At 55.4% G+C, this 115343-nt stretch carries 123 protein-coding genes, 1 pseudogene and 1 riboswitch (1 of these 125 running past the window's edge); of the genes and pseudogenes, 106 read left to right on the forward strand and 18 right to left on the reverse strand.

Annotation, left to right across the window (positions count from 1 at the left end; translation table 11 throughout):
• Window positions 1–239 precede the first annotated feature (239 nt).
• Window positions 240–406: riboswitch (FMN riboswitch) on the forward strand.
• 260 nt (window positions 407–666) lie between these two features.
• The 18 genes from ribD to DQX05_RS09025 all read left to right on the forward strand — a co-directional run bounded on the left by ribD (window position 667) and on the right by DQX05_RS09025 (window position 17920).
• Window positions 667–1836, forward strand: coding sequence for a bifunctional diaminohydroxyphosphoribosylaminopyrimidine deaminase/5-amino-6-(5-phosphoribosylamino)uracil reductase RibD (gene ribD, locus DQX05_RS08940; RefSeq protein ID WP_119792806.1), 1170 nt, complete (start codon window positions 667–669; stop codon window positions 1834–1836).
• Window positions 1817–2476 carry a riboflavin synthase gene (ribE, locus tag DQX05_RS08945; protein WP_119792808.1) on the forward strand — a complete coding sequence of 220 codons (660 nt, stop codon included), beginning with the start codon at window positions 1817–1819 and terminating at the stop codon, window positions 2474–2476. Before ribD ends, ribE begins: the two co-directional genes overlap by 20 nt.
• Window positions 2477–2499: 23 nt before the next feature.
• The gene (locus DQX05_RS08950) at window positions 2500–3741 is read left to right on the forward strand and encodes a bifunctional 3,4-dihydroxy-2-butanone-4-phosphate synthase/GTP cyclohydrolase II (protein WP_119792810.1); all 1242 of its coding nucleotides are present in this window, start codon (window positions 2500–2502) and stop codon (window positions 3739–3741) included.
• Window positions 3742–3789: 48 nt separating this feature from the next.
• Window positions 3790–4257: a 6,7-dimethyl-8-ribityllumazine synthase gene (gene ribH, locus DQX05_RS08955; protein ID WP_006676815.1), complete on the forward strand. Its 468-nt coding sequence runs from the start codon at window positions 3790–3792 to the stop codon at window positions 4255–4257.
• Between the two features lie 83 nt (window positions 4258–4340).
• Window positions 4341–5135 carry a segregation and condensation protein A gene (locus DQX05_RS08960; RefSeq protein WP_119792812.1) on the forward strand — a complete coding sequence of 265 codons (795 nt, stop codon included), beginning with the start codon at window positions 4341–4343 and terminating at the stop codon, window positions 5133–5135.
• A complete protein-coding gene (gene scpB, locus DQX05_RS08965) occupies window positions 5104–5721 on the forward strand; it encodes an SMC-Scp complex subunit ScpB (RefSeq protein ID WP_119792814.1) in 618 nt (205 codons plus the stop codon). The genes DQX05_RS08960 and scpB overlap by 32 nt, the downstream gene beginning before the upstream one ends.
• A gap of 1 nt (window position 5722) precedes the next feature.
• Window positions 5723–6424, forward strand: a complete 702-nt coding sequence (locus DQX05_RS08970) for a metal-dependent hydrolase (RefSeq protein ID WP_119792816.1) — start codon at window positions 5723–5725, stop codon at window positions 6422–6424.
• Window positions 6425–6660: 236 nt separating this feature from the next.
• The gene (locus DQX05_RS08975) at window positions 6661–7365 is read left to right on the forward strand and encodes a DUF2953 domain-containing protein (protein WP_119792818.1); all 705 of its coding nucleotides are present in this window, start codon (window positions 6661–6663) and stop codon (window positions 7363–7365) included.
• A gap of 129 nt (window positions 7366–7494) precedes the next feature.
• On the forward strand, window positions 7495–7941 hold the full coding sequence (gene ytfJ / locus DQX05_RS08980) for a GerW family sporulation protein (protein ID WP_119792820.1): 447 nt from the start codon (window positions 7495–7497) through the stop codon (window positions 7939–7941).
• Window positions 7942–8169: 228 nt separating this feature from the next.
• Window positions 8170–9405 (forward strand): D-alanyl-D-alanine carboxypeptidase family protein, encoded by a 1236-nt coding sequence (locus tag DQX05_RS08985; protein WP_119792822.1) that lies wholly within the window; start codon window positions 8170–8172, stop codon window positions 9403–9405.
• Window positions 9406–9459: 54 nt separating this feature from the next.
• Window positions 9460–10104, forward strand: a complete 645-nt coding sequence (locus DQX05_RS08990) for a nucleoside recognition domain-containing protein (RefSeq protein WP_119792824.1) — start codon at window positions 9460–9462, stop codon at window positions 10102–10104.
• A gap of 81 nt (window positions 10105–10185) precedes the next feature.
• Window positions 10186–10719 carry a spore maturation protein gene (locus tag DQX05_RS08995; RefSeq protein WP_119792826.1) on the forward strand — a complete coding sequence of 178 codons (534 nt, stop codon included), beginning with the start codon at window positions 10186–10188 and terminating at the stop codon, window positions 10717–10719.
• 514 nt (window positions 10720–11233) lie between these two features.
• Window positions 11234–11977, forward strand: a complete 744-nt coding sequence (locus tag DQX05_RS09000; protein WP_119792827.1) for a pseudouridine synthase — start codon at window positions 11234–11236, stop codon at window positions 11975–11977.
• A gap of 239 nt (window positions 11978–12216) precedes the next feature.
• On the forward strand, window positions 12217–12741 hold the full coding sequence (locus DQX05_RS09005) for a redoxin domain-containing protein (protein WP_119792829.1): 525 nt from the start codon (window positions 12217–12219) through the stop codon (window positions 12739–12741).
• A gap of 26 nt (window positions 12742–12767) precedes the next feature.
• Complete coding sequence (gene resB / locus DQX05_RS09010) at window positions 12768–14432, forward strand: cytochrome c biogenesis protein ResB (protein ID WP_119792831.1); 1665 nt, start codon at window positions 12768–12770, stop codon at window positions 14430–14432.
• Window positions 14429–15682, forward strand: a complete 1254-nt coding sequence (gene ccsA / locus DQX05_RS09015) for a cytochrome c biogenesis protein CcsA (protein WP_119792833.1) — start codon at window positions 14429–14431, stop codon at window positions 15680–15682. Before resB ends, ccsA begins: the two co-directional genes overlap by 4 nt.
• Before the next feature lie 80 nt (window positions 15683–15762).
• The gene (locus tag DQX05_RS09020) at window positions 15763–16479 is read left to right on the forward strand and encodes a response regulator transcription factor (RefSeq protein ID WP_119792835.1); all 717 of its coding nucleotides are present in this window, start codon (window positions 15763–15765) and stop codon (window positions 16477–16479) included.
• 1 nt (window position 16480) lies between these two features.
• On the forward strand, window positions 16481–17920 hold the full coding sequence (locus tag DQX05_RS09025) for a sensor histidine kinase (protein ID WP_119792837.1): 1440 nt from the start codon (window positions 16481–16483) through the stop codon (window positions 17918–17920).
• Between the two features lie 156 nt (window positions 17921–18076).
• On the opposite strand, the gene serA is transcribed toward DQX05_RS09025, so the two are convergent.
• Both serA and DQX05_RS09035 read right to left on the reverse strand, forming a co-directional pair.
• Window positions 18077–19663 carry a phosphoglycerate dehydrogenase gene (serA, locus tag DQX05_RS09030; RefSeq protein WP_119792839.1) on the reverse strand — a complete coding sequence of 529 codons (1587 nt, stop codon included), beginning with the start codon at window positions 19661–19663 and terminating at the stop codon, window positions 18077–18079.
• Window positions 19664–20077: 414 nt separating this feature from the next.
• Complete coding sequence (locus DQX05_RS09035; protein ID WP_119792841.1) at window positions 20078–20569, reverse strand: inorganic diphosphatase; 492 nt, start codon at window positions 20567–20569, stop codon at window positions 20078–20080.
• 208 nt (window positions 20570–20777) lie between these two features.
• On the opposite strand from DQX05_RS09035, the gene DQX05_RS09040 reads away from it, so the two are divergent.
• The 49 genes from DQX05_RS09040 to DQX05_RS09280 all read left to right on the forward strand — a co-directional run bounded on the left by DQX05_RS09040 (window position 20778) and on the right by DQX05_RS09280 (window position 62211).
• Entirely contained in the window at window positions 20778–21368 is a 591-nt protein-coding gene (locus DQX05_RS09040; protein WP_119792843.1) for a CPBP family intramembrane glutamic endopeptidase, read from the forward strand.
• Window positions 21365–21760 (forward strand): hypothetical protein, encoded by a 396-nt coding sequence (locus tag DQX05_RS09045; protein WP_119792844.1) that lies wholly within the window; start codon window positions 21365–21367, stop codon window positions 21758–21760. Before DQX05_RS09040 ends, DQX05_RS09045 begins: the two co-directional genes overlap by 4 nt.
• Window positions 21761–21766: 6 nt before the next feature.
• Window positions 21767–22576, forward strand: coding sequence for a metallophosphoesterase (locus DQX05_RS09050; protein WP_119792846.1), 810 nt, complete (start codon window positions 21767–21769; stop codon window positions 22574–22576).
• A 129-nt stretch (window positions 22577–22705) separates the two neighbouring features.
• On the forward strand, window positions 22706–23143 hold the full coding sequence (locus DQX05_RS09055) for a DNA-directed RNA polymerase (protein WP_259391875.1): 438 nt from the start codon (window positions 22706–22708) through the stop codon (window positions 23141–23143).
• Window positions 23144–23404: 261 nt separating this feature from the next.
• A complete protein-coding gene (locus DQX05_RS09060) occupies window positions 23405–24025 on the forward strand; it encodes a genetic competence negative regulator (protein ID WP_119792848.1) in 621 nt (206 codons plus the stop codon).
• 174 nt (window positions 24026–24199) lie between these two features.
• Window positions 24200–25450 (forward strand): Glu/Leu/Phe/Val family dehydrogenase, encoded by a 1251-nt coding sequence (locus DQX05_RS09065; protein ID WP_119793170.1) that lies wholly within the window; start codon window positions 24200–24202, stop codon window positions 25448–25450.
• A gap of 65 nt (window positions 25451–25515) precedes the next feature.
• Window positions 25516–26229 (forward strand): glutamic-type intramembrane protease PrsW, encoded by a 714-nt coding sequence (prsW, locus tag DQX05_RS09070; protein ID WP_119793172.1) that lies wholly within the window; start codon window positions 25516–25518, stop codon window positions 26227–26229.
• Window positions 26230–26347: 118 nt separating this feature from the next.
• Complete coding sequence (locus tag DQX05_RS30635) at window positions 26348–26497, forward strand: hypothetical protein (RefSeq protein ID WP_006285250.1); 150 nt, start codon at window positions 26348–26350, stop codon at window positions 26495–26497.
• Window positions 26498–26615: 118 nt separating this feature from the next.
• Window positions 26616–27959: a germination protein YpeB gene (gene ypeB / locus DQX05_RS09075; protein WP_119792850.1), complete on the forward strand. Its 1344-nt coding sequence runs from the start codon at window positions 26616–26618 to the stop codon at window positions 27957–27959.
• A 119-nt stretch (window positions 27960–28078) separates the two neighbouring features.
• Entirely contained in the window at window positions 28079–28720 is a 642-nt protein-coding gene (locus DQX05_RS09080; RefSeq protein ID WP_119792852.1) for a flagellar brake protein, read from the forward strand.
• 469 nt (window positions 28721–29189) lie between these two features.
• On the forward strand, window positions 29190–29390 hold the full coding sequence (locus tag DQX05_RS09085; protein WP_119792854.1) for a diadenosine tetraphosphatase: 201 nt from the start codon (window positions 29190–29192) through the stop codon (window positions 29388–29390).
• Between the two features lie 146 nt (window positions 29391–29536).
• The gene (gene cmk / locus DQX05_RS09090; protein ID WP_119792855.1) at window positions 29537–30241 is read left to right on the forward strand and encodes a (d)CMP kinase; all 705 of its coding nucleotides are present in this window, start codon (window positions 29537–29539) and stop codon (window positions 30239–30241) included.
• Between the two features lie 6 nt (window positions 30242–30247).
• On the forward strand, window positions 30248–30826 hold the full coding sequence (locus DQX05_RS09095) for a lysophospholipid acyltransferase family protein (RefSeq protein ID WP_087441955.1): 579 nt from the start codon (window positions 30248–30250) through the stop codon (window positions 30824–30826).
• A gap of 255 nt (window positions 30827–31081) precedes the next feature.
• Complete coding sequence (rpsA, locus tag DQX05_RS09105; protein WP_119792859.1) at window positions 31082–32302, forward strand: 30S ribosomal protein S1; 1221 nt, start codon at window positions 31082–31084, stop codon at window positions 32300–32302.
• 111 nt (window positions 32303–32413) lie between these two features.
• Window positions 32414–33007 carry a permease gene (locus DQX05_RS09110; protein WP_259391876.1) on the forward strand — a complete coding sequence of 198 codons (594 nt, stop codon included), beginning with the start codon at window positions 32414–32416 and terminating at the stop codon, window positions 33005–33007.
• Between the two features lie 139 nt (window positions 33008–33146).
• A complete protein-coding gene (gene der / locus DQX05_RS09115; RefSeq protein ID WP_119792863.1) occupies window positions 33147–34469 on the forward strand; it encodes a ribosome biogenesis GTPase Der in 1323 nt (440 codons plus the stop codon).
• Between the two features lie 12 nt (window positions 34470–34481).
• On the forward strand, window positions 34482–35096 hold the full coding sequence (gene plsY / locus DQX05_RS09120; RefSeq protein WP_119792865.1) for a glycerol-3-phosphate 1-O-acyltransferase PlsY: 615 nt from the start codon (window positions 34482–34484) through the stop codon (window positions 35094–35096).
• Window positions 35086–36111, forward strand: a complete 1026-nt coding sequence (locus DQX05_RS09125; protein ID WP_119792867.1) for an NAD(P)H-dependent glycerol-3-phosphate dehydrogenase — start codon at window positions 35086–35088, stop codon at window positions 36109–36111. The genes plsY and DQX05_RS09125 overlap by 11 nt, the downstream gene beginning before the upstream one ends.
• Window positions 36112–36206: 95 nt before the next feature.
• A complete protein-coding gene (locus DQX05_RS09130) occupies window positions 36207–36485 on the forward strand; it encodes a stage VI sporulation protein F (RefSeq protein WP_119792869.1) in 279 nt (92 codons plus the stop codon).
• Window positions 36486–36647: 162 nt separating this feature from the next.
• Window positions 36648–36827: a DUF2768 family protein gene (locus tag DQX05_RS09135; RefSeq protein ID WP_119792870.1), complete on the forward strand. Its 180-nt coding sequence runs from the start codon at window positions 36648–36650 to the stop codon at window positions 36825–36827.
• Between the two features lie 32 nt (window positions 36828–36859).
• A complete protein-coding gene (locus DQX05_RS09140; protein ID WP_119792872.1) occupies window positions 36860–37162 on the forward strand; it encodes a 2Fe-2S iron-sulfur cluster-binding protein in 303 nt (100 codons plus the stop codon).
• Window positions 37163–37282: 120 nt separating this feature from the next.
• Window positions 37283–37921: a nucleotidyltransferase family protein gene (locus DQX05_RS09145; RefSeq protein ID WP_147385168.1), complete on the forward strand. Its 639-nt coding sequence runs from the start codon at window positions 37283–37285 to the stop codon at window positions 37919–37921.
• A gap of 64 nt (window positions 37922–37985) precedes the next feature.
• Window positions 37986–38342: a 2Fe-2S iron-sulfur cluster-binding protein gene (locus DQX05_RS09150; RefSeq protein WP_119792876.1), complete on the forward strand. Its 357-nt coding sequence runs from the start codon at window positions 37986–37988 to the stop codon at window positions 38340–38342.
• 78 nt (window positions 38343–38420) lie between these two features.
• Window positions 38421–39161, forward strand: coding sequence for a hypothetical protein (locus DQX05_RS09155; RefSeq protein WP_119792878.1), 741 nt, complete (start codon window positions 38421–38423; stop codon window positions 39159–39161).
• Between the two features lie 363 nt (window positions 39162–39524).
• Window positions 39525–41003: a stage IV sporulation protein A gene (gene spoIVA / locus DQX05_RS09160; protein ID WP_119792880.1), complete on the forward strand. Its 1479-nt coding sequence runs from the start codon at window positions 39525–39527 to the stop codon at window positions 41001–41003.
• A 278-nt stretch (window positions 41004–41281) separates the two neighbouring features.
• Window positions 41282–41554, forward strand: a complete 273-nt coding sequence (locus DQX05_RS09165; protein WP_006678894.1) for an HU family DNA-binding protein — start codon at window positions 41282–41284, stop codon at window positions 41552–41554.
• A 166-nt stretch (window positions 41555–41720) separates the two neighbouring features.
• Window positions 41721–41942: a trp RNA-binding attenuation protein MtrB gene (gene mtrB / locus DQX05_RS09170; RefSeq protein WP_119792882.1), complete on the forward strand. Its 222-nt coding sequence runs from the start codon at window positions 41721–41723 to the stop codon at window positions 41940–41942.
• 200 nt (window positions 41943–42142) lie between these two features.
• On the forward strand, window positions 42143–42691 hold the full coding sequence (locus tag DQX05_RS09175) for an ATPase (protein ID WP_119792884.1): 549 nt from the start codon (window positions 42143–42145) through the stop codon (window positions 42689–42691).
• 124 nt (window positions 42692–42815) lie between these two features.
• On the forward strand, window positions 42816–43685 hold the full coding sequence (locus tag DQX05_RS09180) for a heptaprenyl diphosphate synthase component 1 (RefSeq protein WP_119792886.1): 870 nt from the start codon (window positions 42816–42818) through the stop codon (window positions 43683–43685).
• Window positions 43686–43699: 14 nt separating this feature from the next.
• Window positions 43700–44461, forward strand: a complete 762-nt coding sequence (locus DQX05_RS09185; protein ID WP_259391880.1) for a demethylmenaquinone methyltransferase — start codon at window positions 43700–43702, stop codon at window positions 44459–44461.
• Complete coding sequence (locus tag DQX05_RS09190; RefSeq protein WP_119792890.1) at window positions 44454–45326, forward strand: UbiA-like polyprenyltransferase; 873 nt, start codon at window positions 44454–44456, stop codon at window positions 45324–45326. Before DQX05_RS09185 ends, DQX05_RS09190 begins: the two co-directional genes overlap by 8 nt.
• Window positions 45323–45952, forward strand: a complete 630-nt coding sequence (locus tag DQX05_RS09195; RefSeq protein ID WP_119792891.1) for a UbiX family flavin prenyltransferase — start codon at window positions 45323–45325, stop codon at window positions 45950–45952. Before DQX05_RS09190 ends, DQX05_RS09195 begins: the two co-directional genes overlap by 4 nt.
• A complete protein-coding gene (locus DQX05_RS09200) occupies window positions 45924–46793 on the forward strand; it encodes a menaquinone biosynthesis protein (RefSeq protein ID WP_119792893.1) in 870 nt (289 codons plus the stop codon). The genes DQX05_RS09195 and DQX05_RS09200 overlap by 29 nt, the downstream gene beginning before the upstream one ends.
• Before the next feature lie 8 nt (window positions 46794–46801).
• On the forward strand, window positions 46802–47776 hold the full coding sequence (gene hepT / locus DQX05_RS09205; protein WP_119792895.1) for a heptaprenyl diphosphate synthase component II: 975 nt from the start codon (window positions 46802–46804) through the stop codon (window positions 47774–47776).
• Window positions 47777–47866: 90 nt separating this feature from the next.
• Window positions 47867–48310, forward strand: coding sequence for a nucleoside-diphosphate kinase (gene ndk, locus DQX05_RS09210; protein ID WP_119792897.1), 444 nt, complete (start codon window positions 47867–47869; stop codon window positions 48308–48310).
• 165 nt (window positions 48311–48475) lie between these two features.
• Entirely contained in the window at window positions 48476–49357 is an 882-nt protein-coding gene (locus tag DQX05_RS09215) for a CheR family methyltransferase (RefSeq protein WP_119792898.1), read from the forward strand.
• A gap of 89 nt (window positions 49358–49446) precedes the next feature.
• On the forward strand, window positions 49447–49632 hold the full coding sequence (locus DQX05_RS09220; protein WP_119792900.1) for a molecular chaperone: 186 nt from the start codon (window positions 49447–49449) through the stop codon (window positions 49630–49632).
• Window positions 49633–49844: 212 nt separating this feature from the next.
• A complete protein-coding gene (aroC, locus tag DQX05_RS09225; RefSeq protein ID WP_119792902.1) occupies window positions 49845–51014 on the forward strand; it encodes a chorismate synthase in 1170 nt (389 codons plus the stop codon).
• 11 nt (window positions 51015–51025) lie between these two features.
• Window positions 51026–52147: a 3-dehydroquinate synthase gene (gene aroB / locus DQX05_RS09230; protein WP_119792904.1), complete on the forward strand. Its 1122-nt coding sequence runs from the start codon at window positions 51026–51028 to the stop codon at window positions 52145–52147.
• Window positions 52148–52149: 2 nt separating this feature from the next.
• Window positions 52150–52518: a chorismate mutase gene (aroH, locus tag DQX05_RS09235; protein WP_119792906.1), complete on the forward strand. Its 369-nt coding sequence runs from the start codon at window positions 52150–52152 to the stop codon at window positions 52516–52518.
• Window positions 52519–52925: 407 nt separating this feature from the next.
• Window positions 52926–54578, forward strand: a complete 1653-nt coding sequence (trpE, locus tag DQX05_RS09240) for an anthranilate synthase component I (protein WP_119792907.1) — start codon at window positions 52926–52928, stop codon at window positions 54576–54578.
• On the forward strand, window positions 54575–55630 hold the full coding sequence (trpD, locus tag DQX05_RS09245; RefSeq protein ID WP_119792909.1) for an anthranilate phosphoribosyltransferase: 1056 nt from the start codon (window positions 54575–54577) through the stop codon (window positions 55628–55630). The genes trpE and trpD overlap by 4 nt, the downstream gene beginning before the upstream one ends.
• On the forward strand, window positions 55620–56423 hold the full coding sequence (gene trpC, locus DQX05_RS09250) for an indole-3-glycerol phosphate synthase TrpC (protein ID WP_119792911.1): 804 nt from the start codon (window positions 55620–55622) through the stop codon (window positions 56421–56423). Before trpD ends, trpC begins: the two co-directional genes overlap by 11 nt.
• Before the next feature lie 14 nt (window positions 56424–56437).
• Complete coding sequence (locus DQX05_RS09255; protein WP_259391881.1) at window positions 56438–57232, forward strand: phosphoribosylanthranilate isomerase; 795 nt, start codon at window positions 56438–56440, stop codon at window positions 57230–57232.
• Complete coding sequence (gene trpB, locus DQX05_RS09260) at window positions 57189–58412, forward strand: tryptophan synthase subunit beta (protein ID WP_119792912.1); 1224 nt, start codon at window positions 57189–57191, stop codon at window positions 58410–58412. The genes DQX05_RS09255 and trpB overlap by 44 nt, the downstream gene beginning before the upstream one ends.
• Window positions 58409–59239 (forward strand): tryptophan synthase subunit alpha, encoded by an 831-nt coding sequence (gene trpA / locus DQX05_RS09265; RefSeq protein ID WP_119792914.1) that lies wholly within the window; start codon window positions 58409–58411, stop codon window positions 59237–59239. Before trpB ends, trpA begins: the two co-directional genes overlap by 4 nt.
• Window positions 59240–59280: 41 nt before the next feature.
• Window positions 59281–60378 carry a histidinol-phosphate transaminase gene (gene hisC, locus DQX05_RS09270; protein WP_119792916.1) on the forward strand — a complete coding sequence of 366 codons (1098 nt, stop codon included), beginning with the start codon at window positions 59281–59283 and terminating at the stop codon, window positions 60376–60378.
• Window positions 60375–61469: a prephenate dehydrogenase gene (locus DQX05_RS09275; protein ID WP_119792917.1), complete on the forward strand. Its 1095-nt coding sequence runs from the start codon at window positions 60375–60377 to the stop codon at window positions 61467–61469. Before hisC ends, DQX05_RS09275 begins: the two co-directional genes overlap by 4 nt.
• Before the next feature lie 226 nt (window positions 61470–61695).
• Window positions 61696–62211, forward strand: coding sequence for a hypothetical protein (locus tag DQX05_RS09280; protein WP_182914686.1), 516 nt, complete (start codon window positions 61696–61698; stop codon window positions 62209–62211).
• A 254-nt stretch (window positions 62212–62465) separates the two neighbouring features.
• On the opposite strand, the gene DQX05_RS09285 is transcribed toward DQX05_RS09280, so the two are convergent.
• Window positions 62466–62909 (reverse strand): hypothetical protein, encoded by a 444-nt coding sequence (locus DQX05_RS09285; protein ID WP_182914687.1) that lies wholly within the window; start codon window positions 62907–62909, stop codon window positions 62466–62468.
• Between the two features lie 998 nt (window positions 62910–63907).
• Between DQX05_RS09285 and DQX05_RS09290 the strand changes: the two genes are divergently transcribed.
• The 12 genes from DQX05_RS09290 to DQX05_RS09345 all read left to right on the forward strand — a co-directional run bounded on the left by DQX05_RS09290 (window position 63908) and on the right by DQX05_RS09345 (window position 72314).
• On the forward strand, window positions 63908–64489 hold the full coding sequence (locus DQX05_RS09290; protein WP_087441920.1) for an RNA polymerase sigma factor: 582 nt from the start codon (window positions 63908–63910) through the stop codon (window positions 64487–64489).
• Window positions 64489–65085 carry an anti-sigma factor gene (locus DQX05_RS09295; RefSeq protein WP_119792919.1) on the forward strand — a complete coding sequence of 199 codons (597 nt, stop codon included), beginning with the start codon at window positions 64489–64491 and terminating at the stop codon, window positions 65083–65085. The genes DQX05_RS09290 and DQX05_RS09295 overlap by 1 nt, the downstream gene beginning before the upstream one ends.
• Window positions 65086–65133: 48 nt before the next feature.
• Window positions 65134–65748, forward strand: a complete 615-nt coding sequence (locus DQX05_RS09300) for a histidine phosphatase family protein (protein ID WP_119792921.1) — start codon at window positions 65134–65136, stop codon at window positions 65746–65748.
• Between the two features lie 139 nt (window positions 65749–65887).
• Window positions 65888–67042, forward strand: coding sequence for a hypothetical protein (locus DQX05_RS09305; protein ID WP_119792923.1), 1155 nt, complete (start codon window positions 65888–65890; stop codon window positions 67040–67042).
• Window positions 67043–67110: 68 nt separating this feature from the next.
• Window positions 67111–67617, forward strand: a complete 507-nt coding sequence (locus DQX05_RS09310) for a gamma carbonic anhydrase family protein (protein WP_119792924.1) — start codon at window positions 67111–67113, stop codon at window positions 67615–67617.
• Between the two features lie 23 nt (window positions 67618–67640).
• A complete protein-coding gene (locus tag DQX05_RS09315) occupies window positions 67641–67820 on the forward strand; it encodes an IDEAL domain-containing protein (protein WP_087441915.1) in 180 nt (59 codons plus the stop codon).
• A gap of 93 nt (window positions 67821–67913) precedes the next feature.
• Window positions 67914–68363: a DUF2487 family protein gene (locus DQX05_RS09320; RefSeq protein WP_119792926.1), complete on the forward strand. Its 450-nt coding sequence runs from the start codon at window positions 67914–67916 to the stop codon at window positions 68361–68363.
• A 172-nt stretch (window positions 68364–68535) separates the two neighbouring features.
• Window positions 68536–69072, forward strand: coding sequence for a QcrA and Rieske domain-containing protein (locus tag DQX05_RS09325; RefSeq protein WP_119792928.1), 537 nt, complete (start codon window positions 68536–68538; stop codon window positions 69070–69072).
• A gap of 18 nt (window positions 69073–69090) precedes the next feature.
• Window positions 69091–69762, forward strand: a complete 672-nt coding sequence (qcrB, locus tag DQX05_RS09330) for a menaquinol-cytochrome c reductase cytochrome b subunit (RefSeq protein ID WP_006678863.1) — start codon at window positions 69091–69093, stop codon at window positions 69760–69762.
• Between the two features lie 18 nt (window positions 69763–69780).
• Window positions 69781–70644: a menaquinol-cytochrome c reductase cytochrome b/c subunit gene (locus DQX05_RS09335; RefSeq protein WP_119792929.1), complete on the forward strand. Its 864-nt coding sequence runs from the start codon at window positions 69781–69783 to the stop codon at window positions 70642–70644.
• Window positions 70645–70783: 139 nt separating this feature from the next.
• Window positions 70784–71419, forward strand: coding sequence for a DUF1405 domain-containing protein (locus DQX05_RS09340; RefSeq protein ID WP_119792931.1), 636 nt, complete (start codon window positions 70784–70786; stop codon window positions 71417–71419).
• Between the two features lie 52 nt (window positions 71420–71471).
• Entirely contained in the window at window positions 71472–72314 is an 843-nt protein-coding gene (locus DQX05_RS09345) for a sporulation protein YpjB (protein ID WP_119792933.1), read from the forward strand.
• Between the two features lie 810 nt (window positions 72315–73124).
• Here the strand turns inward: DQX05_RS09345 and DQX05_RS09350 are convergent.
• From DQX05_RS09350 to DQX05_RS09370, 4 genes are all read right to left on the reverse strand, one after another.
• Entirely contained in the window at window positions 73125–74039 is a 915-nt protein-coding gene (locus DQX05_RS09350) for a transposase (RefSeq protein ID WP_119792935.1), read from the reverse strand.
• A 1345-nt stretch (window positions 74040–75384) separates the two neighbouring features.
• The gene (locus DQX05_RS33065) at window positions 75385–75660 is read right to left on the reverse strand and encodes a serine hydrolase (protein ID WP_397335202.1); all 276 of its coding nucleotides are present in this window, start codon (window positions 75658–75660) and stop codon (window positions 75385–75387) included.
• Window positions 75630–75827 (reverse strand): serine hydrolase, encoded by a 198-nt coding sequence (locus tag DQX05_RS33070; protein ID WP_119792940.1) that lies wholly within the window; start codon window positions 75825–75827, stop codon window positions 75630–75632. The genes DQX05_RS33065 and DQX05_RS33070 overlap by 31 nt, the downstream gene beginning before the upstream one ends.
• A gap of 223 nt (window positions 75828–76050) precedes the next feature.
• Window positions 76051–76920, reverse strand: a complete 870-nt coding sequence (locus tag DQX05_RS09370; protein WP_119792941.1) for a YitT family protein — start codon at window positions 76918–76920, stop codon at window positions 76051–76053.
• 155 nt (window positions 76921–77075) lie between these two features.
• Here DQX05_RS09370 and DQX05_RS09375 point away from each other — a divergent pair, with 155 nt between their 5' ends.
• The 22 genes from DQX05_RS09375 (at window position 77076) to DQX05_RS09480 (ending at window position 98952) form a co-directional block, all read left to right on the forward strand.
• Entirely contained in the window at window positions 77076–77456 is a 381-nt protein-coding gene (locus DQX05_RS09375) for a nucleotide pyrophosphohydrolase (RefSeq protein ID WP_119792943.1), read from the forward strand.
• Window positions 77457–77486: 30 nt separating this feature from the next.
• Window positions 77487–78290 carry a 4-hydroxy-tetrahydrodipicolinate reductase gene (gene dapB, locus DQX05_RS09380; RefSeq protein WP_119792945.1) on the forward strand — a complete coding sequence of 268 codons (804 nt, stop codon included), beginning with the start codon at window positions 77487–77489 and terminating at the stop codon, window positions 78288–78290.
• Between the two features lie 41 nt (window positions 78291–78331).
• Window positions 78332–78754, forward strand: coding sequence for a methylglyoxal synthase (mgsA, locus tag DQX05_RS09385; protein ID WP_119792947.1), 423 nt, complete (start codon window positions 78332–78334; stop codon window positions 78752–78754).
• A complete protein-coding gene (bshB1, locus tag DQX05_RS09390) occupies window positions 78754–79452 on the forward strand; it encodes a bacillithiol biosynthesis deacetylase BshB1 (RefSeq protein WP_119792949.1) in 699 nt (232 codons plus the stop codon). Before mgsA ends, bshB1 begins: the two co-directional genes overlap by 1 nt.
• A 68-nt stretch (window positions 79453–79520) precedes the next feature.
• Window positions 79521–80681 (forward strand): N-acetyl-alpha-D-glucosaminyl L-malate synthase BshA, encoded by a 1161-nt coding sequence (bshA, locus tag DQX05_RS09395; RefSeq protein ID WP_119792950.1) that lies wholly within the window; start codon window positions 79521–79523, stop codon window positions 80679–80681.
• Between the two features lie 71 nt (window positions 80682–80752).
• A complete protein-coding gene (locus DQX05_RS09400) occupies window positions 80753–82042 on the forward strand; it encodes a CCA tRNA nucleotidyltransferase (RefSeq protein WP_119792952.1) in 1290 nt (429 codons plus the stop codon).
• Entirely contained in the window at window positions 82039–83010 is a 972-nt protein-coding gene (locus tag DQX05_RS09405) for a biotin--[acetyl-CoA-carboxylase] ligase (RefSeq protein ID WP_119792954.1), read from the forward strand. Before DQX05_RS09400 ends, DQX05_RS09405 begins: the two co-directional genes overlap by 4 nt.
• Before the next feature lie 357 nt (window positions 83011–83367).
• Window positions 83368–84249 carry a 3-methyl-2-oxobutanoate hydroxymethyltransferase gene (gene panB / locus DQX05_RS09410; protein WP_119792956.1) on the forward strand — a complete coding sequence of 294 codons (882 nt, stop codon included), beginning with the start codon at window positions 83368–83370 and terminating at the stop codon, window positions 84247–84249.
• Window positions 84246–85157: a pantoate--beta-alanine ligase gene (gene panC / locus DQX05_RS09415; protein WP_119792958.1), complete on the forward strand. Its 912-nt coding sequence runs from the start codon at window positions 84246–84248 to the stop codon at window positions 85155–85157. The genes panB and panC overlap by 4 nt, the downstream gene beginning before the upstream one ends.
• Window positions 85142–85528, forward strand: a complete 387-nt coding sequence (panD, locus tag DQX05_RS09420; protein WP_119792959.1) for an aspartate 1-decarboxylase — start codon at window positions 85142–85144, stop codon at window positions 85526–85528. The genes panC and panD overlap by 16 nt, the downstream gene beginning before the upstream one ends.
• 194 nt (window positions 85529–85722) lie before the next feature.
• On the forward strand, window positions 85723–86355 hold the full coding sequence (locus DQX05_RS09425) for a tetratricopeptide repeat protein (protein ID WP_119792961.1): 633 nt from the start codon (window positions 85723–85725) through the stop codon (window positions 86353–86355).
• Window positions 86356–86470: 115 nt separating this feature from the next.
• Window positions 86471–89326: an ATP-dependent DNA helicase DinG gene (dinG, locus tag DQX05_RS09430; RefSeq protein ID WP_119792963.1), complete on the forward strand. Its 2856-nt coding sequence runs from the start codon at window positions 86471–86473 to the stop codon at window positions 89324–89326.
• 35 nt (window positions 89327–89361) lie between these two features.
• Window positions 89362–90009 (forward strand): redox-sensing transcriptional repressor Rex, encoded by a 648-nt coding sequence (locus DQX05_RS09435; protein ID WP_119792965.1) that lies wholly within the window; start codon window positions 89362–89364, stop codon window positions 90007–90009.
• Entirely contained in the window at window positions 90006–91316 is a 1311-nt protein-coding gene (locus tag DQX05_RS09440) for an amidohydrolase (protein WP_119792967.1), read from the forward strand. Before DQX05_RS09435 ends, DQX05_RS09440 begins: the two co-directional genes overlap by 4 nt.
• A gap of 12 nt (window positions 91317–91328) precedes the next feature.
• Window positions 91329–91850, forward strand: a complete 522-nt coding sequence (locus DQX05_RS09445) for a DUF5590 domain-containing protein (RefSeq protein WP_119792969.1) — start codon at window positions 91329–91331, stop codon at window positions 91848–91850.
• Window positions 91851–92146: 296 nt separating this feature from the next.
• Window positions 92147–92713, forward strand: a complete 567-nt coding sequence (locus DQX05_RS09450) for a quinolinate synthase (RefSeq protein WP_119792971.1) — start codon at window positions 92147–92149, stop codon at window positions 92711–92713.
• Window positions 92682–94187, forward strand: a complete 1506-nt coding sequence (locus tag DQX05_RS09455) for an AAA family ATPase (RefSeq protein WP_119792973.1) — start codon at window positions 92682–92684, stop codon at window positions 94185–94187. The genes DQX05_RS09450 and DQX05_RS09455 overlap by 32 nt, the downstream gene beginning before the upstream one ends.
• Before the next feature lie 144 nt (window positions 94188–94331).
• A complete protein-coding gene (locus DQX05_RS09460; RefSeq protein WP_119792974.1) occupies window positions 94332–95204 on the forward strand; it encodes a 3-hydroxyacyl-CoA dehydrogenase family protein in 873 nt (290 codons plus the stop codon).
• Window positions 95201–96412, forward strand: coding sequence for an acetate kinase (locus DQX05_RS09465; protein WP_119792976.1), 1212 nt, complete (start codon window positions 95201–95203; stop codon window positions 96410–96412). Before DQX05_RS09460 ends, DQX05_RS09465 begins: the two co-directional genes overlap by 4 nt.
• Before the next feature lie 14 nt (window positions 96413–96426).
• Entirely contained in the window at window positions 96427–97722 is a 1296-nt protein-coding gene (gene asnS / locus DQX05_RS09470) for an asparagine--tRNA ligase (RefSeq protein ID WP_119792978.1), read from the forward strand.
• Window positions 97723–97924: 202 nt separating this feature from the next.
• Window positions 97925–98626, forward strand: a complete 702-nt coding sequence (locus DQX05_RS09475; protein WP_119792980.1) for a DnaD domain-containing protein — start codon at window positions 97925–97927, stop codon at window positions 98624–98626.
• A gap of 62 nt (window positions 98627–98688) precedes the next feature.
• Entirely contained in the window at window positions 98689–98952 is a 264-nt protein-coding gene (locus DQX05_RS09480) for a hypothetical protein (RefSeq protein ID WP_119792982.1), read from the forward strand.
• A gap of 800 nt (window positions 98953–99752) precedes the next feature.
• Here DQX05_RS09480 and mtnB read toward each other — a convergent pair.
• The 8 genes and pseudogenes from mtnB to DQX05_RS09525 all read right to left on the reverse strand — a co-directional run bounded on the left by mtnB (window position 99753) and on the right by DQX05_RS09525 (window position 107451).
• Window positions 99753–100328: a methylthioribulose 1-phosphate dehydratase gene (gene mtnB, locus DQX05_RS09485; RefSeq protein WP_119792983.1), complete on the reverse strand. Its 576-nt coding sequence runs from the start codon at window positions 100326–100328 to the stop codon at window positions 99753–99755.
• Complete coding sequence (locus tag DQX05_RS09490; protein ID WP_259391882.1) at window positions 100325–100990, reverse strand: 2-hydroxy-3-keto-5-methylthiopentenyl-1-phosphate phosphatase; 666 nt, start codon at window positions 100988–100990, stop codon at window positions 100325–100327. The genes mtnB and DQX05_RS09490 overlap by 4 nt, the downstream gene beginning before the upstream one ends.
• A pseudogene (locus tag DQX05_RS09495) lies at window positions 100987–101779 on the reverse strand (RuBisCO large subunit C-terminal-like domain-containing protein). The gene DQX05_RS09490 and the pseudogene DQX05_RS09495 overlap by 4 nt, the downstream one beginning before the upstream one ends.
• Entirely contained in the window at window positions 101776–102657 is an 882-nt protein-coding gene (gene proC, locus DQX05_RS09500) for a pyrroline-5-carboxylate reductase (RefSeq protein ID WP_119792987.1), read from the reverse strand. Before proC ends, DQX05_RS09495 begins: the two are co-directional and overlap by 4 nt.
• Before the next feature lie 84 nt (window positions 102658–102741).
• On the reverse strand, window positions 102742–103989 hold the full coding sequence (locus DQX05_RS09505; protein WP_119792989.1) for a glutamate-5-semialdehyde dehydrogenase: 1248 nt from the start codon (window positions 103987–103989) through the stop codon (window positions 102742–102744).
• 42 nt (window positions 103990–104031) lie between these two features.
• Window positions 104032–105117 carry a glutamate 5-kinase gene (gene proB / locus DQX05_RS09510; RefSeq protein WP_397335205.1) on the reverse strand — a complete coding sequence of 362 codons (1086 nt, stop codon included), beginning with the start codon at window positions 105115–105117 and terminating at the stop codon, window positions 104032–104034.
• A gap of 521 nt (window positions 105118–105638) precedes the next feature.
• On the reverse strand, window positions 105639–106829 hold the full coding sequence (locus DQX05_RS09520; protein ID WP_119792994.1) for a pyridoxal phosphate-dependent aminotransferase: 1191 nt from the start codon (window positions 106827–106829) through the stop codon (window positions 105639–105641).
• A 121-nt stretch (window positions 106830–106950) separates the two neighbouring features.
• Window positions 106951–107451 carry a type IV secretion system protein VirB6 gene (locus DQX05_RS09525; RefSeq protein ID WP_119792996.1) on the reverse strand — a complete coding sequence of 167 codons (501 nt, stop codon included), beginning with the start codon at window positions 107449–107451 and terminating at the stop codon, window positions 106951–106953.
• 171 nt (window positions 107452–107622) lie between these two features.
• Between DQX05_RS09525 and DQX05_RS09530 the strand changes: the two genes are divergently transcribed.
• Together DQX05_RS09530 and DQX05_RS09535 are read left to right on the forward strand one after the other, a co-directional pair.
• A complete protein-coding gene (locus DQX05_RS09530; RefSeq protein ID WP_119792998.1) occupies window positions 107623–108477 on the forward strand; it encodes a carbon-nitrogen family hydrolase in 855 nt (284 codons plus the stop codon).
• The gene (locus tag DQX05_RS09535) at window positions 108474–110345 is read left to right on the forward strand and encodes a glycoside hydrolase family 3 protein (protein WP_119792999.1); all 1872 of its coding nucleotides are present in this window, start codon (window positions 108474–108476) and stop codon (window positions 110343–110345) included. The genes DQX05_RS09530 and DQX05_RS09535 overlap by 4 nt, the downstream gene beginning before the upstream one ends.
• Before the next feature lie 47 nt (window positions 110346–110392).
• Here DQX05_RS09535 and DQX05_RS09540 read toward each other — a convergent pair whose 3' ends face one another.
• Window positions 110393–111322, reverse strand: coding sequence for a LysR family transcriptional regulator (locus DQX05_RS09540; protein WP_119793001.1), 930 nt, complete (start codon window positions 111320–111322; stop codon window positions 110393–110395).
• A gap of 172 nt (window positions 111323–111494) precedes the next feature.
• On the opposite strand from DQX05_RS09540, the gene leuC reads away from it, so the two are divergent.
• From leuC to DQX05_RS09555, 3 genes are all read left to right on the forward strand, one after another.
• Complete coding sequence (gene leuC / locus DQX05_RS09545) at window positions 111495–112919, forward strand: 3-isopropylmalate dehydratase large subunit (protein WP_119793003.1); 1425 nt, start codon at window positions 111495–111497, stop codon at window positions 112917–112919.
• 13 nt (window positions 112920–112932) lie between these two features.
• Window positions 112933–113544: a 3-isopropylmalate dehydratase small subunit gene (gene leuD / locus DQX05_RS09550; RefSeq protein ID WP_119793005.1), complete on the forward strand. Its 612-nt coding sequence runs from the start codon at window positions 112933–112935 to the stop codon at window positions 113542–113544.
• Window positions 113545–113710: 166 nt separating this feature from the next.
• Complete coding sequence (locus DQX05_RS09555; protein WP_119793007.1) at window positions 113711–114295, forward strand: TetR/AcrR family transcriptional regulator; 585 nt, start codon at window positions 113711–113713, stop codon at window positions 114293–114295.
• Window positions 114296–114320: 25 nt separating this feature from the next.
• On the opposite strand, the gene DQX05_RS09560 is transcribed toward DQX05_RS09555, so the two are convergent.
• Complete coding sequence (locus DQX05_RS09560) at window positions 114321–114617, reverse strand: DUF5316 domain-containing protein (RefSeq protein WP_119793008.1); 297 nt, start codon at window positions 114615–114617, stop codon at window positions 114321–114323.
• A gap of 133 nt (window positions 114618–114750) precedes the next feature.
• On the reverse strand, window positions 114751–115343 hold the 3' end of the coding sequence (locus tag DQX05_RS09565) for an MDR family MFS transporter (protein WP_119793010.1). Its footprint extends 1057 nt past the window's final position; only the last 593 of its 1650 coding nucleotides appear in the window; its start codon lies off the right edge, out of view; its stop codon occupies window positions 114751–114753.

Raw genomic sequence — 115343 nt, forward strand, 5'->3', positions numbered from 1 at the left:
CTCCCTCCCTATTGGTCATCCGCCCATCTATGATTTTCTCCACCACGAGTACCTTTTTCATTTCTGCTTTCGTCAATGTCATTATCTCCTGTTCCATAGTGACATTATCTCAGAACAGTTATAGGGTGACATTATCAAAGAAGAACAACAGTAAGGTGAGGGATAGCCTTGCCTTTTTCCGCTTGAAGTGATAAGATCCGTTACGTAATCGATTGTAGATTCACTCAATATCATATCTGCTGAACCTTCAGGGCAGGGTGCAATTCCCGACCGGCGGTGATGGAACGGTAGCGCAGTTAACGGCTATCGTCTTCCTTAGTCCGTGACCCGGACGAACTTTCGTTCGAACGGTGGATCTGGTGCAACTCCAGAGCCGACAGTATAGTCTGGATGGGAGAAGGGCGTCAGGAGAAGAGTTTTCTTTTTAACTCTTTTTAGTTCTTTTTTTCACATAGTTTTTTCAGTGGCCGATATTCAGCCGGTTTATTTGTCATACGTGGGAAGGCGGTTTCCTCTTTTTCGCGAACGATTCCGGACTGTTTATTTGACTGTACCTATGATGAAAAGAAGTACATACCTGTAAGCTCACAACCTAGCCCTTCGGAGGATTCCGAAGGGTTTTTTGCTGCGATGGGGCAAGCTGTAAAAAGAAGGAGGGACGTTCTGGTGCATCCGGTAATCAATGATGAGTTCTACATGCAGCTGGCGCTGGATATGGCGGAACGGGCCATGGGACAGACCGGTATCAATCCGGCCGTCGGCTGCGTCATCGTCCGCGAAGGCCGGGTCGTAGGCCTAGGCGCCCACCTGCAGCGCGGCGAGGGCCATGCGGAGGTGCATGCGCTGCAGATGGCCGGCGAAGCTGCACGCGATGCTACCGCCTATGTCACGCTCGAGCCATGCAGCCACTACGGCAAGACGCCTCCCTGCAGCCTTCGCCTGCTGGAAGCCGGAATCAAGCGCGTCGTCATCGGGTGCCTCGATCCGAACCCGGCGGTCAGCGGCCGGGGAGCCACGCTGCTGCGCGAGCATGGCGTTGAGGTGGTTGCGGGCGTGCTCCAGCCCGCGGCCGAGGCGCTCATCGAGATGTTCGCCAAGTACATCACGACCGGCCTGCCGTACGTCACGCTCAAGACGGCGAGCACGCTGGATGGCCGCATTGCGACGCATACGGGCGACAGCCGCTGGATCTCCAACGAGCAGGCGCGGGAACAGGTGCACGCGATGCGCCACCGCCATCAAGCGATTATGGCCGGAATCGGCACGGTGCTCGCCGATAATCCGTCGCTGACGACGCGGCTTGCCGTGCCGGGTCTTCATCCGACGCGGCTTATCGTCGATTCACAGCTGCGGCTTCCACTGGAAGCGAAGGTTGTCGTCGACCGCTCCGCGCCGTCGATCGTGTTCACGACTTCCCGGGCGGACGCCGGGAAGCGGGAAGCGCTGGAGGCCCGCGGTGTGCGGGTTATCACCGCTGGCGACGGGCCGCAGGTCGATCTGCGGCACATGATGGAATGGTGCGGAAGCCAGGAGATCGGCTCCATCCTGCTGGAAGGCGGCGGCCGCCTGAACGGCGCGATGCTGGATGGCCGCTGGGTAGATCGGGTCGTGCTGTTCTATGCGCCGACGATTGTCGGCGGCAAGGCGTCGCCGGCCAACTTCGCCTTCGATGGCGTAAGCCGGATGAATGACGCTTACCGGCTCCGGCATACGCGGGTGGATACGCTAGGAGACAATGTTTGCATAAGCGGATATCCGTTCGGCACCGTATTTGAACGGATTGCTGCAACGCGGGATGAGAAGGGAGGAAGCGACAATGTTCACGGGACTCGTTGAAGAAGTTGGCCGTCTCCAGGCCGTTACGAAGCGCGGAGAAGCAATGGTGCTCCATATCCGGGCCGCAAAAGTGCTGGAAGGGATGAAGATCGGCGACAGCATCGCCGTGAACGGAGTATGCCTGACTGCGGTCTCCTATGACTCCGGCTCATTCATGGCGGATGTTATGCCGGAGACGTTCCGGCATACGAACCTGAAGGATTTGCAGCCGGGCGCCCCGGTCAATCTGGAGCGGGCCATGGCGGCTGACGGCCGCTTCGGCGGACATATCGTACAGGGTCATGTCGACGGGCTGGCGCGCATTATGCGCCGGACGGAGCAGGCGAATGCGGTGGTGTTCGAATTCCTCGCCGAGGATCCGGGTATGGCGAAGTATATGATCCCGCGGGGATCGGTTACTGTGGACGGGATTAGCCTCACCCTGACCCGGGCGGAGGAGGGCATGTTCGCCGTCTCGATCATTCCGCATACGCTTGCCGAGACGGCGCTGCACGGCAAGCAGCCGGGAGACACGGTCAATATCGAATGCGACGTGCTGGCCAAATATGTCGATCATTTGCTGGCCTTCGGCAGCCGCTCCGCCACCGGCGGAAGCTCCCGCATCAGCAGCGCCTTTTTGGCGGAACACGGCTTTATGTGACATCATGCAAAGGGGGAAGGGCGATGAGTGAACAATTTCAGTTCGATACGATAGAGGATGCCATACGAGATTTAATGGAAGGCAAAGTGATTATCGTCGTCGATGACGAGGATCGCGAGAACGAAGGCGACTTCGTGGCGCTTGCAGACAAGGCGACGCCGGAAGCGATCAACTTTATGATTACCGAGGGCCGCGGGCTCGTCTGCGTGCCGATTACTCCCGAGCGGGCAGAAGAGTTGGATCTGCCGCCCATGGTGTCGCACAATACGGACAACCATGGAACGGCCTTCACGGTGTCGATCGACCATGTCGAGACGTCGACAGGCATCTCGGCTTATGAGCGCTCGCTGACGATTCAGAAGATGCTCGATCCGAAGGCGCAAGCTGCGGACTTCCGCCGTCCGGGCCACATCTTCCCGCTTATCGCGAAGCGGGGCGGCGTACTGCGCCGCGCAGGCCATACCGAAGCGGCCGTCGACCTGGCCCGCCTGTGCGGAGCGCCGCCGGCGGGGGTCATCTGCGAAGTGATCAAGGAAGACGGAACGATGGCGCGGCTGCCAGACCTGATTGAGATCAAGCAGAAGCACGGCTTGAAGCTCATTTGCATCAAAGATCTGATTCATTATCGCAATGAGAAAGAGAATCTGGTCCGGCGCGAAGTCGAAGTCAACATGCCTACCGACTTCGGCGTGTTCCGGGCGATCGCTTACACGAACGAGGTCGACAACAAGGAGCATGTCGCCTTGGTCAAGGGCGAGATCGACGGCTCGAAGCCGGTGCTGGTCCGCGTCCATTCCGAATGTCTGACCGGCGATGTGTTCCATTCGCACCGCTGCGACTGCGGGCCTCAATTCGCGGCCGCCTTGCGCGCGATCGAACGGGAAGGGAACGGCGTGCTCCTCTATATGCGGCAGGAAGGCCGGGGGATCGGACTCATTAACAAGCTGAAAGCGTACAAGCTTCAGGAACAAGGCCTGGATACGGTCGACGCGAACTTGAAGCTCGGGTTCCCGGCGGATCTGCGGGATTATGGCATCGGCGCACAGATCTTGAAGGATCTCGGCGTCCGCCACATCCGGCTCATGACGAACAATCCCCGCAAAATCAAAGGGCTGGAAGGCTACGGCCTGGAAATTATCGAGCGGGTTCCGATTCAGATGCAGGAAAACGAAGACAATACGCGTTATCTGCATACGAAGGCGGCGAAGCTCGGACATATGCTCGTGTTCGATGACATCGAGCAGAACGAACAAATCGAATCCTGAATCGCAAGCTAGTGACAGCAAATTATATTCCATCGGGAGGTTTTATCTATGCCACATGTATTTGAAGGTCATTTAGTATCGGAAGGGTTAAAATATGGCATCGTCGCCGGACGCTTCAATGAATTCATCGTCTCCAAGCTGCTGTCGGGGGCGCTGGACGCGCTGAAGCGCCACGGCGTGAAGGATGAGGAGATCTCAGTCGCCTGGGTTCCCGGCGCGTTCGAGATTCCGCTCATCGCCCAGAAAATGGCGGAAAGCGGCAAATATGACGCGGTGATCACGTTGGGCGCCGTCATTCGCGGATCTACGCCGCATTTTGACTATGTGTGCAGCGAGACGGCCAAAGGGGTCGCCCAAGTCAATATGAAAACAGGCGTGCCAACCGTGTTCGGCGTGCTGACGACGGATTCGATCGAGCAGGCGATCGAGCGCGCAGGCACGAAGGCCGGCAACAAGGGCTGGGAAGCGGCCGCAACGGCGATTGAAATGGCAAACTTGACGAATCAGTTGAAATAGTGCTTATTTAATGTAGTGCCCTTTATAGAGGTACATGCCTTTATAATAGGGCGCTACATTTGTTTTTTACGGGAGGAACGTTCGTGTCCGTCACTTACAAGCTTGAGCTGTTCGAAGGGCCGCTTGATCTGCTGCTTCACCTTATCGATCAGGCGGAGATTTCTATTCAGGATATCTCGATCAGCGAGATTACCGATCAATATATGGATTATTTACATAGCATGAAGGAATTGGAATTGGATATTACGAGTGAGTTTCTCGTTATGGCAGCGACCCTGTTAGCGATGAAGTCCCAACAGCTCTTACCGAAGCCGCCCGTCATGGAATGGGATGACGACATGATGGATTACGAAGAAGAGGACCTGGATCCGCGGGCGGAGCTGATCCGCAAGCTGGTTGAATACCGGAAGTACAAAGGAATCGCCGAGCATTTGCGGGAAAAGGAATCGGAGCGAAGCCTTCTGTTCACGAAGGAGCCGGAGGATCTGACTCCGTTCATGCCGTCGAAGCCGTCGAATCCGGTGGAAGGGCTCCATGTGTCGGATTTGATTGCGGCCTTCCAGAAGGCGCTGCGCAAAGCATCCCGGCGTACGATGGTCGCCACGATTCACCGCGACGAGATTTCCGTGAAGGATCGGATTCGCGATATCGTCACCGTTCTGCGGCCGGTGGGAAGGGGAGGCAAGCTGCTGTTCTCCAAGCTGCTGAGCGAGCAGTTGACCCGCCACGAGGTGGTCGTGACTTTCCTGGCCGTGCTGGAATTAATGAAGTTGAAGCAGATTCGTTGTTTTCAAGATCGGGTATTTGATGAAATTGTGATTCAGTGGCAAGGGGATGTGGAAGACGATGGACTTTCAGATGTTGAAGTCGATTATTGAAGGACTCCTGTTTATGGCGGGAGATGAAGGTTTAAATAGTAAGCAAATCGCAGAAATTACGGAACAGCGGCAGGAAATCGTCATGGAGGCGCTGCATGATTTGCAGGCGGACATGGAGCGTTCGAAGCGCGGGATCCAGATCGTGGCCATTGCCGGCTTGTATCAATTGACGACGTTGCCGGATCATGCGCCTTATTTCGAACGAATGGCCTATTCGCCTTCCCGCTCGTCTCTGTCCCAGGCAGCCCTCGAGACGCTGGCCATCGTGGCTTACCGCCAGCCGATCACCCGCGTGGAGATTGAGGAGATTCGCGGCGTCAAGTCCGATCGGGCCATTCAGACGCTCGTGAATAAAGACCTGATCGAAGAAACGGGCCGGGCCGAAGCGATCGGAAGGCCGATACTGTACGGCACGACGCGCGCGTTTCTCGATTATTTCGGGCTAGCCAGCTTGTCCGAACTGCCGGAAGCTTCGGCCTTCGAACAAAGTGAAGGCTTGGAGGAGGAGACGCAGCTATTGTTCGAGAAGTTAGAAGGACGGCAGCTGACAATTGAAGATGTGAACGAAGAAGGAGGAGAACGTTAAAATGCGAATTCAGTTTCATGGACATGCCTGCGTCGAAATCGATACTGGGAGCCATCGGCTTATCATCGATCCGTTCTTGACGGGCAATCCGGCCGCGAAGGCCACACCGGATCAGATTCAGGCGGATTATGTGCTGCTTACCCACGGCCATGGCGATCATATCGCCGACGCGGCGGACATTGCGAAGCGGAATGACGCCACCATCTTAGCCATCGTGGAGCTGGCCGAGTACATGGAGCAGCAGGGCGTGCGCGCTATCGGCATGAATCTGGGCGGGGGAGGCACCTTCGACTTCGGTTCGATCAAATGGGTCAATGCCCTCCACAGCTCCTCGGTCACAGTGAACGGGCAGGCTCAATATTTGGGCAACCCGGCAGGAATCGTGCTTCAGATGGATGGATTGACCGTGTACCACGCCGGAGATACCGCCTTGTACAGCGACATGAAGCTGATTGGTGAGCGGTATAAGCCGGATATCGCCTTTTTGCCTATCGGCAGCTTCTTCACGATGGATCCGGAGGACGCGCTCCTGGCCGCGCAATGGACCAAGGCGAAGGTCGTCATCCCGATTCATTACAATACGTTCCCGCCGATTGAACAGGACGGCGCGGCCTTCGTCACTCAACTGAAGCTTATCGGCATTCAGGGCGTTGAGCTGGCCCCAGGGGAATCGCTTGACACCGATGAATTGGAGCTGGGCTGACCCAAGCTGACAGGAGCCGGAGGAAGCCCGGAGAGCAGCAGAACGAATGAATTGGATAAGCGCTGAAATAAGCGGTATGAACAGCCCGCCAGCGGACGACGTCAGTCGATCTGCGGCGGGCTTTGCCGTGCCCGGCGTCCGCCTCTCAATGACACAATGGAACTTCCTGCATGTCTGATTGGATAAAAGGCCATAATACGGTTAGTTCAGGAAATCATTCGGAACGGAGGCAGACTATGGGGATTTGGATTACGGCAGGCATCGCAGCGGTCATCGCCATGCTGCTCTTCCTGATTCTTTTCTCGACCGTCGAATGCAAGCTGGTCATTCACAAAGCGGAAAAGCATGAACGGGTATTCCTTATTATCCGGGCCTTCTACGGATGGATTCGCTGGCGGTACGAATGGCGATCCATCCGCTTCATCAATATGGAGGAAGGATTGAATCTGAAGCAGAAGAAGAAGGAGAACTTCGGCGGGAGCAGCCAGGATAAAGCCAGGCGGAAGGTGAACCGGGAGAGCGTCGCCCGGTACGTCAGACGGATCAAGCGGCTGGCCCGGTATACAAGAGGCATCGTCGAGTGGATCGAGGATACGATGGACAACATAAAGTGCAGCCTGTTCATCTGGGAGACGGAAATCGGGGTCGGGGATCCGGCCGGAACCGCCATCGCCACTGGCACGACCTGGTCAGTCAAGTCATGGCTTGTCGGCAAGCTAAGCTATATCCTTCGTTTTCAGGATTATCCGATTCTAGGAATTACCCCTCAGTTTCATCATCCTTACTTCTCCACCCGCATTATCTGTATTGCCGAGATACGATTCGGCCATGTCGTTCGCTCGCTGGCCCGGCTTGCCTTCCGCATTGTGCGTGCCGAAGGCGGGATCGGCATGTGGCGGCGGACGCTGGCGGAGGCCGCTGCACGGAAAGTGCAGGGCTAGGCTATACATACTACGCTTTATTTGTGCGCAAGCTATGGACGTGCAGGCAGTACCTGATGTGGGGATAGGTGTGGAAAAAGCCGATATACGGCTGTTGGAACTTATATATGTGGAGGAGGACTCAAGGCAATGGCAGAACATCCTGTCGAAGGATTGATGCAAGCTGCGTTCGAAAATATCAAGGCCATGGTCGATGTGAACGCGATCGTTGGCGATCCCGTTCAGACCCCGGACGGGAGCGTTATTCTTCCGATAAGCAGAGTCGCTTTCGGCTTCGCTGCAGGGGGGAGCGACTTCCGGGTTGATTCGCGGCGCTCCGGATCCGGGAACGGGCATGACGATCGGAAATCATCGTCTCATGCCCTGCCGTTCGGCGGCGGAAGCGGCGGCGGGGTGTGTTTGACCCCGATTGCGTTCCTTGTCGTCGGCCAGCAAGGCATCAACGTCGTATCGCTCGATAATCAGACCCATTTGCTCGAACGGATTATCGATGTCACACCAAGCGTGCTTGACCGGATTGAAGCGATGTTCAAGCGCGACGGGCACGGCGGGCCGAGTGAAGAAGAAGAGGCGTGAAATCGTCATGCGTGTCACATGCAGAAGCGTCAAGTTCGTCTGCCTTCCCCATCCGCTAGGCGATGTGCGAAGGAGGAACGGGCTTGGCGCTATTTGCCGTGCTGCCTTCCTCTTCTTTCGCATCTTATCTCGTCAACTTCGTTATTTCTCGTCTCCTTCCGCATACCTAGGAGAAGACAGGCATACACATGGTAACAATTGGACTGGCATCACATAAAGGAGGACCCTATGATCCGATTCACCAATGCGGGATTCACCAAAAAGCTGCTGCTCATTAGTTCCGTGCTACTTGTCCTTAGCCCGTTCAGCGAGGCGAGGAACGGAAGCGCGGGATTTTCCGATACTTCCGGCATGGTGGTGCAGGCTGAACCCGAACGCGTGCCTGAACGCTTTACCCAACGGATGAAGCCCCCGGGCATCCATGCCAAGGCTGCGGCGCTGATCGACGTCGCCAGCGGACGTATTCTGTATAGCCGAAATGGCGAAGCGCCGCTCCCGATGGCAAGCACCACGAAAATTATGACCGCCATCGTGGCGATTGAAACCGGGCAGCTGAGCGATGTCGTGAAGACGAGCAAGCGGGCCTTCGCCAAGGAAGGATCCTCCTTGTACCTGCGCAGAGGCGAGGAAATGAGCCTCCACCATCTGCTGTACGGGCTGATGCTGCGCTCCGGCAACGATGCCGCCGTCGCGATCGCGGAGCATGTCGGCGGGTCTGAAGAAGGGTTCGTGTACATGATGAACGAGAAAGCGGAAATGCTTGGCTTGGAAAAGACGCAATTCCGCAACCCGCATGGGCTGGATGCCGACGGGCACTATACGACGGCCAACGATCTTGCCCGGCTCTCCGCGTACGCGCTTCACAATCCGACCTTTCAGGAGATCGTGCGCACGAAGGTGAAGACAGTGCCGAATCCGAATGAGAATTGGGCTTATAAATGGACCAATAAAAACAAAATGCTGCATCTGTACGAGGGAGCGGACGGAGTGAAGACCGGCTATACGTCCAAAGCGCTTCGTTGTCTCGTCAGCTCGGCGACAAGGCACGGCCAGCAGCTGGCGGTCGTGACGCTGAATGACGGCAATGACTGGCTCGATCATTCCCGCTTGCTTGATTACGGGTTCTCGGCCTTTCCGGAAGTGCCACTGGTCGCCAAGGGGGATAAGATCCAAGGCAATGAGCATCTTCAAGCTTCGGCCTCTGCCGCCTATCCGCTCGGAGCGGACGAGCGCGACCGGGTGAAGGTGTCCGTGCGGCTTATACCGGCGGGAAGTCTCGATTACCGGTTGGGCTATCGCGGATCGCTTCGGTATGAGCTGGATGGCAAGCCGCTGATTTCCGTCCAGCTGAAGGAAGCTGCGGCAGGCGGCGACGAGGCCGGGACAGGCAAGTCGGATACCTCCGCCGCCAGATGGCTCCACGGGCTGCGGAGTGCGGTAGGCTCGTTATTCCTTGCGCGCTAATCGTCAGCGCTAATCATCAGGGAAGGATGCCGGATGTCATAAGGGGGGAGAACGATGGTCAATGCAATATGGATGTTCATGCTGCTAGTCGGATTTATCGCGGCAGCCGCTCAAGGACGGATTGACGCGGTGACGGAAGCCGTTTTTGACGGAGCGAAGACCGGAGTTACGGTCAGCTTCGGTCTGATTAGCGTCATGGTGTTCTGGCTGGGGATGATGCGCATCGCGGAAGACGGAGGCCTGCTGGCCAAAGTCGCAAAAGCGCTAGGCCCGGTCGTCCGCTTTTTGTTCCCGGACGTGCCGCCCAATCATCCGGCGCTCGGGTACATCATGTCCAACATGAGCGCGAATCTGCTCGGCTTGGGGAACGCGGCGACGCCGATGGGGATACGGGCGATGCAAGAGCTGCAGAAGCTGAATCCGGACAAGGAGACGGCGACGCCGGCGATGTGCACCCTGCTTGCGATCAATACGTCCAGCATCACGCTGATTCCGACGACACTGATCGCGATTCGGATGAATTTCGGCTCGGCCAATCCTGCCGAGATCGTCGGCACGACGCTGCTGGCTACGATGGTGGCGACGCTCGCCGCGATTGCGGCCGATCGGTGGTACCGCAACCGGGCCTCGGCCCGTCCGCCGAGCACGACAGCCGGAAGCGGCCGGACAGGGCTTGGCGTGCCGCCGATGCCTGACTAAGAGCGGGCAGCTGGGGTCATGCGGTCAAGCGCCATTGGCTGAAGAGGGAATTCATCACTCGTTCGGAAAGGACGGCTGCTCATGTATGCTGTAGTGTCGCTTATTTCTGCATGGGCCATCCCGGCCATTATCGTCTTCATTCCTTTATACGCGTATTTCAAGCGCATCCCCGTCTATGAATCGTTCGTGGAAGGGGCGAAGGACGGCTTCCAGACCTCGATCAACATCATTCCTACGCTCGTGGGGATGATGGTTGCTATCAGCGTGTTCCGGGCCTCCGGGGCGATGGAGTGGATCGTCGGCTGGTTCGCTCCGCTGCTCAGCTGGTTCGGCGTTCCGAGCGAGGTGCTGCCGCTCGCCTTCCTGCGGCCAATAACAGGTGCGGGGTCGCTCGCTTTTACCACCGATCTGATTAAGAACTACGGCGCAGATTCCATGATCGGACGAATGGCCTCCACCATTCAAGGCAGCACGGATACGACGCTCTATGTGCTGATGGTCTATTTCGGAGCGATCGGCATTAGCAAGGGACGCTATGCGCTCAAGGTGGGACTGTTCTCCGATTTGGTCGGTTTTGTGGCCGCCATTATCGTCTGTCTGCTTGTATTCGGGTGAGATGGCGGAATCGAAGCATGGGAAGGGAGTGTCTCATAGGCATTGCAAAATGAATGCGGTGACGAGTCAACAGAGAATGTGGATGCGGGAGAAAACGGAAACGCTCGCATAGAGACTGTACAGATCGAAAAATGGCGGCGCGCAAAACGGTGGAAGAGGGATGAAGCAGGGAAATCCTGCGTGGATGCAGCAATTTCTGCTCTTTCAGCCGCTATTTGATGAAATTCCTGCAAAAGAACACTATTTTAATCGATTTTTTCTTTTATCGCTTGGATAGTCTGAAATTGATGCCGTTTTGCAGGATTCCCAATAATGGAGTGCGCTTATAAAGGAAAGGTGTATTTATGCAGTTTTTCGGCGAGTCGAGCTTTGAGAATCAGGGGGAGCTGTCTCAATGTAGTTGAATACTACTTTTGGGACAGCCTCTTTGTCATGGATTTCGACAATTTTTTGAACCTCTGGCTTGTGGTCTTGTTCACAAAAGGATATCATAGGTTTGAGGTGACAGACATCGATGGAAGAACGATTGCAAAAAATTATGGCAAACGCAGGGGTTGCGTCACGCCGCAAATGTGAACAATTGATACTGGACGGGAAGGTGGAGCTTAACGGAGAGGTCGTGACCGCGTTAGGGGTCAAGGCGGATCCTGCGACAGACATCATTACCGTGAACGGCAAGCCGATTACCGCGAATGCCAACAAAGTATATGCCGCCTTCCACAAGCCGAAAGGGGTTATTACGAGCATGTCGGACCCGGAAGGGCGCAAAACGGTGCTTGATTTCGTCAAGGGCATCGGAGGGCGGGTCTATCCGGTAGGCCGGCTCGATTACGATACGGAAGGGCTGCTGCTTCTGACCAATGACGGCGATCTGGCGAACATGCTTATGCATCCGCGCCATCATGTGGCGAAGACGTATCATGCGACCGTCAAGGGCATTCCGCATGGCGATCTGCTGGAGAAGCTGAGAGAGGGCATTCAGCTCGAAGACGGCATGACACAGCCGGCCGAGGTGGAATATCATGATGTCGATATGGAACGCAAATCGGCCACGATCAGCATTACGATCTATGAAGGCCGCAACCGTCAGGTGCGCCGGATGTTCGAAGCGATCGGGCATCCCGTCGTGAAGCTGAAGCGGGTTCAATTCGGCAACATCTTCCTGCAAGGAATTCCTCGGGGCAAATTCCGGCACCTGACCAAATCCGAGGTCAACGAATTGAAGATGGCGATTAAAGCAAACCGCACAGAGGCCTGAACCGATTCTTGAATCGGTTGGAACGAACCCGGCAGGTGTGGGGTTTGTTTCCCTTTGCTATGACACATAATTTTCATATTAAGGAAGAGGGGGCGCTCCACCCATGAATTATAATGATCGTGGATGGTGTGCGGAAATTGTAGCAACTCTTCTACCTGGTTGTGAAAAATGTCATAGAAATGAGTGTTCGCAAAATCCAGTGAAAGCGGATTTTTGAACAACCTCTGGAAGGGGCGTAGATGATGGGGAAACGCAATAAGACAGTCCAAATCATTATTTTAGCGGGTATCCTTCTGCTCGGGGGCTTCGCTGTCAGTTCCGCATTCAAGAAGTCGGAGACGCCGAAAGCCGGGGATGCGATACCGAACCTGACACTCCAATCCGTGCAGGGCGATCTGGTTCAGTTAAGCGATTACCGGGACAAGACGGTGGTCCTTAATTTCTGGGGATCATGGTGCGAGCCGTGCGAACGGGAAATGCCCGCCTTGCAGAGCACGGCAGATGACTGGAAGGAACGCGGGGTCGATGTTGTAGGCGTCAATGCGGGGGAAGATCCTCTGGTCGTCGAGAATTATATGAGAAAAGTGAACGTGGATTTCACGATGCTGCTGGATCAGAAGAAGAAGGCAATCAAGGCGTTCGGTATCGGGCCGATGCCGACCACGTTCTTCATTAAGCCGAACGGCAAAGTCCATGCCATCCATATCGGAGAATTATCCCCTGATCAGCTGAATGCTTATCTTCAGCAGATTACAGGCACATAACCGGGATATGGAAGGAGGGCAATGACGTGGCGTTTGTCAACACGAAATGTGAATGCGGGCATCAGAACGCCGTAGGAACGGTGCTGTGCGAAGCCTGCGGCAAACCGCAGAACGAGGAGCCCGGGTCCGATACAGTGCTCGAAATGAGATATGACGGCGTCGCCCGCAAATCGCAAAAGGCGAATCCTTCATGGATTGACCGGATATGGAACTTCTTCTCCTCGGTCAAAATCGCGATCATCATTATTATCATTACGCTGATCGGGGCTTCTCTCGGAACGATTTATCCGCAGGAAAGCAATTTCATCTCGATCGACGCCGCGACATACTACAAGCAGACCTATGGCACGCTCGGGCATATCTATTATTTGCTCGGCTTGTCCCATACGTATGAATCGTGGTGGTTCATTACGCTGCTCGTCATGATCGGGGCATCACTCGTTATATGCAGTCTGGACCGGGTCCTTCCGCTGTACCGCGCCTTACATAAGCAAAAGGTTCGCAAGCATGAGCAATTCATTACGCGGCAGCGCGTCGCCTATCAGGGCGACATCAGGGAGGAGCCGAAGGCATGGCTTGACACAATGTCGAACGCCCTCAAGAAGCGGGGCTATCGCATCGTCCGCGACGACGGGGCGCTGCTCGCGGAGAAGAACCGCTTCAGCCGCTGGGGGCCATATATTAATCATATCGGGCTAATCATCTTCCTGCTGGCGGTGCTGGCAAGAAGCATTCCGGGATGGCATATGGAGTATTATGCCGGATTTCCGCAGGGAGAGCCACGGGAGATTCCGAATACGCCGTACTATTTGCAAAATGATCATTTCACGGTCGAGTATTATTCGGAAGAGGAGATGCCGGAGCATTTCGTCAAGGAAGGCCGTGTGTTCGCGAAGCTGTACGAGACGAAGGCGACCCTGTTCCGCTGTGTCGACAAGTGCGACGATCCGGTGGCGGAGCCGGTGCTGGAGAAGGTTCACCAGTATGATATCCGGGTCAACGATCCGTTGGAATTCGACGGCATCTCGGCGTATCAATTCGATTTCGATCTGACGCCGAAGCTCGTGGCGGTCAAGCCTGAACTGCGGAATCCGGCTACCGGCGAAGTATACGGGCAATTCGAGCTGAAAGTGAACCGGACGGAACGCGAGTATACAGTAGGGCCTTATACCCTGGAATTAACGAGCAAATTCATGGACTTTGGCTTGAACAGCAATGGCGAGCCGACGAATATGTCGCAGGAGCCGAATGCTCCCGCTTTTATTTTCCTGATTAAGGGACCTGGCATACCGGTTGAAGGGGAGCCTTATCTCTATTTCCCGCTACAAAAAGACAAGGTCCGCTTCCAACAGGATGTCATCAACGGCAAGATGGCGGAGCGGTTCGAGCTGCGCGTCCCGTCGATGGATGATGTGACGATGTCCGAATCCATAAGCTATCTGACGGTCCGCAAGGATACGGCGATGCCGTTCATCTGGATCGGAGCCGCCATCAGCATGATCGGCCTGATTATGGGCTTTTACTGGCAGCACCGCCGCGTGTGGCTGCGGCTGGATGGACAGAATCTGGCATTGGGAGCGCATACGAACAAAAATTGGTTCGGCTTGCGCAATGAAGTGGCACGAGCATTGGCGGCCGCCGATGTGCAGGTGGATTCCAAAATGATAGATCGTGGGGGGAATAAGGCTTGAATCTGCTACAATTTAGCCAGGATGCCTATTTAGTCGCATTTTTCTTGTTCTGCATCGCGTTCATTCTGTTCGTGTTCGCCCTGGGAGGCGGCAAAGCCCAGAATTCCGGCCGCCGGGAGCGGAAGTGGGGGAAGATTGCGTTCGCCGTGACGATTATCGGCTTCTTGGCGCAGGCCGCCTACTTCTTCACGCGCTGGATTGGCGCGGGGCATATTCCGGTCAGCAATATGTACGAATTTATGTCCTTTTTGGCGATGATGATTATTGCCGCTTTCGTCGTGGTGTATCTGATATACCGTTCAACCGTGCTCGGCGTATTCGGGGTGCCGCTGGCCGTTATCATTATGGGTTATGCCTCTGTCTTTCCAAGTGAAGTCCAGCCGCTTATCCCGCAGCTAGACTCCATCTGGCTCTATATCCATGTAACGATGGTCGCGCTTGGCTACGCATTCTTCGCGGTCGGCTTCCTGGCCGGGCTGCTGCACCTGCTGCGGTCGGTCCGCTGGGATGCCGGGGCTCCGCGCCGGCCGCAACGCTGGCTTGAGTTCACGATGGCCAGCATTGTTATCGTCGTTGGGTTTATCTTGATCGTGTTTATTTTCCGCGGGGCCGGATACGAGGTCATCATTGACCAAAAGGTGGAGAGCGTCAAGAACGGTCAAATTGAGACAAGGCTTGAAAAGGTGACGTATCAAATGCCGCCGCTGGTCGCTCCGTACAACAGCGATTCGGCTTCCTTGCAGAAAGTGCCGAGCTTTATCGGCATTTCGCTTCCGCTCATGGAAGCGCCAAGCTGGATGAAGGGCGTGCAGGCAGGACGGAAGCTGAACACCGTCATCTGGTCGCTGCTGGCCGGGCTCGCGCTGTATGGTCTCATTCGCTTGCTCATCCGCAAGCCGATTGCGAAGTCGATTCAACCGCTTGTCCGCGGCGTCGACCCGGAGCTGGCCGATGAGATCAGCTATCGGTCCATCGCGTTGGGCTTCCCGGTTTTTACGCTGGGCGGGCTCATCTTCGCGATGATCTGGGCGCAGATTGCCTGGTCCCGATTCTGGGCCTGGGATCCGAAGGAGGTCTGGGCGCTCATTACGTGGCTTTTTTACAGCGCCTACCTGCATCTGCGTCTGTCTCGCAGCTGGATCGGGACGAAATCGTCCTGGCTTGCCGTCATTGGCTTTTTGATCGTTATGTTTACTTTGGTCGGAGTCAATCTTATTATCTCCGGGCTGCATTCCTATGCCGGAGTATAATCCGGGCAGCTGCGCATGCGACTGGACAGGACTCTTGTTCTGTCCAGTTACGCGTATAACCATTGGAAGGGGAGTCGTATATGTCTGAACAAGTGAATCGCATATTGGTAGTTGATGATGAAGAACGCATTCGCCGCTTGCTCAAAATGTACCTGGAAAAAGAGGGGTACGCGATTGATGAGGCAGAAGATGGAGAAATGGCGCTCCGGAAAGCGGTAAGCGAAGATTATGATTTGATCCTGCTCGACGTTATGCTGCCGGGAATGGACGGCATCGAAGTATGCACGCGGCTGCGGCAGGTCAAGGCAACGCCGATCATTATGCTTACCGCGAAGGGTGAAGAAATGAACCGGGTGCAAGGGTTCGAGGTGGGGGCGGACGACTATGTCGTCAAGCCGTTCAGCCCGCGCGAAGTGATTTACCGGGTCAAGGCGGTGCTTCGCCGTTCGTCGGCGACCGCGTTCTTGACCAACGATCCGAAGACGAGCAACAATATCGTATTCCCTCATTTGGTTATCGAGCATGATGCCCATCGGGTAACGGCGGGCGGCCAAGAAGTAAGTCTGACGCCGAAGGAGTATGAGCTGCTTCACTATTTGGCGATATCTCCGGACAAAGTGTTCTCGCGCGAGGAATTGCTGAAGGATGTATGGAACTACGAATTTTTCGGGGATCTACGGACTGTAGATACCCATGTGAAGCGTCTGCGCGAGAAGCTGAACAAGGTGTCGCCGGAGGCGGCGGCCATGATTACGACCGTATGGGGCGTCGGTTACAAGTTAGAGGTGCCTAAATAACGTGAAATTTTGGCGAAGCATTGTCGGAAAGCTATGGATGACCATCATCGGCCTCGTCGCCTTCGTCATGGCGACATTGGGCGTATATCTGCTGCCGTACATTGACAGCAACTTCGCGCATCCGAATGACATTAAGCAATTGTTCGTCTATACCGCGATTACCGGCTTCTCGCTGACGACGTTCTTCGCGTTGTTCCTGTTCACGAAGATTACGCAGCCGCTCCGTAAGCTGAAGGAGGCCGCCGACACGATCCGGCAAGGAGAATATTCCACGAAGGTGACGATACGCTCCTCCGACGAGATTGGCGAGCTCTCGCGCACGTTCAACCATATGGCGGAGGAGCTGAAGCTGACGATTCAGGATCTGCAGCATGAGAAGGAGCACTTGGCGAGCGTGCTGCGGAGCATGACCGACGCGGTGATTACGTTCGACGCGGCCGGCCAGATGCTGCTCACGAATCCGCAGGGCGAAGCGATTCTGAACACCTGGAATCAGATGGAGTGGAACATTCAAGAGGAGGGAGCCGAATCTTCGGCGGTTCCCGATCCGTTGGAGCCTTATTTCCACACAGTCGTCAAGGAAGGGAAGGAAGTCACGGCGCGGGTACACGTGCAGAAGGAAGTATGGTCGGTCGTGATGGGCCCGCTCCATGCGGACAGCCGCGTACGCGGGGCGGTCGCCGTGCTGCGGGATATTACGGAGGAAGTCAAGCTTGAGAAGATGCGGACGGACTTCGTCGCCAATGTGTCCCATGAGATTCGAACCCCGCTCTCCATGCTGCAAGGGTACAGCGAAGCGCTGATGGATGATATCGCCGCTTCCCCGGAGGAACGGCAGGAACTGGTTCAGGTCATTCATGATGAGTCGCTGCGTATGGGCCGTCTCGTCAAGGATCTGCTTGATCTGGCCAAGATGGAATCGGGCCATATGCAGATGCATTGGAACGAGACCGACGTGAATGAACTGATTCACCGCGTGTACCGCAAATATACGGTGCTCGCGAAGGAGCAGCAGATTCCGATCGTCCTGAAGCTCGAAGCGCATGATCCGGTGCTGCCCGCCGCTGACGAGGATCGGCTGGAGCAGGTGCTGACCAATTTGCTAGACAATGCGATGCGGCATTCCTCGGCCGGCGAGGAATGCCGCATCGCTACAAGCCGCGGTCTTTCGGCCGACGGCGGCGAGATGCTCAGCATCGTCGTTCAGGACCACGGCCAGGGCATACCGTCTGAGGATCTCCCCTATATTTTCGACCGCTTCTACAAGGCGGATAAGGCCCGCAAGCGGGAAGCAACCGGCGGAACCGGATTGGGTCTGGCTATCGTCAAAAATATTGTGGAGGCCCACAAGGGCTCTATTCAGGTTCACAGCATTCAGGGCGAGGGGACAACGTTCACCCTTCAGCTCCCGATCCCGGTGTCACAAAAAGAGAACGGATGACGAAATGAGAAAACTCCCTTTTCCGCTTGGCGGAGAAGGGAGTTTTGTGTCGTGCGGCAATTCGCTAATGATGTCAGAGCAAGCCGGATTTTTTACCAAAATCTTGTTGTCCGTGGAACATGCCGCATTGCTTGGCTTGATCCGGGCAGCTTTTTGTTATAATACGATGACTTTCGCTTTATTGATGTCCGAATGGGCTTTCAGCTCCGCGAGGACATCCTGCGGCACCGACTTGTCCACGGACAGCACCATAATCGCGTCTCCGCCGGCGATTTTGCGTCCGACCTGCATCGTGGCGATGTTCACGCCGTTGTTCCCGAGCAGGGAGCCGACCAGTCCGATGACGCCCGGCTTGTCATGATGCGAGATTAGAAGGAGATAGCCTTCCGGCACCAAATCCACCGTATATTTGTCGATCTGGACGATCCGTTCTCCGTATCCGTTCAACAGCGTGCCGGCTACGAGCCGTTCTTCGGTGCTGGTGCGCAGCTTGACCGTCAGCAGATTCGTAAATCCTTTGGCGATATGGGATTTCTCAACCAAAATATGGATGTCGCGGACCTTGGCGAGATGCATCGAATTGACCTCGTTCACATCGGAGCCAAGATGGCGGGACAGCACGCCTTTGACGATGTGGCGCGTAATCGGCTGGGTATCCACCTCGGCCAGATCGCCGCAATAATTGACGACAATCTCCAGGACAGGGCTTTTGGCCATTTGACCGGCGAATTGCCCCAACTTCTCGGCGAGCTTGAAGTAAGGCTGGATCTTCTTTAGCACGCTTGGCGCGACCGGCGGCATATTCACCGCATTTTTGAACGGTTCGTTCCGCAAAATATGCAATAACTGCTCCGAGACGTCTACGGCCACGTTCTCTTGCGCCTCGACCGTCGATGCGCCCAGGTGAGGGGTGACAATGATTTTCGGATGACTCAAGAACGGATGATCCGCAGCCGGCGGTTCTGCCTCGAAGACGTCGAAGGCCGCGCCGGCTACGATGCCCTCGTCAATCGCTTCAATAAGTGCCCGTTCATCGATAATGCCGCCGCGGGCGCAGTTGATGATGCGCATCCCCCGCTTCATCACCTCGAACTGCGGACGGGAAATCATATGGCGTGTCTCGTCGGTCAGCGGAGTATGGACCGTGATGAAATCGGCCGCGCGGATCATCTCGTCTACCGTGCCAAGCTTGACGCCGATCTTCTCCGCCCGCTCGTCCGTCATGAACGGATCGTAGCCGATGACTTCCATGCCGAACGCCTTGGCGCGCTTCGCGACCTCGCTCCCGATTCGGCCCATGCCGAGCACGCCGAGCGTCTTGTTCATCAATTCGACGCCAAGGAATGATTTGCGGTCCCATACGCCGCTAATCGTCTTCACGTACGCTTGCGGAATATGGCGCGACAAGGCCATCATCATGGCGAACGCATGCTCACAGGTCGTAATCGTGTTGCCGTCCGGCGCATTGATAACGATGATTCCCCGCTTCGTCGCGGCTTCCAGATCGATGTTGTCGACGCCGACACCGGCGCGTCCGATAACCTTGAGCTGCTTGGCGACTTCCATGATGCGCGCCGTTACCCGCGTCTGGCTGCGAACGAGCAGGGCATCGACATCGCCGATGATGTCGATCAGCTCGTCTTCCGACAATCCAGTCTTCTTCAGGACCGTTACATCCTGTGCGTCGACCAGCTGCTGGATGCCGAAATCGCTGATTGGATCCGATACGAGTACTTTAAACATGGATATCTCCTCCCAATATCTACATCATAAGTTATCTATAAAAAAACTCCCGTCCGCATACTACGACCGTAGTAAGGGACGAGAGTCTTCTTCCGTGGTGCCACCCTTATTCGCCCGGCGCTTGCACGCCAGACCTTAATCATCTCGGGAGCGAGATGCCGAGCGGTAACGGGCTCTAGCCGGTCGGACCTACGCACTTGCCGTCTGCAAGCTTCAGCACAACAACTCCGGAACGCTGGAACAGAATGGTCCGCCGCCGATTCCCACCACCCATCGGCTCTCTGGAGGCCTTCGCATCTGTTCTTTTCCTTCACCGTATTACATCATGAAATTGTACTTACTGTATCACGCTTACTGATCGGTGTCAATAGGGTGAAAAACGGCATAATATAGCGAAAACAGAAGTGAAAGCGGTTATTTGGATGCGTTGTATCGTGCAATGCTCTGTTCGTACAGATTTTCAGCGAATTCGGCATCCTTCCAGCCTTCGATGGTCGTTTTCTTGTTCTCCAAATCTTTATAGACTTGAAAGAAGTGCGAGATTTCGTGCAAAAGATGCGGCTGTACGTCGTGCAGGGACTTCACTTCATTCCAGCGCGGATCCTTCGTTGGGACGGCAAGGAGCTTCTCGTCGCGGCCTTTGTCGTCCGACATGACGAGCACTCCGATGACGCGGGACTCGATGACGCAGCCCGGGAAAGTCGGGAAGGTGGTAAGAACGAGAATGTCAAGCGGATCTCCGTCCTCTGCCAGCGTATTGTTCAAATACCCGTATTCAGTTGGATAATGCATCGGGGAGTAGAGAACGCGATCGAGAATGAATCGGCCTTTTTCCTTGTCATACTCATATTTGTTTTGGCTTCCAGCCGGAATTTCGATGAAAGCCTCTACGACTAAATTGGACATACCGACTTGCCTCCTTCATACATGTTCGTTTTTCCTGAACCGGGACAGAATGTCAATCATTGCTAACTTTACCTATTGTAGAGGAAGCGTCGAGCCGATTGCAATGGCTGAGGTTGTATCGAAGTCATTTTTTCTGATATGATTCATCTGTCGGTTCGTCGCAACTTTAGTTGCATCTTCGTGTATATATCGGTAAGGCAGGGATTAAATGAAACAGAAATGGAATCAATTTAAAGAACGGCAGGTTCGTGTTCACGAACTCGACGATCGCCTTCTGCTTCTTAACCTGTATCTGACGCAAGGCTTGACCCTATTGGCGGGATTGATATGGATATGGCTGCAGGGCAGAAATCCGTTCGCCCTGCTGGTACTGCCGGAAGGATGGCAGTGGCTGTGGTGGAGCGCCGGATTGGCCGTCGCTGTCGTGCTCATCGATATTGCCGTATCGCAATTCGTACCGGAGGACATGACAGACGACGGAGGCATGAACGAGAAGCTGTTCGGCAAGCGGCCGGTGTGGCATATAGTCGTCATGTGTCTTATTGTGGGCATATGTGAAGAACTGCTGTTCCGGGGGGCGGTACAGCATGCTTTTGGCCCGTACTGGACCAGTATTTTATTCGCCGCGATCCATGTCCGCTATTTGCGCCATTGGCTGCCGACACTAATGGTATTTCTAATCAGCTATGCGCTTGGAACCGTCTACGAATGGACGGGAACATTGTGGGCACCTATTGCGGCTCACTTTTTCATTGATTTGATTATGGGACTTATTTTACGCTTTCGGAGGGAACTATGAGCGAGAAGCGGCCTGACCCGTCATTCCGCGGGTTCACACGCAGATCTGCGGCCCCCGACATGGAAGACAGTCCGGCGCTTACTGCGCTGCGTCGGCTGCGGGAAGATTCGGTGCCCGAGGCTTCCGCATCCGGCAAGGAGGCGGCCGGGTCCCATCCAGACACCACGCCAACAGCAACGAAGCATCTGGGAGACGAACCGGGGGATCATGCGGGGGCTCTCCTTGATGAGGAAGAGGATGAAGATCGTTATTTGCCATCCCGCAAAGAATTGTATCCTTCCAACTACGCAAAAATTACGCAATGGTTTTATAATATATTGTTTTTGCTGTTTATCGGGCTTTTAATCGCGCTCTTCTTGTGGGGGCGGCATAAGATGGCGTTGGAGGGATAATTCGCCATGATTGTTGTTATCGGTCTTGTTGTACTGGGCTTCTGTGCCGTTACGGGCTACATGTTGCGGGAAGCGAGCGGATGTAACATTGTAGAAGAGGAAGTGTCGTTAATGCGGCTGCCGTCATCTTTCGACGGCACCCGCTTGTTTTTTATTTCCGATATTCATCGGCGGACCATTACCGAGCGGGAGCTGGCGGCTTTGCTGAAGCATGACAAGGCGGATCTCGTCATTCTTGGCGGCGATATGACGGAAGCCGGCGTTCCGCTGGAACGGTCCAGACATAACATACGGATGCTGTCGCGTCTTGGTCCGGTCGTTGCCGTTCATGGCAATCATGATTACGAGTCCGATATCCGCAGGCTTGACGATATGCTGAGGGAATTGGGCGTGAAGCTGCTGGACAATGAAGCCATCCGGCTGGAGCGGGACGGAACGGGGATATGGCTGGTCGGCTGGGATGACTTCAGCACGGGAAGAACGAACGCCAGGCTCAGTATGCTTGACGTCCGGGAGCAGCCGGGGTTCACCATCGTCGTTACTCATGATCCGCTCTCCCTTCGTCGAGAGAATATGGAGGGCATCGATCTGGTCTTGTCCGGACATACTCATGGGGGACAAATTTGCTTGCCCGGGCTCGGACCTATCCGGACCGGGAAGTTTTACCGCCAATTCTTGGCAGGGTGGTATGCGTTCGCCGGCAAGGACGGACACCGCACACGGTTGTTCATCAGCAGGGGATATGGGACCTCGCATGCCCCTGTTCGCCTGTGCAGCCCGCCGGAGGTTCATTTCATTACGCTTCGGGCACCTTAATAAGCAAAGGACGGATTTCGCGGTATCGGCGATGGCCTATCCCATTGTTTCCTGAATTTATTGCGCATGGTTCAGGTGGGCGGCGACCACACTAACAACTGAATCCTAATAATCGAGGAGGGAACAGCAGTGAATATCAGGGCATTCTTTACCGGTACGGCTCTCGGGGTCATCGCCGGCATGTATATGGCCGATCGCCGATCGCTTGCGAACCTGCAGTCCAAGCTTCAGTTGGCTGGAGACGTGATGCAGGACGTGATGGGCAAAGCGAAAAACAAAATGATGGACTCTGCTATGATGTCCAATCTGTCTGACATGGGCAGCGCCATGTCCAAAGCGGCCGGCCAATCGAATGCGAACGAGTTCAGCCTGGACAAAGTTAAGCAGCTGATCGATCGCGATCCGGAAGTCAAGCGCAAGGTTGACGCGATTCTGAGCGAGAACGGACTGGCTCCGCTGCCTTCATCCATGAATTCGGCTGCTTCCACAAGCGCCCAAAACGCCTTGAAGACTTCGGCACAGCCGTTCGAGTCCAAATCGGACATGCAGCAACAAGCCCGCCACTAATGAAATAGCAAGGGCTGCACGATCATGCAGCCGATTCGGCCGTCTTGATCGAGCAACCGGCAACAAAAGCCGTCGAGCGTTCATCGACGGCTTTTTTGGGTATTTCCAGTACATACCTAAGAAGATGCGAACAGGCTATTTTATGTAGTGCAAAACATTTGAATTAATGATAACATGAGTTTACAAGGAACCATTTTCAGCACATATTATATGTTGCTTCATAATCTGTTATAACCGAAGTTGCAAAGGAGGGTCCTGTCCATGAAAATCGAACGTCTGAGTCAAGACAAAATCCGTGTTTTTCTTACGTTCGACGATTTGTCGGAGCGCGGGATCCAACGCGAAGATCTGTGGCGCGAGATGACGAAGCTGCAGGAGTTGTTCGCGGAAATGATGGACCAGGCTTACACTGAACTCGGATTCGACGCGACGGGACCGCTTGCCGTAGAAGTGTTCGCAATGCCTGCCCAAGGCATGGTCGTCATTGTAACCCGGACCCGCTGGGATGGCTCGGGGCATCATGCGAGCGGCGCGGATGAAGACGAGCTGGATGATGTGTATGAAATGGAAGTGACGCTGGAAGAGAGCGACACCATCGTTTTCGCTTTCCGCGATTTTGAGCATTTCATCGAGGCGGCCCATACGGTGAATACCAATTTCTCCGTCTCTGGGGCGCTATACCAATATAATCATCAGTGGATATTTTATGCGGAACCGGCGGATCTCGACTCTCACCGTCTGCAAGGTCTGGTCTCCATTCTTGCAGAGTATGGGGAGGCCGCATCCGTAACGGCCGCGGTTCTGGAGGAGTACGGAACCTGCATTCTCCCGGAGAATGCGATTTCCGTCATTTGCAGTCATTTCCCTCCTCGGCACGCCTAAATGGTTTCTGTTGATTAACAGGGAGCGCCCGCTTCGGAACGGAGCGAGTCCCCTGTTTTCATTTGTCATCATATGTCAGTCAGTATATTCAAGCTTGCTCTCATTGGACACATCAATGTCCAGACACCCGGGTTCAATGAGTATCTCTACTATAAACCTATGAGGTGAATAATGATGACCGCTAATGATCACAACTCCCTACTTGCTTCCACTCAGCTCGTAATTGAACAGGCATTGCAGCGTCTGGGTTATGGACAAGATATGGTGGACCTGATGAAGGAGCCGCTTCGCATGCTGACGGTGCGGATACCGGTGCGCATGGATGATGGCAAAGTTCAGGTGTTCACCGGCTTCCGCGCCCAGCATAACGATGCAGTCGGTCCAACTAAGGGAGGCGTGCGATTTCATCCGGGTGTGACAGAAGAAGAGGTCAAAGCCCTGTCCATTTGGATGAGCTTGAAATGCGGAATTGCAGACTTGCCGTACGGCGGCGGCAAAGGCGGAATTGTGTGCGACCCGCGCCGGATGTCGTTCGGCGAACTGGAGCGGTTGAGCCGCGGATATGTTCGCGCGATTAGCCAGATGGTCGGTCCGAATAAGGACATTCCGGCGCCGGACGTCATGACGAACTCGCAAGTGATGGCATGGATGGTCGATGAGTACAGCCATATTCGGGAGTTCGACTCCCCGGGCTTCATTACAGGCAAGCCGATCGTGCTTGGAGGATCGAAGGGGCGCGAGACTGCCACAGCGCAGGGCGTCGTCATGATGATCTTCGAAGCGCTCAAGGTGCGCGGCATTGCGCTCAAGGATGCGCGCGTCATCGTGCAGGGCTTCGGGAACGCCGGCAGCTATCTGTCCAAGTTCATGCATGAAGCGGGAGCGAAGGTGGTCGGCATCTCCGACGTCAACGGTGCGCTTTACGATCCGGAAGGGCTCGACATTCCGGATTTGATAGATCGCCGGGATTCATTCGGAACCGTCACCAATCTGTTCAAGAATACGATTACGAACGAAGAATTGCTCGTGCAGCCTTGTGATATTCTCGTTCCGGCAGCGATTGAGAATCAGATTACCGAGGACAATGCCCATCAGATTCAGGCAAGCATTATCGTCGAAGCGGCCAACGGACCGACGACGATTGAAGCGACCAAGATTGTCACGGAACGGGGCATCCTGCTCGTGCCGGACGTGTTGGCCAGCGCCGGCGGCGTCATCGTCTCTTATTTCGAATGGGTTCAGAACAACCAAGGCTACTATTGGAGTGAGGAAGAAGTTATGCAGAAGCTGCAACAGCTGATGACGCAGGGCTTCAACAAAGTATACGAGACGCATCAGATGAAGCAAGTGGACATGCGGCTGGCCGCTTATATGGTCGGCGTGCGCAAGACAGCTGAAGCGGCGCGCTACCGGGGGTGGGTGTAAGTGTGGGCATAGTACCGGCTATCACAGCGATAGCCGCCAGCACTCCAGATACGGCCGTGCAGACGATGGAATCAACGACGCCGATACTGCCTTTGCTGACGGCCGCGATAGCCCCCGGCATTGCGCTGTTGGTGTACTTCTATCTGAAGGACCGCTATGATTATGAACCGATTCATATGGTCGTGCGTTTGTTCCTGCTCGGATTTTTGATCGTCTTCCCGATTATGATTGTGCAGAACGGGTTGGTGAAGTGGTGGGGAGACAATCCGCTTGTAGCCTCCTTTGCCATTTCGGCTGGGGTGGAAGAGGCGGTCAAATGGTTCGTACTGTATCATATGATCTATAATCATATTGAGTTCGACGAGCATTATGACGGAATTTTGTATGCCGTTGCAGTGTCTCTAGGCTTTGCCACCATCGAGAACGTTCTGTATGCTTGGATTAATCATTCTTCCTTCTCGCATTTGCTCCTGCGGGCGCTGCTGCCGGTATCGGGGCATGCGATGTTCGGCGTGATGATGGGCTACTATATGGGCAAGGCGAAGTTCACCAAGGACAATGGCGGACGGACCAGGCGATTCCTGGCCTATTCCCTGCTAATCCCTCTTTTCTGGCATGGCATTTATGATCTGATATTGTTGACGGTAACACGTTACTGGATATGGTTTGTCGTACCGCTGATGATTTTTCTGTGGTATTACGGCATGGGCAAGGTGCGCCGGGCGAATGCCCGCTCGCCTCTGCATCTGGTGAAGCGGGAGGAAGAGATTAATATGTGAACCGGCAGGCAATACTGGCACATAGGAAGCGAGGGCGATCCTTGCTGTTTCCTCTCCGAAGCGGGGTATTCACAGCGACGTTGTGAGCACCTCTTACAGATAATGGAGGAGTGAGCGTGTGCGGGTAAAAGTAACCATTCGCTGCAACCGGTGCGGCGAGAAGTTCGTGCTGCGCGGCAAGCGGGAAAAAGGCCGTGTGGAAACGGGCTTCAAGCAATGTCTATGCGACAACCGCGATAATTTTGAAGTCGAAGAAGAACCGATTTGATGGCAAAATTGTCTGAATGAAGAGCGTAACATAGGAAACGATGCATAAACCTTCCGCTGTTCCAGCAAACTATGGACAAATCGATGTACAAGTTGCTGTGAAGGGAGACGTTTGTACCATGTATAAACGATTTAGTGCCGTTATGTTTCCGATCGTTACGCTCTTTTTCATTGGAGCGATCGTGTGGGGCTATCAAGAGCATCAAGAGAAGAATTCAATATTGATTAAGGCGGAGAACCAATATCAACGGGCATTCCATGATTTGACGTACCATGTTGACAGGCTGCACAGCGAACTGGGACGCACTCTCGCGGTCAACTCAACATCGCAGGCCATGCACCGCAAAGGGCTCGCCAATGTATGGCGGATTACGAGCCAGGCGCAGAATGAGATTAACCAGCTGCCGCTGACCATGCTACCGTTCAACAAGACGGAGGATTTTCTGTCCCGGATCTCCAATTTCGCTTACCGCACCTCGATTCGCGATCTGACCAAAAAGCCGCTGTCGGATGACGAAGTGAAAACGCTGAAGACACTGTATAAGAATGCGGGCGATATTTCAAAAGATTTGCAGAAGGTTCAGCATAAGGTCCTCGCCGACAATTTGCGTTGGATGGATGTAGAGACCGCAATGGCATCAGAGCAAACGTCGCTGGACAATAAAATTATCGACGGCTTCAAATCGGTAGACAAAAAAGTCGCCGAGTATCCGGAGCTGAATTGGGGGCCAACCATCGCCAACATGTATACGAAGCGTTCCGTCAAGATGCTGAAGGGTCAGCCGCTAAGTGTACAGCAAATCCGGCAGAAGGCGGAACAATTTTTGGGTAAAAAGAATTACAAGAAGATTGAAGTCAGAGAGAACGGTAAAGGAACGGAGCATGAATCCTACACGGCGTTCGCCGATTATGGCAATGACGGGAAGGGAACCGTAACGATTGATTTCACGAAGCAAGGCATGCTGATGGCGTATATGGACGCCCGCGAGATTAAAGAGAAACGAGTTTCGATGAAGCAGGCCACCCAATCCGCGAAGCAGTTTTTGAAGAAGCACGAATATCCCGACATGGAGGCCGTCAAATACAATGAATTAAACCGGGTCGGCAGCTTCACCTTCGTCCCCGTCGTGAACGGCGTCTACATCTATCCGCAGCAAGTCGGCGTTCGCGTCGCGCTTGACAACGGGGAAGTGACCGGGCTCCAGGCGACGGATTATGTATATGAGCATAAGGAGCGGACCAGCGGCAAGCCGAAGCTCACGAAGCAGGAAGCGCAGAAGATGCTGCACCCGGAAATGGAGGTTCAGTTCGATCGGCTGTCCCTGATTAAGAATGATGAAGGGGAAGAAGTGCTGTGCTATGAATTCGGCGGCAAGATCAACGGCAACACGTACCGTATCTATATTAATGCCGAAAATGGGCAAGAAGAGCATATCGAAGATATGACTATCGTACACGAATAACATTTGCGCCGTAGAAGCGCCGGAGGAGCGTCTATCCTGGAGACGGGAGGATGCTTGCCGGCGCTTTGTGCTGTTGGACCACAGAATCCCGTGGTATAATTGCCCACAGGGGGGAGCTTATGTTACCGAAAGTCAATGATATGCTGTATATGCAGCTGGAGCGTTCTCCGGAGGAGGCGACCTATAAAGCAAGGGTGACCGAATTGGATGACCAGCGCATCTGGATGGAGGTTCCGCTCTGCCAAGAGACCGGCCGATTCGGATTGTTCGCCATCGGGGAAGAGCTAGATGTCTTCTACTCCCGGAACGACGGGATCAAATGGCATTTCCGTTCCCGGGTCGAGGGCAAGCGCAACGAGGAGATTCGCATGCTGTCTATCCGCAAGCCGAACCCTGACGATATGACGAAAAGGCAGCGCCGCAACTATTTGCGGGTGCAGGCTCAGCTGGAGACGGCGATATCGACGCTGGACGGCGTTCAATTTTTGGCGTGCACGGAGGATGTCAGCGGCGGCGGGATCTCGCTTACGGCCGCGCCGAAATGGGGCCTTCGCGAAGGACAGCTGATGCAATGCTGGCTTGCGGTTCCGTTCCGGAACGGAACGATCGAGCATATTCCGTTCAGCGGGGAAATCGTACGGGTTCGCCCATTTCATGAGGAGCGGAATCGGATCATGATGAAGTTCGGGCAGATCGCCGAATTAGACCAGCAGAAGCTGATCCGGTTCTGCTTCGAACGTCAAATTGACGCCAGAAAATGAGTCTTGTCTCCGAATGCATCATACATACGGGGGGCCAAAAAAGTAGTTTCACTACAGTGAGACAGCCCCCCCCTTGATTCTCAAAGCTCGACTCACCGAAAACTGCAAAACTGCACTTTTCCTTTATGAAGTGAACTTCGTTACAGGGAATCCTGCAAAACGGCATCAATTTCTGACTATCCGATCGATAAAAGACAAAAATCGATGAACATCATGTACTTTTGCAGGAATTTCATCAAATAGCGGCTTAAAGAGCAAAAATTGCTGCATCCACGCAGCATTTCACGGCTTCATCCATCTTCAAACGGTTTGCGTGCCGCCGTTTTTCCCGCACCCACGTTCTCTGTTGAGTCGTCACCTCAATCATTTTGCAATGCTTATGAGACACTCCCGCGCTAAATCAACAGTGCATAATCTGATGGAAGGGCAGCCATAATATTCCTCAAAGCCAAGGAGGAAGTGGAAGCCGGTGCGGGATCGGGAAGAGGCAATGATGGATTGGTGGGAACTGATTTTCAGGTGGATGGTCCGCATTGGTCTGGCCTTCGCCGCGGCGTTGCTTGTGGTGCAGCTGCTGCTTACGCACGGCGGGATACGAAGCTTGCTCTGCAAGGTGGAGAGGCTGGAAGGCGTGCCGTACCCGGCGGCCGGAGCCACGAAGAAGCCGTGATGCCGATTCGGGAACGAGCGGATCCGCTCATTGCCTGTTTTGCATACCTACATGAAGTGTGGTATAATTTTGACGTCGCAGGCAACGCCTGCTTTTTTAGTGATATCTCTACACACGGTGATTGTTCCAGGAAGGAGTCAGACTCGTTGACATTACAGTCAAACGCTCCTGCGCTTCGTTTGAATATCGCTATCGACGGGCCCGCAGGAGCAGGGAAGAGCACAGTCGCCCGCCTCGTCGCCCGCGAATTGGGTTATACGTATATTGATACCGGTGCCATGTACCGGGCGGTAGCGTTACATATGTTGCGATTGGGAATTGATCCGGAGGATGCGGATGCTATTCATGAAGCGATGAAGGATGTCGCGATTGAACTGATCCCGCTGGATTCCAGGCAAGCCGTTCTGTTGAACGGAACCGACGTTACGGACGAGATCCGGACGCAGGAGATTAGCCGGCTCGCTTCCTCGTATGCCCGGTCATCCGCCGTTAGGGAGAGGCTTGTCCACCTCCAGCGCGGCATGGCGGCCCGCAAGGGAGTCGTCATGGATGGCCGCGATATTGGCACGCATGTTCTTCCCGATGCCGAACAGAAGTGGTTCGTTACCGCGTCCGTAGAAGAGCGCGCGCGCCGGCGCTACGCCGAATCGAGCAGCGTTGACGGCGCGACCGTAGAGCAGTTCATGCGGGAGATTGCGGCTCGCGACAAGCAGGACGAGACGAGGGACGTATCTCCGCTACGGCAGGCGGAAGATGCCGTTCTGCTCGATACGACGCGAATGACGATAGATGAGGTCGTTGGTGTCATCGTGGATCAGGCCAAATTATTATGCAGAGATGGGGAACGGTAATCAATTATGTTTTATACGATGATTAGGGCGCTGCTTCGCCTGATTTACCGCCTCCTTTTCCGGTTGGAGGCATCTGGGAGAGAACATGTGCCGAAGGATGGCGGCGTTGTCCTCTGCTCCAATCATATCAGCCTGCTGGATCCTCCGGCGATAGGCATCTTGCTCAAGCGGCGCATCCGCTTCATGGCGAAGGCCGAGCTGTTCAACATCCCGGTATTCGGAGCGGCCATCAAGGCGCTAGGCGCATTTCCCGTCAAGCGGGGCGGCGTCGGCAAAGAAACGATCCGCACGGCGTTTCAATTGCTTCAGGACGGGGATATTATGGGCATATTCCCTGAAGGCACGCGCAATACGGACCAATCGGCCGCTGCGAAGAAGGGAGCGGCGATGATTGCGCTCCGCAGCGGCGCGGCTGTCGTTCCGGTGGCGATTATCGGCAACTATAAGCTGTTCCGCAAGACCCGGATCGTCTATGGTCCGCCCATCGATATGTCGGATCTGCTGGAGCAGAAGGGAAGCGACGTTCTGGAGCGGGCAACCGAGCGCATCATGGACCATATCTACCGGCTGAAGCGGGAAGGTTGACGATTCCGAAGGCCATCGTGCATGAATTTCCGCTAACGTCAGATACTACAGGTATTATTTACAGGTTATATTCGACAATGTTACGACATCCCGATGCGGAGCGGCTGTTCGAACAGCTGCGGACGCGGACGGATTCGCATATAATGGCATTCGCGTTAGCGATGCCAGCTGCAGAAGGGCACGGAAGAGTCCTTGCGAAGCCCGCCTCTAAGGCGGGGTTCTATTAATGGGGTTTCAATTGAGGAGGTAGTTCACATGTCTGAAGAAACAAAAGTCAACGAAACAGCCGAAACGGCAAACCAGGAAGTGATGGAAAACATCGTGTCCGTCAAAAAAGGGGATACCGTCAAAGGCACGATTGTCAAAATCGACGACAACCAAGCGGTCGTTAGCATTGGATATAAATATGACGGTGTCATTCCTGTCCGCGAATTGTCTTCCTTATCCGTAGACAACATTGCGGATGTTGTCCAAGTAGGGCAAGAAGTCGAATGCAAGGTTGTCAGCATCGACGATGACAAGGAGCGCATGGTTCTGTCCAAGCGGCAAGTAGACAGCGAGAATGCATGGGATGTCATGCAGCAGCGTTTCGACAACAACGAAGTATTTGAAGTTACGGTTGTTGATGTCGTCAAGGGCGGCGTTGTAGCCGATGTCGGTGTCCGCGCATTTATTCCTGCATCCATGGTAGAGCGTCACTTCGTAGAAGATTTCAGCGATTACAAAGGCCGCACGCTCCGCGTAAAGGTCAAGGAAATCGATCGCGAGAACAACAAGCTCATTTTGTCCCAAAAAGAAGTGCTTGACGAAGAGTTCGAAGCGAACAAGAAGCGTGTCATGGAGAACCTGAGCGAAGGCCAAGAGCTGGAAGGCACTGTACAGCGCCTGACTCAATTCGGCGCATTCGTTGACGTGGGCGGCGTGGACGGTCTCGTTCACGTATCCGAGATGGCTTGGCATCATGTCGAGAAGCCGGCGGATCTCGTTCAAGAAGGACAGAAAGTAAACGTAAAAGTATTGAAAGTCGATCCGGCGAACGGCAAAATCAGCCTGAGCATGAAAGCAACGCAGCCAGGACCTTGGGAGCAAGCTGGCGACAAGATCAAGACAGGCGATATCTTGACTGGTGAAGTGAAGCGCCTCGTCGACTTCGGCGCCTTCGTTGAAGTGGCTCCTGGCGTGGAAGGCTTGGTTCACATTTCCCAAATCGCGCATCGCCACATCGCGACGCCATCCGAGGTGCTGAAGCAAGGACAGACGGTTCAAGTGAAGGTGCTTGACTTCAATCCGGCTGAGAAGCGTGTCAGCCTGAGCATCAAGGAAACGGAAGAAGCACCGGCTCCTGCGCCAAAAGCAGAGAAGAAAGTAATGAAGGAAGAGTTGAACAATAACCCGAACGTTTCTTTGAACAATCAAGGAATGAGCGTCACTCTGGGTGAGCGCTTCGGCGATATGCTCAACAAATTCAAAAAATAATCGAATCCGTGTCCTTCGGCGGGCTCCTCAGGAGCCCGCCGTTTATTTTTGCAGACTCCTTCAAATAATAAGCAAAAAAGGAATCGGAGTTGAAGCGATGTGTTGCCTGGGATGCTGTCATTCATTTTGTGGCTCTGTTGTGCCATATTGATGGCGACGGGATGGAGGGATGTACTGCTGCCCGGAACCGCCCGATCGGTTCTGCTTCTGGTCGGACTGTTCTGGCTGTTCTATCATGATGCGGGCTTCGGGCTGCTGCCGGATGGACGCGGGCTTCAGCCGGTATGGCTGCTGTGGTGCATGATCGCGGGAACTCTGGCCGGCATGCAGGCGCAAGCCTCCGGCTGGGTCATGTTCACTTTGGCCGGGCGCATCGTATTCATCGGCGCGGTCTGGCTGTGGACAGCGCTGCTGTCCCAGTCGGCGGTCTGGCCGCTCCCGCTGCTCCCGGTATACAGCGCCTCCTATCTGATGATTATCGCGATCGTGCTGCTGTGTTCGCGAGAATGGACGCATCAGTGGATCATGCTGACGCTGGGGCTTACAGCAGGCGAAGGACTCATTCAATTGAAAATGTCGTCTTCCGGAGAATTCGGCAGCGCCGCCGTGCAGGATGCGTGGTGGCTCATGTTTGTCACCGTACGGTTGCTGTCTGCGGTCATTGAATGGTCCCGGGACAAATGGATTCAGATGCGCTTGCAATGAGCTGAGGCGCATCGTCGGTGCCGGAGACAGGAGAGCTACAAATTAGTCAGGTCTCCTGCAAATTGGTTAGCCAAGGTGCTGATTTTTTGATATGATGAACTACGTGTAGATGTTGCATTAGAGATGAGGAGTGAACTGCATGGCAAAACCCGTTGTTGCCATTGTCGGGCGGCCGAATGTCGGCAAGTCCACCATTTTTAACCGAGTCATCGGCGACCGTTTGGCCATAGTGGAGGACAAGCCTGGCGTGACACGCGACCGTATTTACGGAACGGGCGAATGGAATGGCAAGCCGTTCAGCATTATTGACACGGGCGGAATTGAAGTGTACGGCGAAGACGAGATGCTCCGCTCTATCCGTGTGCAGGCCGAACTGGCCATTGAAGAAGCGGATGTCATTGTTTTTATGTGCGAAGCGAAGAGCGGCGTAACCCAGGCGGACGAGGAAGTGGCTGAGATTCTGTTCCGTTCCGGCAAGCCGGTAGTTCTTGCGATTAACAAAGTAGACAACTTGCAACGCATGGACGATGTTTATGAATTTTACAGTCTTGGATTCGGGGATCCGGTGCCTATCTCCGGCTCGCACGGCACTGGACTTGGCGATTTGTTGGATGAAGTGGTCCACCGTTTTCCTGAGACGACCGAGGAAGAGTATGATGAGGATGTTATCCGGGTCGCGCTGATCGGAAGACCGAACGTAGGCAAATCCTCGCTCGTCAATGCCATATTAGGCGAGGATCGCGTTATTGTGAGCGATATTGCCGGCACGACGCGCGACGCGATCGATACACCGTTCGAGAAGGACGGACAGCGGTTCGTGCTGATTGATACAGCAGGAATGCGCAAGCGCGGCAAGGTGTACGAGACGACCGAGAAGTACAGCGTCATGCGCTCCATGAAAGCGATCGAGCGGGCCGATGTCGTCCTTGTCGTCATTAACGGCGAAGAAGGCATTATTGAGCAAGACAAGCATATTGCAGGCTATGCCCATGAGGCCGGCAAGGCGGCATTGTTTGTCGTCAATAAATGGGATGTCGTCGAGAAGAACGATCGCACGATGCATGAATTCGAGACGAAGATTCGCGATCACTTCTTGTTCATGCCTTATGCGCCTATCGTCTTCCTGTCCGCCAAGACGAAGCAGCGGCTTCAGAAGCTTCTGCCGGTCATCGAGCATGTTGCAGAGCAGCATGCGAAGCGCATAACGACCCATCTGCTCAACGATGTTGTCAGCGATGCGATCGCATACAACCCTCCGCCAACGGATAAAGGCAGACGACTTCGCATTAATTATGCGACGCAGGTCGCGGTGAAGCCGCCGACGATTGTTATCTTCGTCAACGATCCGGAGCTGATGCATTTCTCCTACGAGCGCTATTTGGAGAACCGGATCCGGACGTCGTTCGATTTCGAGGGCACCCCGATACGGCTGTTCACCCGCCGCAAATCCGATGAAGGTTAGGGGTGATCGGAATTGGTATATTCAATCATTGCCATTGTGGCAAGTTACTTAATCGGTTCAATCAGCTTCAGCCTGCTGTTCGCCAAATGGCTGCGCGGAATCGATATCCGGCAGCATGGGAGCGGCAATGCCGGCGCGACCAATACGCTGCGCGTGCTGGGCAAGGGACCAGCGATCTGCGTGCTGCTGCTGGATGCGGTCAAAGGAATTACTGCCGTGCTGCTTGGATGGTGGCTGACCGATAATGCTTGGTTGATGGTCGGGTGCGGCATCGCGGCGATCGTCGGTCATAACTGGCCGGTATACTTTCGTTTTCGCGGCGGCAAAGGGATCGCGACGACGATTGGCGTCCTGGCGATGCTGGCGTTTTGGCCTGCCTTCACGGCAGGTGTGCTGGCCATCGCCTCGATTGTCTGGAAGCGGTATGTGTCCCTCGGTTCGCTTATTTTCACGTTGCTGACACCGGTCTTTATTTTGATTTTTCGTTATGATTGGCCGATATTTTGGGGCAGCCTGCTTATTTGCGCGTTCGCCTTCTATCGTCACCGAAGCAATATTATGAAGCTGTGGAGAGGCACGGAGAATCGCCTCGGATCGAAGAAAGGAGAGGTGCCACGTGTCCGCTAAAGTTGCCGTACTCGTCGCCGGAAGCTGGGGGACGGCACTCAGTGAGGTGCTTGCGCAAAATGGGCATGACGTGTACTTATGGACACGCCATTGCGACCAAGCGGAAGAAATTAATGAGAAGCATCGGAACGGAAAATATTTGCCGGACGTCAAGCTTCACCCCGGATTGAAGGCGACATGCAGCATGCAGGAAGCCATGGAGGGAGCCTCGGCATGCGTTGTCGTGGCGCCTTCTTCTGCCATGCGCCAAGTGGCCGGCCAGATGAAGCCGTATGTTACGGATGAGATGATTATCGTGCATGCGACCAAAGGCTTCGAGACCGAGTCGTTGGCCCGCATGTCGGAAGTGTTGGCCGCGGAGCTCGAATGCGGCTTGGAGCGAATTGCGGTCCTGTCTGGGCCGAGTCACGCGGAAGAAGTGGTTCTGCAGTGCCCGACGACGGTTGTCGTCGCTTCCGCCGGCTTGGAGACGGCCGAGCAGGCGCAGGATCTGTTCATGAACGATACCTTCTTCCGGGTGTATACGAATCCCGATGTGCTCGGCGTCGAGCTGGCCGGCTCACTGAAAAATATTATTGCGCTGGGCGCGGGTCTGACCGATGGGCTTGGCTTCGGCGATAATGCCAAAGCGGCCTTGCTGACGCGCGGATTGGCCGAGATCGCGCGCCTCGGAGTGAAGATGGGCGCCAATGCGCTCACGTTTGCGGGCCTGGCCGGCGTCGGCGACCTTGTCGTCACCTGTACGAGCCAGCATAGCCGCAATTGGCGCGCAGGCTCGATGATAGGGCAAGGCATGGCCGTGGATGACGTGTTGTCCCGGATGGGGATGGTCGTCGAAGGCATCCGCACGACGAAGGCGGCCTATCATCTGTCCGAGCATTACGGGGTGCAGATGCCGATTACTGAGCAGTTATATCGCGTCCTGTTCGAAGGCAGGGAAGCGAAGACGGCGGTAGAATATTTGATGGGCCGCGTCCGCAAGCATGAGATCGAAGAAGTGGCTGCCTGGACCTGACCGTTCAAGGAAGAACGCGGAAATCCGGTGGTATCTCTCACCTCCATTGAAGTCTGTTCATACATTGTAGGTAAACAGACTTAAGGAGGGAGTATATGGCGAACAGTAAATTCCCGAGGGAAGCCTTGAACAAGATCAACAAGAAAGCCGGAAAAACCATAACCGAAAACCAAATCAAAAAGCTTGCCGGATCGGTTAAGCCTTCCACGCTTCAGAGCGAGGCTCAACTGCGCCAGCTCATCAAGCAGGTCGCTTCGGTGGCTAAGCTTCCCGTGACGGAATCTACGATAAATGAGATTGTTAGCGCCGTGAAGAAGAGCGGCATGAATCCGAACAACATGGAAACGTTGATGAAAATGATGATGAAGAAGTAGCGGTTCCCGTCCTTAACCGGCCGGCAGCGTGAGCGGATGCTTGCGCTGCTTTTTCTATTGGTTGGAAAGAGCTGGATCTATGAATTGTCCACTCTCGTTTTCTTATGAGGATACGAATGGTATAATGGGAGCAGTTTGTGAGGAATGGGAGAATCAGAGAGTATGAATGGTATGACGAAGATGTGGGTATCATTTATCGGAATTGGCCTGATGGCATTTTCCGCCTTTTTAATCATGTTCGCCAGAACGAAAACCAAGGGTTGGGTCAAAGGCATTCTATCGTTAATCGCATTCATTATGTTATTGGCCGGCATGCTGTATAGCCTGATTTCCATTATGTAATCAATACGCATATTCAGGAGGAACAACAGGTTATGGCAGACATTAAGGTACGGGGACGTGAACGGGAGGCTATCGTGACGATGCCGATCGGAACGACGCTGCTTGAAGCAGCTATCCAGGCCAAGGTGGACTGGGCCTATTCCTGCACGCGGGGGACCTGCGCCCGCTGCCGCTGTCAGATTGTCTCCGGCTACGACAACCTGGGCGATGTCACCGATGCGGAATGGAACCGGATGGACGAGGACGAATTCCATCAAGGCTACCGTCTCGCCTGTCAGACGGCGGTGGTGAAGGACGGTCAGGTAGAAGTGATACATAAGCCGTATTTTGGATGACGCAGCTGCGTCTATTGGCGCTGTTCATCAATACGGGCATTCATCATTTGCACGTGATGCGGAAGGGCTTCATGCCCTTCCCGCCGCGTCAAGATTCACAGAAGAAATGGAGCACGCCGCATGAACGAACATTCATTGTCTCAGTCGCTTGAGAATTGTATCTGCCTTTTGACGGAGGCCTGCCCGCCGGAGACGCTGCCCTGGATGCTGGGCGGAAGCTGCGGGTTGGTCCTGCAAGGCGTGGATATCGACCGCGAACCGCGCGACATCGATATGTATGCGGATGAAGCGGAGGCGGGGTTGCTGCACCGTGCTTGGGGCTCCTGGTCGACGGATAAGCCGGAATGGAGCGTCACTGACCGCTACCGCTCGCTATTAAGCCATTACCGCCATGAGCAGGTTACGGCCGAACTGGTCGGGAGCTTCACGGTCACGACGCCGGAATGCCGCTATGAGACGGTGATTGTCGAAGGGCTGTGGCCCGTCGGGCCGGAGTATACGCTCGGCCGCTATATTATTCGGCTCATGCCGTTGGCGCATGAGCTGGTCTTCAACCTGCTGCGGGAGCGGGAGGATCGCACAGAGGCCATCGTGCGTGTCATCAATCGGGAGCCGGACCAGCATGTCGAGGCGATGCGGGCCGTATGGAACCGCTGCCGGGCCAGCTCTCGCTTCGCGGAGCGGCTATGTTCGCTCTGTCCGCAGGTGATGGCCGGTGTCATCCCGAGCCGAATCGATCGGGAAGCGGAGGAAGAATAGAAATCGGTGTTCCAGAAGACGGGTTATCAGCACCGGGAAGGCTGCAGTCAAAAGGAGGAGCGCTGTGGGAACACGCGTGACATTTATGCCGGCCGGCAAAGTCATTGAGATTGTCCGGCCGACGTCGATACTGGCGGCCGCCCGTCAGGCCGGAGTCGCCGTGCGAACGCGCTGCGGAGGCAAAGCGGGCTGCCTCCTGTGCAAGGTGAACGTGTCCGGCGATGCGCATGCCGTTACGGCGCCGACGCCGCCTGAGGTGCGGAAGATGGGGATGGAGGAGACGCTGGGCCCTCGCCTGGCGTGCCAGGTCCGGCTGAGCGGCCGCGCGGGAAGCGTAACGGTCGAGGTGCCGGAGGATCCGTTGAAAGCGCTCGTCCGCCGCAAGCTGGAGGAACAGCAGGGCGAGGACACGTTGTGGTAGCAGGCTTAATAATAGATGTTCATTCGTGATCAAAAGCGGACTTTTTGAACAACCTCTAATAGACACAGGCTGGAGGGAATGATTGTGAACCGAAATCAAAGGGCCGGCATCGTGGCGGTAACCGCCCTATTGCTGGCGCTGCTGCAAGGATGCATGTATCCGAAGGAATTGCGGAATGAGAACCAGCAGTCCGCCCGCGAGGGCGTGCTGCTCGTGCAGAGCGCGGTAGATGAATATTTGAAGGACACCGGGCTGCTCCCGATACAGAACAGCGAAGAGGATGTTCCGCGCTATGAGAAGTTCCGGGTTGACTTCGAGGCGCTGAAGCACAGCGACAAGCTGAGCGCCACACCGGCCAGCGCGTTCGAGGCGGGCGGCAGCGGCTCCTATCTCATTATCGACGAAGAAACGGAGCCCAAGGTCCGCATCATGGATTTGGCGGTGGCGCAATATGTGAACGATGCCGCCCGTGCCGTTGATTCTTACAAGCGCAAGAAGGGACGCCTGCCTTCGAAGGAGGAGGCCTACCCTGGCTTTTATCGCATCGATGAAGCAGCCGCCGGTCTCAAGCCGTCGATCGTGAGAAATCCGTTCAGCGGAGAACCGTTGGCGCTTATGATGGATGAACAGGGACGCGTCTACGCCGATTACGCGATGGAACTGATGCAGGTCATCGAGGCAGGGGACAAGCCGCCCGCGGAGGACGGAGCCGACCTGCGCCCGCTGCTGACCGAGAAATCATTCTATGTTCCGGTCAAATCCGTCCCATACATATGGAAGGACGGGGCTCCGTGGCCGCTAGCGGAACCCGAATCGTAATCCATGCGCAAGCAAGCGCGTGAGCAATAGCAGACCGTATGGAATTTTTCCGTGCGGTCTTGTTTGCGTTGTCATACTTTTCTATGACTTTCATATAACTGATTTGGAAGGCGTGAGTGCGCCCGGCGAAGAAAAATGTTGCTATTAGGGGTCATATTTGCGAGAGATGCGAAATAAGATGGTACTAGTCCAAAAACATGTACGAGTTGCGTCGCAATGCCCTTGTACAACGTGAAGTCTCGGCGGAGAACACTGGCGACAACGGCAACAGCTCAATCCTAGCAACGGTGCCAATCGTTTCAGAAGGACGAGAGGCGGACGAAAGCCTCTTGTCCGTCGGAACATTTTGAGGAGGGGATATCATTGGAAAAAGTGGACATCTTTAAGGACATTGCCGAGCGTACCGGCGGGGATATTTACCTCGGGGTCGTCGGTGCGGTCCGCACGGGGAAATCGACTTTTATCAAACGCTTCATGGAGACGGTCGTTCTTCCGAATATTACAAATGAATCCGACCGCATTCGTGCTGTCGACGAACTGCCGCAGAGCGCTGCGGGCAAGACGATTATGACGACGGAACCGAAGTTCGTGCCGAATAATGCGGTTCAGATCAAGGTGGCGGAAGGACTGGACGTGAACGTCCGCCTGGTGGATTGCGTCGGTTACGCCGTGGAAGGCGCAAAAGGCTATGAAGACGAGAACGGACCGCGGATGATCAATACGCCGTGGTTCGAAGATCCGATACCGTTCCAGGAGGCGGCGGAGATCGGCACGCGGAAGGTCATTCAGGAGCATTCCACCCTGGGTGTTGTCGTTACGACCGATGGTACGATTGCCGAGATTCCGCGCTATTCGTATGTCGACTCCGAAGAGCGGGTCATCAATGAACTGAAGGAAGTCGGCAAGCCGTTCGTGCTCGTCATCAACTCGACGCGGCCGAAGAGTGAAGAAACCGTCGCGCTGCGCAATGAGCTGCAGGAGAAGTACGACATTCCGGTGATGGCTCTCAGCGTCGCGACGATGAGCGAAGATGACGTGATGGGCGTGCTGCGGGAAGTGCTGTACGAATTCCCGGTTCATGAAGTCAATGTCAATCTGCCGAGCTGGGTCATGGTGCTTCATGACAATCACTGGCTGCGCAGCAGCTATGAGAGCTCGGTTCGCGATACAGTCAAAGATATTCGCCGGCTGCGCGATGTCGACCGCGTCGTGCAGCAGTTCATGGATTATGAATTCATCGCCCGCGCCGGACTTAGCGGGATGGATATGGGGCAAGGCGTTGCCGAAATCGACTTGTACGCGCCGGATGAGCTGTATGACCAGATTTTGATGGAGGTTGTCGGCGTTGAAATACGGGGCAAGGATCATTTGCTCCAACTGATGCAGGAATTCTCCCATGCGAAGCGGGAATATGACCGGTTCGCCGATGCGCTGGAGATGGTGAAGACGACGGGCTACGGCATCGCGGCTCCGACGTTAAACGAGATGGCTCTCGACGAGCCGGAGCTTATCCGCCAAGGATCCCGCTTCGGGGTGCGGCTGAAGGCGACCGCCCCGTCCATTCATATGATTCGGGTCGACGTCGAATCCGAATTCGCGCCGATTATCGGCACGGAAAGGCAGAGCGAGGAATTGATGCGCTACCTGATGCAGGACTTCGAGAACGATCCGACGAAGATCTGGGAATCCGATATCTTCGGCCGTTCCCTGCATTCGATCGTCAGGGAGGGCATTCAAGGCAAGATCGCCATGATGCCGGACAATGCGCGCTACAAGCTGCAGGAGACGCTGGGGCGCATTATCAACGAAGGGTCGGGCGGCCTGATTGCCATCATCCTCTGACGGAACATTCATACCGGATACGGAGCATAGCTCAGACGCTCCTTGTTCTCTCGGGAACAGGGGGCGGATTGGGCTATTTTGTTTATTTCGCGGCACGGGGCTGATTTTACCCCCTTGCATTTGTGATAGCGGTATATTACTATAAATTTGTTCCTCGGCCATGAAAGACGGCAGAACCAAGCTGTATCTGACGTTTTTAGGGTTGATGAGGTATATTTTCATAGGAAACAGTGAAAAAAGGGATAACAAGACATATTTCATCGGGAGGTGAATTAAAAATGAACAAATCCGAATTGATTACCGAGGTTGCAGAGTCCACGGAATTGTCCAAGAAAGACGTGACGAAAGTGGTAGACGCCGTCTTCGAGGCCATTTCGAACGCGCTGCAGAACGGTGACAAGGTCCAATTGGTAGGCTTCGGCAACTTCGAAGTGCGCGAGCGCTCCGCCCGTAAAGGACGGAACCCGCAAACGGGTGAAGAAATCGAAATTCCTGCGAGCAAGATCCCTGCGTTCAAACCGGGTAAAGCACTTAAAGACGGCATCAAATAAGTGAACTTACATACTCTAGTGACTATGGGGAACGCGAGCTCAGTGAAGCCGTGACGGAATTCCGTCGCGGCTTTTCTCTTGTTGCGGGCGACGTGTCCGGGCGAGACAGGCTATGGGCAAGCGGCGCAACCATGTTATAATAGCGAGAGAAGAGGAGGGAGTTCTGTTGGAGAACCAGACCGACTATATCGTTATCAAGGCCAAGGATCAAGGCGTGCAAGTATTCGGATTGACACGGGGCCAGGATACCCGCTTCCATCATATCGAGAAGCTGGATAAGAACGAAGTGCTGATTGCGCAGTTCACCGATCATACGTCCGCGGTCAAGGTGCGCGGCAAGGCCGTCATCCTGACGAAGCATGGCGAGATACATACCGATACGGATTAAGGCGAGCTGCTCCGCCATGCTGCGGGGCGGTTTTTTTGCGGCGCCCGGGAATGCCCCGCGGCTGGTCTGGGGCGGAATTGCTGTCATACCCCGCGCAATTTCACTGTATGATGAGGTATGGACATCCTTTTATGGGTCGAGACTGAGAATAGGGATTCACAGCGGATGTCTTCAACATGTACAGTAGGGGAGCGGGTATAATGAACCGGGTTCAACGATGGCGGCCGGCCATGCTGACGGCGATGGCGACCATCCTGCTGATGGCGGGGCTTGGCTGGCTGTCCGCTGCGCAACACGCGGACGGGAACAAGCCGCAGGAGGCGGCTGCCGTAACGGCATCGCCGCAGATCGTCTCCGTCACTGAGGCGCGGCTGGTCGACTATTTATCCGATATTCCGCTGCAGCTCAGACTAAGCCGGGCGGCATGGAATGGAGACGGACTGACGATTGACATGAAGGTCGCCTCCACCATCGCGAGGCCGGATGCGATCTATCATGACATCTATGAGCTGCTGCAGCATAGCTTCACACGAACGGACAATGTGAACCGGCTGCTGCTGCGGATCGTCATACAGGATGAGCGCTTGAAAAAAAATTACGTTCTGCTGTCGCTGGACGCGCGCAAGCCGGAAGTGACTCCGGAACGGTTGAAGGCTATCCGCGCCAGCATCGTCTCACCCGATACGGAACAGGCGCTCCGCTTTATTTATACGCTGCTATGGGATCGGACTTTTCCCGGAGACAGATAGTAGACATGCCTGGTTCAGCGGCACAACAAGAAAATGTGCCCGTTCATATGGAACCTATGATATAATGACTTAGATTGCGACATCCCGCCAGGATGACTAACCGCTTATTGTCGGAGGACTCATAATGGAAGTAAACTACATTTCGCAATTGGCAAAACGGTACGTAGAACATGACATGATACAGGCGTACACTGACCTGCCTGCGTTCCCACACACGCGGGTGGAGCTGATGTTCGCCTTTTTAAACCGCAGCAAGAAGGGTGCGGAGCACAGCGATCTGATTGCGCTAGTGACTTCGCTCGTGCAAGTGGGCCTAGACACGCACGACATGATTGAGATGGCGACCAAGGATGAGAGCGATCGCAATCTGCGTTCCCGGCAGCTCAAGGTGCTGGCGGGAGATTATTTTAGCAGCCGATTCTATCATCTGCTCGCCCATGCGGGACAAGTCGATGCCATTCGGTCGCTGAGCCAGGCGGTCTGCGCCGTCAATCAGCTCAAAGTGGCCACGATCGAGAAGATGAAGCTGTGGGCGATGACGGCGGAGGAATATTTGCGTGCGTGCGTATCTCTGCGCAAGACGCTGTTCCAGTCGTTCAACCATCGTATGGCTGCCCAGGACATAAGCTTATGGGAGCAGCTGCTCGACCAGGTCGCCGAGCTGGAAGTGATGAAGCAGGAGCAGGAACGCTCCGAGCAGTTCCAGTGCTTCGAAGGCAGCTGGTCTTATTGGCATGTGTGGCAACAAGGCACGGAAGAAGAGAGAAGGAAAATGAAGCAGCGCGCCTACGACACCGCGTTCTGGAGCGCGATGATGGCGAAGTATGAAGTGAGGCAGCAGCTGGCGTACCAGATTCGGGTCATTCAGGACAAGCTTCAGAGCATTACGTCCGCGATGCCGCTGGACGCCGGAACGACCGGACGGGTTGTCCAATTGCTTAGCCCGCTCGTGCTGACGTCTTCTCCGACCAATGCTGCGGCTCAACGCAGCTAACATACCGGATTAAGGTGAAGGGCAAGGTGACGCATAACATGGAGACACATTCTCCAAAAACGGGGAAGTCCAAAGAAAAATATGTGCATGATGTGTTCGAGAACATTGCTCATAAATACGATATCATGAATGATATTATGAGCCTCCGGCGTCATAAGGCGTGGCGGAATTATACGATGCGCCGGATGAATGTTCAGCCCGGAGAGACCGCGCTCGACTTATGCTGCGGGACATGCGACTGGACCATCCAGCTGGCGCAGGCGAGCCGCACGGGGCAGATGATCGGTCTGGACTTCAGTCCGAACATGCTGTCCGTCGGACAGCGCAAGATAGAAAAATTGGGCTTGCAGGATCAGATCCGGCTTGTTGAAGGCAATGCGATGGATCTCCCGTTCCCGGATGATAACTTCGATTATGTGACGATCGGCTTCGGGCTCCGCAATGTTCCTGACTATGATCAGGTGATTCGGGAGATGCGGAGAGTGGTCAAGCCCGGGGGACGGGTCGTCTGCCTGGAGCTGAGCAAGCCGACATGGCAGCCTTTCAAGGGGCTGTACTATTTTTATTTCGAACGGCTGCTTCCGTTGCAGGGGAAATTGATTGCCAAGCGCTACGAGCAGTACAAATGGCTCCCGGAGTCCTTGGCTTCGTTCCCGGGCCGCGAGGAACTGGCCGACATGTTCCGCGCCGCCGGCCTGGAGCAAGTGGAGGCAAAGCCGCTAACGGGAGGAATTGCCGCGCTGCACATCGGCACGAAGGGGAATGGACATGTTTAAAAAAGTGCGTATTTTCCTAGAAATGATTAAAATCGAACATACGTTATTCGCGCTTCCGTTTGCGTTCATGGGCGCTATCCTTGGCGCCATGGTCATGGATAACCGCTTCCCTACGCTAGCCGAATGGGGATGGATTTTGATGGCTATGGTCGGAGCGCGAAGCGCGGCGATGGCCTTGAACCGGCTCATCGATGCCGCCATCGACGCCAAAAACCCGCGCACGGCCAACCGCGCTATTCCGGCCGGCCTACTCAAGGCAGGAGAAGTGATATTATTCACGGCCGTATCGTTCGGACTGCTATTCTGGGCAGCCGCCAATCTGCAGCCGCTGGCTGTTTATTTATTGCCTATTGCCGTCTTTATGCTGGTTTTTTATTCATTCACGAAGCGCTTTACATGGCTGTGCCACTTTATTCTCGGCTTGACGATTGCCCTGGCTCCGTTAGGGGGCTGGGTTGCGGTCACGAATGAGATCAACTGGACTTCTATTATTTTTTATTTGGCGGTGGCTTGCTGGACGACAGGCTTTGATGTCATCTATGCATGCCAGGACTACGAATTCGATCGCAAGGAAGGCTTGAAATCAATTCCCGCCCGGTTCGGCATTGCGAAGGCATTGTGGATAGCGCGCGGGTTTCACATTGTCACCGCGATCGGCTTCCTGCTGCTGCTGTTCGTCACGCAATTGAGCTGGTGGTATATTATCGGCACCGTGATTGCTTCCGGCTTGCTCATCTATGAGCACATGCTGGTCAAGCCGTATGATCTGAGCCGGACGGACACCGCATTCTTTACGCTGAACGGCATTTTGAGCATTGTCGTATTCGGCTTCACTTTGCTGGATTTGGTGGTGCTGGGGTCATGACAGCGGCGGACAAGCGTTATGTCGTCGGCATTACCGGGGCAAGCGGAGCGATTTACGGCATCCGGCTCGCGGAATGCCTATTGCAAGCCGGCTGCATTGTGCATTTGCTCGTCTCGGATGCCGGATGGCGGGTGCTGAAGGAAGAGCTGGGTTGGGAAGTCACCCGGCGCCAGGAGGCCATCGAGCGGGCGTTCGGAGAACAAGCCGGCCGCATCGTGTACCATCCGATCCAGGATATCGGGGCTACGATCGCCAGCGGCTCATACCGCGTCCAAGGAATGATCATCATGCCTTGTTCCATGGGGACGCTGTCATCCTTGGCCCACGGCTCCTCGGATAACCTGATGGGACGGGCTGCCGATGTTATGATGAAGGAAGGGCGCCCGCTCATCATTGTGCCGCGCGAGACGCCGATGCATGCGATCCATCTGGAAAATATGCTCAAGCTCGCACATATGGGCGTACGCATCGTGCCGGCGATGCCGGCGTTCTATTATCATCCGCAGACGTTGGATGACATCGTGAACTTCCTGGTCGGGAAGGTGCTGGACACAATCGATATCGAGCATCAATTGTTTAGAAGGTGGGGGGAACCTGATGGTACTGCAGGAAGAGACGAACAATAACCCGTCCCATATTCGCATCGGCCGTATCGATTATACGAACGTATGGCCGATCTTTTATCATTTTGAGCCGAAGAATACCCGGGCGATGTTGGACATGATCCCGGCCGTTCCTGCCGGGCTGAACCAAGCGATGCGTGAGGGCAGGATTGATATGGGGCCGATTTCGGCGTTTGCTTACGGCATTTCCTCCGAGCAATATACGCTGTTCCCGAATTTGTCGGTCAGCGCGCACGGCCGCGTCAATTCCATCTTTCTCTTTTTGAAGAAGCCGCTGGAGGATGCGCTTCGGGGCAAGATCGCTTTGACGACAACGTCGGCTACGTCGACCAATCTATTCAAGATTATCGCCGCGAAGTTCTATCATGCCAGCCCGGACTACATTCCGATGGATCCGGATCTGGACGCGATGATGGCTGAAGCGGACGGCGCCGTTCTTATCGGCGATCACGCCATCCGGGCTTCCTGGAATAATCCCGGATATGAAGTGATCGATCTAGGCGAGCTGTGGCGCCAATGGACCGGGCACTGGATGACCTTCGCGGTATGGGCGGTCAATCGGGACGTCATCCGCCAGCATGGCGACGATATCAGGATTATTATGGAGGCGTTCGAAGCCAGCAAGCGGAAGAGCCTTCTCGATCCGCGCCCGCTGGCGCAGGAGGCCGTACGCACGATCGGCGGCACGGTCGACTATTGGATGAATTATTTTACCAATTTGAATTACGATTTCGATCGTCCGCAGCAGGAAGGGCTTCAACGCTATTTCCAATACGCATACGAGTTAGGGCTTATTGATCATGAAGTTCGGCTTGAACTCTGGTCGGAAAATACGGTTGGTTAGGTGAAGGCATGAAATTGTGGGACATTTACGCAACAATGAAGCAGGATGTATCGTATATCGAGGAGCAACTGGAACGATCGATCGCTACCGATCTCCGGACGCTGAATGACGCTTCGCTGCAGCTTCTCAAGGCAGGTGGCAAGCGCATCCGTCCGGTCTTCGTTCTCTTGGGCGGCAAATTCGGAACCTATGATCTGGAGAGACTCAAATATGTAGCCGTCCCTCTGGAGCTGATTCATATGGCCTCGCTCGTTCACGACGACGTGATCGATGATGCCGATATGCGGCGGGGACAGCTGACCGTCAAAGCAAAATGGGACAACCGGGTTGCCATGTATACCGGAGACTATATCTATGGGCAGGCGCTGGTGCTAGCCACCGAGCTGCAGGACCCGCAAATTCACCGCATTCTGTCGAAAGCGATGGTTCAAATGTGCATCGGGGAAATGGAGCAAATACGGGATTTCTTCAATACGTCCCAATCCGAGCGGCAGTACCTGCTGCGAATCCGCCGCAAGACGGCGCTTCTGATCGCGATCAGCTGCCAGCTGGGGGCTATCGCTTCCGGGGCTACGGCCGCCATCGGCCGCCAGCTGTACCAGTTCGGCTATAATGTCGGGATGGCGTTCCAGATTCGCGATGACGTGCTGGATTTGACCGGGACCGAAGCGCAGTTGGGGAAGCCTCCGGGCAATGACATCCGGCAGGGCAATTTGACGTTGCCTGTCATTTATGCGCTGGAAGAGGCCGGCCGCCGGCAGGCGCTACTGCGCGATATTGAGCGCATCCGGTGCATGAACGGACATACGGATGTATCTTCGATTTTACATAATATTCGGGATAGCGCAGGCATCCGGCGTGCGGAGCAGCTCGCTGAACGCTACATCAACAAAGCGATTCATGCTCTTGAGCAGCTGCCTGATATCCGTGCGCGCAAAAACCTGCGGGATATCGCCTATTTTATTGCCAATCGATCCCATTAATCCGGATTCAAAAAGTCAAGGTGCGCAATGATGAAATATTTGGTATACTTGGTTCGCTGGACTACTTTCACATAATTGAGGAGTGAACCTATGGAACGCACATTCATCATGGTCAAACCTGACGGCGTGCAAAGAGGCCTCATCGGAGAAATCGTAAGCCGCTTTGAACGCAAAGGATGGAAGCTTGTATCCGGGAAATTAATGATGATTACGCGCGAACAAGCCGAACACCATTATGCCGAGCATGCCGAAAAGCCGTTTTTTGGCGAATTGGTTGATTTCATTACTTCTGGTCCCGTGTTCGCCATGATCTGGGAAGGTGATGAGATTATCAGCTTGTCGCGCTTGATGATTGGCAAGACGAAGGTAGGAGAGGCGCAGCCGGGCACGATTCGCGGCGATTATGCGTCCCACACCCCACTCAATCTGGTGCATGGTTCCGATTCGCAAGAAAGCGCTGCCAGAGAGATCGCGAATCTATTTGCCGACAGCGACATTATCAGCTATGATCGCGCGTTGGCGAGCTGGATCTGATCATAGCCCGCACTTCAAAGATTCTCCTGCATTTTCGGACTTATTTATGAAAGAGCTTACATAAAGCAGGAAAAGCATCGGTACACGGCGAATAGGAAACTGTTCAGCCGTGTTCTTTGCTGTTGTGAAGAACGGCTCCTATGATGAAGTGGTGGAGAGTGAATAATGATGCATGAATCGAAGCGGCAGCCTGCCCTATCGTCCTATCCTTTCGGTCAATCGACAACCGAAGGCGGAGCCTCTTCCGCAGCCGCGGGACAAGAGGATGAGGATTACCGGCAGTTCATGGTGGAGGTCAAGCGCCTGACGGGAATTGATCTGCTGCAGTACAAGGAAGCGCAAATGAAGCGGCGGTTGACGACGCTGCGCATGAAGAACGGATATACGACATTCCGCAGCTTCTCCGAAGCGATCCGGCAGAACCCGGGTTTGCTGAATGAATTTTTGGATCGGATGACGATTAATGTCTCCGAATTTTGGCGCAACCCGAATCGTTGGGTCACCCTGAGAGACAGCGTGCTGCCGGCATTGGCGGCCAATACGAAGCAGCTGCGCTGCTGGAGCGCTGCCTGCTCTACCGGAGAGGAGCCGTACACGCTGGCCATGCTCTTGAATGAGTCGGGCCTGCTGCAGCGCACTCAGATTACCGCTACCGACATTGACGAGAACGTGTTGTTGAAGGCGAAGGAAGCGTGCTATGTAGAACGTTCACTGAAGGATGTGCCGGATCTGTACCGGCAGAAATATTTTCAGCAGGCGCCGGAAGGATACCGGGTTATCGAGTCATTGAAGAGCGCGATTCAGTTCCGCAAGCAGAATCTGCTGGAAGACACGTTCGACACCTCGCTGGATTTGATCATTTGCCGCAATGTCATGATTTATTTCACGGAGGAAGCCAAATTCCAGTTGTACCGTAAATTCGCCGATGCGCTGAAACCGGGCGGGGTTCTATTCGTAGGAAGCACGGAACAGATTTTCAATCCGGGCCAATACGGGCTGGAGACGATAGAGACGTTCTTCTACCGCAAAATGGCATCTAGCGTATAATCCGCATCCCTTCTTCCGATACTAGACTTACGTAGACGGTATGAACATCCTCTAGGATGACTACGAGGACGGAGGGACGACCAACGAGTATGGATAAGAGGACGGTCATCGCGGCTTACCATCGAGGAGATTTAACGATCCACGAATGCGCCCAAATCATTGGGGTGGAAGTCACATTGAAAAACTGGCTCCCTTTGTTGGCGGAGGGGGAGCGGGCGGGAACGGTTCCTGCTCCTGTGCGGGGGGCCTCGAAGCGCGCCTCTCTATGGAGATAGCGGAGCCGAAGACCTATTCCGGTTCTTGGGGTCCCGCTGCCGGATAGCGGCCCGCGATATATGTGCACATAGTCATGACACGCTCTTGGCGGCATAACGCCTCCAGAGCGTGTTTTTGTTTTCTTGTCAAACGTTGCCTCCTATACTATAATGAGCAAAAGAGTTAAGGATTTTAGCCATTTACAGCAATACAGCTTAAAGGGGGAGCAACGGTGAGTCTACGTTATTTGACAGCAGGAGAGACCCACGGACCGCAATTGACCGCCATCGTTGAAGGGATGCCCAGCAACCTGGCGATTGACTTTGAACAGTTGAACTTTCAGCTTCAACGCCGGCAAAAAGGGTATGGCCGCGGACGGCGGATGCAGATCGAGACGGATACGGCCGCAATCGTCGGCGGGGTGCGTCATGGTTATACGACCGGGGCTCCTATCGCGTTGGTAGTCGAGAATAAGGACTGGGAGCATTGGCGGAATATTATGAACGTGGAGCCGATTGAAGGCTCGGACGAAGAAAAGCGGCGGGTCCATCGTCCCCGTCCGGGACATGCGGATCTGAACGGCGGCTTGAAGTATCAATTGACCGATTTGCGCAATGTGCTGGAGCGCTCCAGCGCGCGAGAGACCGCGGCCCGCGTCGCGGTAGGCGCTCTCGCCCGCCAGCTGCTGGAAGCATTCGGCATCAAGATAGGCGGACAAGTTATCCGCATTGGGGAGATCGAGGCGCCTCCGCATTCTCTCCCGCTGGATGAGATGATTGAACGGACCGAGCAGTCTTCGGTTCGGGTCGTCGATTCCGCGACGGAGCAGGCGATGGAGGCCTATATCGATCAGATTAAGACAGAGGGCGACTCGATCGGCGGCATCGTGGAGTGCATCGTCGAAGGCGTCCCTGTCGGATTGGGAAGCCATGTGCAATATGATCGCAAGCTGGATGGGCGTATCGCGCAGGCGGTTATGTCTATCAACGCGTTCAAAGGCGTCGAGATCGGCATCGGCTTCGAAGCCGGACGACTGCGCGGGTCGCAGGTGCATGACGAGATCCTCTACGATGAAGAGAAGGGTTATACGCGCGATTCCAACCGGCTCGGCGGCATCGAGGGCGGGATGACGAACGGGATGCCGATCGTCGTTCGTGGCGTGATGAAGCCGATTCCGACCTTGTATAAACCGCTGCGGAGCGTAGATATCGATACGAAGGAAGCCTTCACGGCTCAAGTGGAGCGTTCCGATGCGTGTGCCGTGCCTGCGGCCAGCATCGTATTGGAGCATGTCGTCGCTTGGGAGGTCGCGAAGGCGTTCCTGGAGAAATTCGGAGGAGATTCGATGGAGGAGATTCGCGCCAACTACGAGCAATACTTGCAGCAAGTGGCCCGGTACTAGGAGGGAGCGTCATGGAGAACAAGGAAGCGATGCAAGCCGTGGAGCTGAGAGTCGATCTTGGCGAACGCTCTTACCCTATCTGGATCGGAAGCGGACTGCTAGACCGGCTTGGCGAGGCGAGCCGGCAAGCGGGCATCCCTTCGGGAAGCCCGGTTCTCATCATTACCGATGAGCATGTCGGCCGCCGTTATCTGAATCTCGCGGAGCAGTCGCTGCACGCGGCCGGCTACCGTACCGCTTCGCTTACCGTACCGCCGGGGGAACAATCAAAATCGCTGGCCGTCTTCGAGGACTGCGTCCGCGCCGCGCTGGAGGCGGGCTGCGATCGCATGTCCACGGTCGTCGCGCTGGGCGGCGGCGTCGTCGGCGATCTGGCCGGCTTCGTGGCGGCCTCGTATATGCGCGGCATCCGGTTCATCCAGGTGCCGACCACGATTCTGGCGCATGATAGCAGCGTCGGCGGCAAGGTTGCGGTGAATCATCCGCTGGCCAAAAACATCATCGGCGCCTTCCATCAGCCGAAGTTCGTGCTCTATGATACGGCGACCCTACACTCGCTGCCTGATCGGGATGTCCGTTCCGGTCTGGCTGAGATGGTGAAGCACGGCTTGATCTGGGACGCCGGCTTCGTCGATTGGTGCGAAGCGAATGCCGCGAAGCTGCTGGCCAAGGATGAGGAAGCGTTGGCCTATGGCTTGGCGCAAGGCTGCGCCGTCAAGACTGCCGTCGTATCCCAGGACGAGCGCGAGAACGGACTGCGGGCGATTCTGAATCTGGGCCATACGATCGGCCATGCCCTGGAGGCGGTTGCCGGCTATGGCGAGCTGATGCACGGCGAAGCGATCGCGATCGGAATGGTAGGCTCGGCCCGTCTGGCGGAGCGGATAGGAGCGGCAACCGATGTCGCAGCGCGCACGGAAGCGTTGATGCGCCAGTTCGGCCTGCCTGTATCGATTCCGGCCGGCTATTCGACCGAGGCGATTCTGGATGCGATGATGCATGACAAGAAGTTCAAGGAAGGCCGGACGGTATTCGTGCTCCCGACAGCTATCGGCAAGGTGGAGATTCGGCGTGATGTGCCGGTCGAACTGGTGCGGAACATCATCGAAGAGTTGAAAGGGGAGACGACATAAGCATGTATGCAAGGGGAATACGCGGAGCGACCACCGTCCAGCGCAATGATGCGGAGGAAATACGGGGCGAGACGACCGTCTTGCTTGAGCATATCGTGGCAGAGAATCAGATCGTCCCGGAGGACATCGTCAGCATATGGATTACGATGACTCAGGATCTGAACGCTTCCTTCCCGGCACAGGCGATTCGCGCGATGCCGGGCTGGGAGTGGGTGCCGTTAATGTGCGCCGTAGAGGTGCCCGTCGTGGGCAGCCTGCCGCTGTGCATCCGCTTGATGGTAACCGTCAATACAGACAAATCGCAGCGGGAGATGCGTCACGTGTATTTGAATGAGGCCTCCCAGCTGCGCCCGGACTTATCTACTTCATAGCGGAGAAGCGTCCCCGGGAATCAGCGTTCCCGTACGGAAGGAAGTGACCGCGATGCCGTCTGCTTCCGTTCGGGTGTTGACGCATCGTCCATTTGCGGGTATGATGTGAAGAAGCATAGTTGAGTAGAGTAGAGTTGAGATGAGATTGAGTTGAGTCGAGCTGAGAGCATGGATACGTCATAAGCGGATGCCATCGCTATAGGTGTAGGAACCTCCCTTCCTTTTTGAGTAACAATCGTGGAGGATTGGGTGAGTCTGACCTTTATTTAGCGATCCGTCCTTTGATATACCTTGAGCTTGCTCATCCACAATGTCATGATTGAATCAACGGACCTCTACCTTACGGTAGAGGTTTTTTTGTTTCTTGCTTCCATCCGACTCACCCGAACTCGAAAGGAGTGGATGTCATGCATCCTCATGTGGATGAAGTATTGCGATTATCCCGCACTTATCCTGTTGTACCGGTCTCCGAGACCATCACGGCCGATACAGAGACCCCGATTCGTTTGTTCCAAAGGTTGAAGCAGGAGCCTTATGCTTTTCTGCTGGAAAGCGTGGAGGGCGGAGTCCAATGGGCGCGCTACTCCTTTATCGGCACCGATCCCTTTCTGATCCTTCAGGGCAAGAACGGCACGCTGCGCATTACCGAACGGGAGGCGGTCGCCGAGATTCACGAGCGCCCGCTCGCCGCTGTGAAGAAGCTGCTCCGCAAGTATGAAAGCCCGACGTTGGCGGGCATGCCGCCGCTGACAGGCGGGGCGATCGGCTTTTTCGGCTATGATCTGGTGCAGCAGTATGAGCGGCTTCCGCGCCATCGGCGGGACGACCTGATGATGAATGATATTCGATTCATGTTCTGCGATCAGCTGATCGTATTCGATCACGTCAAGCAGCAGATGCAATTCATCGTCAATCTGCATCTGGAGCGGGACGATACAGCAGAACATATCCGGACGCTGTACGTGCAGGCGAAGGAGAGGCTGAGACGGCTGCAGGAGAAGCTGCTGGCTGCTCCGGCCACCGAACTGCAGCGCGGCCGCTTCCTCCCGGGAGGAGCGGCCTCCGAGCTGAAGCCGTACCGTTCGAATGAGACGCGGGCGTCTTTTATGGATAAGGTGGAGCGGGCGAAGGAGTACATTCGCGGCGGCGACATCTTTCAAGTCGTCCTCTCGCAGCGGTTCGAGCGGCAGACGACGGTTGATCCGCTAGATGTGTACCGGGTGCTGCGGATGACGAATCCTTCCCCGTACATGTACATTCTGAAAATGGACGATGAAACACTCGTCGGCACTTCGCCCGAGGCGCTCGTCCGGGTCAACGGCGAGCGAGTGGAGACGCGGCCAATCGCCGGTACCCGGCCGCGCGGCCGGACGGAAGAAGAGGATCTGGCGCTGGAGGAAGAACTGCTGAAGGATGAGAAGGAGCGGGCCGAGCATGTGATGCTGGTCGACCTGGGGCGCAACGATCTCGGCCGGGTATGCGAATTCGGCACCGTTCACTGCGATACGTATATGGGCATTGAGCGCTACTCGCATGTGATGCACATTGTATCGAACGTATCCGGCACGCTGCGCCGGGACAAAGATTTCTTCGACGCCTTCCTGTCCTGTCTGCCGGCCGGCACGGTCTCCGGCGCGCCGAAGCTGCGCGCGATGGAGATTATCGCGGAGCTGGAGCAGGAAGCGCGCGGGGCGTACGCCGGCGCTATCGGTTACTTGGGCTTCAACGGCAACATGGACACCTGCATTACGATTCGGACGATTATTTTCAAGGGGGGAACCGCCTATGTTCAGGCCGGCGCCGGCATTGTATGGGATTCGGCTCCCGAGAAGGAATACGAGGAGACGCTCAATAAGGCGAAGGCGCTGCTGCTTGCCATTCAGACGGCGGAGGAGATGTTCGAATGCAGGGAATCCGCTGCTGCATCCGTCGAAGCGCCGAAGGACGGCCGTCCATCCGTCCAGGCTGCGGAGCGGGCCGCGCTCCCGGTCAATTGGGACTATTACACGGCCGTTCAACCGGGGAAAAAGCTTATGGCAGAAAGGAGCGTATCGCAATGAGTACTCACACGCTTCCAGACAGCGTCTTGACGAAGCAAGCGCTGGCCCATGTGCTGGCTGGCGGCCATCTGAGCCGCGAAGAAGCGCGGGAGGTTATGTCCGACGTGATGGACGGCCATGCTTCCGCCGCCCAGATTGGCGCTTTGCTGGCCTGCTTGCGCCTGAAGGGCGAGACGGTGGACGAGATTGTCGGGTTCGCCGAGGCGATGCGCAGCCATGCCCGCCACGTCATCACCGCGCAGGATCGGCTGCTTGATACATGCGGGACCGGCGGCTCCGGCATCCACAAGCTGAACATTTCTACGGTATCGGCGATTATCGCGGCTTCCGCTTCCGTGCGGGTCGCGAAGCACGGCAACCGCTCCGCCTCCAGCCGCTCGGGCAGCGCCGATGTGCTAGAGGCGCTCGGCATCAATATCCATCTGACGAGCGACGAGGCTGCGGAATGCCTTGACCGCGTTGGCATCTGCTTCATGTTCGCGCAGGTGTTCCACCCCGCGATGAAGCATGCCGCCGCCCCGCGCCGGGAACTGGGCGTGCGCACGGTGTTCAATATGCTCGGCCCGCTTACCAATCCGGCGGGAGCGGATCGCCAGGTGCTGGGCATCTATGACCGCAGACGCACCGAGACGATCGCGGCGGTGCTCCGCGAGTTGGGCCTGAAGCGAGCCCTCGTCGTCGCGAGCGAAGACGGCCTCGACGAGATCAGCCTGTCCGCTCCAACCCGGGTTAGCGAGCTGAAGGATGGCGAGCTGAGAACGTACGACATTACACCGGAGCAGCTCGGGCTGCAGACGCAGCCGCTGTCCAGCGTGCTGGGCGGCGATGCCGCGGCGAACGCGGGCATTATCCGCCGCATTCTGCACGGGGAGCAGGGACCGCATCGCGACATTGTGCTTGCGAATGCCGGCGCCTGCATCTACGTCGCCGGGCAGGCGGATAGCATCGCCGCAGGCGTCCGCATCGCGGCCGATGCGATTGACAGCGGACAGTCGCTCCGCAAGCTGGAGCAATGGAGAGAAGCGACAGGGGGATGGAGTCATGTTTCTTGATCGAATTGTGGAGACGAAGCGCCGGGAGGTAGCTGAACTGGCAGCGGAGCTGAACCGCCGGGAGGCGGAGCGGGCCATCGCGCAGCTGCCGCCGTGCCGCTCGCTCATATACGCGCTGACGGCCGGGAAACGGCGCTCCGTCGGCTTGATTGCGGAAGTGAAGAAGGCATCGCCTTCCAAAGGGCTGATTCGCCAAGATTTCGATCCGGCGGCCATCGCCCGCGGTTATGAAGCCGCCGGAGCCGATGCGTTGTCGGTGCTGACGGATCGCGATTATTTTCAAGGCGGCAACGATATTTTGCGCGAGGTGCGCGGCCGGACGGGGCTGCCGGTGCTGCGGAAGGAATTCATCATCGATGAGCTGCAGATGCTGGAAGCCCGCGTCATCGGCGCCGATGCCGTACTTCTCATCGCGGCGATCTTGAACGACAGCGAGCTGGCGCGGCTGAACCGCTGCGCGCTCGAGCTGGGCATGGAGACGCTGATCGAGGTTCATGATGAGCAGGAGCTGGAGCGGGTGCTGGCGCTCGATAATGCGCCGCTCATCGGGATTAACAATCGGAATTTGCATACATTTGTAACGGATCTGGAGCAGACGGAACGGCTGCGCGCGCTCATACCGGCCGATCGGACGCTGGTCAGCGAGAGCGGAATCCATAAGCCCGAGCATATGAACCGTCTGGCGGACATGGGAATCGACGCCGCGCTCGTCGGCGAGCATCTGATGCGGCAGCCGAACGTGGAAGTGGCCGTAGAGCAATTGATGAGCGGTCTGCCGCGGATCGCGGTATGACGGGGGTTGCGGGTATGACGGAAGGAGCGCGTGTTGTTATGCCGGAAGTGACGGAGGCAGCAGGGAAGAAGCGGAGCGGCGGCGGCCACGGAAGGCTGCCGAGCGTGAAAATATGCGGGGTGACCGGGCTGGAGATGGCACGGGACATCGTAGAGGCCGGACCGGACTGCATCGGCTTCGTGTTCGCGCCAAGCCGGAGGCAAGTATCGCCTGCCGATGTGCGCGGCTGGTTGGCCCGCCTGAAGGAAGAGCTCGAGAAGCTTCCGCTCACGGTCGGGGTGTTCGCCCGTCCGCGGCGGGAGGATGTGGACGCGGTGCTGGCGGAAGCGAACCTCGACGCCGTACAACTGATCGCCGATCACGATCCGGACCTTCCCGCTTGGTTGAAGAGCCGTCATGAGGTACAGGTATGGCTGACGGTGCCGATTGCCGGCGCGGAAGCGGATGGGGACCGGACAATTGCGGCGCAAGCGATGCTGCGCCGTATGCAGCACTCCATTGACGCTGTCCTGCTGGATACGCATGATGCGTCGCAGGGAGGCGGATCCGGGCGCACATTCGATTGGACCGTGATTCCGGACTATCGTTCGCTTGCCGAAGAATTCGGCCTTCCCCTGTATGTAGCGGGGGGCTTGAACCCGGACAATGTGGGGAGGCTGCTTGCCAGCAGCCGCATCGATGGCGTAGATGTATCGAGCGGGGTAGAGACTGACGGGGTCAAAGATATTCGTAAAGTAACCGCATTTATCGAAAGGGTGAGAGCACATGGAACAGACACAGACGAAGGGAACGGCGGCGGCGTTGCCTGACGCTCACGGCCGCTTCGGCGACTTCGGCGGCAGATACGTGCCGGAGACGTTGATGAACGCGCTTCTCGAGCTGGATGAAGCTTATCATAACTATACGAAAGAGCCGGAATTCCAGGCAGAACTCATCAAGCTTCTGCGGGAGTATTCCGGAAGACCGACCTCGCTTTATTATGCGGAGCGGTTGAGCGAGACGCTGGGCGGGGCCAAAATTTATTTGAAACGGGAAGACCTCAATCATACGGGCGCGCATAAAATCAACAACACGATCGGCCAGGCGCTCTTGGCCAAGCGGATGGGCAAAAAGAAGGTCATCGCCGAGACGGGAGCGGGGCAGCATGGCGTGGCGACTGCGACCGTAGCGGCTCTGCTCGGCATGGAATGCAAGGTATTCATGGGGGAAGAGGATATGAAGCGTCAGCGGCTGAACGTATTCCGCATGCAGCTGCTTGGGGCGGAGGTCGTTCCCGTCCTGTCGGGAACCCGCACGCTGAAGGATGCCTGTAATGAGACGCTGCGCTACTGGGTCAGCCATGTCGATGATACCTTCTATATTCTCGGATCGGTGACCGGTCCGCATCCTTATCCGATGATGGTGCGTGACTTCCAGCGCATTATCGGGGACGAGACCCGCAAGCAGATGTTGGAGAAGGAAGGGCGGCTGCCCGATCTCGTCATCGCCGCCGTCGGCGGGGGCAGTAATTCGATGGGCATGTTCTACCCGTTCCTTCAGGATGAGTCAGTGGAGCTGCTTGGCGTCGAAGCTGCCGGCAAAGGGATCGACACCCCGTTCCACGCCGCCACGATGACGAAGGGATCCCGCGGGGTGTTCCAGGGCTCGCTCAGCTACGTGCTGCAGGATCAATTCGGACAGGTGCAGCCAGCACACTCGATATCGGCCGGATTGGACTACCCGGGCGTCGGCCCGGAGCATGCCTACCTGAAGGACAGCAAGCGGGCGAAGTACGTGCCGATCACGGATGAAGAGGCGCTGGACGCGCTTCAATTGCTGAGCCGGACCGAAGGAATTATTCCGGCGCTGGAATCGGCTCATGCCGTGGCGCAGGCGATCAAGGAAGCGCCGTCGATGTCCCCGGATTCGATATTGGTCATCTGTCTGTCCGGACGCGGTGACAAGGACGTCAATCAGATTATGGAGACGCTGGGGGGAGAGGTAGAATGAGCGACATGGCTGCACAGGCAACGAACCGGCTGGATGATATGTTCGCGCGCTACCGTGCGGAAGGGAAGGCGGCGTTGATGCCGTTTATTACACTGGGCGATCCGGATTGCGGAACGACTTTGAAGCTGCTGCTCCGCTTGGAGGAAGCGGGCGCGGACGTCATTGAGCTGGGCGTGCCGTATTCCGACCCGCTGGCGGACGGGCCGGTCATTCAACGGGCAGCGGAGCGGGCGCTTCGCGGCGGCGTGACGCTGGAGGACAGCTTCCGGGTAGCGAGACAGGCGCGGGAGCAAGGAGCCCGCATTCCTTACGTCCTGTTCACGTATTACAATCCGGTCATGCAGTACGGAATCGAACGCTTTTTCCGGACAGCGGCGGATGCCGGCTTCAGCGGGGCGATCATCCCCGACCTGCCGTACGAAGAGAGCGGGCCAGTGCGGGAAGCGGCGGATGCTAGCGGCATTCACCTCGTTCCGCTCGTCGCGCCAACCTCGGAAGAGCGGATCAGCCGCATCACGGCACAAGGCCGCGGCTTCATCTACTGCGTATCCTCGCTAGGCGTGACCGGGATCAGAGACAGCTTCGATGACGAGGTCGAGCGGTTCATCCGGCAAGTAAAGGCAACGACCGAGCTTCCTGTCTGCGTCGGGTTTGGCATCTCGACGCCCGCTCACGTGAAGCAATTTTCAGCGTACTGCGACGGCGTTATTGTCGGCAGCGCCATCGTGCGGAAAATAGAAGAAGCTCAACCATTGTTGTCCGATGAGGGCACTTTTGAAGATGGGATCTTGCAAATTTGCGATTTTGTGCGACAATTAAGAAATTAACGCTTTGCAGCGACTTCCCATGTAAGAAAGGTGGTAACCGGATGCAACCGAAGAGCAGTATTGTACATCTCCCTGTCTATCAGCCGGGGAAATCGGTCGATGAGGTGAAGCGGGAACTGGGCTTGGACCGCATCATTAAGCTGGCGTCCAACGAGAATCCGTTCGGATGCTCCCCTCAGGCCAAGGAAGCGATGAGGCAGGAAATTGAAAATGCCAGCATCTATCCGGACGGGGCTGCCGTGGCGCTGACTGCAGCGATAGCCGAGAAGTTCAATGTCAACACGGATCAAATCGTGTTCGGCGCGGGCTCGGATGAAGTGATTCTGATGCTGTGCCGGGCGTTCTTGGTGGCAGGCGACGAGCAGATTACCGCCGACCAGACCTTCCCGCAATATAAGCATAATGGGGATATCGAAGGCGCAGTCACGGTCGAGGTTCCGTTGAAGGAAGGGGCGCATGATCTGGACGCGATGCTCGCCGCCGTCACGGAACGGACGAAGCTGATCTGGATCTGCAATCCGAACAATCCGACGGGGACGATTATCGGCCGCGCCGATTTGGAGCGGTTCATGGAGCGCGTTCCGGAGCGCATGCTCGTCGTGCTGGACGAAGCCTACTGCGAGTATGTGACAGACGAGTCATTCCCTGACGGTCTTGAATATTTGCCTCAATACAAAAACTTGATTACGCTGCGGACCTTCTCCAAGATCTATGGATTGGCCTCGCTCCGGATTGGATATGGCATCGGGCATCCGGATGTCATCCGCCTGATCAATCAGGTGCGCGAACCGTTCAATACGTCGCGCTTCGCCCAAGCGGCCGCCCTGGCTGCCGTTCAGGATCAGGCATTCATCGAGGAGTGCCGCCGTCTGAACGCGGAAGGGATCCGCTATGTGCAGGAACAATTCGCAAGACTGCAATTGTCCAGCTTCCCGGCCCATGGCAACTTCATTATGGTGGACGTGGGTCATCCGGCGCAGCAGGTGTTCGAGGCGCTAATGCGCAAAGGAATTATTACGCGGGCAGGCCATAAAAAGTATCCGACACATATCCGCATCACGATTGGCTCCCGCGAACAGAATGAAGCGATGATCGAAGCGTTGGAAGCGGCGTTGGCCGAATTCAAGGTGGGCAAATGAGCACGAGAATCGCGATTCTGGGCGTAGGACTGATTGGCGGTTCGCTCGCCCTGTGCTTCAAGAATAACCCCGGGATTCATGTGGTCGGATACTCACCGAATCCTTCTTCAACAGAAAAGTATGTCAAGCGCGGGGTCGTCGATGAAGCCACGACCTCGCTGCAGGATGCCGTGCGGGATGCGGATTATATCTTTGTCTGCTCCCCGGTCGGCATGCTGGAATCGATGCTGAGAAGTCTTCATCAGTTGGATGTGAAGCCAGGCTGCATCATGACCGATGTCGGGAGCACGAAGGCGTCGGTTGCCCGCTGCGCCCGCGAGCTGGCGTGGAGCGGGGTGCACTTTATCGGCGGTCATCCGATGGCCGGCTCGGAGCGCTCCGGCGTGGAGGCGGCTTCGACGCTGCTGTTCGAGAACGCTTATTATGTCTTGACCCCGGATGAGAATGTCGATGAGGATGCGTACAGCAGGCTCGTCTCCTTGCTTCGCTGCACGAAGGCCCATATTATCCGCATGAATCCGGAGGAGCACGATGCAGTCGTCGGCGCCATCAGCCATCTTCCGCATATTGTCGCCGTTGCTTTGGTCAATCAAGTTCAAAAATACAATGAGGACAACAGTCTCCACGAGGTGCTGGCTGCTGGCGGATTCCGCGATATTACGCGTATTGCTTCGAGCGATCCGGTTATCTGGCGGGATATTTTGTTAAATAATCGGGATACCCTTCTCCAAATGCTTCAGGACTGGAAAGCGAACACGGAGCAATTCATCAATCTATTGCAGCAGCGGGACGGCGAAGGAATTATGCACCAATTCGCGAAGGCAGGGGAGTTCCGCAGCCGGATGCCGGAGCGGCGCAAAGGCGTGCTGCTCGGGCTCCACGATCTGTATATGGATGTCCCAGACACGCCGGGCATTATCGGGAAAATCGCTACCGAGCTCGGCAAGCATCATATTAATTTGAGCAATCTGCAAATTATTGAGAGCCGCGAAGACGTGCCCGGCGTCCTCCGCCTGTCTTTCCGGCAGCAGGAGGATGCGGATCGGGCCAATGAGCTGCTGACCGGGAGCGGGTACCAAATCTATGTGTAAGGGAATGTCCCAACGGCATATTCTCATTGTGCACTACAGAGCAGCTTGAACCGTAACCAGGGTAGAACGGGCTAGTCGAGGAACATCCTTGACTAGCCCGTTTGCTTTTACAGTCTATAGGGTTCTTCACGGCGGGTGTATGACAATGGCAATCCTTGGTGCTTAGACAGGGAATTGACCATGGATGTAGAAGAAGTAAGGCGGTAAAGTGAGTTAGGGAAATCGCTTGAGCAGAGCGGGCCTATCGTCGTCTTATCTCGGGGAGGGAGCGTGGCATGCCGCCTATTTGCTGCATACCGCCGAGCATGAAGCCCTTGTCCTCCGCGTTCCTAAGCCAGCAGCTTACGGCGCCCCTTTTGTATATAAAGAGCAAGAGATGGTGGGGGAGTACGCATCCCGGGGGCTTTATTATCAACATGCTAATCAGGTGATGCCGGGAATCTGTCCCGAATTTTTCGCTTATCATGTGGAGCCTGAACTTACCTTTACGATGGAATCGTATTGCGGGACGACGTTGTCTTTGCAAGAGACGACCCGATCGGATGCGGTTGAGCTCGGACGGCAGTGCGGACAATTTATGTCAGCCATGAGCAGAGCGGAGGTGCCGCTGCGCGGTTTTGGAATTCTTGGCTGGCAGGAGGAAGGTCTTGCCGGAGAAATCCAAGGGGATCTGCAGGCCTATTGGGAAGAAGAAGCGAACGAGTACCGGGAGCAATTCGAGCAGCCTACGACTGTGGAGTAGGACGGTTGAGATTAAAGCCAAGGAGAAAAAGAATCACTTTTATGACGTGTACTGTATACGGATAAAAAAAGAGCCGCCACTACGGGCGGCCTGCGCTATAGTAAGCGCTAGATATTGGATAGGAGTGGAGAGAAACCATACTGTGCCTTTATTATAATGTATCCGTTTTCATCCCGTCAATAGGTTTTATAAAATAATTTACTTCATTTCACATATTTTTCCGTAACACCGCAAATCAGGGCGTTCCACCATAATTATTTGTTCGGCCCTCTATCAAATGCAAATTGCTCCAATCGCCGAATATATTCAGGAATCCGCTCCTTCACAGCTGCGCGGTCACCGACCCGCAGCTGGATTCCTTCATTCCATTCCTCGTTAAGCAGGCCTGTATGATGGCAGGCCAAATCAAGCAGCATCAGAAATTCCTCAACCTTGAGCGAGTATTCAATACTCTCGTCTCCTGCCGCATAGCCGGCAAGATAGCCTTCGGCGAATCCGTTGAGCTGGGCCCTGTAGCTGCCGAAGTTATGCTTCGCATAGCGGGGAGAACGGTCGTAAGATGGAAATAGGGTGTTAAAATTATTGAGCAGATTTCCGGCAAACGCATGATCATCATACTGCAACGGCAGCGCAGCGATCAGCCGCAGAAGCTGGTTGTCAACGATAATGTTTTCCGGCGATATGTCCCGGTTGGTCAACGAGAGCCGAGGCGTCCGCCCTAAGCGATAACGGATGGCCTCTTCCAGCTTGCCCCTAATCTGGTCTTCACGAAGCGGAATTTCAGCTTGAACGAGTCTATTGGTTACATGGGCTCAAGATATCTCGGGTATCGTGTAACTTTGACAAAATCCAAGCAGGACATAACAAAGCGTCAAACTGTTCCGAAGCGAAAGGAATGGGAATCACTATGAAGAATGATCTGCTCCATAGTGGTCCAATAACTATATATGGATATGGATTGATGATTGCGATCGGCATTATTGCAGCATATCATTTGTTGGTAACACGGGCAGAGAAAAGGCACTGGATCCTTCTCATATTTTCTCGATTACGCTTTGGAACGTTTTGGGTGGATTTCTAGGCGCAAAGCTCTTATATTGGATAACCCATGGCAAAAATATCATGGACCATCCTGAAATTTTATGGGATCTCTTCAGGCTTTGTTGCTTACAGTGGCATTCTGGGCGGGCACGCTCCTATTACTTATAGGCACGTGTCTGATCATGCTGGTGAAGTCCTATCGAAGCTTGAGACATCGGAATGCTTAATTCTCATTGCATGGCGCCATTTCGGTGCCGTTTTTTTGTCCGTTTTTCGATGCCCAATGATGAAGCGGAAGGGCTGCATGATCTACGCGCTTCAAAGGACAAGCCTATTTCCTTGAAAATGCCAACTAGATAAAGCACTTTTTGGCATGAAGCAGCATACGGTAAGGATGTAATCTTACGGAATCGTAAGCTTGGTCATCAAATACCTTAAAAATTTTTAATCATTATTCGACTTTTGTATGCTAAAATACGACTATATGTGAGAAATTTGTTTAACATTTTGAAGAATAATCTTACATACGCTTTATAGGTGAATGAGAGAACGACGTAATTTGATCTCCGATCCGCAACTTTTCTATACTTCGAGAGTATACCTTAACAGGTAGCGCATCGGGAAGGATATGGAAAGCAAGGAGGAACTTGAGTCCATGACCGATTCCCAGATCATCCGCGAGATTAAAGACGGCAACGTCGAGTTATTCGCGGAATTGATGAATCGTTATCAACGAAAACTGCTATCATTTATATTTCATATGTTAAAGAGCTCCCAGTTGGAATTGCTTGCCGAGGATTTATGTGCCGAGACGTTCTTCAAGGCATATCGGAGCCTGAATACGTTCCGCGAGGCAGAGGCCTCTTTTTCGACTTGGCTATATACGATTGCTCGTAATACGGTACTGAGCGAGCTGCGGAAGCAGCGCAGCGTGCAAGTATCGTTGGACGATGATTACAGTATCGTTCCGGAAGCGCCGCGCGAGGCGGCACCGGAATATGCATTGCTGCGGAATGAGAAGGTGTCTTTGGTGCGTGAAGCCATTAACCGCCTGCCTGAGAAGCAGCGTTCGGCCCTCATCCTGCGCGAGTATGACCAACTGGATTACCAAGAGATTGCCCATGCCTTGGGGCAGACGGTAAGCTCCGTGAAATCGCTGCTGTTCCGCGCTCGTGCGAGTGTGAAGTCTCAGTTGGAGGCATACATTACCGAGCCGGGAGTTGAGGGGATGAATTAATGATGAAATGCGCGGAAGCGCTCGAGTGGATGCCGGTCTATTCCCAATTGCCAGAAGACGATCCGCAGCGGCTAGCGATTGAGAAGCATTTAAGCGAATGCGAATCTTGCGCTGAGCAATACAGCGTATGGGCTGCAAGCGAGGAATGGATGGAAGACGATTCGGACATCCTCATTCGGGAGGCGTCCGGTTCCGGATTTTCACCGGCACGGGTTATGAACATGATTTACGAAGAACAAGACTGGCTCGTTCCGGTTCATCAACGTTCACAGACATGGTCCCTGCGATCTCGCAATATGCTTGCAGGGATTGTTGCTTTTTGTATGGGGATATTTTTGTGCGCGCTGATTTTGCTGCTTGTCCGCAGAGAGCAATCGAACATCGAAGATATTAGCGGAGTGATTCCGACGGTCGTTGCCGGCGGCGATCAATCGGGCTGGGGGAATATGACGATAGGCGTCCCGGTAGCCAGCATCAGCGATCCGGTCATTTTGCAAGTGGTGCCTACCATTCCTCATTATTGGATAGCGTTGTCCCTGTTCGGGGTTACGTTTGCCTTGTTGCTGTTGAATTGGCTGACGCGGGTGCGTCGATAATTTTTATTGAGGTTGTTCACACATTTCCACGGTACAGAAGGAGAAGCAATGGCCCAATATATCGGATTGGTTAGACACGGGATTACCGATTGGAACGCCCAAGGGAAGATTCAAGGACGAACGGACATCCCGCTTAATGATACAGGCCGGAAGCAAGCGGCGCTGCTGGCCGAGCGTCTGAAGAAGGAAGACATCGCTTTTGAAGCCGTCATCTCTAGCGGCCTTCGGCGGGCTGACGAGACCGGATCCATCCTGGCGAACGCGCTGAATATCCCGCTGCTCGCTCCGGAGCCGGGATTGGTCGAACGTGCTTACGGCCAGGTGGAAGGAACGACGCCGGAGGAGCGGGAGAAGCGCTGGGGCGCTGACTGGCGCGAGCTAGATCTGGGACAAGAGCGAGATGACGAACTGCGCGACCGGGCCGTGAAGACGCTGGAGTCGCTGGCGCTCCGCAGTGAAGGCCGGAACCTTCTGGCGGTGACGCATGGAAGCTGGCTCGCCCAATTGTTCATTGCTTTGTTCGGACAAATGTCGCAGGGCCATATCGGCAACTTGTCATACTCGATTGTTGAGCGGCGAGGCGCGGAATGGCATCCTGTACTATATAATTGCACAAAACATATCCAACCCTCTGATGCGGTGACTATCCACCGCGGGAGATAGAAGCAGGCCTTGGTTCCGATCGATGAACCGGGGCCTGTTTATTTTTCTTTTGCTGAATAAATGCCGGACTTTTTCCAATAATGGTTAATGTAACAAGGACTCGGTCAAGGAATGAAGCTACAGAGAACGGAGGTTCGGCATGAATCTGGCAGATATGCTTAGTTACGCGGATATCGGGCAGCTGGCCCGGATTGCGAAGCGGTACGGCTGTGTATGCAATGAACGCTCCAAGCATGAGTTGATCCAATCGATTTTGCTGACACTTGGCAGCAGGGATGTGTTCGAACGCCATGTGAATGAGATGACGCTGGAGGAACGGCGCTTTCTCAATTCCATCCTGTTCGATAAGCGCTCCTCCTTCAGTCTGGAGGAACTGGTGGCCCGAGTGCAGCAGACGAAGTTCGATACGGTGGTGCCGGGCAAGTCGGATCCTGCTCCGTCAGGGCCTCAACCGCGGGATACGATTGCGAAGTTCAAGCATAGCGGCTGGCTGTTCAACGGCTGCAACCCGCAGACCAAGTATTTGTTCCAGATTCCGGCCGATCTGAAGCAGCGCTTCAAAGATGTGCTGTATCAATCCTTCTCCAGCCAATTGCAGGTTACCGCTGAACCGCACGCATATCGTGACGAGGATGGGAGAATCGGCGATGACATCGTGCAACTCCTTGATTTCGTCGCGACGGAATCTCCGCCCTTGAATTCGGAAGGGGTGATGTATAAGCGGGCTCAGCAGCAGCTTCTCGATACGTTCGCGATTCGGGAGACACCGATAGGCAAGGGAGAATGGCGATTCGGTTACGGCAGGCGGTTCCATGATTATCCGAACCGGTTATCTTTCATCTATGACTATGCCTTCTACCAAGGCTGGCTGGAGGAAGGAGACGGGCGGCTGCGCTGCTCCCCGCCGGGCGAGGAGAGGCGGAGCAGAAGAGGAACCGAGCCGACGGCCTCGCTCTACCGATTCTGGTTGAAGCTGTACAAGAACGCCATTCCGAATCTGTTGTCTGTCGTCCACTGGATCCAGTTGTGCACATCAAGGTGGACGACGCTGGAATCGCTGGAACGGACGCTGCTTCCTTATATACGGCCGTTCTATTTCGACACATCCGAATCCGTATTTCGGCAGCGCATCATCATGATGATGGTTCATCTGGGTCTGCTTCGGCTGGGGGAGACTGCGAGTGGAGCCCAGGTGCTGCAGATGACGAAAAAAGGGCAGCAAATCATTCAAGGCGTCTATGTCGCCCATGAAGACAGGATTCAGCTAAACGTTGACAAGCCGCATGCCCATTGATACGATGAGACCACCTTTTATCCCATAGGATGGCATGATGAATAGGTGTGTCGGAGGTGTGCGAACATATGATTATCCCTTACAAAGGAGTTCGACCGAGCCTCGATCCGTCCGTGTATGTAGCGGAAGGCGCGAAGCTCATCGGTGACGTAACCGTCGGTCCCCTGTCCAGTGTATGGTTCAACGCCGTGCTGCGCGGTGACCTGGCTCCGATACAGATCGGCCGGGAAGTGAACCTGCAAGACGGTGTTATCGGCCATGTCAACACGGATCAGCCATTAATCATCGCGGATCGCGTCTCGATTGGACATAGCGCGATCGTCCATGGCTGCCGGATAGGCACAGGTACATTGATTGGCATGGGGGCCATTGTACTGAACGGAGCGGAAATTGGTGAATATGCTTTAGTAGGAGCTGGTTCCGTCGTCACTGAAAATAACAAATTACCGGCCTATACTCTTTCTCTCGGTTCACCCGCAAGAGTCATACGGGAGTTGACAGACGAAGATTTGCAGCGCATGAAGAGAACAACGGATAGCTATGTGGTGAAAGGAAAGGAATATAGGATCTCTTAATCGTTAGGTTGGAGGTGCATCCTATGGATAAAATGAAAGTGACGTATGAAACGATGTTAAGTTTGACTGCGGAAATGATCTGGGACGACGCGATACGGAAATATCGAACGGAACGAATTTATGAAGAAATTGACAAGGCATTGGCAGCAGGGGATGAGACCACATTCCGATCCTTAACGGAAGAACTGAAGACGTTACAGTAACCCCTAATGAAGAAGCGCGCTGAGCGATTCTTCATTTTTTTGTACCACGGGTTATAATATGGGGAGGAGTAACTGGAAAAAAGGGGGAGCAGCATGAAATTCAGCGAGTTGACTGCAGAACAATGGAAAGAATGGGGACCTTATCTGGACACTTGCATCCTGCCTGTGACCGGACTGTCAGGGCTGGAATCGCCGGTCGAAGCGGTGGAGCGGCTCGAACAGCTGCGGGACTGGCTGGACGGGGTAGAGATTCCGTTCCACGGGCGGACTGTTACTTACCCGGCTTACCACTTCACGGGAGGGAGCGAGCCGGAGCCGGCGGATATCGAGTTGTTGGACAAGGTGTGCGGACGGCTCAAGGAGCAAGGGTTTGCCTATATTGTCATTGTCTCGCAAGCCGTCTGGCTTCGGCAGGGGGAGGTGCCACAGGCAGATGCTGTCTTTTCTCCGGCAGAGCTTGGAACGGAAGATGCGAACACTGTCAAGGAATTGATGAAGGACAAAATTCAAAAAATGTGGTACGCATCACAGTTTGAAGGGTAATTGTGACAAAATCTCAACATTTTCTGTCGTAAATCGTGTTCCCATTTGCATTTCAGCTGGTAAATTCTTGACGCTTTCATGGCACTGGGATATTATAATGATGTCCTAGTTAGATTGTGATTCTAATCATTGCAAGCTGCGAGAACGGTTGTGTAAAGGGGGTAAGACAGTAATGGGCAAACCGCAAAATAACGAGCAGAAACCTCACCAACCTCGCAAAGAAATGTCTCGTAGACAATTTCTTTCTTACACATTGGGTGGAGCGAGCGCTTTCATGTTCGTCGGTCCAGCTATTCCCATGGTACGGTTCGCCGTGGATCCGCTTCTGCAGAAAAAGACAGAGGGGAACTACATAAAAGTTGCGGAAGTTAGCAAGATTACCAATGAACCTCAGGAATTTACATTCGATGTAACGCAAATCGACGGCTGGTATGAGAGCAAGCCTCAATTGGTTGCTTGGATCAGCAAAGACGAGAACGGAGATATTTTCGCGTTATCACCGGTCTGCAAGCACTTGGGATGCACGGTTAACTGGAATTCCAACCCGAAGTACAAAGATCAGTATTTCTGCATGTGCCATGGCGCGCATTACACGAAGGAAGGCAAGCAGCTGGCTGTAGCACGCGCACCGCTGGACGAGTACAAAGTGAAAATTGAAAACGGTTTTGTATATCTTGGTGACAAGATTCCGAACCAACACGTGCAGTAACAAGGAGGCGTAGGTCAGATGTTTAAAGGGGTTTACAACTGGATTGACGAACGTCTGGATATCACGCCGATATGGCGCGACTTGGCGGATCACGAAGTGCCGGAACACGTGAATCCGGCGCACCATTTTTCCGCGTTCGTGTACTGCTTCGGTGGGTTGACGTTCTTTATCACCGTGATTCAGATTTTGTCCGGTATGTTCTTGACGATGTATTACGTCCCCGACATTGTCAACGCTTACTACAGTGTTGAGTATTTGCAGACCAAAGTGGCCTTCGGCCAAATTGTTCGCGGGATGCACCATTGGGGCGCGAGTCTCGTCATCGTAATGATGCTCTTACATACGTTGCGGGTGTTCTTCACCGGCTCTTACAAATCGCCGCGCGAAATGAACTGGGTCGTGGGCGTACTGATTCTCTTGATTATGATCGGTCTCGGGTTCACGGGATACCTGCTCCCATGGGATAACAAGGCGTACTTCGCGACCAAGGTCGGTATGGAGATCGCCGATACCGTTCCATATATCGGACCGTACGTCAAGGAATTGCTGCAGGGCGGTACGATCGTCGGAGCGCAGACGCTTACACGGTTCTTCGCAATTCACGTCTTCTTCTTGCCGGCGGCTCTACTAGCCTTGATAGGCGCTCACTTCTTGATGATTCGCCGTCAAGGTATTTCAGGACCGCTATAAGAGAGGAGGAGAGACCAATTGGCACACGATAAGTCGTCGAATAATGAGAAAATCGTATATGTCGGTGATTCGCGGATTAAGAAGAAAAACCACAACACGATCCCGCCGGATTATACCGAGTATCCAGGGAAGTCCGAAGCCTTTATTCCGAACTTCTTATTGAAGGAATGGATGGTTGGCGTTGTTGCGTTGGTGGGAATCTTCGTGCTGACCATTGCGGAGCCTGCTCCGCTAGGTTATCCGGCTGACCCGAACAATACGGGGTTCGTTCCAATTCCTGACTGGTACTTTTTGTTCTTGTATCAGTTCTTGAAATACCCATATGCGTCTGGAAGCTATGTCGTAATCGGTACGGTGCTCATACCGGGTATCATGTTCGGCGGATTGATGTTGGCTCCATTCCTGGATAAAGGGAAGGAACGCCGCTTCTACAAGCGCCCGATAGCTTCCTCGCTCATGATTGTCAGCTTGATTGCTTGCTTCTATTTGACGCGTGTCGCTTGGCTGGGGTATGAAGCCGAGCTGGCAGAGCTGAACATTAGGCCAGAGCATGAGGTCCGGCTGGAGAAGGCCCGCGAAGCTGCGATGGCTGGCCAGCCTACAGGGCAGCCGAAGCCGAACAAAGAGATCGCGCTGGTTGACAAGGATGATCCGGCAATGGATTATATGAAAAAAGCAGGATGCTTGAGCTGTCACGCCACTGACCTGAAAGGTCAATCGGGTCCTCCGCTCCGCGGCATCGGCGATACATTAACCAAAGATGATATCCTCGACATCCTCCATAATGGTAAGGGCAACATGCCGCCAATGAAGGATGCGGCAAGTGAAGAGGAATTGAATCATATCGCAGAATGGCTTGCGAAACAGAAAGCAGAGAAGTAAAATAAGTAGAGACTCGAGCCTGACCGTTGTTACGGTCAGGCTCGTTCTGTAGATGAATATTAGTTCATTCGATCCGTGCTTGTTCTAAGCGAACTCATGCACGAATTGGCGGATCGGAGCGGAAGAAGGTAGAGTACATATGAAGCTGACCTCTTTGTTCAGCAGGTCTTTTTTAAGCCGGCGTTGGGTGCTGTGGACATTATTTTGGTGCAATCTTGTTGGTACGGTGTACGGCTATTATTGGTATAAGGATCAATTGATCTATACGTGGAACAATCATCCGCTATGGCAAATTCCCTTTGTCCCGGATAGTCCGACCGCAAGTTTGTTTTTTACAATCAGCATTCTCTTCCTCTTAATACGTCCGCAGCCCCGTTCGGTATGGGGGAGCGTCATAGTCAAGATCATTGAGGCGCTTGCGGTAGTTACCTCCATCAAGTACGGGGTATGGGCCTGCGCTATGATCTTTGCCGGTGCTGCCCTAGGAGCGCCGATGGTGTGGCAGGATTGGATGTTGATCAGTTCCCATCTGGCGATGGCGGTAGAAGCGCTGCTGTATGTGCGGTTATTCCGATTTGGAAGTGCCAGCTTAACGATAGCGGCCTGTTGGACATGGCTGAATGATACCGTCGACTACAGTGCCGGAGTATTTCCTTGGCTGCCTCGGACCCTGCATCCTTATTTGTTGGAGGTATGCGTGTTCACGTTCGCCTTGACGGGCGTCAGCGTGGTAGTAAGCTGGGCAGCGATGAAGCAGGCAAGAGGGAACGGTTAGCGGAGGCATAAATTTGGACATCTCCCCATACGATGATGGGGGAGGGATGTACATGCTTATTAGGCGTTCACGTTGGCTTGTTATCGTAATCGGAATCATCGGCATGTGTACACTCGGCCTGGCGCCTGCCGGTGCTGCAACAGAGCCGAACAGCATGGCCGGCAAGCCAGAGGATCGATGGCTGAAGCTGGACCAGCAAGCGGAGGAAATATATCAGGCCGTGAAGAAGCAAGAGCTTGATCAGGCGCGGCAGCTTGTGCAAAAGATGGGAGAATCGATGACCGACACTTCATTTTATGGCGCGACGGGTGTCGAAGGGGTTCGGGCGTTAAGTGACGCGATCGTTCAAGTGAAGCGCGCGCTGCCCGCGATAGAATTGAATGAGGAGCGTCTGATGCATGTGGCGGCTCGCTTGCGGCTGGCATCAGATGCGTTAATCCATAAAAAACAAGCGATGTGGCTTCAATACGAACAGATGCTGCGTGATGAAATGAACCGAATGAAGCAGGTAAAGCAAGACAAAGAGTGGTTGTCCAGCGCAAAACAGTGGCTGCTGCATGTGGACCGCATCCGACCGGCAGCGACCATTCAACGCAGTCCGGAGACGATGGAGGTCATCGACTCCCTCGTGCGGCTTGTCCAACGGGCCGTAGCCAAGCAGACGCCCCTCGCTGAAGTCAATCAGGCGCTGAACCGGCACGGGGATGAATGGCTTCGCCAATTGTTCGGCAAGACCAAGGACGCGCCGACATTCGGGCATGAAGATAGAGGGACACTGCCACTGCAATGGACATTATTATTTACATTTATTATCTGCTCCGTCTTATTCTATGTCGCATTGCAGAAATACCGCTACGAGCATGACTCGATTCGCCCTGGCCGCTTCCGCAAGTAATGCATACCACAAGCGCTTGTAAGTCAAGCAGCTTGAATACGAGCTGGCAAGCGACTGAGTGGATAAACAAACATCTCGTTATTGCTCGGTTCATGTTCCGGGGGTGCTGGTGGTTGGAAAATGGCTGTGCGAGACGGAAGGGGAGAATTTCAAATGGAAGGGAGGCAAATGTCTTTGCGTCCTTATGCATATTCTCCCCTTGGCTCAGGACGATCAACAAGAATCCATTCCATCGCTTCATTATGCACTCCCAGTTTTCCTCCCCGTTGAAAGTAGCTTTTGTCGCTTTCCATCCATGTAGCCCCTTCCACCCACGTCCGGTGTAGGAACCTAACACAATAAGGCGGAAGCGCTGAAGATAAGCAGGAAGAAAGTATGCCCCTCAGACTCATTGGAGCTGGCAAGACGAACACAAACACCCAAAATACAACTTTTACGTTGCCCAGGACATACGAGAACAAACAACGTCTCACGCTAATGGAAGAGGCGTTTTCAGAAAAACGACAGGAGCACTCACCTACGCAGTGAAAGACGACGTCCAGAATAGCGAAACAAAAACTGTCTAAGTCTGTTGCAAGATGCCGCTCAGAAAAGCGAAGCAAACACCGTTATATTCTGGTGGGAGACGAGATTCAAAAAAACGTAACAAACACTGTCTCACGCAGTTGAAAGACATTATTCAGAAAATCGAAATAAACACCATCATGCGCTGTGCACGATGCTGCTCTGCAAAGCAAAATATTCACCGCCTTATCCTGAACAAGACGCTATTCAGTAGCTCAAAGTACAAAGGCACACCGTCTACGCCATCTACGCCGCGCAAGACGCTGCTCGAGCTCGAGGAAACGTTTGTCCTGTATGTGTTACGCTAACCGGCGAGCGCATAAGACATACTTGGAGCAATTGAGATGCGACGGAAGCTACTGGCCCATTGAGCCGGAAGATAAATTCATCCAGATAGCGCTGAAGGTACTTGGCGCCGATGCCGTGGAACATCTGATTCAACCATTGGCGGGCCTGCCGATACATCAAATAAAGCCGGCTGTCCCGGCGAATGCGGAAAATGTAGCGGTTAATCTCCGTCTCATAGTCATTGTTCTTCTCAACATGCTGCTCTGTGAAGTGCTGACATCCCGAAGGAAGAAGCAGCTTGCCTGATAGATGCTCTCTCCCGATAAGCTTCATCTTGTAGTGTCTTGCCGGTCCGCACGCGGAGAAGGATGTACCTTCCGCAACGATAATTGCCGTCTCCTTGTCATGCATCACGATGGGTGAACTGAATGGGCGTCCATAGAACACGATAATGCCCCGCACGTCTCCCTTCATAAAATTATGGGTATCATGACAATGAATCGCTCCTCGAATTTTATGTAAAATGAGCCAGGACGTCTTATAGGTAACTTGAAGTACAGCTTGCAATTGAACGGCATTGATTCCTGTCTTCCTTAGCGAGACGAGCCAAATGGCCGCAAGCCATTTCCTGAGAGAGGTTCTGCTTCCTTCCATAATCGTTCCGGCAATAAGCGAGGTCTGATGACGGCAGGAGCGGCATTCATACAGAGGAAGGCGGCGTGTTCTGATGACATAAGACTGGCGGTGCTCACAGCGCGGACAAATATAGCCTTCCGGCCATTTGATTTTCTCCACATAAGCGGCGCAATCCGCTTCGGTAGCGAATATCTTCCACAACTCCTCCAATGTCGCAATCTGATCCAATGGTTCCATCTGCACTCCCTCCAAACGAAGACTTTTCCAAAAAAACGAACAAATGTTCCTATAACAATTATAGCGAACATAGATTCGGATATCAACCCCTTTTTTTCCAAAAATGGAGCCGAACAAGTAAGATTCAACGCTGGATTTTAAAGTTATATTATACACAGCGTTTTACATTGACTTGGGGCTGACGTTGTACGTTGTAACGGCCGACGATGCTTTACCATTTCGCTCTTCATCTCCATCTCTATCCTCATCTCCATCTCCACGTCTATCTCAACCTCTATCCAATATCTATCTCAACGTCTATCTCCACCTCTATCGCAACCTCTATCCCAATATCTATCTCGATACTATCTCAATCTCTATATCTATCTTTATATCTGTCTCTAAATCCCTATATCTTTATATATTTTTCCCTTCTTATATTCAATCTCCCATTGCGTCAGGAAAAAAGAAGCCTATGTTCATTTCCTGAAACCTAACATTTAGACTTGTAAAGTGTGTTTTGAAAATGGCAGCGAGAAAAATGAAAGGGGGCATTTAGAACAGCGATATTTGATAATGGGGTTTAGAAGCTCTATCGTGCAGGTGGTGTTCGTACGATAATTCGTACGGTAAATCGTGAGGAAACGCTTGTCCTGAACGATCGGGAGAGTAAAGAAAAGAGGCGGGGGAGAGGATTTTCAGCTGATGAGGGTCAAAAATGTTGATGAAGCCTGATGCCAGGGACTGCCTGACGCAACGGGAGAATAGTGAAAAGAGCATGGACTGCATGTACTTGCTCCGGATCAGATGCATCTTGGATCAGATGCGCTTTGAATCCCATTCGCTGTGGATCACATGCCGCATCGCAGAGGGGACACTTTTCGTTACCGAGGCAGCACTCTTATCGTAACGGGTATTCCCTCTATAGCTAGGGCGACATAGCACAACCCCGGCCTAAATGCTCAGCCAGCTCCAATAATAAAAGCCGATAAAGCGATAGTAATGCATGATAAAGAGATAACTAAAACTTGCAACCGCAAAGATAGATGCGGCCGATCAAAAGGGCTCCAGCATTTGTGAGCGAAACATGATACCATGGGATTCGTTCAAATGGACCCCCGTGGTATAAAATTCGATTTACTTTACCGGAGTCATTCTCAGAAAATGTAATGTATTGATCTTGGTCGTTTTTAAATAAATGCGATCCGATAAAAATTGGCGATGGCTTCGACGTGCAACTCCGGTGTCATCTGACTTCTTTATTATGGGCGATGATGACCCCCCCATGTCTTCTGGCGTCGCAATGACGCTGACTGCAGGTACTACATTATTTTCGTATAAGGTCACCGGTTTGTAGGAACCGTTTTTATATACATATTCCAAGGCTAACTGTTCTATTGCGTCCTCCGTCAACGTGCTCTTTTAAGTACAACTCAAGTCCCTCGAAATCCCTATAGTCCCGAACCGAAAAGCCGTTATAATCCTCGTCGAAGCCGCCTGTATGCGTGAGCAGATGATGAAGCGTTATCGGTTGTCCGAATGTAGCCGGGACTTTAAATTCTGATAAGTACTCGTTAATATCTGTATGTAAATCCAGCTTGCCTTGTACTACTAACTGCATGACGGCCGTTCCGGCAAACAGTTACTAATAGAAGCTACGCGAAACATCGTTTTATCCGGAGACACAGGAACCTTCTTTTCGAGAGCGGCATAACCGAAGCCCTGGTTATACATGATGTGATCGCCTTCGACAAACGTAAACGCAGCGGAGGTAATATGATGCTTCTGCAGTGCGAGAGGAGACTCCATCCGGTTTATATCTTCTATGACGAGAAAATTTTGGTCGCATTCTTTAATAATTACTCGGAGTTAAAGGGAGGGTGTTAAGGAAGGGGCTAAATGAAGTGAAACCGAGGAAGGGAAAAGATGGGGAGCAGCCGAAAAACCGGAAGCTTGTGCTTCCGGCATTTTTTTTTAGTGTACGAAGCTGTGTCGGTGCGGAAATCTTCATCCCCGGCATACTGCAGGGCTGCTATGCTTCGCGGAAGCCCTCTCCAAGCACGTCGTGGACATCGCTGACGACGATGAAGGCGCGCGGGTCGATTTGCTTGACGAGCACTTGGAAGCGGCGCATTTCGGTGCGGCTGACGACGCAGTACACGATCTGCTTTTGTTCACGGGAATAGGCTCCGATGACGGGAATGAGCGTCACGCCCCGCTCCATCTCGTTCGTTATCGACTGCGAGATCGCTTCGGCATGTTCGGTGATGACGGTGAAGGCTTTGGCCGCATATGCCCCTTCCTGAATAAAATCGATAATTCGGGAAGCGATAAAAACGCTTACGAGAGTATACAGTATTTTTTCCTTCGGGATGTAGAACAAGGCGGAGCCGATGATGAAGATATCGAGCAGCAAAATGAATTGCCCCATGCTGATGCCGAATCTTCGGTTCGCGATCCGCGCCAGAATGTCTACGCCTCCGGTGGTGCCTCCGAAGCGGAACACGATGCCAAGGCCGGCTCCCAAGGTCACGCCAGCATACAGGGGAGCAAGGATGAAATCATGCTCCGTCTGGAACGGGACTATCCATTGATTGGCCACCGCTCGTTCGAACAGCCACAAAAACAGAGTGAGGGACAGAACGCCATAGATGCTGTATATTAATTGCCGGGTTCCCAACGCTCTCCATCCAATCGCAAAAAGCGGGATGTTCAGCACAAGTGTGGAAAGGGACGGGTGAATGCCTGCGGCATAGTTCAGCAGCACCGTAATTCCGGTGACGCCGCCTTCCATCAGCTGGTTGGGAATAATGAAGTAAATCAGACCGAACGCGTACACGGCCGTTCCGATCGTTATCGGCAGGTAGGTCTGCCATATGCGCTGCAGCCAGGTGGAATTCACGTGTGGCAAGGCTCCTTTTTCAATGAAGATAACTATCGCGCCTGAGCGGCGCATTCTTAGTATATCGAAATAAGTTACATATAAAAAGCATTTGTTTTCCAGCCGGGTATACGTTAACATAGTAGCAGAATGAAACAGCTGAAGAAGGGGATGGCATGGCGACAAATTCGGATTTGCAGGTGCTCTTGTCGACGCTGCGCGAGAAGCCGTTAGCAGAAATGCAGCGCGAAGTGGACCGTTACATATCACAATTCAAGGAAGGATATTTCAGCCCGCTCGCCTTGCTGGCGCGCTTGTCGGAAGAGGTAGGCGAATTGGCCAGGGAAGTGAATCATTCGTATGGCGAGAAGCCGAAAAAGGCTTCGGAGGCGGACAATTCCATTGAATTGGAGCTGGGAGATATCCTGTTCATTTTATTATGCTTTGCCAATTCCCTTGGCATTGATTTGACGAAGGCGCATGACGATGTCATGCACAAATTCACCACGAGAGACGCTGATCGCTGGACGCGGATTGAGGAACATCCGAACGGTTAGCGGGCACGTTAAGGAAAGGAATGGGCGAGGATGGAACAAATCAATGTAGCCGTTGTCGGAGCAGGAGGCCGCATGGGCCGTGAAGTCGTAAAAATGGTGCTGGGAGATGAAGCGCTTCGCCTCGTTGCCGCTGTCGATCGTTCGGCAGGAACTGTCGACGCCGGTTCGCTGGTCGGATTGCCGGCCTGCGGCGTGATCGTTGAGTCCGATCTCGAGAAGGTACTGCAAGTAAATGCGCCGGATGTCATGGTTGATTTCACGACACCGCAAGCGGTGCTCCAGCATACCGAGCTGGCGATAAAGCACGGGGTTCGCCCGGTAATCGGAACGACGGGGTTCGCTCCGGAAGATATCGAACGGTTGGGCGGCATGTGCAAGGACCAGGGAATCGGCGGATTAATCGCACCGAATTTCTCGATTGGAGCGATCCTTATGATGCGCTTCGCGCAGCAGGCGGCCAAATATTTGCCGGATGTTGAGATTATTGAATACCACGGTGAGCAGAAGCTGGACGCGCCTTCGGGGACGGCAATCAAGACGGCCGAGCTGATTTCCCAGACGAGAGAAGAGAAGCGCCAGGGCAATCCGAATGAAGAAGAGAAGCTGGAAGGTGCGCGTGGAGGGTACTATAATGGATTCCGAATCCATAGCGTACGGCTTCCGGGGGTGTTTGCGCAGCAGGAGGTTATTTTCGGCGGTTATGGACAAACCTTGAAAATTCGCCATGATTCTTATGATCGGGCCGGCTATATGCCGGGCGTCAACGTCGCGGTGAAGAAAGTGATGGAGCTGCAAGAGCTGGTTTACGGATTTGAACATCTGCTAGACGACTAAGCCCGTTATATTACAGGGGATATCGCAACGGAGGTTACAGCATGTACAAAATCGCATTTATCGCACATGACCGGAAAAAAGACGAGATGGTCAATTTCGTGACGGCGTATGAAAGTGTATTCCATGGCCACCAGTTGTATTCTACTGGCACGACGGGGCTTCGGATTATGGAGAGAACCGCTCTGGATATCCATCGCTTCCAATCGGGGCCGCTCGGCGGCGATCAGCAGATTGGCGCATTGGTCGCCGAGAACGAGATGGATCTCATTATTTTCCTGCGCGATCCGTTAATGGCCCAGCCGCATGAGCCGGATATTATCGCGCTGCTTCGTCTATGCGACGTGCAGGGCATTCCGGTGGCCACGAATGTGGCGTCGGCTGAAATTTTGGTCAAGGCGCTGCAGCGCGGCGATTTTGCATGGCGGGAATTGGCTCATAAATACAAGCCGGGAGTGGAAGAGTAATGATTGAACTGGATATCCTTGCCTTCGGCGCGCATGCGGACGATGTGGAGATCGGGATGGCGGGCACGATAGCCAAGCATACGAAGCTCGGCTTCCGTGCCGGCATCTGCGATCTGACTGAGGCGGAGATGTCCTCGAACGGAACGGTCGAGCGCCGGCGCGGGGAGGCCCAGCAGGCAAGCGCCATTCTTGGGCTGGCGGTTCGCGACAATCTGAAGCTGCCTGACAGGGGGCTGGAGCTCCGGCGAGAGCATATCGATGCGGTCGTCGGCGCGATTCGCCGCTATCGTCCACGCATCGTGTTCATGCCTTACTGGGAGGATCGCCACCCCGATCATATTCAATGCAGCCGCATTGTGCAGGAAGCGATTTTTAATGCGAAGCTGCGCCGGTATATGCCCGATGCGCCCGCCCATACGGTGGAGCAGGTTTTTTATTACTTCATTAACGATATCGCTCCCGCCCAGATACTGGTCGATGTGACCGATGTCTATGAAGAGAAGCGTAAGGCGCTGTGCGCCTATTCTTCCCAATTCGTCCGCCCAAGCGGTACGGACGATGTCGTCTTGACACCGTTGAATCAAGGATATGTGGAACGGGTCGAGGCAAGAGACGCTTTGCTTGGGCAGGCCAGAGGCTTTGCCATGGCCGAAGGCTTTGCCATGAAGGGGCCGTACGCCGTTTCCGCCTTTTTATAATTATCAGGTCAAGGGCATGCTGGATGCCGTTGAACGAAGCATTTTGGAACAGATAGGAGGGAATCGGCTTGAAGGAAGGACTAAAAATCGGAATTACCTGCTATCCGTCTCTCGGGGGCTCCGGCGTCGTTGCGACCGAGCTAGGCAAGCTTCTGGCGGAGCGCGGACATCAAGTGCACTTTATTACCCACAATATTCCATTCCGACTCGGATCCGGGTTCTTGAAGAACATCTACTATCATGAAGTGGATGTCAACGATTATTATGTCTTTCGCTATCCGCCCTATGATTTGTCGCTGGCGAATAAAATGGCGCAGGTAGCCAATATGCAGCAGCTTGATGTGCTGCATGTTCATTACGCCGTACCGCACGCGGTGTGCGCCTACTTAGCCAAGCAGATGTCCCATCCAGATCTGAAGGTCGTCACGACGCTGCACGGGACGGATATTACGGTTCTCGCCCAGGATGAATCACTCAAGGACATGATCCGGTTCGCTATCAATGAGAGCGATGCGGTTACTGCCGTCTCCCATGATTTGATCAAAGAAACGCGGGAGCTGCTGGAGATTACCCGCCCGATCGATTTGACCTACAATTTCGTTGACAAGCGCATCTACTATCCGCGGGATGTCACTCAGCTTCGGGCTGAATTCGCCTATCCGTTCGAAAAAATTTTGATGCATATTTCGAATTTCCGTCCGGTCAAGCGGGTGGCGGATGTGGTGGATATTTTTTATCGCGTACAGCAGGAAGTTGCTTCCCGTCTCGTCTTCGTCGGTGAAGGACCGGATATGCCGAAGGTACAGTGCAAAATCCGGGAGATGGGGCTGGAGGACCGGGTTCACTTTCTCGGTAAGCAGGATGAAATCGCCCAAGTCATCTCGATGGCCGATTGCTTGCTGCTTCCTTCGGAGAAAGAGAGCTTCGGCCTAGTCGCGCTTGAAGCGATGGCTTGCGGCGTGCCGACGATCGGCTCGGAGGCCGGAGGCATTCCGGAGCTGGTGAAGCATGGAGAGACCGGATTCCTCGCTCCGATCGGGGATACGGAAGCGATGGCGGATTACGCCATTCAGCTGCTAAGCCAGCCGCAGCTCGCCCGCATGATGCGCGAGGCGTGTCTGCATCGGGCTCATCACGATTTCTGCAATGATCTGATCACATGGGAATACGAACAAATATATTACCGGGTGCTCGGGCAAGAGGTCGGCATTCCGAAGCCCGTCTGTTAACGTACAGCCGGAATCTCCTGCGCGCAATGGCTGCCATTGCGCGCGCTTGTATGTAAAGGGGGTGGCCATGGATGAAATGCAATCTTGAAGAAGAGTTGCTATATGTAGAGGCGAAGCAAGTGATGCGCCATCTGCTGGACGCGGGGCATGAAGCCTATATTGTCGGAGGCTCCGTGCGGGACAGTCTGCTCCGCCGGCCGGTTGGCGATATTGATATCGCTACCTCCGCTCTGCCGGAGCAGGTGACGGCGTTGTTCCGGCGCGTCGTGCCCACGGGGCTCGCGCATGGTACGGTTACGGTCGTCATGGATCATTATATATATGAGGTAACGACGTTCCGCAAGGAATCGGCCTACGAGGACCATCGGCGGCCCGAAGAGGTCGAGTTCATCGACGATCTGGAGGAGGATCTTCGGCGCCGCGACTTCACGATCAACGCGATGGCGCTTGATATTGAGGGCGGCCTGCGCGATCCGTTCGGCGGCCGCGCTGATCTGGAGCGGCGCCTTATCCGCTGCGTCGGCGATCCGGAGATGCGCTTCCGGGAGGACGCCTTGCGCATGCTGCGGGGCGTCCGGTTCGCGTCGCTGCTGGGCGGACGCATCGCCAAGTCGACGTGGCGGGCGCTCCTCCGCCAGCGGGAGACGCTGCGCTACGTCGCGATGGAACGCGTGCGCGACGAGCTGTGGAAGCTGACCGCGGGAGCCGATCCGGCCCGCGGGTGGGCCATGCTTGCGCGTAGCGGGCTCCTGCGCTATGCGAAGGAGCCGCTTGGCGCGCTGGCGGGCCCTGCGCCGGACGGCTGGCCGCGGCTCTTGTGCGCGCTCGGGTCCGTGGCTGGACCCGAGCTGCGCTTCGCCGCGCTGCTGCTCGGCCTGGCGGCCGGCGAGGCGGAAGCGAAGCGCATCGTGCAGGCGCTTCGCTTCTCGGGCGCGCAGCAGGACGCGGTGCTCGGCGTCCTGCGCGCGGAGGCGCGGCTGGCGGCCGGAGGCGAGGCCGCCCTGGCCGGGCCCGGCGGCGAGCGCGCCTGGCGCCGGGCCTACGCGGAAGCGCTCTACGCCTGCGGCGAGGACGCGCTCCGCGGATGGCACGCCTGCCGCCGGGCGCTGGCCGGCGTGCCGGAGGAGCGGCTTGCGCCGTTCCTGCGGGACGGCGAAGCCTGGCTCCAGCGCATTGCCGTCCGCCGCTTGCCGGACATCGCCCTGACGGGCGGGGATCTGCTGCAAGCATCGGAACGGCCGGCCGGGCCGTGGCTTCGCGAGGCGCTCGAAGCCGCCTGGCTTGCCGTCGCGCTCGGTGATGTGCCGAACGAGCGCGACGCGCTTAGGGAATACATGCAGAAAGAGTGGAAGCGAGAATGAATCAACAATTACTGGACTGGTTCCGGGAACACCCGGGTCAATATATTTCCGGAGAGGAATTGAGCCGCCGACTCCAGATTACGCGGACGGCCGTATGGAAGCAGATCAACGTCCTCCGCGCGAAGGGCTACGCCTTCGACGCCGTGCCGAAGCTCGGGTACCGGCTTGTGGCCCAGCCGACCCGGCTCGATGAGGCGGCGCTGCTCAGCAAGCTGGCTCCGGGCAACTTCGGCAACCGGCTGCGCATTGTGGAGAAGACGGAGTCGACGCAGAACGAAGCGGCCGCTTGGGCGAAGGAAGGGGTGCCCGAGGGCGCGATCGTGCTGGCGGAGGAGCAGACGGGCGGACGGGGCCGCCAGGGGCATCACTGGCATTCGCCGGCGGGCAAGGGGGTCTGGATGAGCATCGTCCTGCGTCCCCGCATTCCGCTGCCGTATACGCCGCATCTGACGCTGCTCGGGGCGGTGGCCATGTTCCGGGCGATGAAGAAGCTGACGTCGGCCCCGCTCGGCATCAAATGGCCGAACGACATCTTGGCCGACGGCAAAAAAGTGGCCGGCATATTGCTCGAGTCGGCCGCCGAAGACGAGCGGCTGCTCTATGTCATCGCCGGCATCGGCATCAGCGTCAATCTGGATGCGGCCGATTTCCCGGAGGAGATGCAGGAACGGGCGACGTCCTTGAAGCTCATGACGGGCCGGGAAGTAGACCGGGCGTCATTGGTGGCGGCATGCCTGCAGGAGCTGGAGCAGCTGTACCGGCTTTATGAGGAGGAAGGGTTCGGGCCTATCCGGACGCTGTGGGAGGCGCAGAGCATTACGCTCGGCCGGCAATTGACTATCGAGACCCCCCAAGGGCCGCTGGAGGGCATAGCGGAAGGGCTCGATGAATCCGGGGCCTTGCTGCTGAGGGACAAGATGGGAACGGTGCAAAAAGTTTTTTCCGGAGATGTGCATTTTTCCGGGTGAAACCGATCCATGGATCTGCTATACTGTAGTCGGTGAGGCGGTATCTCGGGAGAGAATCGCACTCACCCGAGTAAGCAAGGAACATCGTGCCGACAAGTACATATTCCTTGACGAACGTGGTGCACGTATCTGCTCTGAGCCGAAGGGACCGAGACAGAAGGACGTCCGCATGCGACCTCTTTTTCTCTTTGGTGACCTTTTTAGCAGGATATGCTGAAAGGTTTTTTTGTTTTGCGCACACTAAAGAGAAGGAACGAGGCCGAACAACAAAAAGGAGGCCGACCTCGAAGGGTCTGTGTTCCACAAGATTCCGCGATAAAGCGGAACTTAATGAGCAGCCTCTACAAAAGGAGATGGATGTACGAGATGGCAACACAACCGTTAAGCATTGTGAAAATGAAGGCGATGAAGGGGCGCGGGGAAAAGCTGGCCATGGTGACGGCGTATGATTACCCGTCGGCTCAACTGGCGGAAGCGGCCGGCGTCGATTTGATTCTCGTCGGCGATTCCCTCGGCAACGTCGTGCTCGGCTATGACTCGACGCTGCCGGTCACGCTCGACGATATGGTGTATCATTCGCGCGCCGTACGGCGCGGCGCGTCCCGCACCTTCATCGTGACAGATATGCCGTTCATGACATATCACGGCAGCATTGCGGACACGCTGGCCGGCGTCCGCCGCATCATGCAGGAAGGCCATGCCCATGCGGTCAAAATGGAGGGCGGCAAGGAAATCGCCGCCACGGTCGAAGCGTGCGTGCAAGCAGGGGTGCCCGTCCTCGGGCATATCGGCTTGACGCCGCAGTCGGTGCATCAGATCGGCGGCTACCGCATTCAAGGCAAGACGGCGGAGGATGCGAACCGTCTGCTGGAGGATGCGCTGGCACTGGAGAAGGCCGGCGCCTTCGCGATCGTGCTTGAGCTGGTAACGGCGCAGGTGGCGGCTTATATTACCGAGCGGCTCTCGATTCCGACGATCGGCATCGGGGCGGGTGCGGGCTGCGACGGCCAAGTGCTCGTCTTCCACGATATGCTGCGTTATACGGCGGATTACCGCGAGAAGCGGTTCGTGAAAACCTATGCCGATATTGGCGCCATGATTCAAGAGGGGATCGGCGCTTATGTGCAAGAGGTGAAGACGGGAGCCTACCCGGCAGAAGGCCATTCGTTCACGGCTGATGAAGAAGTGCAGGTCCAATTGTACGGGCATGCCGGCCGGGAAGGGGAGGATGTCCGATGATCACCGTTCGGACCATCGCCGAGCTGCGGGCTGCGGTCCGCAGGCTCCGGCAGGAAGCGGAACAGCAATCGGAACGGGCGAAGGTCGGATTCGTCCCGACGATGGGCTATCTTCACGAAGGCCATGCCAGTCTGATGCGGCAAGCGAAGGAGCAGTGCGCGGTCACGGTGCTGAGCATCTTCGTGAATCCGATTCAATTCGGGCCGAACGAAGATCTGGCCCAATATCCGCGCGATGAGGAGCGGGATCTGAAGCTTGCCGCTTCGCTTGGCATCGATATCGTCTTTGTGCCGTCCCCGGAGGAAATGTATCCGCAGCCGACGAAGACGACGATTCATGTGCGCGAAGTGACCGAGCCGCTGTGCGGCGCGTCCCGCCCGGGTCATTTCGACGGGGTGACGACCGTCGTCGCGAAGCTGTTCCATATCGTCAAGCCCGATCGGGCATACTTCGGTATGAAGGACGCGCAGCAGGTCGCTGTCATTCAACAGATGGTGGACGATCTGAACTTCGATGTCGCAATCGTCCCTTGCCCGATTGTGCGGGAAGCGGACGGACTCGCGCTCAGCTCGCGCAATGTGTACCTGAGCGGCGAGGAGCGCGAGCAGGCGCTTGGCTTATCCCGCTCGCTCCGCATGGCAGAGGAATGGCTTCGGGAAGAACCGGCGTTCACGGCGGAAGAAATAAAGTCACGCATCCGCCAGGTTATCGGCAAAGCGCCGCTGGCGGACATTGATTACGTTGACATATTGACGTTCCCGGCGCTGCAGGCGCTGCCTTCCGATGAAGCGGTCGGCAATGCAGGGAGCGACGTGCTTATCGCGCTGGCGGTCCGCTTCGGGCGAACTCGCTTAATCGACAACCGGCTGTTCAGCCACCAAGGAGGACGCTTATGTTCCGTGAAATGATGAAATCGAAAATTCACCGTGCGACGGTGACGGAGGCTAACTTGAATTATGTGGGCAGCATTACGATCGACGAGCATCTGATGGAATGCGCCGACATTTGGGCCAATGAGAAGGTGCAGATTGTCAATAATTACAACGGCGCCCGTCTGGAAACTTACGTCATTCCGGGACCGCGCCATTCTGGGGTCATCTGCTTGAACGGGGCGGCGGCACGCCTAGTCCAGCCCGGAGACAACGTCATTATTATTTCATATGCGTCGATGACCGACGAAGAAGCGCGTTCCTATACGCCGAAGATCGTATTCGTGGATGGGGACAACAAGCCTGTCGAATTGATGAACGGCACGGAAGCCCACGCGACGATCAAGTAATTGGTTCGATAAGGCCCGTCGGCAACACAGCGAACAACGGTACGCTTCATACTGGACAAGTCCAAGCTCTTGACAGCGCCAGGCTCCGTTGGGTAAACGTTGGAGCACGGAATGAAATCCACCCCCTTAACACACAATGAACGTAGATCCGTTATGACGACGATACGCATCACTCGTAAAGGTGGGATGGAATCGTGCTGCAACAAGTATTCGCGACGATGAATGAAGTGCTGGATGAGTTAATTCGCCAGTATCCCCAAGCGGCGGGAGAGCGCAAGCAGGAATTGGACCGGCAATTGAAGGTGCTGTCCACCATGAGCGATTACATCGTGGAGGAGTGGCTCCGGTTCGAGGAGAAGCTCGCCTCGCTGCGTCCGCACAGTCCAAATGACATGATCGAGGCGCAGCCGCAGCCGACATTGCCCGATTTTACGGATCCGTTCCAGCGAGGTCAGGGATACTACATGCTGATGATGTATGATGAAGCCCTCAAGCATTTGGAAGCGGCGGCATCGATAAGGCCGGACCATATCGACAGCCGCATTTATTTGGCCATGAGTTATTTGCATCTGGGCCGGAATCAGGAAGCGGGACATCATTTTCAACTCATCATTCCTCTGACCGAGAGCAAATGCCTCAAAGCGATCGCTTACAATGCCTTGGGGTGCATCAGCGCCGAGCAGCGGGATCTTTCCAAAGCGAAGGAATACTTCAGCAAAGCGCACCTGCTTGATCCTTCACTGCCAGAACCTGTTTTGAACTTGAAAGCGTGTCTGTCGGATGGCGATCATTTGCAATATGGCGGTGAGTGGATTCACATGCCGTAACCAGAGAGGGAAACCTGTACGTAAAAATGCGCACAGATGTTTCCCTCTGTGCATTTCCAAATGGCCGATCATCTGTTATGCTAAGAACAGTAACGGTGAGAGGAATTAACAGATAATGAGATTTGCTGTGTTGGATTTTGAGACGACGGGCAATCAGCCCAGCGATGAAATTATACAGATTGGCCTTGTCGTTCTGGGGCATGATCTGAACGTAGAACAACAATACCACACCCTGGTCCGTCCGACGGTAAGCATACCCGAATTCATTACGAATCTTACCGGCATCTCCGACGGGGATGTTCTGGATGCCCCAGATCTGGACGAGGCCATGACCGGGATGGTGCCGCTGCTGAGTGATGTGGTCCTGGTTGGCCACAATGTCGGCTTCGATTACCAATATTTGCGCCAAGCGCTGGAGCAGACCGGTTATTTGCCGTTCACCGGAAGGATATTGGACACGATTGAGCTGCTTCGCATTTTGTTCCCTTCGCTTCCTTCCTATCAGCTAGGCTCCGTAGCTCATGATTTCGGCATTGCCCATAAGAGGCCGCATCAGGCGGACAGCGATGCGCTTGCAACGGCGGACATCTTCCGCCAGTGCATGGAAGCTATAGATGATCTGCCTCTGCTTACGCTGCAAGGCATCGTCGATGTGTTCGGGGATCACGAGGAGCGGGATTTGAAGTGGCTCCTGGCGGAGAAGCTAACTGAACGGGAACGCAATATGGCAAGTTGGGAGGATGAAGGCTATTTCCCCCACCGTCAATTAATGCTCAAACAGGACGATTGGACCGACACACCGCCGCCTCGCGACGCGTCCGCAGATAATCCGCTGTCAGGCAAGTCGTTCCGACACTTTCTGGATGAAGTGAAGCAGCGGATGGAAGCGATGCTGGATCATTACGAGCCACGCGCCTCACAGGAGCAGATGTTCAACGAAGTGATGGAATGTCTCGATCAGGACAAGCATCTGCTGATTGAAGCCGGGACGGGAACCGGCAAGTCGCTCGGTTATTTGCTTCCGGCCCTGTATCAGAGCGTTCTTCATGAGAAGAAAGTGGTCGTCAGCACCCATACGATCAATCTGCAGGAGCAGCTGAGACAGCGCGATGTGCCGCTTCTGGAGCAGATTGTTCCTTTTTCGTTCAAGGTATCGATACTAAAAGGACGCAGTCACTATTTGTGTTTGCGTAAATTTGAACATAAAATAAGTAACAGAGAGTTCGTTCACGCAAGAGATGACAGCATTACAGCAGCGCAGCTGCTCGTATGGCTTAGCCGGACGGAGCATGGAGATGACGAGGAGCTTCATCTCGTTCACAAAGGGCCCGAGTTCTGGGATTCGGTATCCAGCGACAGTGATTCCTGCCTGAACCGTTCCTGCCCTTGGTTCCGCCGCTGCTTCTATCACCGGGCGAAAAATAATGCGAACCTCTCCGATATCGTCATTACGAACCATTCGTTATTATTTACCGACGTGATGGCGGACCATCGGCTGTTGCCGGGTTATGAGCATCTCGTCGTTGACGAGGCGCATCATTTCGAGGAGACGGCCGGCAAGCACTTGGGGACGAATTTGCAATATTTTTCACTCATTCACCCGCTCACCCGGCTGTTCAAAGACAGCAAGAGCGGCGCTCTTGTCGTGCTTCAACAGCGACTCCGGTTGTCAGGCCATGAGAAAGCGCTTATCTGGGCCGAAGGGATCGACAAGCTGCTGCAGCAGATCGTCGACGTAAAGGAGCAATGGGATCGGCTGCATGACATGCTGTATCAGCTGCTTCCTTCCGGGGAAGCCGGACAATTCGAGGGCGGGCAGACGGTGCTTCGCCTTCCGGCGGGCGAACGCCCCGAAGGCTGGCCCGAAGCGGTGGAGCTGGAGCAATCGATTCACACCCGTCTCAGCGATATTGTGCGCTCGGGCGAGAAGCTGGTCAATGAGTGGAAAGAGGCCGATGACGACGAACTGGAGGGCGTCATCGTCGATATTAGCGGGCTTCTGAAGGATGTAGGGCTGGTCCGCGACGATTTCCGGCTGTTCATGCAAGGAACGGATCCGGAGACGGTCTACTGGATGGAGGGCAACACGCAGTTCAAATTCAAATCGCTGCAGATGTATGCCGTGCCGGTTGACGTGAGCGAGGCGCTGAACCGTTATTTCTTCGAGCCGAAGAAGAGCGTCATCCTCACTTCGGCCACATTGTCCGTAGATAAGTCCTTCCAGTTCGTGCAGGAGCAAATCGGGCTGACGGAGGCCGCCAACGACGGCAGGCTGCATACGGTCATTCTGCCTTCCCCGTTCAATTACCGGGAGCAGGCACTGGTTGTTATTCCGCGCGATTTCCCCAGCGTCAAAGGAGCGTCCGATGCGGTCTTCAATCAGACGCTCGCGAAATCGATTGGGGATGTGGCGCTCGTTACGCGCGGCAGAATGCTCGTCCTGTTCACCTCGTATCGCATGCTCCGGGATGTATACGAGCCGCTGAAGGAGGCGCTGAGCGCGAGCGGCATTCAGGTGCTGGGCCAAGGCATCGACAGCGGGAACCGCAGCAAGCTGACGCGCCGCTTCCGGGAGCAGCCGGCCTCCGTGCTGCTCGGTACGAGCAGCTTCTGGGAAGGGGTCGACATTCCTGGCGACGCGCTGACCTGTCTCGGCATTGTCCGGCTGCCATTCCAGCCGCCGAACCATCCGCTCGTCGAAGCCAAATGCGACCGGCTGAAGCGTCAAAAGCAGAACCCGTTCCGCAAGTATTCGGTTCCGCAGGCAGTTATCCGCTTCAAGCAAGGCTTCGGACGCCTTGTGCGGACCGCTCAGGACAAAGGCATCGTCATCGTGTACGATACACGGGTCATTGAGACGAGCTACGGCAAACATTTCTTATATTCGCTTCCTGGGCCGAAGATGGAGCACATGGCTAATGTGCAGCTGGTGCCCAGAATCGAAGCGTGGTTAAGCGAGCACGAAAAATAGGCGTGTAAGAGCGATGAGGGGGCAACGAAATAGGTATGAAAACGTTGAAAATATCAGAAGCTGTCGTTCGCAGACTGCCGGTTTATTTACGTCATCTGATGGAACTGAAGCAGCGAGAGGTTCTGACGGTTTCTTCACAGGATTTGGGTCAGAAGCTGGACCTCAATCCCGCCCAGATTCGCAAAGACTTGGCATATTTCGGCGATTTTGGACGCAAAGGAATTGGGTATGACGTCTCTTACCTGATTCAACAAATCCGCCATATACTGAAGCTGGATCAGATTATTAATGTCGGTCTCGTCGGAGCGGGTAAGCTGGGCCATGCATTGTGCAACTATACGGCATATATGAAGGACAATATGCGGATTGTGGCTGTATTCGACGAGCTAGAGTCGAAAGTAGGCACCGAGATCAATAATCTGCGCGTACAGCCGATGAGCGAGCTGGCGGACACCGTCCGCGAACATAAAATCCGCATCGGGATCATCACCGTACCCGCCTCGGAGGCGCAGCCTGTCGCGGAGCAATTCGTTGACGCAGGAGTGGAGGCAATCTTGAACTTCGCTCCGGTTATTCTTCGCGTTCCGCCTCATGTGCGGGTGCATACGGCCGATTTTACGACGGACATGTTCAGTCTGGCCTATTATTTATCCGATGAGAGAAAGGAAGCTCCGGTAGAATGACGACGAAACTTATTATTAGTAACGGGACCTTTGCGTCGCTGCGCCCAGGCGCGGAGCGCACGGCGGTTAATGGTACGATGGTCATTGAAAATGACATGATTGTCTATGTGGGAGAACATTTGCCGCAAGAGCATGATACGCCCGACGCGGTGCGGATCGACGGCAAGGGACTGTTCTTCATGCCGGGGCTCATTAATACCCACGGCCATGCGGCAATGTCGCTGCTGCGCGGTTATGGCGATGACATGGTGCTCCAGACGTGGCTGCAAGAGAAAATGTGGCCGATGGAAGCGAAATTCACTGCAGAGGATGTCCGTTGGGGAACGGCGCTCTCCGTTCTGGAAATGCTGAAAGGCGGGACGACGACATTCGTCGATATGTATGACCATATGGATGAGGTGGCCAAGGTCGTCGAGGAGTCCGGCATGCGCGCCTGCCTGATGCGTGGCGCCATCGGCCTATGCCCGGAAGACGTGCAGGCAGCGAAGCTGCAGGAAGCCGTTCAATTCGCCCGCGATTGGCAAGGCAAGGCGGACGGCCGCATTACGACGATGCTCGCTCCGCACGCTCCGTATACATGCCCACCGGGCTTCATCGAGAAGTTCGTGCTGGCGGCGCATGATCTCGATCTTCCGCTCCATACGCATATGTCGGAGACCGCGGCGGAAGTCGCCCAGAATGTCGCGGACTATGGGCTACGTCCCGTCGCTCATCTGGAGAAGCTCGGCTTCTTCTCGCGCCCTTCCTTCGTAGCGCACGGCGTTCATCTGACCGATGAGGAGATCGAAGTATTGGCTCGCCATGACGTGGCCGTCTCCCATAATCCGGGCAGCAATCTGAAGCTGGCTTCCGGCGTGGCGCGGGTTCCGGAGCTGCTGCGCGCCGGAGTAACCGTGTCGCTTGGAACCGACGGGCCGGCAAGCAACAACAACCTGGATATGTTCGAAGAGATGCGCTTGGCGGCGCTGATCCATAAGGGCGTAACCGGCGATCCGACGGCGGTGCCAGCGGCCGAAGCGATGCGTATGGGCACGCTGTACGGAGCGCAGACGATCCGGGCGGAGAAGCTGGGTCTGCTGGAAGCCGGCATGAAGGCGGATATCGTGGCGGTCAATGTGAACCAGCCGCATTTCGTGCCGCATACCGACTTCGTCTCGCATATGATCTATTCCGCTTCCGCCAAAGACGTCGCCCATGTATGGGTCGACGGGCGTCAAGTGATCAAGGACGGCCAGTGCCTGACCTTGGACGAAGAGCGCATTCTCTATGAAGCCGGGCGGTGCTTCGAGCGCCTGCTCGAGCGCTGACGGGAGGAGCGCATGGCCAGAAGCCGCAGTCGCCGCCGCCGCAACCGGTGGTTCATCGCCGTGCTGGCGTTCCTCGTGCTTATCCTATTCATTGTCGCCTTGGTAATGTACGTCAATTACATTTATTCCGATGAGCGGGTGAAAGAAGCAGAGATCCTGCAGCGCGCGCAGCAAGAGATTCCGTTGACCGAGGTTAACGGCATCGACAAGAGTATATGGGAAGAAGTCGTCTATGTTATTAATGGGATCAACCAGGAAGAGAAGGCCGTCTGGGTATGGGTATTTCCCGATCGGGTCACCTCGATCCAGGTAGCCGACAGCGTGGATAAGGCCACGGTGAAGGCCAATATTCATCAGGCGTATCCGGATGCCCGCATCGTCCGGCTGCTGCCCGGATACAAAGATAATCAATATGTGTGGCAAGCCTTCGTCCAGCGTAAGGATGAGCAAGGGACTCGCCGGTATTTTTATCAGTTTTATTCCTTCTACGACGGTTCTCCCGTCGGCGAGATCTATGGATTGCCCAATCAATAGCCAAGGGCAGCTTGGACCTGCCCTTCCATTCCGCACCGCTTCCTTCAGCGTGTTATCGCCGCTGAGGGGAGGCGGTGCTTTTTGCTGTGCTGGCAGTCATGGAACACTTTACATTCCGAAATCGTATATCATCTATGATATACTATTGTATGTCGTGAACTGATAGATAAAAAGTATGACTTGCACACATTTAGCACCGTATGTCAGCCAAAGCAGATGATATCGTCTGCACGCCAGCAACATGTCCAGCCTGCAATTTTCAGCGATATACAGGAATAGAAAGGGGTTTTCGTGGCATGACGAAGAACATTCGCATTGTGCCGACCCTGCTTATTATGCTGCTGACCGGCGGTATTTTATTCGGCGGGTGGGCCGTATATCAGACAAAGTATGTGCAACAGCCCGTAGATCGCGTTATGCGGCAGCATGCCGCGATTACGAAGTATCAGGTAGATTGGCATTCGGATACGCTTAGCATTCAAATTCAGGCCGATCCGAACGCCGATATTCGGGAAGTGGTGCAGAAGCTGAATACCGATATTGCACCGTATGCCAAAGGTAAAAAAGTGCAGATTGAATATATCAATGAGAACAGTACGCCATCGATTGACAAATGGTGGTCGCAGGCGCTGTTCGATGTAGCTCAGGCGATGGTTCACCAGAATTACAGCGATATTCCGAAGAAGCTGCAGGAGCTGAAGACGAACCAGCCAGACCTGGAAGTCGTGACGGAGATGGATAACCAGTATGTCTATATTCAACTGAAGGACAAGCAAGGCAGCAAGACGATGCTCTTGCCGCTGGACGGAACCGCAATGGGGGTGTGGCCGCATGAAGAACAGACTGTCGATCCGCTGGCCTGAGGCGGCTATCGGAGCGGCGATTTCGATCGTCATCTTCCTCGCTTTTCGTGGCGTGAATATCCTTCCTATCGTGTTGGCAGCCGTTGTATTAATTGTGCTCTCTTATGCCGTTAAGCGGGGCGGCGGCGCCGGAGTGACGAACGGAGGCGCCCGCAGCGATTCGCGCAAGGCGGACGTAGCCCCGTTAAGCTTCGAGCAGATTGGCGGCCAGGAACGGGCGAAGAATGAATTAATTGAAGCGCTCGATTTCCTTGTTCGCCCGGATGAGATCCGGAAGTTCGGGATCCGTCCGCTCAAGGGCATCCTGCTAACCGGGCCTCCGGGGACAGGGAAGACGCTGATGGCCAAAGCGGCGGCGCATTATGCCGATGCCGTTTTCATCGGCGTCGCGGGGAGTGAGTTCGTAGAGATGTTCGTCGGCGTCGGAGCCGGCCGCGTGCGCGAGCTGTTCAAGCAGGCCCGGCAGCGGGCAGCCAAGGAGAAGAAGCAGAACGCCGTCATCTTCATCGACGAGATCGATGTCATCGGCGGGAAGCGGGAGGGTGGACAGCAGCGAGAGTACGATCAGACGCTGAACCAGCTCCTGACGGAGATGGACGGGCTGTATGCCGACATGAGCCCGCGCATTCTCGTTATGGCCGCGACGAACCGCAAGGAGATGCTGGACAGCGCCCTTCTTCGCCCGGGACGGTTCGACCGCCATATTCAGGTCGATCTCCCCGATAAAAAGGGGCGGCTTCATATTCTGAAGCTTCACGCCGTCAATAAGCCGCTGGCCGATGACGTCGATCTGGAGCGGATCGCCGACGAGACGTTCAGCTTCTCCGGGGCGCAGTTGGAGAGCGTCTTGAATGAAGGCGCAATCTATGCGATGCGGGATGAGTCGGATGTCATTACGACGAACCATTTCTCCCAAGCGATCGATAAAGTGATGATGGGCGAGAAGATCGACCGGGAGACGAATCAGGAAGAGCGCCGGCGCGTCGCGATCCACGAGTTGGGCCACGCGATTATGGCGGAAGTGGTCCGACCCGGCAGCGTATCCCAGGTGGCGCTCAGCCCAAGGGGACAGGCGCTTGGGTATGTCCGTCATCAGCCGCAGGAAGAGCGTTATCTGTACACGAAGCCGTTCCTGGAGGAACAGATTATGATTGCGCTGGGCGGAGCCGTGGCCGAGGAGATCTTTTACGGCAACCGCAGCACCGGCTCGCAAGGCGACTTCGATCAGGCGCTGAACATCGTCGACACGATGGTCAATGCGGGCCTGACGGAGCTGGGCATCGTCCGCTTGAAGCAGGTGTCGCCTGAAGCCTTGACCCGGCAGTCGCAAGTCATTATGGAGCAGCTCTTTCAGCGTACGCACGCGCTGCTGGGCGAGCGCAAGCCTGCCTTTGAGCGCATTTTGCACCAGCTTTTGAGCCAGGAAAATCTGAGCGGAGAGCAATTCCGGTGTCTATTATGTGACAGGCAGTAATTCCCAGCGTGAAATCACGCTGGGTTTTTCTTTTTATATGCAGGATTCATGTTATGATAGATTAAGATCCCTGTGCACTGATAACGAATGCCTGTTATCGGGTACACTATACAGAGCATAGATGGAGGAAAGGTGGAAGAAACCATGTTTTTCAAGAAAATCGGCGTCATCGGCGGCGGTACTATGGGCCAAGGCATTGCGGAAATGCTTGCTGTTAAAGGCTTGGACGTGCTGTTGGTGGAAAAGTCGACAGAGAAGCTGGATCATGCCTACTCGATGATTGAAGCGAGTCTGGACAAACAATTGGAGAAATGGGCAATTACCCAGGCGGAGAAAAAATTGATCCTGTCCCGCATACATAAAGTGACGCATTTGGCGGAATTGGGATCTTGTGAATTGGTCATTGAGACGATCTCGGAGGATTTGGAAGCGAAGAAGCAAGTCTTTGCTGAATTGGATCGCGTTTGCCCAGGCAATATTATTCTGGCAAGCAATACATCTACATTGTCGTTAACCGAGCTGGCCAGCAAGACGAAATATCCGGAACGGGTTATCGGCATGCACTTTATTTATCCCGTCTCGAAGGTTGAGCTTGTGGAGATTATCCGCGGGCTGAAGACTTCGGACGCTACATTTAACGAAACGAAGCGCTTCGTCGAAGAGGTTGTGCAGAAGAAAGGCGTTATGGTCTATGAATCTCCGGGATTCGTGACGACGCGCGTTAGCTGCATTCTCATCAACGAGGCTCTTCATGTGCTTCAGGAAGGCGTCGCTTCGCCAGAAGATATCGACAACGCGATGCGTATCGGATACAATTTCCAATATGGGCCTTTGGAAATGGCGGACCGCTTCGGTCTGGATTCGGTATTGGCGGCGTTGGAACGCATGTTCCGCGAATTCGGCGATATCAAATATCGTCCGTCCGTATTGTTGAAAAAGATGGTGCGAGCCGGCCACCTTGGTGTGAAGACGGGCGTCGGATTTTTCAAGTATGATAAGGATGGGGATCGACTATGAAAATACTCGTAATCAACGCGGGAAGCTCCTCGCTTAAATATCAACTGTACGATATGACGGACGAGTCAGTGTTGGCGGCAGGCCGGGTAGAGCGTATCGGGATGGATTCTTCCATCCTCGTGCATGAGCCGCATCATACGGAAGAGATCACGGAAGTCAGCGAGATTCTTGATCACACGACGGCAATCCGCAAAGTATTGGACAAGTTGACCGATGCGGAAGTCGGCGTTCTGAAGTCGACCGACGAGATCGATGCGGTCGGCCATCGCGTCGTGCATGGCGGTGAATCGTTCAAAAATTCGGTACTGGTCGATTCGGAGGTCAAAGCCGAGATTCGTCGCTTGTTCGATCTGGCGCCGCTGCATAATCCGGCCCATATGATGGGGATCAAGGCCGTAGAGGTGAATATTCCGAACGTGCCGCAATCCGTTGTCTTCGATACGGCTTTCCACCAGACGATGCCAGAGAAAGCGTACATGTACGCCATTCCAAAAGTGCTGTACAAAAAGCATAAAATCCGCCGCTACGGCTTCCACGGCACATCGCATGATTATGTCAGCAAGCGCGCGGCCGAGCTGGTGGACCGCCCGCTGGAAGAGCTGAAAATCATCACGTGCCATATCGGGAACGGGGCCAGCCTGACGGCGGTCGAGGGTGGCATCTCGGTCGATACGTCGATGGGGATGACGCCGCTTGAAGGCCTGATGATGGGTACGCGCAGCGGCGACCTGGACCCTGCGGTCGTTCCGTTCACGATGATGAAGGAAGACCTGACGGTCAATGAAGTCAATTCGATGCTGAACAAGCATAGCGGGCTGCTCGCGATCTCCGGCGTATCCAGCGATATGCGCGAGATTACGGACGGAATGGAAGCAGGCGAACCGAATTCGACGCTGGCGTTCGAGATGTACACGTACCGCATGCGCAAGTATATCGGGTCCTATGCGGCTGCGATGGACGGCGTGGATGCGATCGTGTTTACCGCCGGCGTCGGCGAGAACTCGGTCGTCATTCGCCAGCATGTATGCGAGAAGCTCACGTTCCTCGGCGTAGAGATTGATCGGGAGCTGAACAAGGTGCGTTCGAAGGAACCGCGCCGTATCTCGACGCCGAATTCGAAGGTGGACGTATTCGTCATTCCGACCAATGAAGAGCTGATGATTGCCCGCGATACGTATCGATTGGTTCAACAATCCAAACAATCGTAAGGGAGAGACGAATGATGACGACCACATGTGTCATCCGTGATGTCAACCGCCATGTGGGCGAAGAAGTTCGCATCGGCGGCTGGCTGCATAACAAACGCTCCAGCGGCAAGATTCAATTTCTGCAGCTGCGGGACGGCACCGGGTTCATCCAAGGTGTCGTCGTGAAGAGTGAAGTGCCGGAAGAGGTATGGGAAGCGGCCAAGAGCTTGACACAGGAGAGTTCTTTATATTTTACAGGGATCGTTCGGGAAGAGCCGCGCTCCAAGTCCGGCTATGAAATGACGGTAACCGGAGTCGAGATCATCCAGTTAACGGAGGATTATCCGATTACGCCGAAGGAGCATGGGGTCGACTTCCTGATGGATCACCGCCATTTGTGGCTGCGGGCGCCAAGACAGCGCGCCATCCTGACGATTCGCGCCGAGATTATTCGCGCGGTGCAGCAATTTTTCGACGAGCATGGCTTTACGCTGGTCGATCCACCGATCTTGACGCCTTCCTCCTGTGAAGGCACGACGGAGCTGTTCCATACGAAATATTTCGAAGAAGACGCGTTCCTGACCCAGAGCGGACAGCTCTACATGGAAGCTGCGGCGATGGCGCTGAACAAGGTTTACTCGTTCGGCCCGACGTTCCGCGCCGAGAAATCGAAGACCCGACGCCACCTGATCGAGTTCTGGATGATCGAGCCGGAGATGGCCTTCGTCGATCATGAAGAGAACCTGCGGGTGCAGGAGCAATTCGTAGCCCATATCGTGCAGTCCGTGCTGAAGAACTGCCGCGCCGAGCTCGATACGCTGGGACGGGATGTCTCGAAGCTGGAGAAGGTCACAGGTCCGTTCCCGCGCATCACGTATGATGAAGCGATTCAGTTTTTACAGGAGCAAGGCCACGACATTCCGTGGGGTGAAGACTTCGGAGCGCCGCATGAGACGGCGATCGCCGAGAAATACGAGACGCCGGTGTTCATTACGCATTACCCGACATCGCTCAAGGCATTCTACATGAAGCCGGATCCGAACCGTCCGGAAGTCGTGCTCTGCGCCGACATGATCGCGCCGGAAGGCTACGGCGAGATTATCGGCGGCTCGCAGCGGATCGACGATCCGGAGCTGATGCAGGAGCGCTTCCGCGAGCATGAGCTGTCCGACGAAGCGTATCAGTGGTATCTTGACTTGAGAAAATACGGTTCTGTGCCTCATTCCGGCTTCGGTCTTGGACTGGAGCGCACAGTGGCGTGGATTTGCGGGCTTGAGCACGTTCGGGAGACGATTCCGTTCCCGCGCCTGTTGTACCGTCTGTATCCATAACGGTCTGTTTGCTGCGCAGCGCCGCATGGCGCCGCTAGGCACGGCCTGATAGCTAGCATATTATCCCGTATCGCTTCGGTGATACGGGATTACTCTTACACAAGTTCATGAATTTTTTGGAAACATTATCAATGTAAGCCTTACCAAAAGCGTTCGTTTGTGCGACAATAGGGAGAGCATGTTGGGAAGAGGAGGTACCTTGGTGAGTGTAGACGGGTTCCGGACCTTCGCCAAAGGGTTGGCGCTAGGACTGCAATCGGGCAGCATTAGTGTGCCGTATCATTTGCTGCGTTACTATAAGCAATGGAAGTTGAGCGATTCGGATGCGATGCTGTTGATTCACCTCATCGGCTTCAAGCAGCAGGAGATGAAGGAGTTCCCGACAATCGACGAACTGCAGGAACGAATGGGAGCAGCTCCTGATGCGGTTATCAAATCGCTGCAGAAGCTGATGAAAGAAGGTTTTTTGAGCATAGACGACAACATTGATCCGGCGACGGATGTTCAGTACGAGCAGTACAATTTGACCGGATTGTGGGAAAAGCTCGCCTTGGCCGCCGCTGAGGAAATCCGGGCGGAACGGCAGCAGCTGCGGGCGGCGGCCCCCTTGTCCGACGCGGAGCCTCCGAATCTATTCAATATATTCGAGAAGGAATTCGGACGTCCCCTCTCCCCGATGGAGTGCGAGACGATTGCCGGCTGGATTGACGAAGACCGGTATCCGGAAGAGCTGATTTTGCTGGCGCTGAAGGAAGCGGTATTTGCCGGCAAAGTGTATTTCCGCTACATCGATCGGATATTGCTCGAGTGGAGCCGCAACCGGGTCCGCACGATCGAGGACGCCAAGGCGTACACGCAGCGGTTCCGTTCCACCGGGAAGCTGCGCATGCCTTCCGACAATTGAGCATGATCCGCTGCCAAAAATAGCTCCACCGGAACCCCCGGCGCGAATGAGAGAGACTCATCGTGCCGGGGGTATTCTTGCTGGGGGAGCCGCAGCTTCGGACTCGTGATGGCGAATGTTTATCCGCTCTCGAGCAGCGCGAGCGCTTCCGCGACCGCTTCGGGACGGGTCACCGGCAGCATATGATGCACATCCCGCACGGTCAGAAGCGCCGAGTGCGGGATGTCACGGTGCAAGCGCAGCGACTGCAGCTCCGGCCGGTACGGCTCCTTGTCCCCGACAGCGATGATGAGCGGAACGGACAGAGCCGGATACCGGGGGCTTAGCTGTTCGGCAGCCTGCGAGAAATAATAGACATCCCCGCGATTGGCGCGAATCTGAGACGGGCGGCTCGACAGTTCGTCCGCTCGTTCTATTTAGACCGGGGAACAGGCGCAGGCGCGAAGGCGTCCTTCACCGACATGGCAGCGAGCGGCTCAAGGGGCATCAGCAGTCCGTGCATAAGAAGAGGGCGTAAGGATGGAAGAACGGATTCCCCGGAACAGGAGAGCGTCAATTCTGCCAGCCGGATAGGCATTCTGCCAATCTTGGCATGTAGCTCAAATTCCACGGGTCACATTCGTGGCTTGCGGATCATGCTTCTTTGTGTCTTAGGCGTGTTGGTCTATGCTATGCGCAGTGTTCTGCAGTGCTCTTTAGGTTTATGTAGTGGATGTAGTGCTATGTAGTGAGATGAGTGCTATGTAGTGAGATGTAGTGATATGTAATGTGATGTAGCGTTGCAAAGTGTGATGTAGTGCTGTGTAGTGCTATGCCGCGTTAGGCATGTTATGGCGCTTATGCATACTCTCCCTTCGGCTCAGAGTCCAACTGATCAGGGGGAATTAATTCGCAAGCAACAAGCACGCAGGGATGCCGGGGGAGCTTCGGTTCTTCAGCACTCTTAGAAAACGTCATGTAACACGGATAACGGTATCATTTTGACAGGTGCATGGCGTTGCGGGTAGGGGGGAAGGAGCCTTTTTTGAGAAGGGGATAGAAGAAGAGCAAACCTGCGATTATGACCTGATTGAAGGGGAGAATGGAGCAAAGGGCTGCGTAACCGCCGCCGCGTGGCCAGCTATCTCTAGAGGAGAACTTCCGCAGCGGCTTCCGGAAAAATGTGGTTGCGCAGCACGATGCCCGGGATGTCCGGATTGAGCTTGGCCGTAATGCAGGGAACGATGCTCGGAATATGAGCGTAGTTCGGAACGACCGGGATGTCGATCCGCCCATTTTCCTCCCAGATGTCGAGAGCTTTGATAAGCTCCACGCCTTGGACGGGAATATAGCCTTCGTCCCCGTAGATCTCGGACACGATATTATTGAATACTGTATGAATGTGAAAAATGGCGCCTGCCCCGGTTAACCGGTAAATCTCGCTGTGGATGAGCGTCTCCGCGCTTGGCTGGAGCCGGGTCGCCTCACAGGGCTGTCCGTCTTCATCCACGAACAGGAAGTCCTCCGGCGTATGTACGGACTTGTCCTTGCCGCTGGCCGTAATCGCGAATTGAAAAGGCCCCTCCTCGATGTTCCCCGTGCGAACGGACAGATTGCCGCTCGTCCCGGGAAACCAATGACGCGCTGCGAATTGTTCCTTGATGCTGCGCAGCTTGGCAAGGGCGTGCTGCTTTTCCTCCATAGTTAACCGGATGTCTATCATGAAGCCGAACCTCCCAGATGCTGGATAATATCATAAAACGTCTCGAACGGCGCATAAGGAAGATGCAGCTCTTCGCATTTGCTGATAAGCTGGGCCAGCCCATAGACGAACTCGACTAGCTTCGCTGCCGCGAAGTCCGTCACGCTGTCCCCAATAACGATCCTCTCATAGTGTTCCTCCGGAAAGCGGCGGACAATGGTTGCCTTGCACATGCCGCATTTGTTCTGGCACGGATCCTGGCAGGGATGCGGCCATGTAATCCGAATCGACTCTCCGCTGAAGTCACTTCCGTTGCAATAGATATGATCGGAAGGAATGCCGAACGGCTCAAGCAGCGGGTAGACGAAGAAATCGATGCCGCCGCTCGTGACGTACAGCTCGATATCGCTGTCGCGGCAGAAGCGGACGAATTCCTCGAACCCCGGCCGGATGACGGCTTGTCCGAGCGCGAACCGGATGACTTCATCCCGCATCGACGATGGCAGCAGAGCGAACATTTGCCCGATGCCTTCAGAAATGGAGATGCGTTCCTCCAAGACGTCCTGGACAATCGGTTCCCAGCCTGGCGGGTTGAAGTGGCGAATAATGGCGATAATATTGTCGTTCACAGTAATCGTTCCATCGAAATCGCAGAAGATGACCCGTCGTTGGCCCCGGCTCACTGCTTCACCCCCCATGCTTGAATCGCGGCCCGCAGCTCTTCCTGATCGGCTGCTCGGCTTTCCAGTGACTTGCCCTGCATGACGGCGTCGATAGCTTGCACGAATGCGCGCCCTCCGGCAGCGGTCCCGAGCGGATGCCCATGGATGCCGCCGCCTGCATTGACAATGACATCGGTGCCGAAGTCACGAATGATTAGCGGCACGCTGCCTGGCTGGATGCCAGCGGACGGCACCGGGAAGCTGCGCTGCAGCGCCATATCCGGCTGGGTGAGCGCATCGCGGATGGCGAAGGTATCCTCGGCCGGCATCGTTACGGAGCCGTATGGTGACGGGGACAGCACCAGATCCGCTCCGGCGAGCCGCATCAGCTTGCCGAGCTGCAGTTGGGCCGCGATGCCGTGATGCGGCGACGGATACATGCTGCCGGCCATCGCCAGCCTTTGGCCGGTCTGCTGGCTGACGGCATCTGCCGCCTCCATGCAGGCCTTGACCCGGCGCTCGATTGGCGTGAGCGGATTTTCGAACAGAATTTCGTCGTCCTTAATGATATTGACCCCGCCCAAGGCCTGCTGCCGGAATTGTTCGGTAATAGCCGGCAGATCATAGCCGATGACGGATTTGAAAATGCTCATAGACTTGTCCCAGATGCTTGGCCATATCCGCTTTTTGCGCTTCCGGCAGCCCGGTCCAGCTGCCGACCGTCATACCGACGGCGATGCCTTCCGCCTTGCTGGCGAAGTCGGTCTGATCGTCATAAATGCGATACGTGGCGGTGCAATGTGCTCTCAATAGGTCTCCCTCCCAATTTGTTCACCCATCTCTTGTGCGCGGGCTTCCGCACGGTGTATAGCGGAACGCAGCGCCTGCTGGAATTGGTACTGCTCCAGCGTCTCAATCGCGGCTGCCGTCGTCCCTCCGGGAGATGTCACCTTACGCCGAAGAGCGGCAGGCTCTTCTCCGGTTAGACGCACCATCTCGGCTGCGCCCCGGACAGTCTGCACGGTCAACTCGCGGGCTTGCTCCGCGGAGAGCCCGCCATCGACGCCTGCTGCGATCATCGCTTCCATTAAATAGTATACATATGCCGGGCCGCTTCCGGATAGGCCGGTAACCATATTCAGATCATGCTCGGCCACCACGGTTGCGTAGCCTACGGCCTGCAGCAGATGAAGCGCAGCTTCCTGCTGTTCAGCGGACGTCTCTTCCGACCAGCAGACGCCGGTGGCGCCGAGGCCGATCGAGCTGGATGTATTCGGCATTGTGCGCACGACGGGAACCGGACCTGCAATGCGCTGCATCGTAGCGATAGAGAGCCCGGCGACGACCGAGAGCAGGAGCGCACCCGGCCGCAGGCAGGTCTTCAGCTCGGCGAGTGCGCCTGCCGCATCTTTCGGCTTGACGGCGAGGAGGACGATATCGGCTGCTTGCAGAAGCCGTGATTTGCCCTGCGGAGAATTATCGGCGGCAACGCCGTAACGCCGCTGCATTTCCTCCAGCCGCTCGGTATTGCTCCGGTTCACGACCGCGATCCGGTCCGGCGCTATCAGCTGCTTCTCCGTCAGGCCGCGAATAATCGCCTCCGCCATGGAACCGGCCCCGTAAATGCCGATGCGAAGCGAGCGGAACGAGTCTGTTATATGTGTATGTCGATTGTCCATCAGTATCATTCCTCTCTCTTCCTATCCCTATCGATTTGCTAAGCTTCTCTCTTCTTTAAGAACGAATCTGTTCTGTTAGCAACGTTTATCTTGTTAGGAACGAATCTGTCCTGTTCCGTAGATTCGGTACTTGCTTGAGGTTAGAGCCGGCAATCCCATCGGTCCGCGTGCATGCAGCTTCTGGGTGCTGATGCCGATCTCGGCGCCGAAGCCGAATTCGAATCCGTCCGTGAAGCGGGTCGAGGCGTTGTGATAGACGGCCGCGGCGTCAACCTCCTGCAGGAAGCGCTCGGCATGCCGCGCATTCTCGGTAACGATGCACTCCGAATGCATCGTGCCGTAACGCGCAATATGCTCCAGCGCGGCATCAAGCGAATCAACGATACGCACATTGAGGATGTAATCGTTGTATTCGGTCGCATAATCCGCTTCGCAAGCGGGCGCCACCGACGGGTCAAGCGCACGCGTCAGCTCGCAGCCGCGGAGCTCGACATCCTGGGCGCGCATCTGGTCCAGCAGCGCACGCAGATGCTGCTCCGCATAAGCCTTATGCACGAGCAGTGTCTCCATGGCGTTGCAGACCGATGGGCGCTGAGCCTTCGCATTGACGGCAATCGCTTCCGCCATCGCTGAACGGGCCGATTCATCGATGTACGTATGGCAGATGCCGGCACCCGTCTCAATCACCGGTACAGTGGCATTTTGCACTACATTCCGAATCAGCGAAGCGCCTCCGCGCGGGATGACGACATCGAGCAGTCCATTCAGCTTCAGCATCTCATCGACCGAGGAACGGTCCCGATTTTCAATCAATTGCAGCGCATCCGCCGGGAGCGCCGTCCCGGCCAGCGCCTCGTGCAGCACGGCGACGATGCGCTTGTTCGACTCCATCGCGGCCGAGCCGCCCCGCAGGACGACCGCATTCCCGGTCTTCAGGCAGAGGCCGGCCGCATCGACGGTGACATTCGGCCGTGCTTCATAGATCATGCCGATGACGCCGAGCGGGACCCGGATCTTCTCGACCCGCAGGCCATTCGGACGGGTGAACGTGTCCAGCACGTCGCCCACCGGATCGGGCAGAGCGGCAATCTGGCGCAGACCTTCCGCCATCGCTTCGATGCGGGCGCTGTTCAGTGCCAACCGATCGAGCAGGGAAGGGGAGGTGCCTTGCTGTCGGCCGTTCTCCAAGTCCTTCGCATTAGCTTCGATAATGGAGCGTTCTTGCTCCAGCAGTTTATCCGCCATTTGCTGCAGCGCCGCATTTTTCTCTTCCGTGGTCAGCCGGTTCATGATCTTGGCCGCTTGCCTCGCGAGCCCGGCTTTGTTACGCACTTCACTCATCGTAGGTCCTCCTCCATATACAAATCTATTTTTGCCGAAACATTAGGAATGCAGGGTAACCCATTCATCCCGGTGAATGACTTCGATCCGGTGCACTTCCATCCGCTTCATCACTTCGTCGCTCGACCAGCCGGCCGCCGTGCGCAGCTGATCCGAATCGTAATTGACGATGCCTCTGCCGATAAGCCGCTCATCTGGACCGATGACTTCGACCACATCGCCGGAATGGAATTCGCCCTCGATCGATCGGACGCCGGCGGGCAGCAGGCTGGAGCCTTTGGCCAGCAGCGCCTCCTCCGCCCCGGCATCGACACTGATGCGGCCATGCGCCGTCGAATGGAATCCGAGCCACTGCTTCTTCATCGGCAGCGCATGAAAATGGGTGTCGAAATAGGTGCCCTTTCCGTCGCCGTCCACCGCGTGCAGAAGATCGCCCGGTTCATTGACCTTGCCTACAAATGCGGGGACGCCCCCGCGCATTGCGATACGTGCCGCGTCCAGCTTCGACCGCATCCCGCCCGTGCCTACAGAGGAGCCTGCTCCACCCGCATACGCATACAGCTCCTCGTCGATCTGATCGACGCGCTCGAAGCGGGTCGCCTCGGGATTCGTCCGCGGATCGGCCGTATATAAGCCGTCCGTATCGGTGACGATAATGAGCCGGTCCGCGTGAACCAGATTGGCGACGAGCGCAGAGAGCGTATCGTTATCGCCGAATTTCAGCTCCTCGACCGAGACGGTATCATTCTCATTAATAATCGGGACGACCTCTCTGGCCAGCAGCTCCTGCAGCGTCATATACGCATTATGGCCCCGGCGGCGGTTCGCGAAGTCGGAGCGGGTGAGCAGAATCTGGGCCGCAGGCACTCCATGCAGCTGCAGCTGCTCCTGGTACGCCTGCATCAGCAGAGCCTGCCCGACCGCGGCGGCCGCCTGCTTCTCGTGCAGCTGCTTGGGCCGTTCCCGGTAGCCGATATGCCGGAATCCGGCCGCGACCGCTCCGGAGGTGACCAGCACAACCTGGGCCCCGCGTTGCCGCAAGGAGATCATTTCCCGGACATAGAAGGAGACCCGATCGCGATCAAGGCCGCCATTGTCCGACGTAAGGGAACTGCTTCCGATTTTCATTACGATGCGTTGCAATTCAATCACTTCCTGCCGTTATACTGCGTGCTTCTATACTTGTTGCGGAATATAAAAAAACTTTCGTCCTATAAAGGACGAAAGTTGAACTTCCGCGGTACCACCTTTGTTGAAGACGGACATCATCCCTGCGTCTGCCGGCCATTGCAGCATGATGCTGCTCAGGATCTACGGCCTTCCGCGGGCTTCCTCCGCTTCCTGCTTCCTGCCGATAACGGGGCTGCCGTTCAGCTTCACGATTCATCGCTTACGCTGACCGCTCAAGGATAGGTTCCGCAACGGTCAACGGCGGTGCTTGCAGCCGGGGCATCCGCTCTCTGGGCATGACTTGGTTACGTACTGGTCCTGTCATCGCGTTCCATGTATCCGGCGCCTGCCGTTCCATCGCGGCGGCTTCGGTTACCATTAGAATACCATGCGGTTCCGAGACGTGTAAAGCGGCCGCTAGCTTCGGATTGTCATCGCTGGGCGGAACCTTGTCCATTCACAGCAGATCGGATGCCGTATCAGCCTCCGAACAGACCGAGCGCTCCGATGCGTTCCGCCGCCTCGATCAGCCGCTCCTCCGGCGCGAGCAGGCCGAGCCGGACATATCCTTCGCCGTGCCCGCCGAATCCGATGCCCGGAGCGGTCACCACATTCGCCTGCTCCAGCAGCAGATCGGCGAAGGACGCCGACGTGAATCCGCCAGGCACCGGGAGCCAGCAGAAAAAGGAGCCGGCCGGCGGCTGTGCATTCCAGCCGATGCGATGCAGCGCCGCGTAGAGCGCATTGCGCCGTGATTCATAGGTCGCACACAGCTCGCGGACGCAGTCCTGCGATCCGGTGAGCGCGGCGGCCGCCGCGGCCTGCACTGCGCCGAACAGGCTGACGTACATATGGTCCTGCATCAGATTGATGAGACGGATAATCTCGGCGTTGCCCACGGCGAAGGCGACGCGCCAACCGGCCATATTGTAGGTTTTGGACATCGTATAGAACTCGACGCCGACTTCCTTCGCTCCTGGGAGTTCCAGGAAGCTGTTCGGACGGTGGCCGTCGAAGCCGATCGCGCCATAGGCGAAATCACTTGCCACGACAAGACCGTTCCGTTCGGCGAAGCGAATCGTCTCTTCGTAGAACGGACGATCCGCGATCGCGGCTGTCGGGTTGTTCGGGTAATTGAGGAACATCAGCTTCGCCCGTTCCAGACATTCGGTATCAATCCGCTCATAATCCGGTAAATATCCGTTCGCCTCAAGCAGCGGCATCATGACCATCTTGGCTCCGGCCAATGCGACGCCAGACCAGTAATCGGGATAACCGGGATCCGGAACAAGACAAACGTCGCCCGGGTTCAGTAATATCTGGCTAATCTCCACGAGCCCGGTCTTGCCGCCGAAGAGAACGGCCACCTCGGTGTCCGGATCCAGCTCGACGCCGTAATCGGTCATGTACCGCTCGGCGACGGCCTCCTTGAGGAAGCGGTAGCCTTGGAACGGGGGATAGCGGTGATATAACGGATTGGCAGCCGCCTCCTGCAGGGCGGCGACAATATGCGGAGCCGTGGGCAGATCGGGATTGCCTTGTCCGAGATTGATAACATCATGACCGGCCGCGACCCTCGATTGGGCGCGCGCAACCAGAGCGGCGAAGAACTGCTTCGGCAGACCGTTCATCCGATCTGCCGGCACGATTTGGGGTGTAGTAGGCTTCATCGTCATTCACTCCCGACACATATATCGCCAAACGCGAAGATTAACGATAATTTAGCATGTTTTTCCGGAAGTGTATATACCTCTTTTTAATACAATGAAAAGGAAGCAGCCGTCCCGATGGTCAGTTGCTGGAAGGCGTCACTTGCCGCGGGGAGGCCGGAGCGAGCAACTTCTGCATGAACGGCTTCACGTTCGACGAAATACGTAGCAGGAACGGCTTGCGCTGCTCGGAGAAGACCAGGAGCAACGGATCTTTGTCCGGACAGTAGATTAAGAAAACATCTTTCGTCTTCAATGGCCCCGGCGGGAGCTTGATCTCTACGGGCGCTTCCAGCGGGATGCGGACGATATAGCCGCAGCGGCTGTCGAGCGTCATCTGGGGAGCGAGGCCGGTAACGGATTGAAGCCATTCCCGGGCGGCAGCCTGATGTTCTTCCTGGTTCGGAATCGTCTTAATAATGCGTTCCTGCTGCATGTCGAACAGCTGAACGGGAGGAACCTTCGACGACGGGGCGGTGTTCCCGGGCTCGAATTCAGCAGGGAAGGCGCCAGCGGCGGCGGTCCAAGCGAAGATTCCGATCAGCAGTGCGGCAGCAGCAGCTCGAATTGCTTGACTTATCATAAGGAAAACTCCTTTCTTCTCAGTGCCGTAATAGAGGATGTTCAGAGAGTCGTTGTTGAGCACGAACCTATAGACCTTCTTTAGTGTGTCCGGCTTGACTCCATTCCATGAAAAGGTATCATGAAGGAAAGTGTGGAAAAACTGGACCGAATGAAGGAGCGTGGGAATAGAATGAAGCCGGAAGCATGGAGAATATGCCTGATTCAGATGGATGTCAGCATCGGAGAGCCGGATCGCAACGCCGACCATGTACAGCGCCGCATCGAGCAAGTTATGGACAGCCCGGAGGGCCGGCCTGATGTCATCGTGCTGCCGGAGATGTGGAATACGGGCTATGCGTTGGAAAAGCTCGATCAATTGGCAGATCCCGGAGGGAAAGCGGCGCGGGAGCTGCTGTCGGAGCTTTCCGCCCGGTATGGAGTGAATATTGTAGGAGGATCGGTATCGGTACGTGAAGGAAGCCGCTTCTATAACCGCCTGTATGTAACGGACCGCCAGGGACGGATTGCGGCTCAATATGATAAGATTCATCTGTTCCGGTTGATGGATGAGCATTCGTACTTGACTGCGGGAGACATGCTGGGACGCTTTGAACTGGATGGTGTGGCGTGCGGGGCCATCATTTGCTACGATCTGCGTTTCCCGGAGTTGGCCCGCACGCTGGCCCTCGACGGCGCGGAGGTGCTATTCGTACCGGCCCAATGGCCGCATCCGCGCCTATACCACTGGCGCACGCTGTTGACGGCTCGGGCGATTGAGAATCAGATGTTCGTCGCCGCCTGCAACCGGGTCGGCACAAGCATTGGTGCGGACGGAACGGCGTCCGCCTTCTTCGGCCATTCGGTCGTGCTTGATCCTTGGGGAGAGCCCATCGCAGGGGCGGAAGAAGAAGAGACGGATATTTACGCAGATATCCCGCTGTCATCCGTAGAGGAGGTCCGCAGCCGCATTCCGGTCTTCGCGGATCGGAGGGAAGCATTGTACCGCGGAAGCGGGCAGATCATTGCGGCCAAGGGGCTGGAATGAGCACGCCGTCGCGCTTGAACCGGCACGGCCGGACACGGCGAGGCGGCTTCCAGCGGAAGCTCATTATTCTGGCCTCGGTGCTGCTTGCTGTGGCTGTTGGCCTCGGTGTCTGGTTCGCCCTTCAGCCTGAGGCAGGACCTGAAGGCGGGCCCGGGACCGGTGCGGGCAATGCCCCGCCGTTGCCGAGCGGTAAGCCAAGCGGGGACGAGGGAACAATCGCCGAACAGGAGAAGGAAAGGGAGTTCATTGAACGGACGCTGTCTGGCATGTCGCTCGATGAGCGGATTAGTCAAATGCTAATGGTTGATTTGGAGGCGGTCGCCCAAGAAGCCGACGGCGTCCAGCTGGAGGAAGCGATGCAGCAGCTCCGTCCTGGCGGGGTCGTCCTGTTCCGCGGCGATATTCCGGATATCCGCACGGTCTTGACGCTGAATCGCCAATTGCAGCAGACGGCTGCCATTCCGTTATGGATCAGCACCGATCAGGAGGGCGGCATCGTCACGCGGCTGCCCTTCGCCTCGGCGATGAACGGCAATATGGCAATCGGCGCGACGGGGCGCCCCGAAGCGGCCGCCGAGACAGGGGAAGTGCTCGGCCAGATGCTTGCCAAGCTGGAGCTTAATCTCGACTTCGCGCCGGTTGCCGACGTCAACAGCAATCCGGACAATCCGGTCATCGGCCTCCGGTCATACGGATCGGATCCAGTGCAGGTTGCGGATTTCGTCAAGGCGTTCATCGGCGGTATGCATGCCGCCGGGCTGCCTGCGGTGGCGAAGCATTTTCCCGGGCATGGCGACACGGCGATCGATTCGCATATCGGGCTTCCGAAGCTTGATTACGGCCTCTCACGCTTCGAATCCGTCGAATGGGTGCCGTTCCGGGCCGCGATCGCGGAAGGCGTCGATGCGATTATGAGCGCGCATATTCAAGTGCCGCTGATAGAGCCGACGACAGCCGTCTCGAAGCTGGACGGGAAGCCGATTACGCTGCCGGCGACCTTGTCACCCCAGCTGCTGACCGGCGTGCTGCGTGAACAGCTTGGCTTCCAGGGGGTTATCGTGACGGATGCGCTCAATATGAAGGCTATCGCCGATCACTTCGGAAGCGAGGAAGCGGCGGTTATGGCGGTGAAGGCGGGAGCGGACATGCTCCTGATGCCGCCGGAGCCAGCCGCGGCGGTGAGCGCGATTCGCAGAGCAGTGGATGCCGGCGAGCTTGAGGCTGCCCGGATTGACGACAGCGTCCGCAGAATATTGCGGATGAAGCGGAAGTACGGCCTGCTTCCGGACACGGTCTCTCCGCCCGTCCCGCTGGAGGATGCAATCCGGGGAGCCGAGGCGTATTTCCAATCAGGCTCGGCGGAGCAGACAGCCGACCGCATCGCGTCCGAAGCCGTGACCGCATGGGGGAGGGGAGTGAAGACGGATTTGCCGCTGCTTCGCGGGGACGGCCGCCGCGTCATCCTCATCGGGGATCGGCGGACGGTGCTGGAGCGCGTACAGCGCGAGATCGAAGCGGCCGCTTCCTCTGCGGGCGGGGGGAGCCTCCAGATCGAAGCGCGGACGCCAACGGAAGCCCCTTCGCCCCGGCAATGGCCGACCGGGGCGATCGCGGTCTGGGTTACGCAAGACCTGCATCATAACCGCACCAACGCGGAGACGGAGAGAAGGTGGTTCCAGGCCGCCGCAGAGCAGGGCATTGCGGCGGCGGTACTATCGGTCGGAACGCCGTACGATATCGCTGAACTGTCCGATATTCCGCTCGGCATCGCCGTCTACGGGACGACGTCCAGCAATCTCCGCGCCGGGGTTCAGGCGCTATTCTCTGCCGAACCGCCCGCAGGCAAGCTGCCGGTGACGATGCCCTAGACAGACAGCCCCGGACCGACATAAGCGGTCCCGGGGCTGTTCTTCATTTAAGGGGTTCCGGCCTGGCCGCCGAATCGCTTAGCGACCGTATTCTTCAAGGTCTCCATGAACGCAGATGCCGCATGGGACATATAACGGCCTTCACGGTAGGCGATGACGAGGGTGCGGGCGGGGCGTCCGGCCAGCGGCAGGTAGGCGGGGACGAATTCGATGCGCGGCGCCCGCGCGATGAACGCGGGGACGAGCGCAACGCCCATTCCTGTGGCGACGAGCGATTGCACGGTCTCGATATTGCTGCTCTCGAATACGACATTCGGCCGGAATCCGGCCTGCTCGCACAGATCCATCGTCAGCTGGCGGAAGCCCTGGCCCCGCTTCAGCAGGATGAACGGCTCGTCCTGCAAGGAAGCGAGCGGGACCTCTTCGGCGGGAGCTCCGCCCTGGGGCAGGAGTGGATGTTGGCAGGGGACGGCGAGCAGAATCTCCTCATCGACGAGCGGCTCCCAGGTCAGGGCCGGGTCGTTCAGCGGCAGTGAGAGCAGGCAAAGATCGTTTTTTCCTTGAGCCGTCATCCGTTCCAGGTTGGACGTAGACGTATCCTCCACGAGCACGAGCTCGATATCCGGGTAGATGGAATGGAACGAAGGAAGCACATGAGGGAGCAAATGAGAGCCCGTAATCGGCATCGTCCCGATGACGACCTTGCCTTTTTTCGTCTGGCTGATATCGGCCATTTCGCTTTTTAATTGCTCCATCGCATCCCATATTTTTTGAGCGCGATCAACGAAGATCTCGCCTGCATGCGTCAGCTCAACTGAGTTGGTGGTGCGGCGGAACAGCAGCACGCCGAGTTCCTTTTCCAGCTTGGAGAGCTGCTGGCTGAGCGAGGGCTGAGCGATATGCAGCTTCTCGGCTGCCCGCGAGAAATTGCGTTCCTGCGCAATCTGCACCGCATATTGTAGTTGCCGGAATTCCATAGGTATGTCCTCCAGTCCTCCAAATGTATGAATATCGCTAACTCCCAGATGTACAGAGACGTTATAGGTTGAACCTATCATTGTTATAGATATTATATCTTGGATCAATGAAGAAGCAAATGCTATATTCATTCTAATAGTACAGCGCATTATGCGGAGAGGTGAAGAACGAATGGCTGCTAAGAAAACGATGTATGAAAAAATTTGGGATGATCACGTTATCGTTCAAGAGGAAGGAAAGCCGGGGGTATTGTATATTGACCTGCACCTGGTGCATGAAGTCACATCGCCGCAGGCGTTCGAAGGCTTGCGCATGAGCGGCCGCAAGGTGCGCAGACCGGAATTGACGTTCGCGACAATGGATCACAACGTGCCAACGAAGGACCGCTTCAATATTACCGATCCGATCTCGAAGCAGCAGATCGACACTCTGTCCAAAAACTGCGAGGAGTTCGGCGTGACGCTGTTCGATCTGAACAGCATCGATCAAGGGGTCGTGCACGTCATGGGGCCTGAGCTGGGGCTGACCCATCCGGGGAAGACGATTGTATGCGGAGACAGCCATACGTCCACCCACGGGGCGTTCGGAGCGCTCGCCTTCGGTATCGGCACAAGCGAGGTCGAGCATGTGCTGGCTACCCAATGCCTGCAGCAAGCCAAATCAAAGACGATGGAAGTGCGCTTCGTCGGCAAACGGAAGCCGGGCGTCACGGCCAAGGACATGATTCTCGGGTTCATCGCGCAATACGGTACGGACTTCGCGACGGGCTATGTCATCGAATATACGGGCGAAGCGATTCGCGAGCTGACGATGGAAGAGCGGATGACGGTATGCAACATGTCGATTGAAGCGGGGGCGCGTGCCGGACTGATCGCGCCGGACGAGACGACATTCGAATATTTGCTCGGACGCCAGTATGTTCCTCAGGGCGAAGCGTTCGACAAGGCGATCGAACGCTGGAAGCAGCTTGGCACGGATGAAGGGGCCTCCTATGACATGGTCGTGGAAGTCGATATGGACAGCCTCATTCCACAGGTGACCTGGGGCACAAGCCCTGGCATGGGAACAGATATTACGGCTGCGGTGCCGAATCCGGCCGATTTGAAGACCGAGAATGAGCGCAAGGCCGCGGAGAAGGCGCTTGAATATATGGGGCTGACGCCGGGAACGCAGATGACCGATATCGGCATCGATTATGTGTTCATCGGATCGTGCACGAACGGACGGATTGAAGATTTGCGCGCCGCCGCAGAAGTGGCCAAAGGGCATAAAGTAAGCAGCAAGGTCACCGCAATCGTCGTGCCTGGATCGGGCCGCGTCAAATTGCAGGCCGAGGGCGAAGGACTGGACGCCGTGTTCAAGGAAGCGGGCTTCGAATGGCGTGACGCCGGATGCAGCATGTGCCTTGCGATGAATCCGGACGTATTGCAGCCGGGTCAACGCTGCGCATCGACTTCGAACCGGAATTTCGAAGGACGCCAGGGCCGCGGAGGGCGCACCCACCTCGTCTCTCCGGCGATGGCTGCGGCCGCTGCCATTAAGGGGCATTTCGTCGATGTGCGCAATTGGGAATTCAAGTCGGAAGTATTGAATTAGGAGGGAACGGACGATGCAACCATTTACAACGATGACGGGATTGGTGGCACCGGTAGATCGCGTGAACGTAGATACGGACGCTATCATTCCGAAGCAATTTTTGAAGCGTATCGAGCGCAGCGGGTTCGGGCAATTTCTGTTTTACGAATGGCGTTTTGATGAGGAAGGGAAGGAAATTCCGTCTTTCTCGCTCAATCAGGCGCAATACAGCGGAGCGAGCGTACTGATCTCGCGAGCTAACTTCGGCTGCGGATCCTCGCGTGAGCACGCGCCGTGGGCGATTCTCGACTATGGATTCCGCTGTGTGATTGCTCCTTCCTTTGCGGATATTTTTTATAATAACTGCTTCAAGAACGGTATTCTGCCTATCAAGCTGTCGGAGGAGCAGGTGGAGGACCTGTTCCGGCGAACGGCGAGCCATGAAGGCTACAAGCTTCATATCGACCTGGAGAACAAACAGTTAACCGATGATTACGGCCTGTCCTGTTCGTTCGACCTCGATGAGCACCGCCGCCAATTTTTGCTTCAGGGGCTCGATGATATCGGGTTGACCCTCCAGCATGAGGATGCGATTGCCGCGTATGAGGCGAAGCATGCCGAGCGCCTGGCCGCTTCCGCATCTTAATAAAATTACAGTGCAAGCCATAAGACTCCCTGCTGCGAAGACTCTTCGCAGAGGGAGTCTTGTTCGTTGTTGGCAGCTTGACTCCGCATAGAGCGTGACATATACTCGGCATGATGATACGCATGATGCGAAGGGCTTACCTTGTTGTTCAAGAGGGGGAAGTTACATGAGAGAACGGCTGATGCAAGCGGCCTTGGACTTGATGTCGATACAGGGACTCAAATTTACGATGAGCGATCTGGCCGGGGAGATGGGGATTAGCAAGCGAACCATTTATGAGCATTTCTCGTCGAAAGAGGAGTTGATCGGCTCGATTGTTGACCAATCGATCAATGAAGTTATCCAGCTTGAGAAAGGGATTTACGAGAATCCGCAGTGGAGCAGTCTGGAGAAGCTGAAGCGGGTGCTCTCCATCGTGCCAAGCGGGCTGAAGCTGAGCGATCAGCGGCTGCTGGCGGAGATGAAGCGGCTAGCTCCAAATGATTGGAATAAGATCAATAATTATTTGCAGGAAGAATGCGGCTGGTCTACCGTGAGGAATATTATTGAAGAAGGGATCGCCGCCGGGGAAATACGGCCTGTCCATGTGCCGAGCGTCGTGCAGATGATGATCGGGGCTTCGGCCGCCTTGTTCGATCCTGAATTTTTGATGCGGTCATCCTGCACGCTGCAGCAAGCGGTAGAATTGATGGCGGAGACGATGACGCTGGGACTGGCGGCTCCGGCAAGCGATGCAGAGACGCCCGCTTGAACGGAAAAATAGCGGGAAATACAGGTTAACGATATACGAAGATGTACAGGAGAAGCGAAGCAAGCACGCTTGGCAGGCCGAGCAAGAGCAGCGTCCCGCTGAAGCCTGTCTGCCTGCGCGTATCATCCGCTGAGTTGTGGGTGAAATTGAATTGCCGATTGCTCTGATCACTGAACGTGCCGGACAGCAAGCCGGCGAATGCCCATAGTCCGAGACCGACGAAGCCGTTGATGAGGAACATGTGGTACAGCTTTCCCGTTACCAACGCATAGATTCCCGTAACTCCTAGAATGATCAATCCCCATAGGATGCGGATATACATAGATAGCGCCCCCGTTACTAATTATTCCATCGACATCTATCATACGATGAAATGGGTAATAATGGAATGGGGTGATTGCAAATAACCGCCTTATCCGAAGGGATAAGGCGGTTCGTTCGTTATGATAAGCATATTAAGATTTGGAATTGACAATGACTTGCTGTCTCGCTTCTCCTGCATGGTCGCCTTGCTTCACTCTGACATCATTCGCGGAGCGAAGCGGGATTTCTTTCAGGAAGAAGGTCAGGATGACGGCTACCGCCGTGACGACAGCTCCCGTTAGGAAGGTGCTGGTAACGCCGTAGCTAAGCGCTTCGCGCACCATATGAACGAGATTGTCGACCATCGTCTGCAGCTCGGACGGCAGCTGGCTTATGATGCTTTCCAGCTTCGGCTGATCGAGCAGCGTCTGCGGATTCATCACTTCCTTGAGCGGCTCTGCGTATTTCGGGTCGATTTGCATTTGTCCGCCAGCAGCGCCGGATGCCGCGCCAAGTTCGGTCATTTTGCTAGTCATGTTCGAGTTCATGACGGTACCCATTACGGCGATTCCGATCGTTCCGCCCAAGGAACGGAACAGCTGCGACGATGCGGTCGCCACGCCGAGCTGCTGCGGCTCTACCGCATTCTGAATCGTCAGGGAGAAGACAGGCATGCTGATCCCGAGACCGAGACCGACGATGCACATATAGATAACCGTAATATAAATCGCTGTATCCGGAGTCA

It is taken from the genome of Paenibacillus thiaminolyticus (assembly GCF_003591545.1).
Lineage (GTDB): Bacteria > Bacillota > Bacilli > Paenibacillales > Paenibacillaceae > Paenibacillus_B > Paenibacillus_B thiaminolyticus_A.

Bases quoted from the DNA above. Each gene is read 5' to 3' on its own strand.
- ribE (WP_119792808.1), top strand. From the start codon at position 1,817: ATGTTCACGGGACTCGTTGAAGAAGTTGGCCGTCTCCAGGCCGTTACG.
- DQX05_RS08950 (WP_119792810.1), top strand. From the start codon at position 2,500: ATGAGTGAACAATTTCAGTTCGATACGATAGAGGATGCCATACGAGAT.
- ribH (WP_006676815.1), top strand. From the start codon at position 3,790: ATGCCACATGTATTTGAAGGTCATTTAGTATCGGAAGGGTTAAAATAT.
- scpB (WP_119792814.1), top strand. From the start codon at position 5,104: ATGGACTTTCAGATGTTGAAGTCGATTATTGAAGGACTCCTGTTTATG.
- DQX05_RS08970 (WP_119792816.1), top strand. From the start codon at position 5,723: ATGCGAATTCAGTTTCATGGACATGCCTGCGTCGAAATCGATACTGGG.
- DQX05_RS08975 (WP_119792818.1), top strand. From the start codon at position 6,661: ATGGGGATTTGGATTACGGCAGGCATCGCAGCGGTCATCGCCATGCTG.
- ytfJ (WP_119792820.1), top strand. From the start codon at position 7,495: ATGGCAGAACATCCTGTCGAAGGATTGATGCAAGCTGCGTTCGAAAAT.
- DQX05_RS08985 (WP_119792822.1), top strand. From the start codon at position 8,170: ATGATCCGATTCACCAATGCGGGATTCACCAAAAAGCTGCTGCTCATT.
- DQX05_RS08990 (WP_119792824.1), top strand. From the start codon at position 9,460: ATGGTCAATGCAATATGGATGTTCATGCTGCTAGTCGGATTTATCGCG.
- DQX05_RS08995 (WP_119792826.1), top strand. From the start codon at position 10,186: ATGTATGCTGTAGTGTCGCTTATTTCTGCATGGGCCATCCCGGCCATT.
- DQX05_RS09000 (WP_119792827.1), top strand. From the start codon at position 11,234: ATGGAAGAACGATTGCAAAAAATTATGGCAAACGCAGGGGTTGCGTCA.
- DQX05_RS09005 (WP_119792829.1), top strand. From the start codon at position 12,217: ATGATGGGGAAACGCAATAAGACAGTCCAAATCATTATTTTAGCGGGT.
- DQX05_RS09020 (WP_119792835.1), top strand. From the start codon at position 15,763: ATGTCTGAACAAGTGAATCGCATATTGGTAGTTGATGATGAAGAACGC.
- serA (WP_119792839.1), bottom strand. From the start codon at position 19,663: ATGTTTAAAGTACTCGTATCGGATCCAATCAGCGATTTCGGCATCCAG.
- DQX05_RS09035 (WP_119792841.1), bottom strand. From the start codon at position 20,569: ATGTCCAATTTAGTCGTAGAGGCTTTCATCGAAATTCCGGCTGGAAGC.
- DQX05_RS09040 (WP_119792843.1), top strand. From the start codon at position 20,778: ATGAAACAGAAATGGAATCAATTTAAAGAACGGCAGGTTCGTGTTCAC.
- DQX05_RS09045 (WP_119792844.1), top strand. From the start codon at position 21,365: ATGAGCGAGAAGCGGCCTGACCCGTCATTCCGCGGGTTCACACGCAGA.
- DQX05_RS09050 (WP_119792846.1), top strand. From the start codon at position 21,767: ATGATTGTTGTTATCGGTCTTGTTGTACTGGGCTTCTGTGCCGTTACG.
- DQX05_RS09060 (WP_119792848.1), top strand. From the start codon at position 23,405: ATGAAAATCGAACGTCTGAGTCAAGACAAAATCCGTGTTTTTCTTACG.
- DQX05_RS09065 (WP_119793170.1), top strand. From the start codon at position 24,200: ATGACCGCTAATGATCACAACTCCCTACTTGCTTCCACTCAGCTCGTA.
- prsW (WP_119793172.1), top strand. From the start codon at position 25,516: ATGGAATCAACGACGCCGATACTGCCTTTGCTGACGGCCGCGATAGCC.
- ypeB (WP_119792850.1), top strand. From the start codon at position 26,616: ATGTATAAACGATTTAGTGCCGTTATGTTTCCGATCGTTACGCTCTTT.
- DQX05_RS09080 (WP_119792852.1), top strand. From the start codon at position 28,079: ATGTTACCGAAAGTCAATGATATGCTGTATATGCAGCTGGAGCGTTCT.
- DQX05_RS09095 (WP_087441955.1), top strand. From the start codon at position 30,248: ATGTTTTATACGATGATTAGGGCGCTGCTTCGCCTGATTTACCGCCTC.
- rpsA (WP_119792859.1), top strand. From the start codon at position 31,082: ATGTCTGAAGAAACAAAAGTCAACGAAACAGCCGAAACGGCAAACCAG.
- DQX05_RS09110 (WP_259391876.1), top strand. From the start codon at position 32,414: ATGCTGTCATTCATTTTGTGGCTCTGTTGTGCCATATTGATGGCGACG.
- der (WP_119792863.1), top strand. From the start codon at position 33,147: ATGGCAAAACCCGTTGTTGCCATTGTCGGGCGGCCGAATGTCGGCAAG.
- DQX05_RS09130 (WP_119792869.1), top strand. From the start codon at position 36,207: ATGGCGAACAGTAAATTCCCGAGGGAAGCCTTGAACAAGATCAACAAG.
- DQX05_RS09135 (WP_119792870.1), top strand. From the start codon at position 36,648: ATGAATGGTATGACGAAGATGTGGGTATCATTTATCGGAATTGGCCTG.
- DQX05_RS09140 (WP_119792872.1), top strand. From the start codon at position 36,860: ATGGCAGACATTAAGGTACGGGGACGTGAACGGGAGGCTATCGTGACG.
- DQX05_RS09145 (WP_147385168.1), top strand. From the start codon at position 37,283: ATGAACGAACATTCATTGTCTCAGTCGCTTGAGAATTGTATCTGCCTT.
- DQX05_RS09155 (WP_119792878.1), top strand. From the start codon at position 38,421: ATGATTGTGAACCGAAATCAAAGGGCCGGCATCGTGGCGGTAACCGCC.
- DQX05_RS09165 (WP_006678894.1), top strand. From the start codon at position 41,282: ATGAACAAATCCGAATTGATTACCGAGGTTGCAGAGTCCACGGAATTG.
- DQX05_RS09175 (WP_119792884.1), top strand. From the start codon at position 42,143: ATGAACCGGGTTCAACGATGGCGGCCGGCCATGCTGACGGCGATGGCG.
- DQX05_RS09180 (WP_119792886.1), top strand. From the start codon at position 42,816: ATGGAAGTAAACTACATTTCGCAATTGGCAAAACGGTACGTAGAACAT.
- DQX05_RS09190 (WP_119792890.1), top strand. From the start codon at position 44,454: ATGTTTAAAAAAGTGCGTATTTTCCTAGAAATGATTAAAATCGAACAT.
- DQX05_RS09195 (WP_119792891.1), top strand. From the start codon at position 45,323: ATGACAGCGGCGGACAAGCGTTATGTCGTCGGCATTACCGGGGCAAGC.
- DQX05_RS09200 (WP_119792893.1), top strand. From the start codon at position 45,924: ATGGTACTGCAGGAAGAGACGAACAATAACCCGTCCCATATTCGCATC.
- hepT (WP_119792895.1), top strand. From the start codon at position 46,802: ATGAAATTGTGGGACATTTACGCAACAATGAAGCAGGATGTATCGTAT.
- ndk (WP_119792897.1), top strand. From the start codon at position 47,867: ATGGAACGCACATTCATCATGGTCAAACCTGACGGCGTGCAAAGAGGC.
- DQX05_RS09215 (WP_119792898.1), top strand. From the start codon at position 48,476: ATGATGCATGAATCGAAGCGGCAGCCTGCCCTATCGTCCTATCCTTTC.
- DQX05_RS09220 (WP_119792900.1), top strand. From the start codon at position 49,447: ATGGATAAGAGGACGGTCATCGCGGCTTACCATCGAGGAGATTTAACG.
- aroB (WP_119792904.1), top strand. From the start codon at position 51,026: ATGGAGAACAAGGAAGCGATGCAAGCCGTGGAGCTGAGAGTCGATCTT.
- aroH (WP_119792906.1), top strand. From the start codon at position 52,150: ATGTATGCAAGGGGAATACGCGGAGCGACCACCGTCCAGCGCAATGAT.
- trpE (WP_119792907.1), top strand. From the start codon at position 52,926: ATGCATCCTCATGTGGATGAAGTATTGCGATTATCCCGCACTTATCCT.
- trpD (WP_119792909.1), top strand. From the start codon at position 54,575: ATGAGTACTCACACGCTTCCAGACAGCGTCTTGACGAAGCAAGCGCTG.
- trpC (WP_119792911.1), top strand. From the start codon at position 55,620: ATGTTTCTTGATCGAATTGTGGAGACGAAGCGCCGGGAGGTAGCTGAA.
- DQX05_RS09255 (WP_259391881.1), top strand. From the start codon at position 56,438: ATGACGGAAGGAGCGCGTGTTGTTATGCCGGAAGTGACGGAGGCAGCA.
- trpB (WP_119792912.1), top strand. From the start codon at position 57,189: ATGGAACAGACACAGACGAAGGGAACGGCGGCGGCGTTGCCTGACGCT.
- trpA (WP_119792914.1), top strand. From the start codon at position 58,409: ATGAGCGACATGGCTGCACAGGCAACGAACCGGCTGGATGATATGTTC.
- hisC (WP_119792916.1), top strand. From the start codon at position 59,281: ATGCAACCGAAGAGCAGTATTGTACATCTCCCTGTCTATCAGCCGGGG.
- DQX05_RS09275 (WP_119792917.1), top strand. From the start codon at position 60,375: ATGAGCACGAGAATCGCGATTCTGGGCGTAGGACTGATTGGCGGTTCG.
- DQX05_RS09290 (WP_087441920.1), top strand. From the start codon at position 63,908: ATGACCGATTCCCAGATCATCCGCGAGATTAAAGACGGCAACGTCGAG.
- DQX05_RS09295 (WP_119792919.1), top strand. From the start codon at position 64,489: ATGATGAAATGCGCGGAAGCGCTCGAGTGGATGCCGGTCTATTCCCAA.
- DQX05_RS09300 (WP_119792921.1), top strand. From the start codon at position 65,134: ATGGCCCAATATATCGGATTGGTTAGACACGGGATTACCGATTGGAAC.
- DQX05_RS09305 (WP_119792923.1), top strand. From the start codon at position 65,888: ATGAATCTGGCAGATATGCTTAGTTACGCGGATATCGGGCAGCTGGCC.
- DQX05_RS09310 (WP_119792924.1), top strand. From the start codon at position 67,111: ATGATTATCCCTTACAAAGGAGTTCGACCGAGCCTCGATCCGTCCGTG.
- DQX05_RS09315 (WP_087441915.1), top strand. From the start codon at position 67,641: ATGGATAAAATGAAAGTGACGTATGAAACGATGTTAAGTTTGACTGCG.
- DQX05_RS09320 (WP_119792926.1), top strand. From the start codon at position 67,914: ATGAAATTCAGCGAGTTGACTGCAGAACAATGGAAAGAATGGGGACCT.
- DQX05_RS09325 (WP_119792928.1), top strand. From the start codon at position 68,536: ATGGGCAAACCGCAAAATAACGAGCAGAAACCTCACCAACCTCGCAAA.
- qcrB (WP_006678863.1), top strand. From the start codon at position 69,091: ATGTTTAAAGGGGTTTACAACTGGATTGACGAACGTCTGGATATCACG.
- DQX05_RS09340 (WP_119792931.1), top strand. From the start codon at position 70,784: ATGAAGCTGACCTCTTTGTTCAGCAGGTCTTTTTTAAGCCGGCGTTGG.
- DQX05_RS09345 (WP_119792933.1), top strand. From the start codon at position 71,472: ATGCTTATTAGGCGTTCACGTTGGCTTGTTATCGTAATCGGAATCATC.
- DQX05_RS09350 (WP_119792935.1), bottom strand. From the start codon at position 74,039: ATGGAACCATTGGATCAGATTGCGACATTGGAGGAGTTGTGGAAGATA.
- DQX05_RS33070 (WP_119792940.1), bottom strand. From the start codon at position 75,827: ATGGAGTCTCCTCTCGCACTGCAGAAGCATCATATTACCTCCGCTGCG.
- DQX05_RS09375 (WP_119792943.1), top strand. From the start codon at position 77,076: ATGGCGACAAATTCGGATTTGCAGGTGCTCTTGTCGACGCTGCGCGAG.
- dapB (WP_119792945.1), top strand. From the start codon at position 77,487: ATGGAACAAATCAATGTAGCCGTTGTCGGAGCAGGAGGCCGCATGGGC.
- mgsA (WP_119792947.1), top strand. From the start codon at position 78,332: ATGTACAAAATCGCATTTATCGCACATGACCGGAAAAAAGACGAGATG.
- bshB1 (WP_119792949.1), top strand. From the start codon at position 78,754: ATGATTGAACTGGATATCCTTGCCTTCGGCGCGCATGCGGACGATGTG.
- DQX05_RS09400 (WP_119792952.1), top strand. From the start codon at position 80,753: ATGAAATGCAATCTTGAAGAAGAGTTGCTATATGTAGAGGCGAAGCAA.
- DQX05_RS09405 (WP_119792954.1), top strand. From the start codon at position 82,039: ATGAATCAACAATTACTGGACTGGTTCCGGGAACACCCGGGTCAATAT.
- panB (WP_119792956.1), top strand. From the start codon at position 83,368: ATGTACGAGATGGCAACACAACCGTTAAGCATTGTGAAAATGAAGGCG.
- panC (WP_119792958.1), top strand. From the start codon at position 84,246: ATGATCACCGTTCGGACCATCGCCGAGCTGCGGGCTGCGGTCCGCAGG.
- panD (WP_119792959.1), top strand. From the start codon at position 85,142: ATGTTCCGTGAAATGATGAAATCGAAAATTCACCGTGCGACGGTGACG.
- dinG (WP_119792963.1), top strand. From the start codon at position 86,471: ATGAGATTTGCTGTGTTGGATTTTGAGACGACGGGCAATCAGCCCAGC.
- DQX05_RS09435 (WP_119792965.1), top strand. From the start codon at position 89,362: ATGAAAACGTTGAAAATATCAGAAGCTGTCGTTCGCAGACTGCCGGTT.
- DQX05_RS09440 (WP_119792967.1), top strand. From the start codon at position 90,006: ATGACGACGAAACTTATTATTAGTAACGGGACCTTTGCGTCGCTGCGC.
- DQX05_RS09445 (WP_119792969.1), top strand. From the start codon at position 91,329: ATGGCCAGAAGCCGCAGTCGCCGCCGCCGCAACCGGTGGTTCATCGCC.
- DQX05_RS09450 (WP_119792971.1), top strand. From the start codon at position 92,147: ATGACGAAGAACATTCGCATTGTGCCGACCCTGCTTATTATGCTGCTG.
- DQX05_RS09455 (WP_119792973.1), top strand. From the start codon at position 92,682: ATGAAGAACAGACTGTCGATCCGCTGGCCTGAGGCGGCTATCGGAGCG.
- DQX05_RS09460 (WP_119792974.1), top strand. From the start codon at position 94,332: ATGTTTTTCAAGAAAATCGGCGTCATCGGCGGCGGTACTATGGGCCAA.
- DQX05_RS09465 (WP_119792976.1), top strand. From the start codon at position 95,201: ATGAAAATACTCGTAATCAACGCGGGAAGCTCCTCGCTTAAATATCAA.
- asnS (WP_119792978.1), top strand. From the start codon at position 96,427: ATGACGACCACATGTGTCATCCGTGATGTCAACCGCCATGTGGGCGAA.
- mtnB (WP_119792983.1), bottom strand. From the start codon at position 100,328: ATGATAGACATCCGGTTAACTATGGAGGAAAAGCAGCACGCCCTTGCC.
- proC (WP_119792987.1), bottom strand. From the start codon at position 102,657: ATGATACTGATGGACAATCGACATACACATATAACAGACTCGTTCCGC.
- DQX05_RS09505 (WP_119792989.1), bottom strand. From the start codon at position 103,989: ATGAGTGAAGTGCGTAACAAAGCCGGGCTCGCGAGGCAAGCGGCCAAG.
- proB (WP_397335205.1), bottom strand. From the start codon at position 105,117: ATGAAAATCGGAAGCAGTTCCCTTACGTCGGACAATGGCGGCCTTGAT.
- DQX05_RS09520 (WP_119792994.1), bottom strand. From the start codon at position 106,829: ATGAAGCCTACTACACCCCAAATCGTGCCGGCAGATCGGATGAACGGT.
- DQX05_RS09525 (WP_119792996.1), bottom strand. From the start codon at position 107,451: ATGATAAGTCAAGCAATTCGAGCTGCTGCTGCCGCACTGCTGATCGGA.
- DQX05_RS09530 (WP_119792998.1), top strand. From the start codon at position 107,623: ATGAAGCCGGAAGCATGGAGAATATGCCTGATTCAGATGGATGTCAGC.
- DQX05_RS09535 (WP_119792999.1), top strand. From the start codon at position 108,474: ATGAGCACGCCGTCGCGCTTGAACCGGCACGGCCGGACACGGCGAGGC.
- DQX05_RS09540 (WP_119793001.1), bottom strand. From the start codon at position 111,322: ATGGAATTCCGGCAACTACAATATGCGGTGCAGATTGCGCAGGAACGC.
- leuC (WP_119793003.1), top strand. From the start codon at position 111,495: ATGGCTGCTAAGAAAACGATGTATGAAAAAATTTGGGATGATCACGTT.
- leuD (WP_119793005.1), top strand. From the start codon at position 112,933: ATGCAACCATTTACAACGATGACGGGATTGGTGGCACCGGTAGATCGC.
- DQX05_RS09555 (WP_119793007.1), top strand. From the start codon at position 113,711: ATGAGAGAACGGCTGATGCAAGCGGCCTTGGACTTGATGTCGATACAG.
- DQX05_RS09560 (WP_119793008.1), bottom strand. From the start codon at position 114,617: ATGTATATCCGCATCCTATGGGGATTGATCATTCTAGGAGTTACGGGA.